102 protein-coding genes and 6 pseudogenes (2 of these 108 cut by a window edge) are annotated in these 115343 nt (G+C 75.0%); 67 read left to right on the forward strand and 41 right to left on the reverse strand.

Annotated elements, in window-relative coordinates:
- The 3 genes in view from AC0GKK_RS00280 to AC0GKK_RS00290 are tightly spaced (each overlapping or abutting the next) and all read left to right on the forward strand, a layout consistent with a single transcriptional unit that may run on beyond the window.
- A protein-coding gene (locus AC0GKK_RS00280; protein WP_482637634.1) for a CaiB/BaiF CoA transferase family protein crosses the window boundary here: on the forward strand, positions 1-340 show its end. 812 nt of this gene lie to the left of the window's left edge; only the last 340 of its 1152 coding nucleotides appear in the window; its start codon lies off the left edge, out of view; the stop codon is at positions 338-340.
- Positions 337-1134 carry a citryl-CoA lyase gene (locus tag AC0GKK_RS00285; RefSeq protein ID WP_251782359.1) on the forward strand — a complete coding sequence of 266 codons (798 nt, stop codon included), beginning with the start codon at positions 337-339 and terminating at the stop codon, positions 1132-1134. Before AC0GKK_RS00280 ends, AC0GKK_RS00285 begins: the two co-directional genes overlap by 4 nt.
- Positions 1131-2000, forward strand: coding sequence for a dioxygenase family protein (locus tag AC0GKK_RS00290; RefSeq protein WP_489882875.1), 870 nt, complete (start codon positions 1131-1133; stop codon positions 1998-2000). The genes AC0GKK_RS00285 and AC0GKK_RS00290 overlap by 4 nt, the downstream gene beginning before the upstream one ends.
- 15 nt (positions 2001-2015) lie before the next feature.
- Here AC0GKK_RS00290 and AC0GKK_RS00295 read toward each other — a convergent pair whose 3' ends face one another.
- The gene (locus AC0GKK_RS00295) at positions 2016-3122 is read right to left on the reverse strand and encodes a YibE/F family protein (RefSeq protein ID WP_405416791.1); all 1107 of its coding nucleotides are present in this window, start codon (positions 3120-3122) and stop codon (positions 2016-2018) included.
- Positions 3123-3677: 555 nt separating this feature from the next.
- On the opposite strand from AC0GKK_RS00295, the gene AC0GKK_RS00300 reads away from it, so the two are divergent.
- The 6 genes and pseudogenes from AC0GKK_RS00300 (at position 3678) to AC0GKK_RS00325 (ending at position 11897) form a co-directional block, all read left to right on the forward strand.
- Positions 3678-5678 (forward strand): intein-containing Rv2578c family radical SAM protein, encoded by a 2001-nt coding sequence (locus tag AC0GKK_RS00300; RefSeq protein ID WP_489882876.1) that lies wholly within the window; start codon positions 3678-3680, stop codon positions 5676-5678.
- A gap of 58 nt (positions 5679-5736) precedes the next feature.
- Complete coding sequence (gene aspS, locus AC0GKK_RS00305; RefSeq protein WP_489882877.1) at positions 5737-7530, forward strand: aspartate--tRNA ligase; 1794 nt, start codon at positions 5737-5739, stop codon at positions 7528-7530.
- Positions 7531-8224: pseudogene (locus tag AC0GKK_RS00310) on the forward strand (DUF389 domain-containing protein).
- A gap of 11 nt (positions 8225-8235) precedes the next feature.
- Positions 8236-9432, forward strand: a complete 1197-nt coding sequence (locus tag AC0GKK_RS00315) for a hypothetical protein (protein ID WP_251782364.1) — start codon at positions 8236-8238, stop codon at positions 9430-9432.
- Between the two features lie 96 nt (positions 9433-9528).
- Positions 9529-10395, forward strand: a complete 867-nt coding sequence (locus tag AC0GKK_RS00320; RefSeq protein WP_489884070.1) for an SGNH/GDSL hydrolase family protein — start codon at positions 9529-9531, stop codon at positions 10393-10395.
- Between the two features lie 233 nt (positions 10396-10628).
- Positions 10629-11897: an HNH endonuclease gene (locus AC0GKK_RS00325; RefSeq protein WP_489882878.1), complete on the forward strand. Its 1269-nt coding sequence runs from the start codon at positions 10629-10631 to the stop codon at positions 11895-11897.
- An 86-nt stretch (positions 11898-11983) separates the two neighbouring features.
- On the opposite strand, the gene AC0GKK_RS00330 is transcribed toward AC0GKK_RS00325, so the two are convergent.
- The 3 genes from AC0GKK_RS00330 to AC0GKK_RS00340 all read right to left on the reverse strand — a co-directional run bounded on the left by AC0GKK_RS00330 (position 11984) and on the right by AC0GKK_RS00340 (position 13946).
- Positions 11984-13138: an aminotransferase class I/II-fold pyridoxal phosphate-dependent enzyme gene (locus AC0GKK_RS00330; RefSeq protein ID WP_100877600.1), complete on the reverse strand. Its 1155-nt coding sequence runs from the start codon at positions 13136-13138 to the stop codon at positions 11984-11986.
- The gene (locus tag AC0GKK_RS00335; RefSeq protein ID WP_405416799.1) at positions 13135-13650 is read right to left on the reverse strand and encodes an Lrp/AsnC family transcriptional regulator; all 516 of its coding nucleotides are present in this window, start codon (positions 13648-13650) and stop codon (positions 13135-13137) included. The genes AC0GKK_RS00330 and AC0GKK_RS00335 overlap by 4 nt, the downstream gene beginning before the upstream one ends.
- 77 nt (positions 13651-13727) lie before the next feature.
- Positions 13728-13946, reverse strand: coding sequence for a hypothetical protein (locus AC0GKK_RS00340; protein WP_489882879.1), 219 nt, complete (start codon positions 13944-13946; stop codon positions 13728-13730).
- A gap of 179 nt (positions 13947-14125) precedes the next feature.
- Here AC0GKK_RS00340 and AC0GKK_RS00345 point away from each other — a divergent pair, with 179 nt between their 5' ends.
- Together AC0GKK_RS00345 and AC0GKK_RS00350 are read left to right on the forward strand one after the other, a co-directional pair.
- Positions 14126-15457: an energy-coupling factor transporter transmembrane component T family protein gene (locus AC0GKK_RS00345; RefSeq protein WP_489882880.1), complete on the forward strand. Its 1332-nt coding sequence runs from the start codon at positions 14126-14128 to the stop codon at positions 15455-15457.
- 44 nt (positions 15458-15501) lie between these two features.
- Positions 15502-16872, forward strand: coding sequence for a replication-associated recombination protein A (locus tag AC0GKK_RS00350; RefSeq protein ID WP_405416803.1), 1371 nt, complete (start codon positions 15502-15504; stop codon positions 16870-16872).
- Between the two features lie 10 nt (positions 16873-16882).
- Here the strand turns inward: AC0GKK_RS00350 and AC0GKK_RS00355 are convergent, their stop codons facing one another.
- Positions 16883-17935, reverse strand: a complete 1053-nt coding sequence (locus AC0GKK_RS00355) for a S1 family peptidase (protein WP_476651630.1) — start codon at positions 17933-17935, stop codon at positions 16883-16885.
- 375 nt (positions 17936-18310) lie between these two features.
- Between AC0GKK_RS00355 and shbA the strand changes: the two genes are divergently transcribed.
- The 5 genes from shbA to AC0GKK_RS00380 all read left to right on the forward strand — a co-directional run bounded on the left by shbA (position 18311) and on the right by AC0GKK_RS00380 (position 24830).
- On the forward strand, positions 18311-19060 hold the full coding sequence (shbA, locus tag AC0GKK_RS00360; RefSeq protein ID WP_405416805.1) for an RNA polymerase sigma factor ShbA: 750 nt from the start codon (positions 18311-18313) through the stop codon (positions 19058-19060).
- A gap of 258 nt (positions 19061-19318) precedes the next feature.
- A complete protein-coding gene (gene alaS, locus AC0GKK_RS00365; protein WP_208826926.1) occupies positions 19319-21991 on the forward strand; it encodes an alanine--tRNA ligase in 2673 nt (890 codons plus the stop codon).
- Positions 21988-22437 carry a Holliday junction resolvase RuvX gene (gene ruvX, locus AC0GKK_RS00370; protein WP_208826928.1) on the forward strand — a complete coding sequence of 150 codons (450 nt, stop codon included), beginning with the start codon at positions 21988-21990 and terminating at the stop codon, positions 22435-22437. The genes alaS and ruvX overlap by 4 nt, the downstream gene beginning before the upstream one ends.
- 141 nt (positions 22438-22578) lie before the next feature.
- Positions 22579-23673 (forward strand): endolytic transglycosylase MltG, encoded by a 1095-nt coding sequence (locus tag AC0GKK_RS00375; RefSeq protein WP_489882881.1) that lies wholly within the window; start codon positions 22579-22581, stop codon positions 23671-23673.
- Positions 23674-23777: 104 nt separating this feature from the next.
- Positions 23778-24830 (forward strand): 2,3-butanediol dehydrogenase, encoded by a 1053-nt coding sequence (locus AC0GKK_RS00380; RefSeq protein ID WP_476651628.1) that lies wholly within the window; start codon positions 23778-23780, stop codon positions 24828-24830.
- Between the two features lie 8 nt (positions 24831-24838).
- On the opposite strand, the gene AC0GKK_RS00385 is transcribed toward AC0GKK_RS00380, so the two are convergent.
- The gene (locus AC0GKK_RS00385) at positions 24839-25711 is read right to left on the reverse strand and encodes a spermidine synthase (RefSeq protein ID WP_489882882.1); all 873 of its coding nucleotides are present in this window, start codon (positions 25709-25711) and stop codon (positions 24839-24841) included.
- An 87-nt stretch (positions 25712-25798) separates the two neighbouring features.
- On the opposite strand from AC0GKK_RS00385, the gene AC0GKK_RS00390 reads away from it, so the two are divergent.
- Genes AC0GKK_RS00390 through aroB form a run of 4 tightly spaced genes read left to right on the forward strand, consistent with a single transcriptional unit; the run spans position 25799 to position 29487 of the window.
- Positions 25799-26458: a prepilin peptidase gene (locus AC0GKK_RS00390; RefSeq protein ID WP_476651625.1), complete on the forward strand. Its 660-nt coding sequence runs from the start codon at positions 25799-25801 to the stop codon at positions 26456-26458.
- Between the two features lie 13 nt (positions 26459-26471).
- Entirely contained in the window at positions 26472-27674 is a 1203-nt protein-coding gene (gene aroC, locus AC0GKK_RS00395) for a chorismate synthase (RefSeq protein ID WP_073575277.1), read from the forward strand.
- Positions 27671-28357: a shikimate kinase gene (locus tag AC0GKK_RS00400; RefSeq protein WP_307799306.1), complete on the forward strand. Its 687-nt coding sequence runs from the start codon at positions 27671-27673 to the stop codon at positions 28355-28357. The genes aroC and AC0GKK_RS00400 overlap by 4 nt, the downstream gene beginning before the upstream one ends.
- Positions 28354-29487: a 3-dehydroquinate synthase gene (gene aroB, locus AC0GKK_RS00405; RefSeq protein WP_345646902.1), complete on the forward strand. Its 1134-nt coding sequence runs from the start codon at positions 28354-28356 to the stop codon at positions 29485-29487. The genes AC0GKK_RS00400 and aroB overlap by 4 nt, the downstream gene beginning before the upstream one ends.
- An 18-nt stretch (positions 29488-29505) precedes the next feature.
- Here the strand turns inward: aroB and AC0GKK_RS00410 are convergent, their stop codons facing one another.
- Positions 29506-30090, reverse strand: coding sequence for an HdeD family acid-resistance protein (locus AC0GKK_RS00410; RefSeq protein ID WP_179762637.1), 585 nt, complete (start codon positions 30088-30090; stop codon positions 29506-29508).
- 140 nt (positions 30091-30230) lie between these two features.
- Between AC0GKK_RS00410 and AC0GKK_RS00415 the strand changes: the two genes are divergently transcribed.
- A complete protein-coding gene (locus AC0GKK_RS00415) occupies positions 30231-31160 on the forward strand; it encodes a YhjD/YihY/BrkB family envelope integrity protein (protein ID WP_073574683.1) in 930 nt (309 codons plus the stop codon).
- Here AC0GKK_RS00415 and AC0GKK_RS00420 read toward each other — a convergent pair.
- Together AC0GKK_RS00420 and AC0GKK_RS00425 are read right to left on the reverse strand one after the other, a co-directional pair.
- Positions 31116-31631: a hypothetical protein gene (locus AC0GKK_RS00420; protein ID WP_489882883.1), complete on the reverse strand. Its 516-nt coding sequence runs from the start codon at positions 31629-31631 to the stop codon at positions 31116-31118. The two genes, AC0GKK_RS00415 and AC0GKK_RS00420, sit on opposite strands and share 45 nt — an antisense overlap.
- A gap of 24 nt (positions 31632-31655) precedes the next feature.
- On the reverse strand, positions 31656-32372 hold the full coding sequence (locus AC0GKK_RS00425) for an MBL fold metallo-hydrolase (protein WP_482637616.1): 717 nt from the start codon (positions 32370-32372) through the stop codon (positions 31656-31658).
- A 46-nt stretch (positions 32373-32418) separates the two neighbouring features.
- On the opposite strand from AC0GKK_RS00425, the gene AC0GKK_RS00430 reads away from it, so the two are divergent.
- Positions 32419-33498 carry a M24 family metallopeptidase gene (locus AC0GKK_RS00430; protein WP_482637615.1) on the forward strand — a complete coding sequence of 360 codons (1080 nt, stop codon included), beginning with the start codon at positions 32419-32421 and terminating at the stop codon, positions 33496-33498.
- Here the strand turns inward: AC0GKK_RS00430 and AC0GKK_RS00435 are convergent.
- Genes AC0GKK_RS00435 through AC0GKK_RS00450 form a run of 4 tightly spaced genes read right to left on the reverse strand, consistent with a single transcriptional unit; the run spans position 33485 to position 38406 of the window.
- Positions 33485-34687: an ABC transporter permease gene (locus AC0GKK_RS00435; protein WP_489882884.1), complete on the reverse strand. Its 1203-nt coding sequence runs from the start codon at positions 34685-34687 to the stop codon at positions 33485-33487. The two genes, AC0GKK_RS00430 and AC0GKK_RS00435, sit on opposite strands and share 14 nt — an antisense overlap.
- The gene (locus AC0GKK_RS00440; RefSeq protein ID WP_100877615.1) at positions 34684-35619 is read right to left on the reverse strand and encodes an ABC transporter ATP-binding protein; all 936 of its coding nucleotides are present in this window, start codon (positions 35617-35619) and stop codon (positions 34684-34686) included. Before AC0GKK_RS00440 ends, AC0GKK_RS00435 begins: the two co-directional genes overlap by 4 nt.
- Positions 35620-35648: 29 nt before the next feature.
- Complete coding sequence (locus tag AC0GKK_RS00445; RefSeq protein ID WP_489882885.1) at positions 35649-37754, reverse strand: histidine kinase; 2106 nt, start codon at positions 37752-37754, stop codon at positions 35649-35651.
- Entirely contained in the window at positions 37741-38406 is a 666-nt protein-coding gene (locus tag AC0GKK_RS00450; protein ID WP_100877617.1) for a response regulator, read from the reverse strand. The genes AC0GKK_RS00445 and AC0GKK_RS00450 overlap by 14 nt, the downstream gene beginning before the upstream one ends.
- A gap of 105 nt (positions 38407-38511) precedes the next feature.
- Here AC0GKK_RS00450 and efp point away from each other — a divergent pair, with 105 nt between their 5' ends.
- Positions 38512-39072 carry an elongation factor P gene (efp, locus tag AC0GKK_RS00455; RefSeq protein ID WP_073574689.1) on the forward strand — a complete coding sequence of 187 codons (561 nt, stop codon included), beginning with the start codon at positions 38512-38514 and terminating at the stop codon, positions 39070-39072.
- A 1-nt stretch (position 39073) separates the two neighbouring features.
- Complete coding sequence (nusB, locus tag AC0GKK_RS00460; protein ID WP_073574690.1) at positions 39074-39493, forward strand: transcription antitermination factor NusB; 420 nt, start codon at positions 39074-39076, stop codon at positions 39491-39493.
- Between the two features lie 107 nt (positions 39494-39600).
- On the opposite strand, the gene bldD is transcribed toward nusB, so the two are convergent.
- Entirely contained in the window at positions 39601-40092 is a 492-nt protein-coding gene (gene bldD / locus AC0GKK_RS00465) for a transcriptional regulator BldD (RefSeq protein WP_020625790.1), read from the reverse strand.
- 583 nt (positions 40093-40675) lie between these two features.
- Between bldD and pyrR the strand changes: the two genes are divergently transcribed.
- From pyrR to coaBC, 10 genes and pseudogenes are all read left to right on the forward strand, one after another.
- Positions 40676-41269, forward strand: coding sequence for a bifunctional pyr operon transcriptional regulator/uracil phosphoribosyltransferase PyrR (gene pyrR / locus AC0GKK_RS00470; RefSeq protein WP_062395627.1), 594 nt, complete (start codon positions 40676-40678; stop codon positions 41267-41269).
- Positions 41266-42210, forward strand: coding sequence for an aspartate carbamoyltransferase catalytic subunit (locus tag AC0GKK_RS00475; protein WP_392701008.1), 945 nt, complete (start codon positions 41266-41268; stop codon positions 42208-42210). Before pyrR ends, AC0GKK_RS00475 begins: the two co-directional genes overlap by 4 nt.
- On the forward strand, positions 42207-43499 hold the full coding sequence (locus tag AC0GKK_RS00480) for a dihydroorotase (RefSeq protein ID WP_489882886.1): 1293 nt from the start codon (positions 42207-42209) through the stop codon (positions 43497-43499). The genes AC0GKK_RS00475 and AC0GKK_RS00480 overlap by 4 nt, the downstream gene beginning before the upstream one ends.
- Positions 43499-44602: pseudogene (gene carA, locus AC0GKK_RS00485) on the forward strand (glutamine-hydrolyzing carbamoyl-phosphate synthase small subunit); the annotation flags it as partial. The gene AC0GKK_RS00480 and the pseudogene carA, both read left to right, overlap by 1 nt.
- A gap of 683 nt (positions 44603-45285) precedes the next feature.
- Positions 45286-48597: a carbamoyl-phosphate synthase large subunit gene (gene carB, locus AC0GKK_RS00490; RefSeq protein ID WP_489882887.1), complete on the forward strand. Its 3312-nt coding sequence runs from the start codon at positions 45286-45288 to the stop codon at positions 48595-48597.
- A complete protein-coding gene (gene pyrF, locus AC0GKK_RS00495) occupies positions 48594-49427 on the forward strand; it encodes an orotidine-5'-phosphate decarboxylase (protein ID WP_251782382.1) in 834 nt (277 codons plus the stop codon). The genes carB and pyrF overlap by 4 nt, the downstream gene beginning before the upstream one ends.
- Positions 49428-49935: 508 nt before the next feature.
- Complete coding sequence (gene mihF, locus AC0GKK_RS00500; RefSeq protein ID WP_020627642.1) at positions 49936-50250, forward strand: integration host factor, actinobacterial type; 315 nt, start codon at positions 49936-49938, stop codon at positions 50248-50250.
- Positions 50251-50262: 12 nt separating this feature from the next.
- Positions 50263-50874: a guanylate kinase gene (gene gmk / locus AC0GKK_RS00505; protein ID WP_459559828.1), complete on the forward strand. Its 612-nt coding sequence runs from the start codon at positions 50263-50265 to the stop codon at positions 50872-50874.
- Positions 50875-50912: 38 nt separating this feature from the next.
- Entirely contained in the window at positions 50913-51182 is a 270-nt protein-coding gene (gene rpoZ, locus AC0GKK_RS00510) for a DNA-directed RNA polymerase subunit omega (RefSeq protein WP_020627644.1), read from the forward strand.
- 9 nt (positions 51183-51191) lie between these two features.
- Complete coding sequence (gene coaBC, locus AC0GKK_RS00515) at positions 51192-52409, forward strand: bifunctional phosphopantothenoylcysteine decarboxylase/phosphopantothenate--cysteine ligase CoaBC (protein WP_489882888.1); 1218 nt, start codon at positions 51192-51194, stop codon at positions 52407-52409.
- Between the two features lie 73 nt (positions 52410-52482).
- Here the strand turns inward: coaBC and AC0GKK_RS00520 are convergent, their stop codons facing one another.
- Positions 52483-53004 carry an SH3 domain-containing protein gene (locus AC0GKK_RS00520; RefSeq protein WP_224402321.1) on the reverse strand — a complete coding sequence of 174 codons (522 nt, stop codon included), beginning with the start codon at positions 53002-53004 and terminating at the stop codon, positions 52483-52485.
- Positions 53005-53350: 346 nt separating this feature from the next.
- Between AC0GKK_RS00520 and metK the strand changes: the two genes are divergently transcribed.
- The 12 genes and pseudogenes from metK (at position 53351) to AC0GKK_RS00580 (ending at position 65625) form a co-directional block, all read left to right on the forward strand.
- Positions 53351-54553 carry a methionine adenosyltransferase gene (metK, locus tag AC0GKK_RS00525; RefSeq protein WP_238590020.1) on the forward strand — a complete coding sequence of 401 codons (1203 nt, stop codon included), beginning with the start codon at positions 53351-53353 and terminating at the stop codon, positions 54551-54553.
- A gap of 193 nt (positions 54554-54746) precedes the next feature.
- Positions 54747-54983 (forward strand): annotated as a pseudogene (locus AC0GKK_RS00530) (primosomal protein N' family DNA-binding protein); the annotation flags it as partial.
- Between the two features lie 1555 nt (positions 54984-56538).
- On the forward strand, positions 56539-56754 hold the full coding sequence (locus AC0GKK_RS00535; protein WP_489884071.1) for a hypothetical protein: 216 nt from the start codon (positions 56539-56541) through the stop codon (positions 56752-56754).
- Between the two features lie 103 nt (positions 56755-56857).
- Entirely contained in the window at positions 56858-57406 is a 549-nt protein-coding gene (gene def / locus AC0GKK_RS00540) for a peptide deformylase (protein WP_062403164.1), read from the forward strand.
- A complete protein-coding gene (locus tag AC0GKK_RS00545) occupies positions 57403-58335 on the forward strand; it encodes a methionyl-tRNA formyltransferase (protein WP_489882889.1) in 933 nt (310 codons plus the stop codon). Before def ends, AC0GKK_RS00545 begins: the two co-directional genes overlap by 4 nt.
- A 995-nt stretch (positions 58336-59330) precedes the next feature.
- A complete protein-coding gene (locus AC0GKK_RS00550) occupies positions 59331-60677 on the forward strand; it encodes an RsmB/NOP family class I SAM-dependent RNA methyltransferase (protein ID WP_208821274.1) in 1347 nt (448 codons plus the stop codon).
- Positions 60678-60754: 77 nt separating this feature from the next.
- Positions 60755-61441: a ribulose-phosphate 3-epimerase gene (gene rpe / locus AC0GKK_RS00555; RefSeq protein ID WP_489884072.1), complete on the forward strand. Its 687-nt coding sequence runs from the start codon at positions 60755-60757 to the stop codon at positions 61439-61441.
- Between the two features lie 161 nt (positions 61442-61602).
- Positions 61603-62541 carry a bifunctional diaminohydroxyphosphoribosylaminopyrimidine deaminase/5-amino-6-(5-phosphoribosylamino)uracil reductase RibD gene (gene ribD, locus AC0GKK_RS00560; RefSeq protein WP_489882890.1) on the forward strand — a complete coding sequence of 313 codons (939 nt, stop codon included), beginning with the start codon at positions 61603-61605 and terminating at the stop codon, positions 62539-62541.
- Positions 62542-62553: 12 nt separating this feature from the next.
- Positions 62554-63186: a riboflavin synthase gene (locus AC0GKK_RS00565; RefSeq protein WP_405416840.1), complete on the forward strand. Its 633-nt coding sequence runs from the start codon at positions 62554-62556 to the stop codon at positions 63184-63186.
- A 74-nt stretch (positions 63187-63260) separates the two neighbouring features.
- Positions 63261-64529 carry a bifunctional 3,4-dihydroxy-2-butanone-4-phosphate synthase/GTP cyclohydrolase II gene (locus AC0GKK_RS00570; protein ID WP_251782974.1) on the forward strand — a complete coding sequence of 423 codons (1269 nt, stop codon included), beginning with the start codon at positions 63261-63263 and terminating at the stop codon, positions 64527-64529.
- A gap of 69 nt (positions 64530-64598) precedes the next feature.
- Complete coding sequence (gene ribH / locus AC0GKK_RS00575) at positions 64599-65090, forward strand: 6,7-dimethyl-8-ribityllumazine synthase (protein WP_405416842.1); 492 nt, start codon at positions 64599-64601, stop codon at positions 65088-65090.
- Between the two features lie 31 nt (positions 65091-65121).
- Complete coding sequence (locus tag AC0GKK_RS00580) at positions 65122-65625, forward strand: PH domain-containing protein (protein WP_482637607.1); 504 nt, start codon at positions 65122-65124, stop codon at positions 65623-65625.
- 4 nt (positions 65626-65629) lie between these two features.
- Here AC0GKK_RS00580 and AC0GKK_RS00585 read toward each other — a convergent pair whose 3' ends face one another.
- On the reverse strand, positions 65630-66430 hold the full coding sequence (locus tag AC0GKK_RS00585) for a DUF2786 domain-containing protein (protein ID WP_346103620.1): 801 nt from the start codon (positions 66428-66430) through the stop codon (positions 65630-65632).
- A gap of 190 nt (positions 66431-66620) precedes the next feature.
- On the opposite strand from AC0GKK_RS00585, the gene uvrC reads away from it, so the two are divergent.
- The 11 genes from uvrC to AC0GKK_RS00640 all read left to right on the forward strand — a co-directional run bounded on the left by uvrC (position 66621) and on the right by AC0GKK_RS00640 (position 77709).
- The gene (uvrC, locus tag AC0GKK_RS00590) at positions 66621-68600 is read left to right on the forward strand and encodes an excinuclease ABC subunit UvrC (protein ID WP_208821210.1); all 1980 of its coding nucleotides are present in this window, start codon (positions 66621-66623) and stop codon (positions 68598-68600) included.
- Positions 68597-69496, forward strand: coding sequence for an RNase adapter RapZ (gene rapZ, locus AC0GKK_RS00595; protein ID WP_489882891.1), 900 nt, complete (start codon positions 68597-68599; stop codon positions 69494-69496). The genes uvrC and rapZ overlap by 4 nt, the downstream gene beginning before the upstream one ends.
- 29 nt (positions 69497-69525) lie before the next feature.
- Entirely contained in the window at positions 69526-70557 is a 1032-nt protein-coding gene (locus tag AC0GKK_RS00600) for a gluconeogenesis factor YvcK family protein (protein ID WP_251782975.1), read from the forward strand.
- Positions 70548-71543 carry a DNA-binding protein WhiA gene (gene whiA / locus AC0GKK_RS00605; protein ID WP_062395598.1) on the forward strand — a complete coding sequence of 332 codons (996 nt, stop codon included), beginning with the start codon at positions 70548-70550 and terminating at the stop codon, positions 71541-71543. The genes AC0GKK_RS00600 and whiA overlap by 10 nt, the downstream gene beginning before the upstream one ends.
- A 105-nt stretch (positions 71544-71648) precedes the next feature.
- Positions 71649-72386, forward strand: a complete 738-nt coding sequence (locus tag AC0GKK_RS00610; protein WP_062395596.1) for a hypothetical protein — start codon at positions 71649-71651, stop codon at positions 72384-72386.
- Positions 72387-72699: 313 nt separating this feature from the next.
- Positions 72700-73713, forward strand: a complete 1014-nt coding sequence (gene gap, locus AC0GKK_RS00615) for a type I glyceraldehyde-3-phosphate dehydrogenase (RefSeq protein ID WP_073574708.1) — start codon at positions 72700-72702, stop codon at positions 73711-73713.
- The gene (locus AC0GKK_RS00620; protein ID WP_251782390.1) at positions 73710-74891 is read left to right on the forward strand and encodes a phosphoglycerate kinase; all 1182 of its coding nucleotides are present in this window, start codon (positions 73710-73712) and stop codon (positions 74889-74891) included. Before gap ends, AC0GKK_RS00620 begins: the two co-directional genes overlap by 4 nt.
- Entirely contained in the window at positions 74891-75679 is a 789-nt protein-coding gene (gene tpiA / locus AC0GKK_RS00625; RefSeq protein ID WP_062395591.1) for a triose-phosphate isomerase, read from the forward strand. Before AC0GKK_RS00620 ends, tpiA begins: the two co-directional genes overlap by 1 nt.
- Before the next feature lie 107 nt (positions 75680-75786).
- Positions 75787-76020, forward strand: coding sequence for a preprotein translocase subunit SecG (secG, locus tag AC0GKK_RS00630; RefSeq protein WP_020627703.1), 234 nt, complete (start codon positions 75787-75789; stop codon positions 76018-76020).
- Positions 76021-76049: 29 nt separating this feature from the next.
- On the forward strand, positions 76050-76391 hold the full coding sequence (locus AC0GKK_RS00635; protein WP_020627702.1) for an RNA polymerase-binding protein RbpA: 342 nt from the start codon (positions 76050-76052) through the stop codon (positions 76389-76391).
- Positions 76392-76452: 61 nt separating this feature from the next.
- A complete protein-coding gene (locus AC0GKK_RS00640) occupies positions 76453-77709 on the forward strand; it encodes a TrpB-like pyridoxal phosphate-dependent enzyme (RefSeq protein WP_476651589.1) in 1257 nt (418 codons plus the stop codon).
- Between the two features lie 77 nt (positions 77710-77786).
- Here AC0GKK_RS00640 and AC0GKK_RS00645 read toward each other — a convergent pair whose 3' ends face one another.
- Positions 77787-78212, reverse strand: coding sequence for a DoxX family protein (locus AC0GKK_RS00645; protein ID WP_489882892.1), 426 nt, complete (start codon positions 78210-78212; stop codon positions 77787-77789).
- Between the two features lie 319 nt (positions 78213-78531).
- On the opposite strand from AC0GKK_RS00645, the pseudogene AC0GKK_RS00650 reads away from it, so the two are divergent.
- Positions 78532-79818, forward strand: a pseudogene (locus AC0GKK_RS00650) (ammonium transporter); the annotation flags it as partial.
- A pseudogene (locus tag AC0GKK_RS00655) lies at positions 79806-80015 on the forward strand (P-II family nitrogen regulator); the annotation flags it as partial. The pseudogenes AC0GKK_RS00650 and AC0GKK_RS00655, both read left to right, overlap by 13 nt.
- 600 nt (positions 80016-80615) lie before the next feature.
- On the opposite strand, the pseudogene AC0GKK_RS00660 reads toward AC0GKK_RS00655, so the two are convergent.
- The 9 genes and pseudogenes from AC0GKK_RS00660 to tkt all read right to left on the reverse strand — a co-directional run.
- A pseudogene (locus tag AC0GKK_RS00660) lies at positions 80616-81251 on the reverse strand (patatin-like phospholipase family protein); the annotation flags it as partial.
- A gap of 10 nt (positions 81252-81261) precedes the next feature.
- On the reverse strand, positions 81262-81735 hold the full coding sequence (locus AC0GKK_RS00665; RefSeq protein ID WP_489882893.1) for a VOC family protein: 474 nt from the start codon (positions 81733-81735) through the stop codon (positions 81262-81264).
- 71 nt (positions 81736-81806) lie between these two features.
- Positions 81807-82991 (reverse strand): formate-dependent phosphoribosylglycinamide formyltransferase, encoded by a 1185-nt coding sequence (gene purT / locus AC0GKK_RS00670; RefSeq protein WP_489882894.1) that lies wholly within the window; start codon positions 82989-82991, stop codon positions 81807-81809.
- A 74-nt stretch (positions 82992-83065) separates the two neighbouring features.
- Entirely contained in the window at positions 83066-83857 is a 792-nt protein-coding gene (gene pgl / locus AC0GKK_RS00675; protein WP_489882895.1) for a 6-phosphogluconolactonase, read from the reverse strand.
- On the reverse strand, positions 83854-84804 hold the full coding sequence (opcA, locus tag AC0GKK_RS00680; protein WP_208821184.1) for a glucose-6-phosphate dehydrogenase assembly protein OpcA: 951 nt from the start codon (positions 84802-84804) through the stop codon (positions 83854-83856). Before opcA ends, pgl begins: the two co-directional genes overlap by 4 nt.
- A gap of 40 nt (positions 84805-84844) precedes the next feature.
- Entirely contained in the window at positions 84845-86389 is a 1545-nt protein-coding gene (gene zwf / locus AC0GKK_RS00685; protein WP_062395412.1) for a glucose-6-phosphate dehydrogenase, read from the reverse strand.
- 43 nt (positions 86390-86432) lie between these two features.
- A complete protein-coding gene (locus AC0GKK_RS00690; protein ID WP_489882896.1) occupies positions 86433-87800 on the reverse strand; it encodes a hypothetical protein in 1368 nt (455 codons plus the stop codon).
- A gap of 320 nt (positions 87801-88120) precedes the next feature.
- Positions 88121-89230: a transaldolase gene (gene tal, locus AC0GKK_RS00695; protein ID WP_405416862.1), complete on the reverse strand. Its 1110-nt coding sequence runs from the start codon at positions 89228-89230 to the stop codon at positions 88121-88123.
- A 12-nt stretch (positions 89231-89242) separates the two neighbouring features.
- Positions 89243-91363, reverse strand: a complete 2121-nt coding sequence (tkt, locus tag AC0GKK_RS00700; protein ID WP_405416863.1) for a transketolase — start codon at positions 91361-91363, stop codon at positions 89243-89245.
- 515 nt (positions 91364-91878) lie between these two features.
- Here tkt and AC0GKK_RS00705 point away from each other — a divergent pair.
- Entirely contained in the window at positions 91879-92793 is a 915-nt protein-coding gene (locus AC0GKK_RS00705; RefSeq protein WP_489882897.1) for a heme o synthase, read from the forward strand.
- Between the two features lie 4 nt (positions 92794-92797).
- Here the strand turns inward: AC0GKK_RS00705 and AC0GKK_RS00710 are convergent, their stop codons facing one another.
- The 10 genes from AC0GKK_RS00710 to mptB are packed head-to-tail and all read right to left on the reverse strand — an operon-like array spanning position 92798 to position 104294.
- Entirely contained in the window at positions 92798-93865 is a 1068-nt protein-coding gene (locus tag AC0GKK_RS00710) for an amidase family protein (protein ID WP_482637599.1), read from the reverse strand.
- Positions 93862-95928, reverse strand: a complete 2067-nt coding sequence (locus AC0GKK_RS00715) for a S9 family peptidase (RefSeq protein ID WP_100877642.1) — start codon at positions 95926-95928, stop codon at positions 93862-93864. The genes AC0GKK_RS00710 and AC0GKK_RS00715 overlap by 4 nt, the downstream gene beginning before the upstream one ends.
- 52 nt (positions 95929-95980) lie before the next feature.
- Positions 95981-96952 (reverse strand): quinone oxidoreductase family protein, encoded by a 972-nt coding sequence (locus tag AC0GKK_RS00720; protein ID WP_405416868.1) that lies wholly within the window; start codon positions 96950-96952, stop codon positions 95981-95983.
- Positions 96953-96998: 46 nt separating this feature from the next.
- The gene (locus AC0GKK_RS00725) at positions 96999-97817 is read right to left on the reverse strand and encodes an ABC transporter permease (RefSeq protein ID WP_489882898.1); all 819 of its coding nucleotides are present in this window, start codon (positions 97815-97817) and stop codon (positions 96999-97001) included.
- Between the two features lie 25 nt (positions 97818-97842).
- Complete coding sequence (locus tag AC0GKK_RS00730) at positions 97843-98811, reverse strand: ABC transporter ATP-binding protein (RefSeq protein WP_489882899.1); 969 nt, start codon at positions 98809-98811, stop codon at positions 97843-97845.
- Complete coding sequence (locus tag AC0GKK_RS00735) at positions 98808-99866, reverse strand: LolA family protein (RefSeq protein WP_489882900.1); 1059 nt, start codon at positions 99864-99866, stop codon at positions 98808-98810. Before AC0GKK_RS00735 ends, AC0GKK_RS00730 begins: the two co-directional genes overlap by 4 nt.
- A gap of 53 nt (positions 99867-99919) precedes the next feature.
- Complete coding sequence (locus tag AC0GKK_RS00740) at positions 99920-100906, reverse strand: COX15/CtaA family protein (protein ID WP_489882901.1); 987 nt, start codon at positions 100904-100906, stop codon at positions 99920-99922.
- Between the two features lie 15 nt (positions 100907-100921).
- Complete coding sequence (locus AC0GKK_RS00745; protein WP_374210161.1) at positions 100922-101701, reverse strand: ABC transporter permease; 780 nt, start codon at positions 101699-101701, stop codon at positions 100922-100924.
- Positions 101698-102609 (reverse strand): ABC transporter ATP-binding protein, encoded by a 912-nt coding sequence (locus AC0GKK_RS00750; RefSeq protein WP_253067928.1) that lies wholly within the window; start codon positions 102607-102609, stop codon positions 101698-101700. The genes AC0GKK_RS00745 and AC0GKK_RS00750 overlap by 4 nt, the downstream gene beginning before the upstream one ends.
- On the reverse strand, positions 102606-104294 hold the full coding sequence (mptB, locus tag AC0GKK_RS00755) for a polyprenol phosphomannose-dependent alpha 1,6 mannosyltransferase MptB (protein WP_476651571.1): 1689 nt from the start codon (positions 104292-104294) through the stop codon (positions 102606-102608). The genes AC0GKK_RS00750 and mptB overlap by 4 nt, the downstream gene beginning before the upstream one ends.
- 201 nt (positions 104295-104495) lie before the next feature.
- On the opposite strand from mptB, the gene AC0GKK_RS00760 reads away from it, so the two are divergent.
- Genes AC0GKK_RS00760 through AC0GKK_RS00790 form a run of 7 tightly spaced genes read left to right on the forward strand, consistent with a single transcriptional unit; the run spans position 104496 to position 110980 of the window.
- On the forward strand, positions 104496-105317 hold the full coding sequence (locus AC0GKK_RS00760; RefSeq protein WP_337826698.1) for a helix-turn-helix transcriptional regulator: 822 nt from the start codon (positions 104496-104498) through the stop codon (positions 105315-105317).
- Positions 105301-106737, forward strand: a complete 1437-nt coding sequence (sufB, locus tag AC0GKK_RS00765) for a Fe-S cluster assembly protein SufB (protein ID WP_062395386.1) — start codon at positions 105301-105303, stop codon at positions 106735-106737. Before AC0GKK_RS00760 ends, sufB begins: the two co-directional genes overlap by 17 nt.
- A complete protein-coding gene (sufD, locus tag AC0GKK_RS00770; protein ID WP_224402333.1) occupies positions 106734-107924 on the forward strand; it encodes a Fe-S cluster assembly protein SufD in 1191 nt (396 codons plus the stop codon). Before sufB ends, sufD begins: the two co-directional genes overlap by 4 nt.
- 54 nt (positions 107925-107978) lie before the next feature.
- Positions 107979-108764: a Fe-S cluster assembly ATPase SufC gene (gene sufC / locus AC0GKK_RS00775; RefSeq protein ID WP_253067930.1), complete on the forward strand. Its 786-nt coding sequence runs from the start codon at positions 107979-107981 to the stop codon at positions 108762-108764.
- Positions 108765-108766: 2 nt separating this feature from the next.
- The gene (locus tag AC0GKK_RS00780) at positions 108767-110104 is read left to right on the forward strand and encodes a cysteine desulfurase (RefSeq protein WP_489882902.1); all 1338 of its coding nucleotides are present in this window, start codon (positions 108767-108769) and stop codon (positions 110102-110104) included.
- A gap of 1 nt (position 110105) precedes the next feature.
- A complete protein-coding gene (sufU, locus tag AC0GKK_RS00785; RefSeq protein WP_062395379.1) occupies positions 110106-110570 on the forward strand; it encodes a Fe-S cluster assembly sulfur transfer protein SufU in 465 nt (154 codons plus the stop codon).
- The gene (locus AC0GKK_RS00790; RefSeq protein WP_020624271.1) at positions 110567-110980 is read left to right on the forward strand and encodes a metal-sulfur cluster assembly factor; all 414 of its coding nucleotides are present in this window, start codon (positions 110567-110569) and stop codon (positions 110978-110980) included. The genes sufU and AC0GKK_RS00790 overlap by 4 nt, the downstream gene beginning before the upstream one ends.
- A gap of 60 nt (positions 110981-111040) precedes the next feature.
- On the opposite strand, the gene AC0GKK_RS00795 is transcribed toward AC0GKK_RS00790, so the two are convergent.
- The 5 genes from AC0GKK_RS00795 to AC0GKK_RS00815 all read right to left on the reverse strand — a co-directional run.
- Complete coding sequence (locus tag AC0GKK_RS00795; protein ID WP_489882903.1) at positions 111041-111868, reverse strand: arylamine N-acetyltransferase family protein; 828 nt, start codon at positions 111866-111868, stop codon at positions 111041-111043.
- 42 nt (positions 111869-111910) lie between these two features.
- Positions 111911-112951: an adenylate/guanylate cyclase domain-containing protein gene (locus AC0GKK_RS00800; protein WP_489882904.1), complete on the reverse strand. Its 1041-nt coding sequence runs from the start codon at positions 112949-112951 to the stop codon at positions 111911-111913.
- 4 nt (positions 112952-112955) lie between these two features.
- Positions 112956-113405, reverse strand: a complete 450-nt coding sequence (locus AC0GKK_RS00805; protein WP_476651566.1) for a universal stress protein — start codon at positions 113403-113405, stop codon at positions 112956-112958.
- Between the two features lie 108 nt (positions 113406-113513).
- Positions 113514-114650 carry a lycopene cyclase family protein gene (locus AC0GKK_RS00810; protein WP_489882905.1) on the reverse strand — a complete coding sequence of 379 codons (1137 nt, stop codon included), beginning with the start codon at positions 114648-114650 and terminating at the stop codon, positions 113514-113516.
- A 166-nt stretch (positions 114651-114816) separates the two neighbouring features.
- Positions 114817-115343: the 3' portion of an SDR family oxidoreductase gene (locus AC0GKK_RS00815; protein WP_405416894.1), read on the reverse strand. It continues 265 nt past the right edge of the window; 527 of the gene's 792 nt are visible here — the last part of the coding sequence; the start codon falls outside the window, past its right edge — the gene reads right to left on this strand; the stop codon is at positions 114817-114819.

Genomic DNA, 115343 nt, shown 5'->3' on the forward strand with positions numbered 1-115343 from the left:
CGACGACCCCCGCTTCGCCCGCAACGCCGACCGCACGGTCAACCGGGAGGAGCTGCGCCCGCTGCTGGTCGAGCGGCTGGCGACCCGGGGGGCCGTCGAGTGGTTCGAGCTGCTCACCGCCGCCGGCGTGCCGGCTGGGCCGATCCAGACCATCGACGGCGGGTTCGCGATGGCCGAGCGCTTCGGGCTCGATCCCGTCGTCACGGTCGGGGAGGGGGACCGCGCGGTGCCCACCACCCGGCACCCGGTCCGGTTCTCCGCCACCCCGGCCGTCTACCGGCTCCCTCCGCCGCGGCTCGACGAGCACGGCGCCGACCTGCGGAAGTGGCTCGACTCATGACCTACCCCACCGCCCTGGGCGCCTCGTCGAAGGACGCCATCACCCTGCTCGGCCACGACCTCGCCGACGACGTCATGGGGAAGGTCGGGTTCGGCGAGCTCGCGTTCTGGCTCGCCACCCAGCGTCGCCCCACCCCCGGTGAGACCCGCGTGTTCGAGGCCGTCCTCGCCGCGCTGGCCGACCACGGGTTCACCCCGACCGCGATCGTCACCCGGCTCACCCACCTGTCCGCGCCGGACTCGGTGCAGGGCGCGCTCGCCGCCGGGCTGCTCGGGGGCGGGTCGCGCTTCCTCGGCGTGACCGAGGACTGCGGCCGGTTCCTGCACGACCACCTGCCCGCCGAGCGCCCCACCACCGACGACGGCTGGGACGCCGTCGCCCTCGACGTCGTCACCGCGCAGCGGGCCGCGAAGCGGTTCGTGCCGGGCCTCGGCCACCACGTCCACAAGGACGGCGACCCCCGCACCCCACGACTGTTCACCATCGCCGCGCAGGAGGGGCTGACCGGCCCGCACCTGAGCCTGTTCGCCGCGATCGGCCGGGTGCACCCGCAGGTGCTGGGGCGGACGCTGCCGCTCAACGGCGCCGGCGTCTGCGGCGCCGCGCTGGCCGACCTCGGCCTGCCGCTGGAGCTGCTGCGCGGCTTCGCCCTGCTCGCCCGCACCGCGGGCCTGATCGGCCAGCTCGCCGAGGAACTGCGCCATCCCGTCGCCAACGACATCTTCCTGTCCGTGGACCTGCACAACCGGTCCGTCGACCCCGACCCGTACCAGCCCGAGGGAGACCTGCGATGACGCAGCCCACCACCGTCACCGAGGACACGATCACCGACGCCGCCGTCGCGCGCTGGGCGACCGCGCACGACCCGCGCACCGCCGAGCTGATGACCGCCCTGGTGCGCCACCTGCACGACTTCGCCCGCGAGACCCGTCTCACCGAGGACGAGTGGATGGCCGCGGTGCGCTGGCTGACGGCCACCGGGCAGATCTCCGACGACAAGCGCGAGGAGTTCATCCTCGCCTCCGACGTGCTCGGGCTGTCCATGCTCGTCGTCCAGCAGAACCACCGGCTCGACCCGGCCGCCACCCCGGCGACGGTGCTGGGCCCGTTCCACATCGACGGATCCCCGGAGAAGGCCTCCGGCGAGGACATGTCCGACGGGCTGCCCGGCGACCCGCTGTTCGTGCACGGCAGCGTCCGCGCGCTCGACGGCACCCCGGTGACCGGAGCGGTCCTCGACGTCTGGCAGTCCGACGCCGACGGCACCTACGAGGCCCAGCTCGACGTCGACGAGGCCCGGCTGCGCGCGAAGTACACCACCGGCGACGACGGCGGCTACTGCCTGCGCACCATCGCCCCGCTCGGCTACGCCATCCCGATGGACGGCCCCGTCGGCGACCTCGTCTCGCGCACCGACATCAGCCCGATGCGGCCCGCGCACATCCACTTCCTGCTGGCCGTGCCCGGCTACGAGCCGCTGATCACCCACCTGTTCCGGGAGGGCACCGAGTTCCTCGACTCCGACGTCGTGTTCGGGGTCAGGCGCGAGCTCGTCGTCGACTTCACCCGCCGCGAGCCCGGCCCGACGCCGGACGGTGGGCACAGCGAGGTGCCCTGGTACGAGGCCCGCTACGACTTCGTGCTCCAGCCCGCCGGGTAGGTCGCCGGACCGGACTCAGCGCCGGCCGACGACGAGTGCGGCCAGCCCGGTCGTCACCGGGACGGCGGCGACCAGCCCGATGCTGCCCACCAGGGTCCGCACGATCTCGGTCGCCACGTCCTGGCTGGTGAGCACCTGGGTCACGCCGCCCGCCGCCACCGTGAACAGCAGCAGCAGCGGGAGCGCGGCGCCGGCGTAGGCCAGCACCAGGGTGTTCACCGCGGACGCGACGTGGTCGCGCCCGATCCGCATCCCGGCCGCGAACAGCTCGCGCACACCCAGCTCGGGGTTCGCCGCGCCCAGCTCCCACACCGCGGAGGCCTGGGTGACGGTGACGTCGTCGAGCGCCCCGAGCGCGCCGATCACCAGTCCGGCCAGCACCAGGCCGCGTGGGTCGATCGGCACCCCGGGGCCGAGCGTGCCGATCAGGGTGGCGGTGGTGTCGTCGAGCCCGGTGAGCCGCGAGGTGACGGTGAACAGGTAGCCCAGCACCCCGATCAGGGCGAGCGAGGCCAGCGTGCCGAGCACCGCGCAGGAGGTCCGCGCGGTGAACCCGTGGGTCAGGTACAGCACCACGAACATGATCAGGCAGGCGCCGGTGACGGCGACCGCGAGCGGGGAGCCGCCGGACAGGATCGCCGGCAGCACGAACCACAGGAGGATCCCGAAGCTCAGCGCCAGGCTGACCAGTGCCGCGAACCCGCGCAGCCGCCCGAGCACCACGACGGCCAGCGCGAACGCCGCCGCCAGCCACCCCAGCGGAGCGCCGCGCTGGAAGTCCACGAGCTGGTAGGAGCCCGCGTCGTCGGGGTTCGCGCCCGACCAGGACAGCGTGACCGGGTCGCCCACCGCGAACCGCGGCGTCGACGGCTCGTTCGGCACCAGCTGCACCAGGTCCCGCCCGGCGCGCGGCCCGTCGGACAGCGCGACCGTCACCCCGGTGCAGCGACGGTCCCCGGCGCCGGGGGAGCAGTCCGCGACCTGCACCGCGGTGACGGTCCCGTGCACCTGCTGGGTGGGTGGGATCTCCGGGACCGGGGTCGCACCCGGCCACAGCAGGGCCACCCCGGCGAGCGTCGCGAGCACGCACGGCACGAGCAGCGCGACCAGCAGTCTGCGCACCCGTCTCCCGGCCGGGGACGCGGCGCCGTGCCCGTGCCCGTGTCCGTGCTCGTGTCCCGGGGTGTGTCCCGGCCGGTGTCCCCGGCCGGCTGCGGACGGGGCCGCCGGGCCGGGTGTGGCGCCGAGGTCGGCCTGGCCGGGGCAGTCGCCCCAGCCGCCCGGGTGCCCGGGTGGGGGATGGGACCGGTCTCGTCACCGTCGGCGGGGTCCGCCGCCGCGCCGCGCGCCGGTGCGGGCCCGGGGCGGTCCTCCACGGGGGCCGGACGCCGCGGGGCCGGAGCGTGGCGGGCCCGGTGCCGCGCCGGTTCGCCACCCGGGAGCCGGTGCCCGCCCGAGGTGCCCGGGGGCCGGTCCTCGGCGCGCCGCCGCCCACCCGTCCGCGGGGCGGCGGGCCGCCCGCCGTCGGGGGCGGACGGGTCGCGCGGGACGGGCGGGGGCGGGGGCACGTCCGCATCCTTGCAAACGATCTTCGACCTGCGGGGTGCCGTTCGCCCGGACGCGACCGCCCGGCGACGACCGGTTGTCCGACGTTCGAACTTGTGTTCGACTGACTCGGTGCGATGGGACGGACAGCAGGTCGGGGCGGACGGTGTCGGGAGCGCGACGGCGCTGCCGGGGATGCGGGGGTTGCTGCGCTCGGTGCGCACGCCGGGGTTCGCGGACACGGTGTTCCACGAGGTCGAGGCGCGCTCGGTGCTGAACCGGGTGCCGTCGTCGTCACCGGTGCCGTTCGGCTGGACGGTCAACCCCTACCGCGGCTGCTCGCACGCGTGCACCTACTGCCTCGTCCCGGAGACCCCGGTACTCACCGCCGACGGCCGGTCGCGGCCGATCGGGGAGCTGCGCCCGGGCGACGAGGTGGTCGGCACCGTCACCGACGGCGGCGGTCGGCGCCGCTTCGTCCGCACCCCGGTGCTCGCGCGCTGGTCGACGCGGCGCCGCGCCCAGGAGGTGACCCTCGACGACGGCACGCGGCTCGTCACCTCCGCCGAGCACCGCTTCCTCACCACCTCCGGCTGGGCGCACGTGCGACCGGGGCGCTGCCGGGCCTCGGCGGACCGGCCGCACCTGAGCCCGGGGACGGCGCTGGTCGGGCCCGGTGCGGCCGCGGTCCCGGGCGGGGCCCGGCCCGACGGATACGCCGAGGGCTGGCTGTGCGGGCTGGTCCGGGCCGACGCGGTGCGCGGCCGGGTGCGGGCCGAGCCGTTCCCGACCGGCTGGGTCGAGCTGGAGGCGCTGGCCCGCGCCCACCACCTGCTGACCGCACGGCCGACGCCCGTGGCCGCCGGGATGATCGCGGCGCCCGCCCCGTCGCCGGCCGCCTGGCCGCAGCGGCCCGCCCGCGGCTGGACGGCCGGGTTCGTCGGCGGGATCGTCGACGCCTGCGGTGAGGTCTCCGCCGGGGTGCTGCGGATCGTGCCCGGCGACGAGGAGCTCACCCGGGCCTGTGTCGACGCGCTGCGCCGGCTCGGGTTCCGCGTGGCCTCCGAGCCGTCGGCCCGGCCCGGGGTGCGGGCGCTGCGGGTGCTGGGCGGGGTCGCCGAGCAGCTGCGGCTGGTCGCGGTGACCGACCCGGCCGTGGCCCGGGTGCGCGACGTCGGCGGCGCCCGCGTCGAGGAGCCGCCGGGGGGAGCGCCGCGGGTCGTGGCGGTCCGCGACACCGGCACCCTCCGCCCGATGGTCGACATCACCACCGGCACGGGGGACTTCGTCGCCGCCGGGGTGGTCAGCCACAACTGCTTCGCCCGCAACACCCACACCTACCTCGACCTCGACGCGGGCGCGGACTTCGACTCCCAGATCGTGGTCAAGGTGAACGTGGCACGGGTGCTGGAGCGGGAGCTGGCCCGGCCGTCGTGGCGGCGCGAGCACGTCGCGATGGGTACCAACACCGACCCCTACCAGCGGGCGGAGGGCCGCTACCGGCTGATGCCCGGGGTGATCACCGCGCTGGCCCGCTCCGGCACGCCGTTCTCCATCCTGACCAAGGGCACCGTGCTGGGCCGGGACCTGCCGCAGCTCGCGGCCGCGAACGCCGACGTCCGCGTCGGCACCGGGGTGTCGATCGCGCTGCTGGACCGGGAGCTGCAGTCGCACCTGGAGCCGGGCACCCCCGGTCCGCGCGCCCGCCTCGACCTCGTCCGCCGGATCACCGACGCCGGCCTGCCCTGCGGGGTCATGGTGGCCCCGGTGCTGCCGTGGCTGACCGACTCCACCGAGGCCCTCGACGCCCTGCTGGCGGAGATCGCCGCCGCCGGGGCGAGCCGGGCCACGGTGCTCGCGCTGCACCTGCGTCCCGGGGCCCGGGAGTGGTTCCTGGCCTGGCTGGGGCGCACCCACCCCGCGCTGCTGCCGCGCTACGAGCGGCTCTACCGCGGCGGGGCGTACGCCACCCGGGACTACCGCGGGTCCCTGGCCCGGCGGGTCGGCCCGCTGCTGGCCCGGCACGGCCTGGACCGGCCCGAGCCGAACCCGCGCGACCCGGGGTGGACCCGGCAGCCGGTCGCGTCGCCGCGGGCTGCGGAGCCCGGGGACGGGCAGCTGAGCCTGCTGTGAGAACCCGCCGGAAACCTGGTGGCAGGCGGCCCGGGGGATGCCGATAGCCTTGACCGCCGTGATGCGAACCCACCCCGTCGGCACGCTGCGTGCCGAGAACGCCGGCCAGACCGTGACCCTCGCCGGATGGGTGGCCCGCCGCCGCGATCACGGCGGCGTGATCTTCATCGACCTGCGGGACCGCTCCGGATCGGCCCAGGTCGTGTTCCGCGAGGGCGAGATGGCCGAGCGGGCCCACCGGCTGCGCTCCGAGTTCTGCATCCAGGTCGTCGGCGAGGTCGTCCGCCGGCCCGCGGGCAACGAGAACTCCGACCTGCCGACCGGCGACATCGAGGTCACGGTCACCGAGCTGACCGTCCTGTCGGAGTCGGCGCCGCTGCCGTTCCCGATCGACGAGCACACCGGCGTCGGCGAGGAGATCCGGCTCTCCCACCGCTACCTCGACCTGCGTCGTTCCGGGCCCGCCGCGGCGATGAAGCTGCGCAGCGACGTGAACAAGGCCGCCCGCGACGTGCTGGCCGCGGAGGACTTCATCGAGGTCGAGACGCCGACCCTGACCCGGTCCACCCCCGAGGGCGCGCGCGACTTCGTCGTCCCGGCGCGGTTGCGCCCCGGTTCCTGGTACGCGCTGCCGCAGAGCCCGCAGCTGTTCAAGCAGCTGCTCATGGTCGGCGGGCTGGAGCGGTACTACCAGATCGCTCGCTGCTACCGCGACGAGGACTTCCGCGCCGACCGCCAGCCGGAGTTCACCCAGCTCGACATCGAGATGAGCTTCGTCGAGCAGGACGACGTCATCGCACTCGCCGAGAAGGTCCTCACCGCGCTGTGGCGCCTCGTCGGGTACGAGATCGAGACCCCGATCCGCCGGATGCCCTACGCCGAGGCGATGGCCCGCTACGGCTCGGACAAGCCAGACCTGCGCTTCGACATCGAGCTCACCGAGCTCACGTCGTACTTCGCGGGCACCGGGTTCCGGGTCTTCCAGAACCCCTACGTCGGCGCCGTCGTCATGCCGGGCGGGGCGTCGCAGCCCCGCAAGGTGCTCGACGGCTGGCAGGAGTGGGCCAAGCAGCGCGGCTCCCGCGGCCTGGCCTACGTCCTGATCGGTGAGGACGGGCAGGTCGACGAGCGCGGCCCCGTGGTCAAGAACCTGTCCGAGGCCGAGCGGTCCGGCCTGGCCGAGGCCGTCGGCGCGAACCCCGGCGACTGCATCTTCTTCGCCGCCGGCAAGCCCACCGAGGCCCGCGCGCTGCTGGGCGCGGCCCGTGGCGAGATCGCCCGGCGGACCGGTGCGATCGACTCCTCGGCCTGGTCGTTCGTCTGGATCGTCGACGCGCCGCTGTTCGAGTCGGCCGCCGACACCGACGACGTCGCCGTCGGCGGCGGTGCGTGGACCGCGCTGCACCACGCGTTCACCTCCCCGACCCCGGAGTGGATCGACTCCTTCGAGAAGGACCCGGGCAACGCCCTGGCCTACGCCTACGACATCGTCTGCAACGGCAACGAGATCGGCGGCGGCTCGATCCGTATCCACTCGGCCGACGTGCAGAAGCGGGTCTTCGAGATCATGGGCCTGTCCGCGGAGGAGGCCCAGGAGAAGTTCGGCTTCCTGCTCGACGCCTTCTCGTTCGGCCCGCCGCCGCACGGCGGGATCGCGTTCGGCTGGGACCGGATCACCGCGCTGCTCGCCGGCGTCGACTCGATCCGCGAGGTCATCGCGTTCCCGAAGACCGGCGGCGGGTTCGACCCGCTGACCCAGGCACCCGCGCCGATCACCGCGGCCCAGCGCAAGGAGGCGGGCGTGGACGCGAAGCCCGAGCGCGCCCCGGAGAAGCCCGGCCCGGCCGCGTAGGTGCTGCACCTGCGGGTGGTCTGCCCACCCGGGCGGACGGTCGAGGTCCGCAGCGTCCTCGACGCCGAACCCGGGGTGGCCCACCTGGTGGTCCACCCCGGGGTGGCGGTGCACCCGGCCGGTGACCTGGTCGAGGCCGATGTCGCCCGGGAGTGCGCCGACGACCTGCTGGGCCGGCTCGCCGACCTCGGCGTCGACCACGACGGCGGCATCACCCTCGAACAGCTCGACACGGTGCTGTCCGACCGGGCCGACGCCGCCGAGGAGGCCGCGCCGGGGGACGGGGCCGACGCCGTCGTCTGGGACGAGCTGATCCAGCGCACCGGCGAGGAGTCGCGGCTGTCCGCGACGTTCCTGACCTTCCTCACCATCGCCTGCCTGCTCGCCGCCGTCGGCGCGGTCACCGACTCGCCGGTCACCGTGGTCGGGGCGATGGTGCTGGGCCCGGAGTTCGGCCCGATGGCGGCGATGGCGATCGGGCTGGTGCTGCGCCGCCGCGACCTGGTCTCTCGCGGTCGCCGCCGCCTACGCCTCGGTCGCGGTGATCGAGGGACGCTGGAGCGAGGCGGCCCAGTCGGTGCTGCAGCTGGGGGTCAACCTGGTGGGCGCCATCGGTGCGGCGGCCGCGGTGCTGGTGCTCGCCCGTCGCGGATCGCGTCGTCGGGGCGCGGACCGCGCGCTCTCCGACGGGTAGGGTCCCCTTCGATGACCGATCCGCAGTCGACTCCCGGCGCGGTCGCGGCGGTGGCCGGGGCCGCGCGGTTGCTGTCGCGGCGGGCGGGCTCGGAGGTCGAGCTGTTCGAGCCCGAGGACCTGGGCGGCAGCGGCCGTTCCGTCGTCGCCCGGGCCCGGATGGCGAAGAACCCGTTCTCCGACCGGCGCAGCGTCGTCGTGAAGCACTACGCGCCGCCCGAGGACGGCACGGACCTGGCGTCGGACCCGTTCCGCTACGAGGTCGCGTCCTGCCAGCTGTTCACCGCGCTGCCGAGCGACGTCCGGCCCAGCCCGGTGATCATCGCGCACGACCCGGTGCAGCGGCTGCTCGTACTGGAGGATCTCGGCCGCAGCCTGACCTTGGCCGACAAGCTGTTCGGCCCGGACCCCCAGGCCGCCCGGACCTGCCTGCTCGGGTGGGCCCGCGGCCTGGGGCGGATGCAGGCCGCGACCGCCGGTCGGGAGGGCGACTTCGGGGCGCTGCTGCGCCGGCTGGGGGAGAAGGCGCGCCGGGACCCGGTCGCCGACCAGGCCCGCGCCGCGCTGGCCGGTCTGCCGGAGCTGCTGGCCGGGATCCTCGGCGTCGAGGTGCCGGAGATGGCGCTGTTCGAGGCCCAGGGCGGGGTGCGCCTGCTCGGCGGCACCGGGTTCCGCGCGTTCAGCCCGTCCGACACCTGCCCGGACAACAACCTGGTCACCAGCCGCGGGGTGCGGTTCGTCGACTTCGAGTGGGGCTGCTTCCGCGACGTCGTCCTCGACGCCGCCTACGTGCGGGTGCCGTTCCCCGGCTGCTCGTCGAGCTTCGCCCTGCCCGACGCCGTCGCCCACGCCATGCTCGACGCCTGGCGGGCCGAGGTCGCGCCGGTGTGGCCCGAGCTGGACGACCCCGAGCTGCTGGAGTCGCGCCTCGCCGACGCCCACGTGCTGTGGGTGTGGTGGTCGACCTGGCAGCTGCTGCCGCGGGTGCCCGAGCGCGACGGCCCGATCGGCCCCGACGCCGGCCGGTCCCCGCGGATCTCCACGGCGCTGCGGCACTACTGGCGGGGCCTCGGCGTCACCGCGGAGGCGACCGCCCGGCCCGGCACGGCCGCGCTGGCCGCGGCCGTGGTGACCGCGCTCGACACCCGTTTCCCCGACGCGTCGTCGACGCTGCCGCTGTTCCCCGCCTTCCGCGGCGGCGAGTGGTAGGGCCCCGCCCCGAGAGTTCCCACGGCGGTACGGGACCCGTCACCGGTTGCACACGGAAACGGTGGCTGCGGCGGTGATCGTGTCGGCGTGTCCCCGATGACCGTGCGCCCGTCCGTCGTCGATCCGGTCCTCCGCCCCGTCGCCGTACCGCACGTGACCGGCCGGCCCGTCCGGCACCTCGTCCTGCTGGGCGACTCCACCGCCGTCGGGCTGGGTGACCCCCTGCCCGGCGGTGGCTGGCGTGGGTTCGGCCCGCTGCTGCGCGACGCCCTCGACGATCCCGCCCACCCCGGCTCGCTCCGGCTGGACAACCACGCCCGGACCGGGGCGCGGATGGCCGACGCCCGGCACGGGCAGGTGCCCGCGGCCGCGGCGTCGGGGCCCGACGTCGTCGTGCTGTGCGCCGGGATGAACGACACCCTGCGCTCGGACTTCGACCCGGCCGCGATCCGGCGGGACTGCGCCGGGTCGCTGGAGCTGCTGCTGCGGGCCGGTGCGACCGTGCTGCTGCTCCGCTTCCACGACCACACCCGCGTCTGGCCGCTGCCGGGGCCGTTGCAGCGGGCGCTCGCCACCCGGATCGCCGCCCTGAACGGGGCCGTCGACGGAGCGGTGGCCGACGCCGTCGCCGCGACGGGACGGTCCGCCGTCGGGATCCTCGACCTCGACACCGCCGGCAGCTACGACCCGGCGGCGTGGAGCGTGGACCGGTTGCACCCGTCCGAGCTGGGGCACCGGTTGCTGGCGCGTGGTTTCGCCGCGCTGCTCGGCGCCGCAGGTTTCGTGGTGCCGGGGGAGATCGGGCTCGACGCCGCCGGCGGGCGGGAGGTGACGGCCTGGCAGCGGGGGGCGTGGCTGGTGGTGCAGGGGGTGCCGTGGCTCGTGCGGCGGTCCCGGGACCTCGGGCCGGTGATGGTGCGGGGGCTCGTGGAGGGGGCGCGGGCGCGGAAGGTGCCCGCCTGATCCCGCCGACCCGGTCGCAGTCGATCACTCCGGCGCGGGGCGTGCCCGCCGTGGTCGGACCCGACGCGATCCGAGGGAGCGGCTGCCGGCGTCAGACCCTGAGCACGTCCGTTGTCCTCGACCGTCCCGAGACATCTCATCACCTCGGGTAGTGCACCATCGTTGCAGTTCACGAGTTCGCGATAGCGAACGAGAACTGGCAATCGAACGCACGTTCGAGTACCGTCGATGATGTGACCGCCACCCAGGAACCACCCGCCCACGCCACCGGCGTGCTCGCAGGTGGGTTCCCTTCCGGTGACCTCACCCTGCTCCAGTTCCAGGTCGAGCAGGCACTCGCCACTGACACCGAAGGGCTGTCCGAGGCCGAGCTGATCGACCAGATCCAGGAGATCGAATCCCTCCAGGCCTCCCTGGCTGCCCTCCAGGCGAGCCGGATCCGCGCCTTCGCCCAGGCCCATGTCGACAGCCACCGCGTCGATGACCGGACCGACGTCGACAAGGTCCACCGCAGCGTCGTCGCCCAGATCCAGCTCGCCTGCCGGGTCTCCACCACCGAGGCCCGCACCCGCGTCGCCGACGCCCGCGACCTGCACGCCGGGCTCGACGACGTCCGGCGCCTCCATGAGACCGGGCAGCTCAGCGCCGCCAAGGTCACCGCGATCGCCGTCGAGTGCCGCGACCTCGACACCACCCAACGCGCGCGGGTCGACGCCCGGCTCGCTGCCGTGCACGACCTCACCCGCTACGGCATCGGGCGCCTGCGGGCGATGACGCGGCGTCTGGTCGCCGAGATCGCTCCCGACCGTTTCCGCGCCCGCGTCCACGCGGCCAGGGTCGAGCGCCGGGTCACCCTGCGGCCCGCGCCGGATGCGATGAGCTACCTGACCGCGTACGTGCCGGTCGAGCAGGGCGCCGCCTGCCTGGCCGCGCTGCAGAAGGCGTTCGTCGAGATCCAGGTCGACCCGCAGCCCCTGACCCGCACCCGCGGACAGGTCCTCGCCGACACCCTGGTCGAACGCGTCACCGGGCAGGCCACCGCGACCGCCGTGAACCTGGAAGTCCAGGTCACCGTCCCCGTCCAGGCGCTGCTCGACCCCACCTCCCCGCTGCCCGCGGAGATCCCCGGCTTCGGACCGGTCCCGGCCGACCTGCTCGCCACCCCCGAGGGCGCCAAGTCCCTGCGCCGTCTGCTCACCGACCAGGGCATCGTGATCGGCGGGGACTCCCGGAGGCGTACTTTCACCGGCCTGCTCGCCACCCTCGTGAAGGCCCGGGCGCAGAACCGGTGCACCGAGCCCTACTGCGACGCACCCGTCCGCCACCTCGACCACCTCCGGCGGGATGCCGACGGCGGACGCACCGAACTCGACAACGGGCGCGGGGTCTGCGAGTTCCACAACCACGTCCGCGAACAACCCGGCTGGCACATCGCCCGGGCCCCGGACGGGACCGTTGTCACCAGGACCCCGACCGGGCACACCTACCGCGGCCCGGACTGATCGCCTGCCGCCCGCGGTCGTCGCGGGGTCCCGTGTGCCGCCTGCCGGGCGTGCCCTCGTGCCGCCCGGTCGCGGGCGCGACCCGGCTACAGGCGTCGCAGGAAGTTCCCGATCCGCTCCACGGCCTGCTCCAGCTGCGGCAGCGCCGTCGCGTACGAGCAGCGGATGTGCCCCTCGCCGGAGGGCCCGAACACGCTGCCCGGGACGACCGCGACCGACTCCTCCCGCAGCAGCCGCTCGGCGAAGGTCTCCGAGTCCAGCCCGGAGGCGCGGATCGAGGGGAACGCGTAGAACGCGCCCGCCGGCTCCGGGCAGTCCAGCCCGGCCTCGCGCAGCCCCTTCACAAACACCCGGCGGCGACGGTCGTAGTCGGCCACCATCTCCGCGACGTCGCCCTCCGCGCTGGTCAGCGCCTCCACGGCGGCGATCTGCGAGATGTGCGGCGCGCACAGCATCGTGTACTGGTGCACCCGCAGGCACAGCTCCGCGATCGGTTCCGGCGCGGCGAGCCAGCCGACCCGCCACCCCGTCATCGCCTGGGCCTTGGAGAACCCGCCCAGGACCACCGTCCGCTCCCGGGCACCCGGGACCGCGCCCAGGCAGGTGTGGGCGCCGGTATAGGTGAGGCGGTCGTAGATCTCGTCGGAGAGCAGGTACAGGTCGTGCCGCTCGGCCAGTGCGACGAGCTCGCGCAGCACCTCGGGCGGCTGCACCGCGCCGGTCGGGTTGGCCGGGGAGCCGATCAGGATCGCCTTCGTCCGCGGCGTCACCGCGGCCTCGACCGCGGCGATGTCGATCGCGAACCCGTCCTCGGCGCGGGTCGGCACCCCGACCGGCACCCCACCGGCGAACGCCACGCACGGCTGGTAGGCGACGTAGCAGGGCTCCGGGACGATGACCTCCTCGCCCGGGTTCAGCAGCACCCGGAACGCCAGGTCCAGCCCCTCGGACACCCCGGTCGTCACCAGGCACTCGGTGGCGGGGTCGTAGTGGGCGTCGTAGCGCGACGCCAGGTCCGCGCACACCAGCTCACGCAGCTTCGGCAGCCCCGCGTTCCCGGTGTAGGTGGTGTAGCCGCGCTCCAGGGCGTAGATCCCGGCCTCGCGGATGCGCCACGGCGTCACGAAGTCGGGCTCACCGACACCGAGGGAGATGACGTCGTCCATCTCGGCGGCGATGTCGAAGAACCGCCGGATCCCCGACGGCGGGATCGCCGAGATCGTCGCGTTGAGCGCCTTCACGGGGTCACCGGCAGCCGGTGGTCGGGCTCCGGCTCGGCGAACGAGTCGCCGTCGCGCTTGTGCGTGGCCAGCACGAAGTGCGTGGCGGTCGAACGGACCCGGTCGATCGTGGACAGCTTCTGGGACACGAAGTCGCTGATCGCGCGGATGTCCGGGCCGACGACCGTGCAGCGCAGGTCGTGCCCACCGGAGACGAGGTAGCAGTCGCGGACCTCGTCGAAGCGGGAGATGCGGGCGGCGACGTCGTCGAACCCGACCCCGCGGGCCGGGGCGACCGACACGTCGATGAACGCCGTCACCTGCGCCCCGGCGCGGCCGGCGCCGGAGTGGCCGTTGCCGCCGTCCTCGTACCGGGCCCAGTCCACGACGGCCTTGTGCCTGCGGATCACCCCGGAGCGTTCCCACTCCGCGATCCGGGCGTCGACCTCGTCCCGGGGCAGACCCAGCATGGTGGCGACGGTGTCGTGGCTCAACGACGCGTCACGTTCGAGCAACTCGAGGATCTCGCGCACGGCGTGACCCTACGACGACCGCCCGTCGCCGTGCCGCGGGCCGGGCGGGTCGGTGGTGGCCCGCCCCGTCCGACCGGTCAGGCCGCGTGCGGCAGCAGGGCCGCGGCGTCCGGAACGACACCGCCGCGTGCCGGGTCGAGCAGCCCGCACTCGAGGTCGACGAGGTGGGTGCGTGTGCACGGACCGCACACGTACACCGTGCCGGCCGGGCCGTGGTGGCTGCTCCAGGCGAGTCCGCGGACGTCGGCGGGGGTGCGCGGACGGGAGCAGAGCGGGCAACTCGGGATCGTGTCCATGCCCCATGAGCGTGCACGGGGTCTGTTGCGGGCCGGTGACACCGCGCGTCCGCGGCGTTGCGTTCCGGCGACGATCCGGGGTCGGAGACGATCACGCTGCGTACGCGTCGGTCACGAATCGGGGGCGAGCCGGTGAATTCGGCACCGTCCCACCCCGCCCGCAACTAGGGTCCGCGCGCATGAGCAGCAACGAACCGCCGCGGGGCGAGGACCCGCAGGCCGGTCCCGGGGGAGCCGCGACGCCCGGTGGCGCCCAGGAGCCCGGGCAGGCGGCCGGGAGCGGGGACCGGCCGGGCACGCCGTACCCCGGCGGGCAGCAGGCCGGGCAGGACGACGCCACCGGCGCGCAGGAGCCGGGACGGCACGGCACCGCCGCCCCGTCCCCGCACGGCCAGCAGTACGGCCAGGACCCCGGGCAGCAGTACGGCCGGCCGTACGCGCAGGACCCCGGCCAGCAGTACGGCCAGCAGTACGGCCAGGCCCCGTACGGGCAGGCCCCGGGACAGCAGTACCCCGGCCAGCCCTACGGGCAGCAGCAGTACCCCGGCGCAGGTCAGTACGGCGGCCAGCAGCAGTACGGGGCCCAGTATCCCGGTCAGTACCCCGGGACCGGGCAGCAGTACCCGGGCCAGTACCCGACCGGTCAGCAGTACGGCGGCCAGTACCCGCAGGGCGGCTACGGCCAGCCCGCCTACCCCTCCGGCGGTGCCCCGCCCAGCGGCACCTCCCCGGACCCGCTGGTGCCGTTCTCCTTCGGGGACTGGTTCTCGAAGATCGTCGGCGTGCTGCAGCGCAGCTGGAAGCCGCTGCTGATCATCAACCTGATCGTGCTGGTCCCGACCGCGGTCCTCAGCGGTATCAGCTACCTCCTCGACGGGGGCCCGCGGTCGTCGTTCGACCCCGTCGACCTCGACCTCAGCACGGGGTTCGTGGCGGGCCTCGGCCTGACCAGCCTGGTCCTGGCCGTCGTCGCGATCGTGCTGTCCGCGCTCGGCTACGCGGCGTCGGTGTTCGTCGTCGTGCGCGACGCGGCCCAGCGCCCGTGGAGCCAGGACCAGGTCGTGGCGTTCGCGAAGAACCGCGCGCTCCCGGTGATCGGCTGGTCGCTGCTGGCCGGGCTGCTGTTCGTCATCGGCTTCTTCCTGCTGGTCATCCCGGCCATCTACCTGGGCGTGGTGTTCACCGGCGCGCTGATCGGGGTCGTCGTGATCGAGCGGGCCGGGATCGGCCGCACGTTCACGCTGGTCAACCCCCGGTTCTTCCCCGTGTTCGGCCGGCTCGTGGTCTTCTTCCTGATCGCGATCGTGTACTCGCTGGTGACCTCGCTGGTCGTCGTCGCGCCGCTGACGTACCTCAGCCCCGTCCTGGGGCAGGTCGTGGGGACCCTGCTGCAGCTGCCCGTGCAGATCGCCGGCGTCGCCGCGATGATCGTCACCTATGCCGAGTGCCGCTTCCACGAGCACAACCCGGTGCACACCCCCGTCCTCGCCGACGAGATCGACCGCGCCTGAGCCGCCCGTCCCCCCGGGGCCGGTGTCCTGGCAGGCTGGATGCGATGAGCACCGACGGCCTGTTCGACATCGACCCCGGGGGCGACGGGCGCGACACCGGTGACGGCGACGCCGTCCGTCCCGACGCGCCGCTCGCCGCGCGGATGCGCCCGCGCACCCTCGACGAGGTCGTCGGCCAGGCCGACCTGCTCACGCCCGGCGCGCCGCTGCGCCGCCTGCTCGACGGCGGCGCCGCGGCGTCGGTGCTGCTCTACGGCCCGCCCGGCACCGGCAAGACCACCCTCGCCCGGCTGATGGCCGGCGCCGGGGGAGCGGAGCGGCACTTCGTCGCCCTGTCGGCGCTCTCGGCCGGGGTGAAGGAGCTGCGGGCCGTCATCTCCGAGGCCCGCCGGCGTCGCGACCGCAGCGGCACCACCACGGTGCTGTTCATCGACGAGGTGCACCGCTTCTCCCGCACCCAGCAGGACGCCCTGCTCGGAGCGGTCGAGGACCGGCTCGTCCTGCTCGTCGCCGCGACCACCGAGAACCCGTCGTTCTCGGTGGTGTCCCCGCTGCTGTCCCGCTCCCTGGTGCTGCAGCTGCAGTCCCTCGGGGAGGACGACGTGCGCACCCTGCTCCGGCGCGCCGTCACCTCCGAGCGGGGCCTGAACGCGGCCGTCCAGCTCGCCGAGGACGGCGAACAGGCACTGGTCCGGCTCTCCGCGGGCGACGGGCGCCGCGCGCTCACCGCGCTGGAGGCGGCCGCCGACGGTGTCCTCGGTGCCGGCGGCGAGCCGGTGATCGACCTCGCCGCCGTCGAGCGCGCCGTCACCGAGGTCGCCGTGCGCTACGACCGCGCGGGCGACCAGCACTACGACGTCATCAGCGCGTTCATCAAGTCCATCCGCGGCTCCGACCCCGACGCCGCCCTGCACTACCTGGCCCGGATGCTCGTCGCGGGGGAGGACGCCCGGTTCATCGCGCGCCGGCTGATGATCCACGCCTCGGAGGACGTCGGGCTGGCCGACCCGACCGCGCTGCCCGCCGCGACGGCGGCCGCCCAGGTCGTGCAGCTCGTCGGGATGCCGGAGGCGCGGATCGCGCTCGCCCAGGTCACCGTGCACCTGGCGACCGCACCCAAGTCGAACGCCGTGATCACCGCGATCGACGCCGCGATGGCCGACGTCCGCTCCGGCAGGGTCGGCGGGGTGCCCCCGCACCTGCGCGACGGCCACTACGCCGGCGCGCAGAAGCTCGGCAACGCCGTCGGTTACCGCTACCCGCACGACGACCCGGACGGGGTCCTGCGCCAGCAGTACCCGCCCGACGACGTCGTCGGCGTCGACTACTACGCGCCGTCCGGGCGCGGGCACGAACGCGTCCTCGCCGAGCGCCTGCCCAAGCTGCGCCGCGTCGTACGCGGCACCCGGGACTGAGCCGGCGCGCTCAGCCGGTGGTCAGGGTCAGCCCGAGCGCCCCGGTCGCGGTGCGGATCGGGGTGAAGTAGCTGGTGCAGTTGCCGTCGCCGCCCGCACCGGTGTGCACGCCCTGGGCCTGCCCGGACGAGGTGATGTAGGGGGCGCCGGAGTCGCCCTCCTGGGCGCACGCCGCCACCGAGGTCAGGCCGGACTGGCTCTGGCCCTCGAAGTTCACCGTCATGTCGGTGCGCTGGACCGTGCCGCAGGACCGCCCGCTGGTGGACCCGTACAGGCAGACCGTGGAGCCCACCGGCGCCGGACGGCTCCCGGCCACCCGGATCCCCGACACGGTCGCCGACACGCTGCCCGACTCGACCGCGATCGCGCCGACGTCCACCCCGCGGCCCGCGGTCTCGACCTCGGAGCCGATCGTCGAACCGTCGGTGGCGTACCAGGACGACGAGCCCCGGGTGCAGTGCCCGGCGGTGATCAGCCAGTCGCTGCTGCCGTCGGAGGCGGCGAACCCGGCCGTGCAGCGGCGGGTCCCGTCGGTGATGGTGTCGCCCCCGCCGACCGCGGCCTGCCGGTGCGCCGGCGCCGCCACCCGCTCCACCCGCACCGCGGACGGGTCGAGACCGCCGGTCAGGTCCGCGGCCAGCGCGTCGGCGCCCGGCCCGTCGACGACGCTCACGACGACCTGCTCGGTGCGGGGGTCGACACCGTAGGAGTCCAGACCGGCGGGCATCCCCGTCGCGGTGCGCCCGGCCAGCGCCGAGAGCACCGCGGCCGGGTCGCGGCGCGGCTCGTCGCGCACCACCGGCGTCGCGCCGAGCGCGGTGACCAGCGGGGCGGCCGCGGCGTCCCAGGTGCCCACCATCAGCCGCCCGTCGGCCAGCCACGTCCCGGCCAGCGCGGGCCCGAGGGCCTCGGTCACCGCGGGCACCAGCGCCGCGGCCGCGTCCTCGCCGACCGTGACCGGGGGGAGCGCCGGGGCCGCGGTCGCCGGCACGGCCACCCCCACACCGATCGCGACGGTGCCGAGAGCGGCGAGCAGGAGGCGGTGCGGGCGACGCAGAGACACGAGCGGTCCTTCGGGCGAGCGGAGCGTGACACCCGGCCCAACGACGCAGCCCCGCCCGGGTCACGGCCCGCAGGCGGAGGACACCCCTCCGACAGGGGTGGACGCCCGCCCGAGCCCGAGGTTGCCCCCATCAGGACCAAAGTCCCTACTTTCCGTCGACGTATACCGCAAATTGTGCATGTTGATTGACCCCGAAAGGGTGCACCGGAAGGGTTGATCGCAGGCCGGGGCGCGGCCGAGCGGACCTGCCGGCAGCGCCGACCACCACCGGCGGAGGACAGCGCGACAGTCGCGCCGCCCGACCTCTCCTGGGTCGGACGGGCGGTGCCGGCGCCTGACGCGGCCCCCGGGTCGCGACCGAGGAGAGCTGGGCAGATGCACGACGGACCCGTGGCCATCGCGACCGCACCCGAGGACGCCGCCGAGGAGGTCGACTCCCGGCAGGCGGCGGACCTCCTCCCGCCGGAGATGCTGGCCGCGGCCGTCGCCGGCGACGAGCGCGCGGTCGCGCTGCTCCTGGCGAAGGTGCACCCGCAGGTGGAGCGCTTCTGCCGGGCCCGGCTGGGCCGGCGCGAGACGATCCTCGGCTCGGCCGACGACGTCGCGCAGGACGTCTGCATGGCCGTGCTCTCCGTGCTCCCGGACTACCGGCCGTCGGGGATGTCGTTCCGGGCGTTCGTGTTCGGCATCGCCCGGCACAAGATCGCCGACGCGTTCCGGGCGATGGCCCGCAACCGCTGCGACGCCGTCGAGGAGCTCCCCGAGCGGCTCAGCCGCGAGGACGACCCGGAGCAGGTCGTGCTCGACGCCGAGCGCAACGACCGCCTCTCCGAGCTCATGGGCCTGCTCGGCCCGCGCCAGGTCGAGATCCTCACGCTGCGCATCGCGGTCGGGCTGACCGCGGAGGAGACCGCCGACGCGCTCGGCTCCACCCCCGGTGCGGTCCGCGTCGCCCAGCACCGCGCGCTGCAGCGGCTGCGCCGCGAGCTCGAGGAGCGCGCGTCCCGCCGGGCCGGCGTCCGGGTCGTCGCCGTCCCCGCCCCGCGGACCCCCGTCCGCGCCCACCGCGTTCTCGTCCCCGCGCCGCGGACCCCCCTCGACGCCCCGCTGCCGGTCGCGGTCTGACCGGAGCGAGACGGCGGACCCGCCGGCCCTCCGGTCGACCCCCCGGACCGGGAGCACGGCGGGACCCGCAGACGGCCGGTGCCGGTGCGCTCGGGCGCGCACCGGCACCGGCCGTTCCTCCTCCGGGTGCCGGTAACCTGGTACGAGCGGCCTCCCGCGGCGTCCCCACGCCGCGCGGCCTACGGTGTGGCGCGGGCGCAGGGCGCCCGCCCCGTCGCCGACCCGTCGCCAGCCGTACCCGTCACGAGAGACCCACCGGTGCAGACCCACGAGATCGTCCGTCGTTTCACCGCCCACTTCGAGAGCAACGGGCACACGCCCGTCCCCAGCGCCTCGCTGATCCTCGAGGACCCGCAGCTGCTGTTCGTCAACGCGGGCATGGTGCAGTTCAAGCCGTACTTCCTCGGCGACGTCCCCGCGCCCTACCCGCGCGCGACGTCGATCCAGAAGTGCGTCCGCACCCCGGACATCGACGAGGTCGGCAAGACCACCCGGCACACCACGTTCTTCCAGATGGCCGGGAACTTCTCCTTCGGCGACTACTTCAAGCGCGGCGCCATCGAGTTCGCCTGGTCGCTGATCACCCGCAGCCAGGACGAGGGCGGCTACGGCTTCGACCCCGAGATCATCTGGGTCACCGTCTACCACGACGACGACGAGGCGATCGCGCTCTGGAAGGAGATCGCCGGCCTGCCCGAGGAGCGCATCCAGCGCCGCGGCGGCGACGACAACTACTGGGACATGGGCGTCCCCGGGCCCGGCGGCCCCTGCTCGGAGATCTACGTCGACCGCGGCCCGGAGTTCGGCGCCGAGGGCGGCCCCGAGGCCGACGAGGACCGCTACCTCGAGATCTGGAACCTCGTCTTCATGCAGGACGAGCGCGGCGCGCTGTCCCCGAAGAAGGGGCACCCCCCGATCGGCACCCTGCCGCACAAGAACATCGACACCGGGATGGGTGTCGAGCGGGTCGCGTTCCTGCTCCAGGGCGTCAACAACGTCTACGAGACCGACCTCGTCCGCCCGGTCATCGCCAAGGCCGAGGAGCTGTCCGGGAAGCGCTACGGCGCGGGCGGCCCGGACGGCGAGATCGACGACGTGCGCTTCCGCGTCATCGCCGACCACGCCCGCTCGTCGCTGATGATCGTCGGCGACGGCGTCACCCCCGGCAACGAGGGCCGCGGCTACGTGCTGCGCCGGCTGCTGCGCCGCATCGTGCGCTCGGCCCGGCTGCTCGGCGTCACCGGGCCGTGCCTGGGCGAGTTCGCCGCCGTCGTCCGCGACACCATGGCGCCGACCTACCCCGAGCTCGCCACCGACTTCGAGCGGATCTCCGCGGTCATCCGGGCCGAGGAGGACACCTTCCGCGCCACGCTGACCGCCGGCGAGCGGATCTTCGAGGGCGCGGTGTCCCGCGCCCGTTCCGCCGGCAGCGACACCCTGCCCGGCGACCAGGCGTTCGCGCTGCACGACACCTACGGCTTCCCGATCGACCTGACGCTGGAGATGGCCGCCGAGGCCGGGCTGACCGTCGATCGGGAGCGCTTCACCGCGCTCATGGACGAGCAGCGCTCGCGGGCCAAGGCCGACGCCGCCGGGCGCAAGGTCGGCTTCGTCGACGCCTCGGTCTACCGCGCCGTCCTCGACACGCACGGCGCCACCGACTTCCTCGGCTACCAGACGCTGCAGTCGGAGTCCCGCGTCGTCGGGCTGCTGCGCGACGGCGCCACCGTGCCCGCCGCCCACGAGGGCGAGCAGGTCGAGGTGCTGCTCGACCGCACCCCGTTCTACGCCGAGGCGGGCGGCCAGCAGGCCGACACCGGGCTGCTGCGCGGCGCGTCCTTCGAGGTCCGGGTCGACGACGTCCAGTCCCCGGTCGCCGGGCTGCGGGTGCACCGCGGCGTCGTCACCGCCGGCACCGTGACCCTCGACGCCGAGGTCGTCGCCGAGGTCGACCGCACCCGCCGGTCCGCGATCTCGCGCGCGCACACCGCCACCCACCTCGTGCATGCCGGGGTCCGCGGCGCGCTCGGCAGCGCCGCCGCCCAGGCCGGGTCGCTCAACGCCCCGGGCCGGCTGCGGTTCGACTTCACCTCCCCGACCGGGGCCGTGCCGCCCGCGGCGCTGGTCGAGATCGAGGAGGAGGTCAACTCGGTGCTCCAGGAGGACCGGGAGATCCAGACCTACGAGACCTCCATCGACGAGGCCCGCACGCTCGGCGCGATGATGCTGTTCGGCGAGAAGTACGGCGACCGCGTGCGCGTCGTCGACATGGGCGACTACTCGCGCGAGCTGTGCGGTGGCACCCACGTCGGGCGCACCGGTGAGCTCGGCCTGGTCCGGGTGCTGTCCGAGGCCTCCATCGGCTCCGGGGTGCGCCGCGTCGAGGCGCTGGTCGGGCTGGACGCCTTCAAGCACGCCACCACCGAGCACCTGCTGGTCAACCAGCTCGCCGACCAGCTCAAGGCCCGCCCGGAGGAGCTGCCGGAGCGGATCAACGGGATCGTCGAGCGGCTGCGGACCGCCGAGCGCGACCTGGAGAAGCACCGCGCCGACGCCGTCCTGGCCTCGGCCGGGGCGCTCGCCCAGCAGGCCGAGGACCTCGACGGGACCGCCCTGGTCGCCGTCACCGCGCCGGACGGTGTCGGTGGCAACGATCTGCGGACCCTCGCCGCCGACGTCCGGGGCAAGCTGGGCGACCGGCCCGGCGTGGTCGTGCTGTTCGGCGTCGACGGGGAGAAGGTGTCGTTCGTCGTCGCCACCACGAAGGCGGCCCGGGACAACGGGATCGCCGCCGGGAAGCTGATCGGGGAGTTCGCCGCGGCCGTCGGCGGGCGCGGCGGCGGCAAGCCCGACCTCGCCCAGGGCGGTGGCACCGACCCGGCCGGGATCGACGCCGCGGTGCAGAAGCTGCGCGCCGCGCTGCGTCCGTGACCCCCACCCGCGGGCGGCGCCTGGGCATCGACGTCGGCGCCGTCCGGGTCGGGGTCGCCATGTGCGACCCGGACGGGATCCTCGCGACCCCGGTCGAGACCGTGCCCCGCGACGCCGAGGGCGGCGCCGACGTGCGCCGGATCGCCGCGCTGGTGGCCGAGCACGACGTCGTCGGCGTCGTGCTCGGGCTGCCCCGGAACCTGCGCGGCGAGGACGGCCCGGCCGCCGTCGCCGCACGGGAGTTCGCCGCCGCACTGGAGGCGGGGCTCGCCGCGGCCGGCTGCGCGGTCCCGGTCGAGCTGACCGACGAGCGGATGACGACCGTCGTCGCGACCCGGCAGCTGGCCGGGCGCGGCGTGCGCGGCCGCAAGCAGCGTGCGGTCATCGACCAGCAGGCCGCGGTGGCCATCCTGCAGGGCTGGCTGGATACCACCCGCGGGACCTGATCACCGTGACCGGGGGTGACCACGGGCCGTGCCCGCGGCGGATACCCTCGAGCCCGTGACCGGCGCCGGCGAGAACGACGTGACGTCCCGGGGCCCGATGTGAGCGTGACCGCGGGGCCCGTACGACACCGTCCGACCCCGGTGCATTTCCGGCGTCGGCGGCTCGCCCTGCTGGGGTCGGCGTTGCTGGCCGGTGCGGTGCTCGTCGCCGTCGGCCTGTACCTGCGCGGCGCCGACGACTACGCCGGCTCCGGCAGCGGCTCGGTCGTGGTGCGCGTCGAGTCCGGCGACACCACCAGCGCGATCGGGGAGACCCTGGCCGGGCTGGACGTGGTGAAGTCCCGGGCCGCGTTCGTCGAGGCCGCCGCGGAGGAGTCCGGCATCCAGCGGGTCCAGCCCGGCTACTACGAGCTGCGCTCGCAGATGTCCGGCGACTCCGCGGTCGAGGGGCTGCTCGACCCGGAGCGGCGCGTCGGGTTCTTCGACGTCAAGGGCGGTGTCCAGCTGGACGACACCCGCGCCCCGGACGGCACCGTCTCCCCGGGCGTGCTGTCCCAGATCTCCCGCGCCACCTGCCTCGGCACCGCCGACGGGGACGCCCGCTGCACCGGCGTCGACGCGCTGCGCGCCGCGATGGCCGACGCCGACCCGGCCGCGATCGCCGTCCCCGAATGGGCCCGCGCGGGCTACCGGGCGGCCGCCCCCGAGCGCCGGATGGAGGGTCTGGTCGCCCCCGGGCCGTACGACCTGGATCCGCGCGGCACCCCGGAGCAGGTGCTGCGTCAGGTGCTCACCGCGTCGGCGACCAGGCTGGAGGCCGCCGGGCTGGGCGGGGAGAACGCCTACCGCACCCTCGTCCTCGCCTCCGTCGTGGAGAAGGAGGCGCTCGTCCCCGACATGCCGAAGGTGGCCCGGGTGATCGAGAACCGGCTCGCGGTGAACCAGCGCCTGGAGATGGACTCCACCGTCAACTACCCGCTGGACGTGCAGGCGCTGCGCACCACGGCCGAGGCCCGCAGCACCCCCGGGCCGTACAACACCTACCTCAACACCGGGCTGCCGCCGACGCCCGTCGCTTCGGTGTCCACCGCGGCGCTGTCGGCCGCGGAGTCCCCGGCCGCGGGCCCGTGGCTGTTCTTCGTGCGGTGCACCACCGAGGGCGCCTCCTGCTTCGCCACGACCTACCCCGAGCACCTCGGCAACGTCGACCGCGCCCGCGCCGCCGGAGCGTTCTGACCCATCACCGGGCGCGCATGCAACCTGGGCCCAACCCGTGACGGCGCTCACCCCCCGCCGGTAGACCGGGACCCGACAGCGACGTCAGGCGAGAGGAGCCAGCGATGCGTGCGGTCGTCTACCGGGGACCCGGGGACCTCGACATCACCGACGTGCCCGAGGGCGAGGTGGGTCCCGGCGAGGTCCGTCTCCGGGTCGGGTTCAACGGCATCTGCGGCTCGGACCTGCACGAGTACTACGCGGGCCCGATCTTCATCCCGAACGGGGAGAAGCACCCGCTGACCGGCCGCGAGCTGCCGCTGACCCTCGGCCACGAGTTCTCCGGCACCGTCGTCGAGATCGGGGCCGGCGTCGAGGGCGTCGCCGAGGGCGACCGGGTCGCGGTGATGCCGCTCTACACCTGCGGGACCTGCTCACGCTGTTCCGAGGGCCGCTACAACGTGTGCGCGCAGATCGGCTTCCACGGGCTGATGGCCGACGGCGGCATGGCCGAGACCACCGTCGTCCCGGCGCACATGCTGCACCCGCTGCCGGAGAACGTGTCGCTGGAGATGGGCGCGCTCGTCGAGCCCATGGCCGTGGCCTACCACGCGGCCGAGCTCGGCGGGGTGAACCCGGGCGACACCGCGCTGGTGTTCGGCGCCGGGCCGATCGGGATCGGCCTGTGGTTCGCGCTGCGCGGCATGGGCGTGGAGGACGTCCGCGTCGTCGAGCCGTCGGCGACCCGGCGCGGCGCGATCGAGCGGCTCGGCGCGCACACCCTCGACCCGACCGCCCAGGACGTACCGGCGATCGTGGCGGAGGCGACGAACGGGCGCGGCGCCGACGCCTGCTACGACGCCGCGGGTGTCGCCCCGGCGGTCGCGACCGCGCTGGAGTCGCTGGGCGCCGGCCGCCCCATGGTCAGCGTCGCGATCTACGAGACGCCGCTGGTGACCCCGCTGCTCAACCTGGTCCTCGGGGAGTCCCGCATCCAGGGCTCGCTCTGCTACACCCACTCCGACTACCGGGCGGTGATCGAGCTGATGGCGAACGGTCACTACGACACCACCGGCTGGATGGAGAAGATCGCCATGCGCGACGTCGTCGAGGAGGGCTTCGAGGCGCTGCACGCGGGCCGGAAGATGAAGGTCCTGGTCGACCCGTCCCTGGCCTGACCCGGGGGTCACTGCCCCCAGAAGCCCTCCGGCGGCCGGGGCGAGGGTGCGGCGCACGCGTCGGTGACGACGCCCGCGCCGCGCCCGAGGGCGCGGGTGCCGGCGTCGTCGAGGACCCGGGCCGGGAACGGGTCCCCGGCCGCCCGGCGGGTCACCCCGGGCACCGGCAGCTCCCGGTCCGACGCGGCCAGTACGAGGTTGCCGAACCGGCGTCCGTGCAGCACGTCCGGGGCGGCGACGAGTGCGAGCTCGGCGAACGCCGCCCCGGCCGTCGCGATCTGGCCGGGCAGGAACGGCCAGGGGGCGCCGTCGCCGAGGTTCGCCACGTGCATCCCGGTCGGCGCGAGCACCCGGCGGACGGCGGTGAGGAACTCCGCCGTCGTGACCTGGGCCGGGGTGCGGGCCCCGGCGAACACGTCGACGACCACGACGTCGAACGACGCGGGCGCGAACCGGCCCAGGGTGGCGCGCGCCTCCCCGGTGACCACGGACAGCCCGTCGGCGACCCCCGGGCCCGGCAGCCGGTGCGCGACCAGGGCGGCCAGCTCGCCGTCGAGCTCGACGACGGTCTGGGCCGACCCGGGGCGGGTCGCGGCGACGTAGCGGGCCAGCGTCCACGCCCCGCCGCCCAGGTGCAGTACCCGCAGCGGCACCGCGGGCGGCGCGGCGAGATCGACGAGGTGGGCGATCCGGCGGACGTACTCGAACTCGAGGTGCTCGGGGTCGTCGAGGTCGACATGGGACTGGGCCGTCCCGTCGAGCAGCAGCGTCCACGACGACGGCCGCGCCGCGTCCTGCACCAGCTCGGCGACACCGTGGTCGACCTCGGCGCGGACCACCGCCCCGGCCCGGCGGTCACCCTGCGGCGCACTGGAACCCATTCCGGTCATCCTGCCCGCGCCCGGCGGGCTGTCCACAGGCGGGCAACCCGTCGGTCCGGACGGCCCGGCCCGCCCCAGGATCGAGGCATGGACCTCGCCGCCACCGCCACCGTCCTCGTCGCCGCCGTCCTCGGCGGGGGTGCCGGCGTCGCGACCCGGCGCTGGCTGGCCCGGCTGCCGCGCGGCGCACCGGTGCCGGCCGGGTGGTGCGAGGCGGGGCTGGCGCTGTCCGGGGCGGCGACGGCGGGGCTGGTCGTGTCGGGGCTGCTCGACCCGCGGTGGACGGCGCTGCTCGCGGTGCTGTCCTGGCTGGCCGTGGCGGGATCCGCGACCGACCTGCTGGTGCGGCGGCTGCCGAACGCGCTCACCCTGCCCGCGCTCGCGCTGGTGCCCGCGGCGCTCGTCCCGGCCGGGGGTGCCGCGGTGGGGCGCGGCCTGGCCGGGGCGGTGCTGCTCGGCGGCGCCTACCTGGTGGTGCACCTGGTGTCACCGCGGGCGATGGGCGGCGGCGACGTGAAGCTCGCCGGTCCGGTGGGCGCCGCGGCCGCCGGTGCGGGATGGGCGGCGCTGCCGGTGGTCGCGGTGCTGGCCGCGGTCGTCTCGGCGGCGGTGGCGCTCGTCGCGGTCGGGGCCAGGCGGGCCGGGTGGGGGAGCAGGCTGCCGCACGGCCCGGTCCTGCTCGGTGCGGCACTGGCGGTCGTGGTGCCCGCGGTCGTGGTGCTGTCGGGCGCCCGGATCCCCGGGTGAGAGGATGGTCGCCGTGCTGCGATGGATCACCGCCGGGGAGTCCCACGGTCCGGCCCTGGTGGGCGTGCTGGAGGGCATGGTCGCCGGGGTCTCGGTCACCACCAAGGAGCTGCAGGCCGAGCTGGCCCGCCGCAAGCTCGGCTACGGCCGCAGCCCGCGGATGGCGTTCGAGGCCGACGAGCTGGAGGTCATCGGCGGCCTGCGGCACGGCCTCACGCAGGGCGGGCCGGTCGCGGTCCGCATCGCCAACACCGAGTGGCCCAAGTGGGAGACGGTGATGGCCGCCGACCCGGTGGACCCGGAGCTGATCGCGCACCGCGCCCGCAACGCGCCGCTGACCCGGCCCCGTCCCGGCCACGCCGACCTCGCCGGCATGACCAAGTACGGCTTCGACGAGGCCCGCCCGGTCCTGGAGCGCGCCAGCGCACGCGAGACCGCCGCCCGCGTCGTGCTCGGCACCGTCGCCAAGGCGTTCCTGCAGCAGGCCCTCGGCGTGACGATCGTGTCCCACGTCGTGGGCATCGGCGCCGTCGACGCCCCGGACGACGAGCCGCTGCCCGGCCCCGCCGACCTCGACCGCATCGACGCCAACCCGGTGCGCGCCTTCACCGACGCCACCGGCGCCGCGATGGCCGCCGAGATCGACGCCGCGCACGAGGCGGGCGACACCCTCGGCGGGGTCATCGAGGTCATCGCCTACGGGATGCCGGTCGGCGTCGGCACCTACGTGCAGGCCGACCGTCGGCTCGACGCCCGGCTCGCCGCCGCGCTGATGGGCATCCAGGCGATGAAGGGCGTCGAGATCGGCGACGGCTTCCGCACCGCGCACCGCCGCGGCTCCGTCGCTCACGACGAGATGGTCCCCGCCGGTTCGCCCGGGCAGGGACCGGCGGGCACCGTGCCGGTCACCCGGCTCACCAACCGGGCCGGCGGCATCGAGGGCGGCATGACCAACGGTGAGCCGGTCCGGGTCCGCGTCGCGATGAAGCCCATCTCCACCGTCCCCCGGGCGCTGCGCACCATCGACACCACCACCGGCGAGGAGGCCACCGCCATCCACCAGCGCTCCGACGCCTGCGCCGTGCCGCGTGCCGGGGTCGTCGTCGAGACGATGGTGGCGCTGGTGCTGGCCCAGGCCGCACTGGAGAAGTTCGGCGGCGACTCGCTCGACGAGACCCGCCGCAACCTGGCCTCCTACCTGGCGGGGCAGCGGTGACCGCGCCGGCCCCCACCCCGGCCCCCGACGCCGAGGGCCGCCCCTGGGTGGTGCTCGTCGGCCCGCCCGGGTCCGGCAAGAGCACGGTCGGCTCGCTGCTCGCGCAGCGGCTCGGGCTGAACTTCGCCGACACCGACGCCGCGATCGTCGCCCGCATCGGCAAGCCGATCGCGGAGATGTTCGTGCAGGAGGGCGAGGCCGCGTTCCGCGCGCTGGAGCGCGAGGTCGTCGCCGAGGAGCTGCGCGCCGGGCACGGCGTCCTCGCCCTCGGCGGCGGCTCCGTGCTGGCCGCCGAGACCCGCGCACTGCTCGCGGGGCACCGCGTCGTCGCCCTCGAGGTGGACCTCGCCGACGGGATGCGCCGCACCGGGATGTCCACCGCGCGCCCGCTGCTGGCCGGGGTGAACCCGCGGGCGACGTTCCGGGCGCTGCTCGCCGAGCGGGCCCCGCTCTACGCCGAGGTCGCCACCGTGGCGGTCACGACGGTGCGCCGCAGCCCCAACCAGGTCGTCGCCGCCGTGCTGGCCGAGCTCGGGCACGGCCCGTCCGCGCTGCCCGAGGCCTCCCCGGACGCCGCCGACCCGTTCGACCGGCCCACCCCGCGCCAGGACTCGACACTGCCGGCGCCCGGCTTCGGCTCGCCGCAGGACGGGGCCGGCACCGAGCGGGCGGAGGCCCGATGACGTCCACCCCGTCCGGCACGCTGCCCGACACCTCCGGCACCACCGAGTCCGACGGCTCGGTCCGCATCGACGTCCGCACCGAGCAGCCCTATCCGGTGCTCGTCGGCGCCGGGGTGGCCGCGCGGCTGGCCGAGGTCGTCGCCGGCACCGGGGCGGGCCGGGTCCTCGTGCTGCACCCGCCGACGCTCGCCGACCGCGCCGGTGCCGCCCGCGCCGAGCTGGAGGCCGCCGGGCTGGCCGCGTTCACCCACGAGGTGCCCGACGCCGAGGACGGCAAGTCCCTGGCCTCGCTGGCCGACTGCTGGGACGCCTGTGCCGGTGCCGCGCTGACCCGGGCCGACGTGGTCGTCGGGTTCGGCGGGGGAGCGGTCACCGACCTGGCGGGGTTCGTCGCCGCGACCTGGATGCGCGGGGTGCGGGTCGTGCACGTCCCGACCACGCTGCTCGCGATGGTCGACGCCGCCGTGGGCGGGAAGACCGGCATCAACACCGCCGCCGGGAAGAACCTGGTGGGCGCCTTCCACGAGCCGTCCGCGGTGCTCGTCGACCTCGACACGCTGCGCACGCTGCCGCGTCCCGAGCTCGTCGCCGGGTCCGCGGAGGTGTGGAAGGCCGGGTTCATCGCCGACCCGGTCATCCTCGACCGCGTCCGCGCCGACCCGGCGGCCGCGCTGGACCCGGCCGGGCCGGTGCTCGGCGAGCTGGTGCGCCGCGCGATCCGGGTGAAGGCCGACGTCGTCGGGGCGGACCTGCGCGAGTCGCACCTGCGGGAGATCCTCAACTACGGCCACACCCTCGGCCACGCCGTGGAGCGCCGCGAGCGCTACCGGTGGCGGCACGGCAACGCCGTCGCGGTCGGCCTGGTGTTCGCCGCCGAGCTGGCCCGCGCCGCGGGGCGGCTCGACGACGCCACCGCCGACCTGCACCGCGAGGTGCTGGAGCTGGTCGGGCTGCCGACGCGCTACGAGCCCGGCGTGCTCGACGAGCTGACCGAGACCATGCGCGGGGACAAGAAGTCCCGGGCCGGGACGCTGCGCTTCGTCGTGCTCGACGGCCTCGCCGAGCCGGGGCGGCTGGAGGGCCCGGACCCGGCGCTGCTGGAGACCGCGTACGCCGCGATCTCCGGCTGAGACCGCGGTCGGTACACCTCAGCCGAGGGCGGGGTGGGTACGCGACCCGAATGCCTGCACGAGCAGCAGCACCCCTGCGGCCAGGGCGAACGCCCCGACCAGCCACAGCATCGCGAGGATGCCGGACGCCGGCCACACGAGCAGCAGGACGCCGAACAGCACGTCGAGCACGGCCCGTCCGGCGATCCACCCCCACGGACCGCCGTGCCGGCGGACCTCGTTGGCCGAGACCGCGGTGACGACTCCGGCGACGATCGCCCAGAACGCGACCACGTACAGGAAGAACAGCGCCGCGGTCCCGGGCAGCGCGAAGGCCGCCAGACCGGCGACGACCGACACCACGCCCTGCGCGACGGCCCAGCCCCAGCCGGGTCGCTCGCCCCGGTGCCGGATCCCGAGCACGACCGCGACGACGCCGTCGACCAGCGCGTACGCGGCGAAGACGTAGATCAGCACCAGCAGGGCCAGGCCAGGGGTCACCAGCACGGCCAGCCCGAACAGCAGGACCAGGACACCGCGGAGTACGACGAGTCCGCGGACCCCGTGTGATGTGGCGTCCTCGGCGGTGGGCGCCCGTCCCGTTCCGTCACTCGCGTCGACCATGGTCGTGCTCCGTCCGGGTGGAGGGGTTGTGGCGGGGAACGATCCCACCCGCACCGGAGCCGCGACCGGGGCGAAGGTCCCCCCGTGGCACCGGCGCTCCGGCGCGGATCGCGATGGGGGCCGTGGGAGAGGATGACCGGGTGCGCGACGTGATCCGGGACGGCCTGCGACGGCTCCGTGAGCTCCCCGCCCGGTCGTCCCTGGTGGGGCACGCCCGCCGGGCCGCCGACCGCTACCGCCACCAGCGCGGCAACCACCTGTCCGCCGCGGTCGCGTTCTACACCGTGATCGCGGCGGTGCCGCTGCTGCTCGTCCTGTTCTTCGCCCTCGGGCTGCTCGTGTTCTGGCGCACCACCTCCCGCGACGACCTGGTCCTCGCCGTCGAGGCGGCGTTCCCGGCCGGGCTGACCGGCGCCGTCGCCCCCGCCGTGGAGGCCGCCGCCGACCGCAGCGGGTCGCTCGTCGGGATCGGTGCGCTCGGGGTGCTGTGGGCCGGGTCGACGTGGACGTCGTACCTGCGGGAGGCGCTGTCGGCGCAGTTCCGGCTGCCCGCCGAGCGGATCGTCTCGCCGCGCCGGGTCCTGTGGGACCTGGGCGCGCTGGCCGTGCTCGGCGTCGCCGTCCTCGCCTCGGTGGTGGTGACGTTCGCCGTGACCGGGCTGGCCGGGTTCACCCTGGAGCTGGTCGGCGTCCGCGACGCGCTCGGCGGCCGGGTCGCGCTGCGGGTGCTCGGCGCCGTCGTGGTGCTGGTCCTGGACTGGGCCGTGTTCTGCTTCGTACTGGCCCGGCTGCCGCGCCGGCCGGTCCCGCCGGGCCGGGTCGTGCGTCCCGCCGCCGTCGGCGCGGTCGCGCTGGAGCTGCTCAAGCTCGGGGTCGCGCTCGTCGTCGGCGCCGTGTCCGACACCGCGGGCGGGGCCGTGTTCGGCACCGTGCTCGCGACGCTGTTCTTCCTGTTCCTGCTGTCGCGGCTGCTGGTGTTCTCCGCGGCGTGGATCGCGACCGACGGGACCGACCCCGCACCCCGGTCAGAGACCGACGTCGTCGAGGACCCGGCGCAGCGGGTCCGCTAGCGCCCGCAGGTCCAGCTCGGCGGCGAACAGCGCGCCGTAGCGGGCCTTGCGCCCGGAGCGCGCCGAGAGGAACCGGCGCAGGTTCTCGTCGTCGCCGCGGCCGCGCCGGCCGGGCTGACGGGCCAGGGCGTGCAGCGCGGCGAGCTCACCGCAGGCGTCGAGGACGGCGTGCACCCGCGCGGTGCCGAGCGCGCGCAGCAGCTCGTCCTCCAGGTCGGCGTCGCACACCCGGACCGGCACCGCCGCCCCGGCGGCCCGGCGGCAGTACGCCGCGGCCCCGGCGTCGCACAGCACGGCGACCCGGTCCGGGGCGGCCGGGGCGAGGGCCGCCAGGGCGGTGCCCAGGTTGGTGTAGTCGTGCAGGACGACGATCGCCACGTCGCCGGGCGGGGTGCCGCGACGTCGCGCGAGGGTCTCGAGCACCGCGGCGTCGCCGGCCCCCTCGACGAGCACCACCGCGGCCGGGGTCACGACCCGGCCGTCACGGTCCGGCCGTCATGACCCGAACGCGGCCACGAACTGCTCGGCCGAGGTCGCCCGGTAGACGGTGTTGGTGGCCCGCACGTCGTCGAGCGGGGCGTTCGACGCCGGCGAGTACCGGTGCCCCGGGTAGACCGTCGGGTTGCCCTTCAGCGCTGCCAGCTGCTGCAGCGAGTGGTACATCTGCGCGGTGTCGCCGCCCGGGAAGTCGGTGCGCCCGCAGCCCTGCAGGAACAGCGTGTCCCCGGCGACGAGCCGGTCGCCGTCCGGGCCGGGCACCAGGAAGCACTGGCTGCCCGGGGTGTGGCCGGGGGTGTGCAGCAGCCGGATCGCGACGTTCCCCACCTCGACGACGTCGTCGTGGTCGTGCGGGGTCAGGTCGGTCGCCGACAGCCCGGTCACCCGCGTCACGTAGTCGGCCTCGGTGCGCTGCACGTGGATCGGCACCGGGTGCGACCCGATCAGCTGCGCGACGCCGACGAGGTCGAAGCCCATCATCGTGCCGCCGACGTGGTCGGGGTGGTGGTGCGTGGCCAGCACCCCGGTCAGGCGCATGCCGTCGGCGTCGAGGGTCGCGAGCAGCTCGTCGGGGGAGTAGGCCGGGTCGACGACGACGGCCTCGCGGGTCTCGTCGTCGCCGATCAGGTACGAGAAGTTGACCATCTGGGTGGCCACCGGGTCACCCACGGCGTAGTCCTGGCCCGACAGCAGCTGGCGGAAGTAGAGACCCATGCCGGTGACCCTAGACAGGCGCGACACCGCACATAGGGTTCGGGCCATGTCCCACCCCGCCCGGCGCGACGCCCTGCGCGCCCTGCTCCCCGCCGCCGGACTGGACGCACTGCTGGTCACCGACCTGATCGACGTCCGGCACCTCACCGGGTTCACCGGCTCCAACGCCGCCGCGGTGATCGCCGCCGACCCGGGCGGCGACCTGCTCTGCACCGACGGGCGCTACCGGGTCCAGGCCGCGGAGCAGTGCCCCGGCCTGAAGATCCTCGTCGACCGGCCGAGCGCGCCGGCCGCCGCGGCCCGGGTCCCCGCCGGGCTGACCCTCGGCTACGACTCGGCGACCCTCACCGTCGACGGGCTGGCCGCGGTCCGTGACGCCGTCCCCGGCCGCAGGTTGCGCCGCGCCCCCGGCCTGGCCGGGCGGCTGCGCGCGGTCAAGGATGCCGGCGAGGTCGAGCGGATCGCCGCGGCCTGCGCGCTGGCCGACAGCGCGCTGCGCGCCCTGCTCGACGACGGCGGCCTGCGCCCGGGACGCACCGAGGCCGACGTCGCGCTCGACCTCGACGACCGGATGCGCCGCCTGGGCGCCGACGGCCCCGCCTTCGACACCATCCTCGCCGCCGGTCCGCACTCCGCGGTGCCCCACCACCGCCCCACCGGCACCGAGCTGCGTCGCGGCGACCTCGTCAAGATCGACTTCGGGGCGGCGCTCGACGGCTACCACTCCGACACCACGCGCACGTTCTGCCTGGGCCCGGCCGCGGACTGGCAGCGTGAGCTGCACGCCCTGGTCGACGCCGCCGCCGCGGCCGGGCGGGCCGCACTCGTCCCCGGGGCGTCGGTGACCGCCGTCGACGCGGCCGCCCGGGACGTGATCACGGCCGCCGGGCACGGCGAACGGTTCCCGCACGGCCTCGGCCACGGGGTCGGGCTCGCGGTGCACGAGCCGCCGTGGCTCGGGACCACCGCCACCGGTCGGATCGACGCCGGCAACGTCGTGACCGTCGAGCCGGGCGTCTACCTCGACGGACGGGGCGGGGTGCGGATCGAGGACACCCTGCACGTCGTCGCGGGCGGCCCGGCCGTGCCGCTGACCGGGCTGCCCCGCGAGCTCATCGAGATCTGAGCGCCTCCCGCCACGGCACGGTCGCCCCGATCCGCAGCACCGACCGCTCGTAGACCCGGGCGCCCGCCTTCGCCAGCAGGACCAGCGCCACCAGCATGACCAGGGCCGACCCGGCGACGTGCCAGGCGGTCGCGGACCCGTCGGCGATCATGAGCGGCATCAGCATCGCCGGGAACGGCGGGATCCACGACAGCACGCCGAGCACCGCGGAGTCCGGCGAGCCCAGGAACCAGAACGAGACGCCGTACATCGCGAACAGCAGCATCATCAGCGGCCCGGTGGTGGTGTTGACGTCCTCCTGGCGCGACACGAGGGACCCGGCCGCGGCGTAGAGCACCGCGAAGAACGCGTAGCCGAGGACGAACCAGCCCAGCGCGGCGCCGAACACCCCGAGCGCGGTGCCGGTGATCGTCAGCAGCCCGGTGGCGATCCCGGCGCCGATGCCGACGACGCCGTAGAGCAGCAGCTGGACCAGCCCGACCGCGCCGATGCCCAGCACCTTGCCCCACAGCAGGTGCAGCGGGCGGATCGTCGACAGCAGCAGCTCCACCACGCGGCTGGACTTCTCCTCGACCACGCCCATGGCGACGGTGAGGCCGAAGCCCACGATCTGCATGAACATCACGATCAGCGCGGCGAACGACAGCGCGGTGCGCTGCCCGGCCTCGGGGTCGGCAGGATCCAGCGCGTCGACGGTGAGCCCGGCGGGCGGGGTCGCGGCGGCCAGCTCGGCCGGGGTGAGTCCCACCGTCCCCAGGGCGGCCGCGGTGGCCCGGTCGGCGAGCGCGGCGTCGAGCACCGCGCGGGTCGCCGACGGCACGTCCGAGTCGACGACGGCGACCGCGCCCGCCGGGCCGTCCGCGGTCAGGGCGACGTCGAGGTCCCCGGCGGCGACGGCGTCGCGCCCGGCGGCCGCGGACGGCACCTCCCGGACCTCGACGGGCAGGCCGAGCCGCTCCCCGGCGGTCGTGACCGCCGCGGCGAGCGAGGCGTCCCCGGCGACCCCGACGGTGGGACGGTCGTCGCCGCCGGAGCCGAACACCGCGTAGGCGACCATGCCGCCGACGATGACCAGCACCATGATCGCGTTGCTGATCCAGAAGCTGCGCTTGTGCACCTGCACCCGGAACTCGCGACGCGCGACGAGCGCGACCGCGCGGTGCGCGGGCAGGGTGGCGGACCCGGTCATGCGACGACCTCCCGGTACAGATCGGTCAGCGACGGCGTGGTGACGGTGAAGCCGCGCACCGGCCCGGTGGCGAGCGCCGCGGCGAGGACCCGCTGGTCGTCGGCGCCGTCGCCGAGCGCCAGGACGGTGCGGCCGCGGTCGTGGGTGAGCACGGTGACCCCGGGCAGGCCCTGCGCCCAGCCGGGTGCGGCGGCGGGGGCGTGGACCTCCAGCCGGGTGCCGCCACCGCGGCGCACCTCGCCGACGGTGCCGACGGTCCGCATCCGGCCGGCCACGAGGATCCCGACCCGGTCGCACAGCCGCTGCACCAGGTCGAGCTGGTGGCTGGAGAACAGCACCGGCACCCCGGCGCGGGCCTTCTCTCGCAGCACCTCGCTCATCACGTCGACGGCGACCGGGTCCAGCCCGGAGAACGGCTCGTCGAGCACCAGCACCGCCGGGTCGTGCACGAGCGCGGCGGCCAGCTGCACGCGCTGCTGGTTGCCCAGGCTGAGCGCGTCGACGGTGTCACCGAGCCGGTGGTCGACACCGAGCTGCTCGGCCCAGCGCAGCACCGCCCGGCGCGCCGCGGCCCGGTCGACGCCGTGCAGCTCGGCCAGGTAGGTGAGCTGCTCGCCGACCTTCATCTTCGGGTACAGCCCGCGCTCCTCGGGCATGTAGCCGATGGTGCGGCGCACGTCGAGATCGACCGGGCGCCCGCCGAGGCGGACCTGCCCGGAGTCCGCCGCCAGCACCCCGAGGGCGATCCGCATCGTCGTCGTCTTCCCGGCGCCGTTGGAGCCGACGAAGCCGAAGATCTCGCCCGGGCGGACGTCGAAGCTCACCCCGTCCAGGGCGACCGTGCCGCCGTAGCGCTTGGTCAGCGCGTCGATCTCGAGCGTCGCGCCGGTGCCGGTCACCGGCCCGGCCCGGAGCTGCTGCTGTGCTGTCATCGGTCCCTCCCCGCTCGTGGGGGCCGACGCTACGAGCCGGGTGTCCCCTCGCGGATCGGCGCGCAGGACGAGATCGGCGACGCGGCGGGGTCGTCCTCGCGGACGAGCGGGCTGCGGGGCAGCACCGCGCGGACCGTCCACCCCGGACCGTCGCCGGGGCCGGTGCACAGGTCGCCGCCGAGCAGCGCGACCCGTTCCCGCATGCCGAGCAGGCCCAGGCCGGAGCCGGTCCCGTCGGGCCGGTGGCCGGGTACCGGGCCGTCGTCGTCGACCTCCACGACGACGGGCTCGTCGGCGCCGCCCTGGGTGACCCGTACCCGGGTGGGGGTGGGCCCGGCGTGGCGCAGGGTGTTGGTCAGGGCCTCGGTGACGATGCGCCGCGCGAACAGCTCCGCCTCACCGGGCGTCTCCGCCGGAGCGCCCTCGACCGTCACCGCGACCGGCAGACCCGCCGAGCGGGACGGCGCCACCAGCGCCTCCAGCGCGGCGGGGGACAGGTCCGCGCCGTCCGGGTCCGGACCCAGATCGGCCAGCGCGGGCAGCGCCTCGGCGACCCGGCGCACCGAGTCGGCGATGTGCCCGAGCGCCTCGGCGCGCGTCGCCGGGTCGGCGGCGAGCCGCGCGGCCCCGGCCTGCACCGCCACCGCGGAGACGTGGTGGGCGACGACGTCGTGCAGGTCGCGGGCCACGCGCAGGCGTTCGCGGGTGAGCGCGTCGCGCACGCCCGCCTCGGTGAGCGCGCGCCGCCGGGCCGCGGTGTCGAGCCGGTGGTGGCGGACCGCGACCCCGGCCGCCCACAGCGGCACCACGGCCAGGAAGTTCAGCACGACGACCGACTCCGGGTAGCCGAGCCGGTCCCACACCCCCGTCAGGACACCCCCGGCGACGACGACGAGCGTCGACACCACCACGGCCACCGCGGACGTCACGACCGGCGCCGCGGTCGCCGCGCCCCAGACCAGCAGCACCCAGGCCGACTCGGCGAACACGTTCGAGCCGTCGAGCAGACCCGCGGCGAGCGACCCGGCCCCGGCGAGCAACAGCGCCGGCACCGGCGCGGTCCGCCACCAGGCGACGAGTGCGAACTGCGCCACCACGACGACCGCCGCGGCCGGGTTCCGCCACGGCAGCTGCAGCATGCGCAGGAACCCGTCGACGACGGGCTGCCCGGTGTCCAGGCCGGCCACCGGGGCGACCAGCGCCCCCATCAGCAGTGCCGGGACCACGAACGCGACGAGCGCCCACAGCCCGGCCCGGTCGGGTACCGGCAGCCGGCGCCGCCGCGGGGGAACGGCGGGCTCCGGCACCGCGACGGCGACGGGACCCGGCTCGACGGCGGCGGGCGCGCGGAGTACGCCCAGGACCCGGCGCATCGCGGCCAGCACCGACCGGGCCCGCTCCCGCACGGCCCGCAGGTCGGCCTCGGTCGCGCCGGGGCTCAGCGCGCCGGCCTGGGCGACCAGGCCGCGCAGACCGCTGAGCACCCCGCCGCCGATCTCCTCGGCGATCCGGGACCGCTCGGCGTCCAGCGCGGTGCCGTGCCGCAGCCGGTCGGTCTCGGCCCGTTCCCGGTCGGCGCGCAGCGCGGCGGACCGGCTCCAGCGCCCTGCGAGGGCGGCGATCACCAGCAGCGGCGCCACCACCACCGAGCCGCCGACGAGCATCCCCGCCTCGGTCGCCGGATCCGGCGACACCGGGACGCGCAGCAGCCCGGCCAGGCCGAGCGCACCGAGCCAAGGCAGCGTCACCCAGGCCGCCGCGCCGGCCGGTCCGCGCTGCGGAGCCCGCGCGACGGAGAAGGCCAGCAGTGGCCACAGCAACGTCGCGAACCCGCCGAGGAACGCCATCGCCGGGGCGGTGAGCACGGCCAGGACCAGGTAGGCGCGCCGCGGCCGGTGGCGGCGCAGCAGCACGGTGGCGGCCATCGCCGGGCTCAGCACCGCCGCCAGCGCCACGGACAGCGGCGGGGTGAGCCGGTGGGTGTAGCCGGGGATCTCCAGGACCAGGGTGGTGACCAGCTCCTGGGCGACCAGGATCAGCGCCAGCACCGCCAGCGCGACATCCCCGGCGCGCGTGCCGGGCAGCGGCGTGGGGGCGGGCGCGGGGGCGTCCGGGCCGGGCTCAGCCGTCGGCACCGGCGGCTCCCACCAGCCCGTGCTCGTAGGCGAACACCACCAGCTGCACCCGGTCGCGCAGCCCCAGCTTGGTGAGCAGGTTCGAGACGTGGGTCTTGACCGTCGTGCCGCCCAGCACCAGCCGGTCGGCGATCTCGGCGTTGGACAGCCCGGCGGCGACCAGACCGAGCACCTCCCGCTCCCGCTCGGTCAGCGTGGCCGCGGGCCCGGCCGGGGCGGGCGGGTCGGCCGGGACGAACGAGCCGACGAGCCGCCGCGTGACCGACGGCGCGAAGAGCTCGTGCCCGGCGTGCACGGTGCGGACCGCGACCTGGAGGTCCTCCGGCTCGACGTCCTTCAGCACGAAGCCGGACGCGCCGGCCCGCAGGGCGTCGTAGACGTGGCGGTCCAGGTCGAACGTCGTCACCACCAGCACACGGATGCCGGGGTCGCGCAGCGCGCGGATCCGTCGGGTCCCCTCGATGCCGTCGGTGCCGGGCATCCGGACGTCCATCAGCACGACGTCCGGGCGCAGGGTCTCGGCCAGCTCGGCGGCCTCCGCGCCGTCCCCGGCCTCCCCGACGACGTCGATGTCCGGCGCCGCCGCCAGCACCGTCCGCAGCCCCGCCCGCACCACCGCCTGGTCGTCGGCCACCACCACCCGCACCGTCATGGCGCCCATCCTGGCAGGTCGCCCGCCCCTCGGGCGGGCCTGCGAACCGGGTGGCGGTACCCTGACCGACGCACGAATCCGAGATCCGAGCAGGAGAGCGCGCACGTGGCGACCACGAACGACCTGAAGAACGGCCTGGTCCTGAACATCGAGGGCCAGCTGTGGACCGTGACGGCGTTCCAGCACGTCAAGCCCGGCAAGGGCGGTGCGTTCGTTCGCACCACGCTGAAGAACGTGATGTCCGGGAAGGTCGTGGACCGGACCTTCAACGCGGGCACCAAGGTCGACACCGCGACGGTGGACCGCCGCGACATGACCTACCTGTACCGCGAGGGCACCGACTTCGTCTTCATGGACGGCGACACCTTCGACCAGATCCCGATCCCGGAGAAGGCCGTCGGCGACGCCGCGCGCTACCTGCTGGAGAACGCCTCCGCCCAGGTGTCGCTGCACGAGGGTGAGCCGCTGTTCATCGAGCTCCCGACCTCGGTCGAGCTGGTCATCTCCCACACCGACCCGGGCCTGCAGGGTGACCGCTCCACCGGCGGCACCAAGCCCGCGACCCTGGAGACCGGCGCCGAGATCCAGGTGCCGCTGTTCCTGGAGAGCGGCACCAAGGTCAAGGTCGACACCCGGGACGGCCGTTACCTCGGCCGCGTGAGCTGAGGTGCGCGCACGCACCAAGGCCCGTAAACGGGCACTGGACATCCTCTTCGAGGCCGAGGCCCGCGGTGAGGACGCGCTGTCCGTGCTCGCCGCGCGCCGCGAGACCGACGACGCGCCGCCCGTGCAGGACTACGCGGCGCGGCTCGTCGAGGGCGTCGCGACCCACCGGGACCGGATCGACCAGCTGATCGCCGAGCACGCCGAGGGCTGGGACGTCGACCGGATGCCCGCGGTCGACCGCGGCCTGCTGCGGCTCGGGATCTACGAGCTGCTGTGGGTCGACGACGTCGACGACCCGGTCGCGATCACCGAGGCCGTCGAGCTGGCCCGGACGCTGTCGACCGACGACTCCCCGCGCTACGTCAACGGGGTGCTCGGCCAGATCTCCGACATCGCCGAGCACCTGCGCGCCACCCTCTGACCAGGGCCTGAACGCACGAAGGGCGGTGGCCGGGGGACTGTGCAGACCCCGGCCACCGCCCGACCGGTCGCGTCACCCTTCCCCTGGGACGCGGCCGGTGGAACAGATCATCCCACGTGCTGCCCGGGGCGCGCCTCGGGCGGGAGCACTCCCCAGTCGATGAGCTGGTCGGTCAGCTCGCCGGGGGACATGTCGTAGATGATCGCGAGCGAACGCAGGTCCTCGGCGCGGATCGAGAGCACCTTGCCGTTGTAGTCGCCGCGCTGGCTCTGGATGGCCGCGGCGTAGCGGGCCAGCGGCCCGACCTTGTCCGCGGGGAGCTGCTGCAGCCGCTCCAGGTTGATCACGATCTTCGTCGCGGGCTCGCTGCCGGACGGGATGCGGCCCTCGGGGAGCAGCTCGGCCACCGGGACGCCGTAGAAGTCGGCCAGCTCGGCCAGCTTCTGCACGGTCACCGCACGGTCCCCGCGCTCGTAGGAGCCCACGACGACCGCCTTCCAGCGTCCGCCCGACTTCTGCTCGACGCCGTGCAGGGAGAGCCCCTGTTGCTGCCTGATCGCCCGGAGCTTGCCCCCGAGCGCCTTGGCGTAGTCGCCCATCGATCTCCTCGTTCCTGACGGTCCGTACCGGTGTGGCCGGACCGGCCGGTCACCGGCGGTGCACCGGTGGCGTTGTCGCGCCTGCCGCGTCGTCGCCCCTGTGGGTGGTCCCGTTCGGGGCGGCAGCTCCGGCGGGTGCCGGCGTCCCGACCGTCCCGCTCGTCGCGGCGCTGCTGCACGCGTGCTGATTGATACGGAGAGTAATCCTCCGGGTCCGGTCCGGCACCGTCAAGTTCGACCCCCTGCTCGGGGGGTTGACGAGCGGTTTCCCACACGAACGGGGCAGTCCACGTCCCTCGTCAGCGGTAGCGCAGGGTGTGGGTGCGCGATCCCACCACCCGCCCCTGTGGGTGCGCATGGGCAGAATCGGGTATCGCAAGGTGTCGTGCCGGACGGCCGTCGGCCATCGCGCATCGTGACGGGAACGTGACCTCGAACGGGTGACGCGGCTGTGGCGCGGCTCGCGGTGTGACGCGCTGCGGCCGTCCCGCGCGGGCACCCGCCGAGTTGCTAGGTTGGCGCACAGCTCGTCTACGACCGTCCTTTAAGACCCGTCCGGTGAGGCGGGGAAGGAGACCACCTCGTGGCGCAGAACCGCCGCGGGGACGCCGACGCACAGCAGCCCGCACGGGAACTGCTGTCCGCCGCCGACGTCACCCGCACCGTCGCGCGCATCGCGCACCAGATCATCGAGAAGACCGCCTTCAGCGCCGAGAACCCCGACGGGCTCGTGCTCCTGGGCGTCCCCACCCGCGGCGTGCACCTGGCCCACCGGCTCGCCGCCGCGATCACCGACTTCGCCGGCGCCGCACCGGCCGTCGGCTCGGTCGACGCCACCCTCTACCGCGACGACCTGCGCCGCGGCCCGGCCCGTGCGCTGGAGTCCACCGCGGTGCCCGAGGGCGGCGTGGACGACCGGCTCGTCGTGCTCGTCGACGACGTCCTCATGTCCGGGCGCACCACCCGCGCCGCGCTCGACGCCCTGCGCGACGAGGGCCGTCCGCGCGCGGTGCAGCTCGCCGTGTTGATCGACCGCGGCCACCGGGAGCTCCCGATCCGCGCCGACTACGTCGGCAAGAATGTCCCGACGTCGCGCTCGGAGCAGATCCTGGTCTCGCTGACCGAGATCGATGGCAGCGACGGCGTCTGGATCACCCAGGGAGAGGGGGACAGGTGAGACACCTGCTCTCGGTCGCCGACCTCGACGCCGCCGAGGCGACCGCGCTGCTCGACACCTCCGACCGGCTGCGCGAGGCGCTGCTCGGCCGCGAGGTGCGCAAGCTGCCGACGCTGCGCGGCCGCACGGTCATCACGATGTTCTACGAGAACTCCACCCGCACCCGGGTGTCGTTCGAGATCGCCGGCAAGTGGATGAGCGCCGACACCGTGAACGTGTCCGCCTCCGGCTCCTCGGTCTCCAAGGGCGAGTCGCTGCGCGACACCGCGCTGACCCTGTCCTCGATGGGCGCGGACTGCGTGATCGTGCGCCACCCCGCCTCGGGGTCGGCGCACCGGCTCGCGCACTGGGTGGACGCCGACCGCGAGGTCACCGGCACCCCCACCGCGATCGTCAACGCCGGTGACGGCACCCACGAGCACCCCACCCAGGCGTTGCTCGACGCCGCGACCCTGCGCGACCGGCTCGGCGGCATCGCCGGGCGCCGGATCGGGATCGTCGGCGACGTCCTGCACTCCCGGGTCGCCCGGTCGAACGTGCTGCTGCTCGCGACCCTCGGCGCCGAGGTCGTGCTCGTCGCGCCGCCGACGTTGCTGCCCACCGGCGTCGAGTCCTGGCCGTGCCGGGTGTCCCACGAGCTGGACGCCGAGCTGCCCGCACTCGACGCGGTCATGATGCTGCGCGTGCAGTCCGAGCGGATGCACGGCGGCTTCTTCCCCTCCGCGCGCGAGTACGCGGTGCGCTTCGGGCTGTCCGAGGACCGCGCGGGGCTCCTGCCCGACCACGCGGTCGTCCTGCACCCCGGCCCGATGATCCGCGGCATGGAGATCGCCCCCGCGGTCGCCGACGCCCCCGACTCCGCCGTCCTGGCCCAGGTGCGCAACGGCGTGCACGTGCGGATGGCCGTCCTCTACCACCTTCTCGCCGGAGCTCCCGAATGACCGACCTGCTGATCCGCAACACCCGGCCCTACGGCGGGGACCCGGTCGACGTGCTCGCCGCCGACGGCGTCGTCGCCACCATCGGCACCGGCCTGACCGCGCCCGAGGGCACCGAGGTCCTCGACGCCGACGGCGCCGTGCTGCTGCCCGGCTTCGTCGACCTGCACGTGCACCTGCGCGAGCCCGGCGGCGAGGAGTCCGAGACCATCGAGACCGGCAGCCGTGCCGCGGCGCTCGGCGGGTTCACCGCCGTGTTCGCGATGCCGAACACCACCCCGGTCGCCGACTCCGACGTCGTCGTCGAGCACGTGCGCCGGCGCGGCGAGGAGATCGGGCTGGTCGACGTGCACCCGGTCGGTGCGGTCACCGTCGGCCTCGGCGGCGAGAAGCTCGCCGAGCTCGGCACGATGGCCGCCTCCCGCGCCGCGGTGCGGATGTTCTCCGACGACGGCCGCTGCGTGAACGACCCGCTGATCATGCGCCGCGCGCTGGAGTACGCCTCCGCGCTCGACGTCGTCGTCGCCCAGCACGCCGAGGACCACCGCCTCACCGGCGGCGCCCAGGCGCACGAGGGTGCCGTCGCCGCGCGGCTCGGACTCGCCGGGTGGCCCGCCACCGCGGAGGAGACGATCGTCGCCCGTGACTGCGCGCTGGCCCGCGAGGCCGGCGCGCGGCTGCACGTCTGCCACATCTCCACCGCCCGCACGATCGACGTGCTGCGCGCGGCCAAGGCCCAGGGCGTGCGGGTGTCGGCCGAGGTCACCCCGCACCACCTGCTGCTCACCGACTCCCGGCTGACCGGCTACGACCCGGTGAACAAGGTCAACCCGCCGCTGCGCACCGCCGACGACACCCGCGCGATGCGCGAGGCGCTGGCCGAGGGCGTGATCGACGTCGTCGCGACCGACCACGCCCCGCACGCCGCGCAGTACAAGGACACCGAGTGGCAGGTCGCGAAGCCGGGCATGCTGGGCCTGCAGACCGCGCTGTCGGTGCTGGTCGAGACGATGGTGGAGCCGGGCCTGCTGGACTGGCACGGCGTCGCGCGGGTGCTGTCGGAGCGCCCCGCGGAGATCGGGAACCTGCCCGACCAGGGCCGTCCGATCGCGGAGGGGGAGCCGGCGACGTTCGCGTTGGTCGACCCGGACGGGGTCTGGACGGTCCGCGGTGCGGAGCTGGCGAGCAAGGCGGCGAACACGCCGTACGAGGGAATGCGGCTGCCCGGAACGGTGGTCGCGACGGTGCTGCGGGGACGCATCACCGCGCAGGACGGGAAGGTTGTGCAGTGATGGGGGACAGGACAGCGCTACTGGTGCTCGAGGACGGGCGGATCTTCCGCGGACAGGCGTACGGCGCCACCGGGGAGACACTCGGTGAGGCCGTGTTCACCACCGGCATGACCGGCTACCAGGAGACCCTGACCGACCCGTCGTACCACCGCCAGATCGTGCTGCAGACCGCACCGCAGATCGGCAACACGGGCTGGAACGACGAGGACGACGAGTCGCGGGCGATCCAGGTCGCCGGCTACGTCGTGCGCGACCCCGCCCGGCGGGCGTCGAACTGGCGGGCCACCGGCTCGCTGGAGGACGCACTGCGGGCCCAGGGGATCGTCGGGATCGCCGGGATCGACACCCGCGCCGCGGTGCGCCACCTGCGCGAGCAGGGCGCCATGCGCGCCGGGATCTTCTCCGGCCCCGGCCTCGCCCCCGACGACGAGCTGGTCGAGCGGGTCACGCAGTCCCCGCAGATGGAGGGCGCCGACCTCTACGGCGCCGTCACCACCGCCGAGGCCTACGTGGTGCCCGCAGTGGGGGAGCGACGCTTCGTCGTCGCCGCCCTGGACGTCGGCATCAAGTTCAACACCCCGCGGATGATGGCCGCCCGGGGCATCGAGGTGCACGTGCTGCCCGCGTCGAGCACCATCGAGACCGTCGAGTCGCTGCGTCCGGACGGCTTCTTCCTGGCCAACGGCCCGGGTGACCCGGCCACCGCCGACGGCCCCGTCGCGCTCGCCCGGCAGGTCCTGGAGCGGCGCATCCCGCTGTTCGGGATCTGCTTCGGCAACCAGATCCTCGGCCGCGCGCTCGGCCGGTCCACCTACAAGCTGCGCTACGGCCACCGGGGCATCAACATCCCGGTCGTCGAGCACGCCACCGGGCGGATCGCGATCACCTCGCAGAACCACGGCTTCGCGGTGTCCGGCGAGGCGGGCGAGGAGTTCGACACCCCCTACGGCCGCGCGCAGATCACCCACACCTGCCCCAACGACGGCTGCGTCGAGGGCATGGCCGGGCTCGACTTCCCGGCGTTCTCCGTGCAGTACCACCCGGAGGCCGCCGCGGGCCCGCACGACGCGTCGGACCTGTTCGACCGCTTCGTGGAGCTCATGACCGAGTACCCGGTCGGCTACGCCGGCGTCGCCGGGCAGCGGCCCGAGGGCACCGCACCCGCGCCGTACCCGCGGCCCGAGGCCGAGACCCACTCCGAGGCCGAGGCCCGGCCCGGGGCCGGGACCGAGGCCGCGCCGGCGATGACCGCCCAGCCCGACCCGGCCACGCCGCCGACGGCGACCGCGGCCCCGTCGGTCGACCTGCGGCCCACCCCGGCCGCCCCGGCCACGGCCACGGCCCCGGCCGCGCGCGGGTTCGAGCCGGGCAGCCCGGAGGGCCCGCACGGCGGTGCCGACGCCGGAACGGACGCCGCCGACGAGCACACCACCCGGCTGCCCGTCACCCCGCCGGCCGGGACCCCGGCCACCGGCCGCGGCGAGGTCGAGCCGCCCACCAGCCGGATGCCCGCCGTGGGCCGCCCCGGCACCCCGGACCCGCTGACGGCGCCGTTCTCCGACATCGAGGACGCGCTGCGCCGCGACGGCGGTACGCCCGCCCACCCGGGCGCCACCGCCGACCCGGACGCCGAGGACACCCCGGCCGACCCGGCACCGGGCGGCGACCCGGTGTCCGGCCGTGCCCGGCCCGTCGACGACCGCCCGTGGCCGCCACCGCCCACCGGATCCCCATCCACCCCGCAGCACCCGGACCGGCACGACCAGGCCCGGCAGGAGGACCACTGATGCCCCGCCGCGACGACATCGACCACGTCATGGTGATCGGCTCCGGGCCGATCGTCATCGGTCAGGCCTGCGAGTTCGACTACTCCGGCACCCAGGCGTGCCGGGTGCTGCAGTCCGAGGGCATCCGGGTCTCCCTGGTCAACTCCAACCCGGCGACGATCATGACCGACCCGGAGTTCGCCGATGCCACCTACGTCGAGCCGATCACCCCGGAGTTCGTCGAGAAGGTCATCGTCGCCGAGCGCGACAACGGCACCCCGGTCACCGCGATGCTCGCGACCCTGGGCGGGCAGACCGCACTCAACACCGCGATCGCGCTGCACGAGAACGGTGCCCTGGAGCGCCACGGCGTCGAGCTGATCGGCGCCGACGTCGACGCCATCGAGCGCGGCGAGGACCGGCTCAAGTTCAAGGACATCGTGATCGGGGTCGGCGGCGACGTCCCCCGCTCCCGGGTCTGCCACTCCATGGAGGAGGTCCGCTCCGCCGCCGACGAGCTGGGCCTGCCCGTGGTCATCCGGCCGTCGTTCACCATGGGCGGGCTCGGCTCGGGCATGGCGCACTCGGCGCAGGACCTGGAGCGCCTCGCCGGCGCCGGGCTCGCCGCCTCCCCGGTCACCGAGGTCCTCATCGAGGAGTCGGTGCTCGGCTGGAAGGAGTACGAGCTGGAGCTCATGCGCGACCACCACGACAACGTGGTCGTCATCTGCTCCATCGAGAACATCGACCCGATGGGCGTGCACACCGGTGACTCGATCACCGTCGCCCCGGCGATGACCCTGACCGACCGCGAGTACCAGCACATGCGCGACGTCGGTATCGCCGTGCTGCGCGCGGTCGGCGTCGACACCGGCGGCTGCAACATCCAGTTCGCGATCCACCCCGAGACCGGGCGCCTGGTCGTGATCGAGATGAACCCCCGGGTCTCCCGGTCCTCGGCGCTGGCGTCGAAGGCCACCGGCTTCCCGATCGCCAAGATCGCCGCGAAGCTCGCCGTCGGCTACACCCTCGACGAGATCCGCAACGACATCACCGGCGAGACCATCGCCGCGTTCGAGCCGTCGCTGGACTACGTCGCGGTCAAGATCCCGCGGTTCGCGTTCGAGAAGTTCCCCGGCGCCGACCCCGAGCTGACGACGACCATGAAGTCCGTCGGCGAGGCGATGGCGCTGGGCCGCTCGTTCCCGGAGGCGCTGGGCAAGGCGCTCCGCTCGATGGAGCGGGCCCGGGCCGGGTTCTGGACCGCTCCCGACCCGGAGGGCGAACCGCAGTACACCGTCCCGGTCGACGGCCGCATCTACGAGGTCGAGCGGGCGCTCCGCTCCGGCCAGTCGGTCGACGACGTGGCCAAGAACTCCGGCATCGACCCCTGGTTCGTCGACCAGATCGCGCTGCTGGGGGAGATCCGCGCCGAGCTCGAGGCCGCACCCGTCCTCGACGCCGACCTGCTGCGCCGGGCCAAGCGCCACGGCCTGTCCGACCGTCAGCTCGCCGCGGTGCGCCCCGAGTTCGCCGGTGAGGACGGCGTGCGCACCCTGCGCCACCGCCTCGGCATCCGGCCGGTCTACAAGACCGTCGACACCTGCGCCGCCGAGTTCGCGGCGAGGACGCCGTACCACTACTCGGCCTACGAGACCGACCCCGCGGCCGAGTCGGAGATCGCCCCGCAGACCGAGAAGCCGAAGGTCCTGATCCTCGGCTCCGGCCCGAACCGCATCGGGCAGGGCATCGAGTTCGACTACTCCTGCGTGCACGCGGTCATGGCGCTGCGCGCCGCCGGGTTCGAGACCGTGATGGTCAACTGCAACCCGGAGACGGTGTCCACCGACTACGACACCGCCGACCGTCTCTACTTCGAGCCGCTGACCTTCGAGGACGTCCTGGAGGTCGTGCACGCCGAGCAGGCCTCCGGCACCGTCGCGGGCGTCATCGTGCAGCTCGGCGGGCAGACCCCGCTGGGGCTCGCGCAGCGTCTCACCGACGCCGGGGTGCCCGTCGTCGGGACCTCCGCGGCCGCGATCGACCTGGCCGAGGACCGCGGCGCGTTCGGCGAGGTCCTGCGCAAGGCCGGCCTGCCCGCCCCGGAGTTCGGCATGGCCACCTCCTTCGAGCAGGCCCGGGGGATCGCCACCCGGATCGGCTACCCGGTGCTCGTGCGGCCGTCCTACGTGCTCGGCGGCCGCGGCATGGAGATCGTCTACGACGAGGCGACCCTCGCCGGCTACATCGCCCGCGCCACCACCATCTCCCCGGACCGCCCGGTGCTGGTCGACAAGTTCCTCGACGACGCCATCGAGATCGACGTCGACGCCCTGTGCGACGGCGAGGAGATCTACCTCGGCGGCGTGATGGAGCACATCGAGGAGGCCGGGGTCCACTCCGGGGACTCCTCCTGCACCCTGCCGCCGATCACGCTGGGCTCCTCGGTGCTGGCGAAGGTCCGCGAGGCGACCGCCGCCATCGCGCACGGCGTGGGCGTGCGCGGGCTGCTCAACGTCCAGTACGCCCTGCACGGCGACGTGCTCTACGTGCTGGAGGCCAACCCGCGGGCGTCGCGGACGGTGCCGTTCGTGTCCAAGGCGACGTCGGTGCCGCTGGCCAAGGCCGCCGCCCGGATCATGCTCGGCGCCACCATCGCCGACCTGCGCGGCGAGGGCCTGCTCCCGGCGACCGGCGACGGCGGCGCGCTGCCCGCCGACTCCCCGGTCGCGGTCAAGGAGGCGGTGCTGCCGTTCAACCGGTTCCGCAACACCGCGGGCCAGGGCGTCGACCCGCTGCTCGGCCCGGAGATGAAGTCCACCGGCGAGGTCATGGGCTTCGACTCCGCCTTCGGCCCGGCGTTCGCCAAGTCGCAGGCCGCCGCCTACGGCTCGCTGCCGACCTCGGGCACGGTGTTCGTGTCCATCGCCGACCGCGACAAGCGGGCGATGGTGTTCCCGATCCGCCGCCTGGCCGACATGGGCTTTCAGGTCCTCGCCACCGAGGGCACCGCGGAGATGCTGCGCCGCAACGGGATCGACGTCACCGTGGTGCGCAAGCACAGCGAGGGCTCCGGACCGGAGACCCCGACGATCGTCGACACCATCCTCGCCGGGGACGTCGACCTGATCGTCAACACCCCGGTCGGGAACCCCGGCCCGCGCGTCGACGGCTACGAGATCCGCGCCGCCGCGGTGTCGCGCGGGGTGCCGTGCATCACCACGGTGCAGGGGACCGCGGCCGCGGTGCAGGGCATCGAGGCGCTCGCCTCGGGCGGGATCGGCGTGCGGTCGCTGCAGCAGGCGCACGCGGCGCTGAAGGCCAAGGCGTGAGCTTCGCCGCCCGGCTCGACGGGGCCGTCGCCGCCCACGGGCCGCTGTGCGTCGGGATCGACCCGCACCCGGCACTGCTGGCGGCCTGGGACCTCACCGACGACGCCGACGGCCTCGCCGCGTTCGCCGACCGCTGCCACGCGGCGTTCGCCGGGGCGGTGTCGGTGGTGAAGCCGCAGGCGGCGTTCTTCGAGCGGCACGGCTCGGCCGGCGTCGCGGTGCTGGAACGGCTGCTCGCCGGGTTCGCGGGCTCGGGCACCCTGACCCTGCTCGACGCCAAGCGCGGCGACATCGGGTCCACCATGGACGGCTACGCCGACGCCTACCTGCGCGTCGGCGCGCCGCTCGGGGCGGACGCGCTCACGCTGTCGCCCTACCTGGGGTTCGGGTCGCTGGAGCCGGCGCTGACCGCCGCCGACGAGGCCGGGCGCGGGGTGTTCGTGCTGGCCCGCACGTCCAACCCGGACGGTGCCGCGGTACAGTGCGCCACGACGGCGGACGGGGTGAGCGTCGCCCAGCGGATGGTCGACGACGCCGCCGCCCGCAACGCCGGTGCCCGGCCCCGCGGCGCGGTGGGCGTCGTCGTCGGCGGCACCCACGAGCACGGCCTCGACCTGACCGCGCTGAACGGCCCGGTGCTGGTGCCCGGGCTCGGTGCCCAGGGCGCGAGCCCGGCCGACGTGGTGTCGCGGTTCGCGGGCACCGCGGGCCCGGTCCTGCCGGTGTCGGCGCGCGGTGTGCTGCAGGCCGGCCCCGACGCCGTCGCCCTGCGGGACGCGGCGCACCTGCTCGGGGAGGAGCTGGCCTCCACCGCCGCCGGGTCGCACTGAGCGGGCGCCGGTCCCGGTGATCGTCCGCCGTGAGGTGTCCGGTGCCGGATCCGGCACCGGACACCTCACGCGTCGCGATCACGGACTCCCGGACGGCGTGGGCCCGGTGGTGGGCCGGCGACGCCGGACGCGCGCCGGACGGTCCGCGCCACCCGCCGGGCGCCCCGGGCGCACCGGGACGTCGATCGGGCGCGTCCGGTGGTGGGCCGGCTGCCCCGTCCGGCGGGCAGCACTGCGCCGACCCGCCCTACGGGGGAGCCGGATGGCACTCCTGTCGTGGTTCGAACAGGGTGCCGTTGATCACCTCCTGACGGCCGAAACCGGAGGTGGGACCCCCATTGACGCTTCCGTGGAGGTCGTGGGTACGTTCGAATACGACGCCGGGGACGTCCCCCGGTCGGGTCGGTGCGACCCACCACCCGATCGCTGACGCGACACCCCGGCGCGAGCCGGGATCACGGCGGCGAGAACGACGAGAACGACACAGGAAAGTACGGAGGAACCAACCGTGGCCCTTCCCCAGCTGACCGAGGAACAGCGCGCCGCCGCGCTGGAGAAGGCCGCGGCCGCGCGCCGGGCCCGGGCCGAGCTGAAGGACCGCCTCAAGCGCGGCGGCACCACCCTCGAGGAGGTGCTGAAGAAGGCCGAGACCGACGAGGTGCTCGGCAAGATGAAGGTCTCGGCGCTGCTCGAGGCCCTGCCGAACGTCGGCAAGGTCCGCGCCCAGCAGATCATGGAGGAGCTGGAGATCGCGACCAGCCGCCGTCTGCGTGGTCTGGGTGACCGCCAGCGCAAGGCGCTGCTCGAGCGCTACCCGAGCTGATCCGGGCGTCCCGTGACCGACACCTCCTCCGTCATGTCCTCCGGCCGGACCGGCCCCGCCCGCGGGCGGCTGCTCGTGCTGGCCGGGCCCTCCGGGGTGGGCAAGAGCAGCGTGGTCGCGGGACTGCGCGAGGCGCTGCCGGAGCTGCTGTTCAGCGTGTCCGCCACGACCCGGCCCGCGCGGCCGGGCGAGGTGGACGGCCGTGACTACCGCTTCGTGTCCCGCGAGGAGTTCGACGCGCTCGTCGAGCGCGGCGAACTCCTCGAGTGGGCCGAGGTGCACGGCGGGCTGCAGCGCTCCGGCACCCCCGCCGCGCCCGTCGAGCAGGCGCTCGCCCAGGGCCGCCCGGTCCTGGTCGAGGTCGACCTGCAGGGCGCCCGGTCGGTCAAGCGGGTCCGTCCCGAGGCCGTCACCGTCTTCGTCGCGCCGCCGTCGATGGAGGAGCTGGCCCGCCGGCTCACCGACCGCGGCACCGACACCCCCGAGCAGCGCGAGCGCCGGCTGCGGACCGCCATCGAGGAGATGGACGCCCAGGGGGAGTTCGACGAGGTGGTCGTCAACGACGACCTGCAGGCCGTGATCGGCCGGTTGGTAGCATTGGCGGTCGACCGCGGCGCCGTCTGAGCGCCCCCGGTCCCCCTCGTTCTTCAGGAGTCCACCACGTGAGCACGCCCACCGGCACCTCCACCGCCCCCGAGGGCATCACCTACCCGCCGATCGACGACCTGCTCGGCCAGGTCAGCTCGAAGTACGCGCTGGTCATCTACGCGGCCAAGCGCGCCCGGCAGATCAACGACTACTACTCCCAGCTCGGTGAGGGCCTGCTCGAGTACGTCGGCCCGCTCGTCGAGCCGGGCCCGCGCGAGAAGCCGCTGTCGATCGCGATGCGCGAGATCCAGGCGGGGATGCTCGAGCACACCGAGGGCGAGTAAGACCTCTCGATGGCTCCTCCCGAGGTGCTCCTCGGCGTCTCCGGCGGCATCGCCGCCTACAAGAGCGCCGAGGTGCTGCGTCGCCTGACCGAGTCCGGCCACGCGGTGCGGGTGATCCCCACCGAGTCCGCGCTGCGGTTCGTCGGGGCCGCGACGTTCGAGGCCCTGTCCGGCCGTCCCGTCGCCACCGGGGTGTTCCACGACGTCCCCGAGGTGCCGCACGTGGCCCTGGGCAAGGGCGCGGACCTCGTCGTCGTCGCCCCGGCGACCGCGGACCTCATGGCCCGCCTCGCGCACGGCCGCTCCGACGACCTGCTGACCGCCGCGCTGCTGACCGCCCGGTGCCCGGTGGTGCTGGCGCCCGCGATGCACACCGAGATGTGGGAGCACCCCGCGACGGTCGACAACGTCGCCCTGCTGCGCGCCCGCGGCACCGTGGTGATCGAGCCCGCCGCGGGCCGGCTGACCGGCGCGGACACCGGCAAGGGCCGGCTGCCCGACCCGGCCGAGATCGTCGACCTGGCCCGGCTGCTGCTGGAGCGCCCGGACGCGCTGCCGCGCGACCTGGAGGGCCGCCACGTGGTCGTCAGTGCCGGCGGGACCCGGGAGGACCTCGACCCGGTCCGGTTCCTCGGCAACCGGTCCTCGGGCCGGCAGGGCTGGGCGCTGGCCCGGGTCGCCGCCCAGCGCGGCGCACGGGTGACGCTCGTCGCCGGGCACACCGCGGACCTCGGCGCCCCGGCCGGGGTGGACGTGGTCGCCGCGGGGACCGCCGTCGCCATGGAGGCCGCCGTCCGCGGTGCCGCCGCCGACGCGGACGCCGTGGTGATGGCCGCCGCCGTCGCGGACTTCCGGCCGGTCGACACCGCCGCCGACAAGATCAAGCGCGGCGCCGCGGAGCCGGCGCCGCTGCGCCTGACCCAGAATCCCGACATCCTCGCCGGGCTCGTGGCCGACCCGCCGCGGCCGGGTCAGGTCGTGGTCGGGTTCGCCGCCGAGACCGGCGACGCCGACGGCGACGTGCTCCACCACGGCCGCGCCAAGCTCACCCGCAAGGGCTGTGACCTGCTGGTGGTGAACGCGGTCGGCGACGGCAAGGCCTTCGAGACCACGGACAACGCCGGCTGGCTGCTCGCCCGCGACGGCGGCGAGGACGAGCTGCCGTTCGGCTCCAAGGCGCTGCTCGCCTCCCGCATCTGGGACGCGGTCGTCCCGCGCCTGCGCTGAGCATCCCCGCACACGACGACGGGCCCGCACCGGAGAACTCCCGGCGCGGGCCCGTCGTCGTGTGCGACCGGACTCAGTCCTCGTCGAAGAAGGAGCTGCGCGTCGGCTCCGCCTCGTCGGAGGAGGAGTCGGACCCCTCGCCCGACCCCTCACCCGACGTGGACGGCGTGGCCGACGAGGTCGACCGCGGCGAGGACGTGGACGGCGTCGCCGAGGAGGTCGAACGCGGGCTCGCGGTCGACGGCGACGAGGTCGACGGGGCCGACCGCTCGGTGCTGCTCGGGGTCAGCGAGTCCTCCGAGGACCCGGAGCGCTCGGCGCCGGAGGTCGAGACGTACCGGGACATCGCCCAGCCGCCGTACTCGGGGAGCTCGACGAACCCGTCCTGGGTCTCCCCGGTCGAGGTGGACTCACCCCGCTCGCACACACCGACGATCGGCGCGTCGGCCTCGGGCTCGGAGCGGACGTTGACGCTCTGGGTGCAGGTGCCGGTACCGGCGGCCGACGCGGTGCCGGCGATGATCCCGGTGGTGGTGACGCCGGCCACGGCCAGTGCGCCGAGGACGGCTGCGACGCGTCGCGAGTTCGGCTTCATGGTGGAACAACCTCCGTGCCGCCGGGGCCGGGGCGGCCACCGTGCGGATCCGTTCGTGGGCGACCCCGCGGGGCGTGCGAGGTGTTGTCCCGCCCAACGAGCCGACGCCCGTTCGATTCGTGAGCGGAGGGTCAATCACCCCATCCGGCGACGCCGGGTAGCGAACTCGCCGGGCGTTGTCACGCTCCGTGTGTGAGTTCCTTCGTGCGAGTCCCGTACGGGCGGCCGAACTGGACTACCCTGCATCCCGAGGGGCGCTCGCGATCATGGTCGTGCGTCCGAGCGAGCGCGGCGGGGTCGTCGCGCCGGAGCGGAGAACGTTTCCAACGGGATGGAGAAACTGCGCGTGTCAACCACGAGCCGTCGCCTGTTCACCAGCGAGTCGGTCACCGAGGGCCACCCCGACAAGATCTGTGACGCGGTCAGCGACACCATCCTCGACGCGATGCTCGCGCAGGACCCGAGCAGCCGGGTGGCCGTCGAGACCCTGGTGACCACCGGTCAGGTGCACGTCGCCGGGGAGGTCACCACCAACGCCTACGTCGAGATCCCGCAGCTGGTCCGGGACAAGATCCTCGAGATCGGCTACGACTCCTCCGCCAAGGGCTTCGACGGCGCGTCCTGCGGCGTCAACATCGCGATCGGTGCGCAGTCGCCCGACATCGCCCAGGGCGTCGACACCGCCTACGAGAAGCGCGTCGAGTCCGCCGAGGACGAGATCGCCAAGCAGGGCGCGGGCGACCAGGGCCTCATGTTCGGCTACGCCTGCGAGGACACCCCCGAACTGATGCCGCTGCCGATCGCGCTGGCGCACCGCCTGTCGCGCCGGCTGACCGAGGTCCGCAAGAACGGCACGCTGCCGTACCTGCGCCCGGACGGGAAGACCCAGGTCACCATCGAGTACGACGGCGACAAGCCGGTCCGCCTCGACACCGTGGTCCTGTCCTCCCAGCACGCCGCGGACGTCGACCTCGACGGCATGCTGGCCCCCGACATCCTCAAGCACGTCGTCACCCCCGAGGTGGAGGCGCTGGGCTGGGACCCGTCGCAGCCGCGGCTGCTGGTCAACCCGACCGGCCGCTTCGTGCTCGGCGGCCCGATGGGTGACGCGGGCCTCACCGGCCGCAAGATCATCGTCGACACCTACGGCGGCATGGCCCGCCACGGTGGCGGCGCCTTCTCCGGCAAGGACCCGTCGAAGGTCGACCGCTCCGCCGCGTACGCCATGCGGTGGGTCGCCAAGAACGCCGTCGCCGCCGGGCTCGCCGGGCGGATCGAGGTCCAGGTCGCCTACGCGATCGGCAAGGCCGCCCCGGTCGGGCTGTTCGTGGAGACCTTCGGCACGGAGAACGTCGACCCGGCGCGGATCCAGGCCGCCATCGAGGAGGTCTTCGACCTGCGCCCGGCCGCGATCATCCGCGACCTGAAGCTGCTGCGCCCGATCTACGGCCCGACCGCCGCGTACGGCCACTTCGGCCGCACCGACGTCGAGCTGCCGTGGGAGGACACCTCCCGCGCCGACGCCCTGAAGTCGGTCGCCGGCGGCTGAGCGCCGAGCACGTGCCCCGTGGCCGTCGACCGCCCCGCGCGGTCGGCGGCCACGGGCGTCTCCGGGGGGCGTCGGTGCCGCGTGGTAGACCCTCGGCGTGAGCTCTCCGCGTACGGCCCCGGCGGCCCGCGCCCGCCGCCCGGGGCGCGACCGGGGGCAATGGCAGCCCGCCCCGGCCCGTCCGGTCGCGCGGGTGCTGGTCGACGTCGCGCTGCCGCACCTGGACCGGGCCTTCGACTACCGCGTCCCGACCCATCTCGACGACGCCGCCGTCCCCGGTGTACGGGTGCGGGTGCGGTTCGCCGGCCGGCTGGTCGACGGGTTCCTGCTGGAGCGCTCCGACGACACCGCCCACGCCGGGAAGCTCGCCTGGGTCGACAAGGTCGTCTCGCCCGAACCGGTGCTCACCGCCGAGGTGGCCGGGCTGGCCCGGGCCGTCGCCGACCGCTACGCCGGGGTGATGGCCGACGTCGTGCGCCTCGCGGTACCCGCCCGGCACGCCCGCGTCGAGTCCGAGACCCCGCGGGAACGCGGCGCCGCCGAGCCCGCCCCGGTCGACCGTGCGGGCTGGGAGGCCTACCCGCGCGGCGGTGCGTTCCTCGACGCGCTGGCGGGCGGGCGCGCCGCGCACGCCGTCTGGCAGGCGCTGCCGGGGGAGGAGTGGGCGGCCCGGCTGGCCGAGGCCGCCGTCGCCACCCGGTCGGCCGGTCGCTCGGCCCTGCTCGTGGTCCCCGACCAGCGGGACGTCGCCCGGCTGCACGGCGCCTGCGCGGCGCTGCTCGGCGAGGACGGGGTGGTCGCCCTGACCGCCGAGCTCGGGCCCGCCGAGCGCTACCGGCGCTGGCTGGCGGTGCGGCGGGGGAGCGTGCGCGTCGTCGTCGGCACCCGGTCCGCGGCGTTCGCCCCGCTCGGCGAGCTCGGCCTGCTGGCCGTCTGGGACGACGGCGACGACTCCCACTCCGAGCCCCGCGCCCCCTACCCGCAGGTCCGCGACGTGCTGGTGCTGCGCGCGCACCGCGAGGGCGCCGCGCTGCTGCTCGCGGGGTTCGCCCGGACCGCCGAGGCGCAGGTGCTCGTCGAGACCCGCTGGGCGAGTCCCATCGCAGCCGACCGTGCCGGAGTGCGTGCCCGGATGCCACGGGTCACCGCGATCGGGGAGACCGACACCCAGCTCGTGCGTGACCCGGCCGCACGCGCGGCCCGCGTCCCGGGCGTCGCGTTCGAGGCCGCACGCGCCGCGCTGGCCGCCGGGCGCCCGGTGCTGGTGCAGGTGCCGCGGTCGGGCTACCTGCCGTTCCTGGCGTGCGCGTCCTGCCGCGACGCCGCCCGCTGCCGGCACTGCGCGGGCCCGCTGGGCCTGCCGCGTTCCGGCGCGGGTTCCGAGGGTGCACTGCCCGCCTGCCGCTGGTGCGGCCGGGCCGAGCCGGCGTTCCGCTGCGGGCACTGCGGGTCGCGACGGCTGCGGGCCGGGGTGGTCGGCGCCGGGCGCACCGCCGAGGAGCTCGGCCGCGCCTTCCCCGGTATCACCGTGCGGACCTCCGGCGGGGGCGCCGAGGTCCTCGACACCGTCCCGGCCGGGCCCGCGCTGGTCGTCGCCACGCCGGGGCGGAGCCGGTCGTCGACGGCGGCGGCGGGGCCGGCTACGGCGCCGCGCTGCTGCTCGACGGCTGGGCGATGCTCGCCCGGCCCGACCTGCGCGTCGCCGAGGAGACGCTGCGCCGCTGGTTCACCGCGGCCGCCGGGGTCGTGCCGCACACCGACGGCGGACGGGTCGTCGTCGTGGCCGAGGCGTCGGTGCCGACGGTGCAGGCGCTGGTGCGGTGGGACCCGGCCGGGCACGCCGAGGCCGAGCTCGCCGAACGCGCCGAGGTGGGGTTCCCGCCCGCGATCCGGATGGCCTCGGTGGAGGGGCCGCCCGCCGCCGTCGCCGAGATCTGCGACGCGGTGCTCGGCACCGGGCGCGTCGACCCGGCCCCGCCCGAGGGGTGGAGCTGCTCGGACCGGTCGAGATCGACCCGCCGGACCGGCCCGGCGCCGGTCACGGCGCCGCCGACGAGGTCCGCGAGCGCGCGCTGCTGCGGGTCCCGCGCCGCGCCGGTCGCGATCTGGCCCGTGCCCTGCACGACGCGCAGGCCCTGCGCACCGCCCGCAAGGCCCCCGAGACCGTCCGGGTCCGGCTCGACCCCGACGAGATCGACTGAGCGGTGCGCCGCGTCACCGCCGTGACACCGGACGGGAGCGGCGGTGCCGCAGTGGCACAATGGAGCGCTGATCACCGCACTCGTCCGCCGTGAGGGGAAGCCCGTGCCCATCCAGCCCGTCCGGCTGTTCGGCGACCCGGTCCTGCGCACCCGCGCCACCGAGGTCACCGACTTCGACGCGGAGCTGCGCAAGCTCGTCAGCGACCTGACCGACACCATGCACGACGAGGGCGGCGCCGGTCTGGCCGCGCCGCAGATCGGCGTCGGCAAGCGGGTGTTCGTCTACGACTGCGACGGCTTCTCCGGGCACCTGGTCAACCCGACCTGGGAGGCCGTCGGCGAGGACGAGCAGTTCGGCATGGAGGGCTGCCTGTCCATCCCCGGGCTCGGCTGGGACTGCCGGCGCAAGCTGCACGTCGTCGCGCGGGGCTGGGACATGCACGGCGAGCCGCAGGTGGTCGAGGGCTCCGAGCTGCTGGCGCGGGCCATCCAGCACGAGACCGACCACCTCGACGGCGTGCTGTTCGTCGACCGGCTCGACGCCGAGACCCGCAAGCTGGCGATGCGCGAGATCCGGGAGGCCGCCTGGTTCGGCGAGCCCGAGCCGGTGGTCAAGGCGAGCCCGCACCCCATGTTCGGCAAGGCTCGATGAGGCTGCTGTTCGCCGGCACCCCCGACCCGGCGGTGCCGTCGCTGCGGGCGCTGCTGGAGCACCCCGGCCACGAGGTCGTCGCGGTGCTGACCCGCCCGGACGCCCCCGCCGGGCGCGGCCGCAGGCTCACCCGCTCCCCGGTCGGTGAGCTCGCCGACGCGGCGGGGGTCCCGGTGCTGACCCCCGCGAAGCCGTCGGACCCGGAGTTCCTCGACACCCTGCGCGCGCTCGCCCCGGACTGCGCACCGGTCGTCGCCTACGGGGCGCTGCTGCCCCGCCCGGTGCTGGACGTGCCCGTCCACGGCTGGGTCAACCTGCACTTCTCGCTGCTGCCCGCCTGGCGCGGCGCGGCCCCGGTGCAGTCCGCGATCCGGCACGGCGACGACGTCACCGGCGCCACCACGTTCCGGCTCGAGGAGGGCATGGACACCGGGCCCACCTACGGCCTGGTCACCGAGACCGTCGGCGCGACCGACACCGCGGGCGACCTGCTGGGCAGGCTCGCCGAGTCCGGTGCCCGGCTGCTCGCCGCGACCCTGGACGGCATCGCCGACGGCACGCTGACCGCCGTCCCGCAGCCCGCCGAGGGGGTCTCGCTCGCGCCGAAGGTCACGACCGCCGACGCCCGCGCCGACTTCACCACCCCGGCCGCCGCGCTGGACCGGCTGATCCGCTCGGTCACCCCCGAGCCCGGTGCGTGGTGCGGGTTCCGCGACGACCGCCTCGGGCTCGGCCCGGTCCGCCCGTTGCGCACCGGTGAGATCGAGCTCGCTCCGAGGGAGCTGCGGGTCGAGCGCCGCCGGGTGCTGGCCGGGACCGCGACCGTCCCGGTCGAGCTGGGCGAGGTGAAGCCGAAGGGCAAGCGGTTCATGCCCGCGCCGGACTGGGCCCGCGGCGCCCGGATCGACGGCGTCGAGTTCCTGGGCTGACCGCCGCCACCCGCCCCGGTCCGGCGCACCGACCTCCCGACACCACACCGACTTCCCGACATCCCGGACGACGGCCGGCCCCCGGCCACGGCGGACCCCGCCGAGGAGACCACGTGAGCGAGCAGGACCCCCGACCCGACCGCGACCGGCCCGGCCGGTCCGACCGCCCCGAGCGGCGCGCCGGCGACGATCGGCACCGCGGCGGCGACAGGCCCGGCGGTGACCGGTCGGGCGGCGACCGGGCCCGCGGTGACCGGTCGCGCGACGACCGCGGCCCGCGCACCGGGTCCGGCTGGGGCGGCGGCCCGGGGTCCGGCGACCGGCGCGGCGGGTCCGGCTCCGGTGGTCCGGGTGGCTCCGGGGAGCGCCGTGGCGGTGGGTGGCGCGACTCCGACCGGCCCAGCCACTCCCGCTCCGGCGGCGACGTGGCCCGCCCGCGCGACGGCGGGGACCGGCCGCGCGACGACCGTCCCCGCGGCGACCGCCCGTTCCGGGGCCGTGACGACCGGCCGCGGGGCGACGACCGCGCCCGCGGCGGGGACCGCTCCCGCGACGACCGTCCCCGTGGGGACCGCCCGTACAGGGACCGTGACGACCGCCCGCGCGGCGACCGCGCCCGCGGCGACGGGCCCCGCCCCGACCGGCGCGACGACCGCCGACGTGACGACCGCCGGCGCGACGACCGCCCCCGCGGTGACCGGTCCGGCGGCGACCGTCCGCCGCACGACCGCGACGACCGCCTGCGTGGCGACCGACCCCAGGACGACCGCGCGCGCAGCGACCGTCCCCGCAGTGACCGCCCGCAGGGCGACCGCCCCCGCCCCGACCGCGGGGACGACCGCCGCGGCGGCCGCGACGACCGCGGGGACCGTGGCGGCGACCGCGGCCCCCGCCGCGAGCGCACCTCCGGCCCCCGCAACTCCGGCCCGCCCCGTGGCCGCAGCGGCCCCGGCAGGCCCCCGGCCGTCGACCCCGCCCGGCAGGCGGCCTACGAGCTGCTGACCGCCGTCCGCGAGCGCGACGCCTACGCCAACCTCGCCCTGCCCGGGATCCTGCGCCGCCACCGGCTGCGCGACCGCGACGCCGGCCTGGCGACCGAGCTCGGCTACGGCACCCTGCGCGCCCAGGGCCTGCTCGACACGATCATCGACGCCTGCACCGACCGCCCGCTGGCCAAGATCGAGCACGCCCTGCTCGACGCGCTGCGCCTGGGCGCCTACCAGCTGCTGCGCACCCGGGTGCCCGACCACGCGGCCGTCACCACCTGCGTCGAGCTGGTCCGGTCCGACCACGGTTCGCAGTCGGCCGGGTTCGTCAACGCGGTGCTGCGCCGCATCGGCGAGCACACCGAGGCCGAGTGGCTCGACCGCCTCGCCCCCGACCCCGCCGAGGACCCGGTCGGCGACGCCGCGCTGCGCCACGCCCATCCGCGCTGGATCGCGCAGGCCTTCGCCGACGCGCTCGGCGGCACCGGCGAGGAGCTGACCGCCGCCCTCGCCGCCGACGACACCCGGCCGCGCGTGCACCTGCTCGCCCGGCCCGGCGAGATCACCGCCGAGGAGCTGGCCCTGGCCACCGGCGGCGAGCAGGCGCCCTACTCGCCCTACGGCGTGCACCTGGAACCGGGCAGCGGGGACGTCGGCGAGCTCGACGCCGTCGCCGAGGGGCTCGCGATCGTCCAGGACGAGGGCAGCCAGCTCGTCGCCGCCGCGCTCGCCCGGGCCGAGCTGCTGGGCGAGGACACCGGCCGCTGGCTCGACCTGTGCGCCGGGCCGGGCGGCAAGGCGTCGCTGCTGGGCGGGCTCGTCGCCGCGCGGGGCGGGACGCTCGACGCGGTCGAGTCCAGCGAGCACCGCGCCGACCTCGTGCGCCGGTCCGTCGCGGAGCTGCCGGTCACCGTGCACGTCGCCGACGGCCGGGAGGCCCCGCTGCCCGACGGCGGCTACGACCGGGTGCTCGTCGACGCGCCCTGCACCGGGCTGGGCGCGCTGCGCCGCCGCCCCGAGGCCCGCTGGCGGCGCCGCCCCGAGGACATCGCGACGCTGACCCGGCTGCAGCGCGAGCTGCTCGTCGCCGCGCTGCGGCACGTCCGCCCCGGCGGCGTCGTCGCCTACGTCACCTGCTCGCCGCACGTGTCGGAGACCGTCGGCGTCGTCGGCCGGATCGTCGGCCGCGAGGGACGCCCCGGCCCGGCCGGTGCCGTCGACCAGCTCGACGCGCGCGCCTGGCTGCCCGGCGAGGTCCCCGGCCTCGGGGACGGGCCGACCGTCCAGCTGTGGCCGCACGTGCACGGCACCGACGCGATGTTCCTGGCGCTGCTGCGCCGACCGCTCGAGGGCTGACCGCGGTGTGACGGCGGCCTCGCCCACGGGTGCGGGGCCGCCGGCGAGCGGCCAGTAACCTCCTCGGCGTGCACCCGATGATCGCGCCCAGCATCCTCTCGGCCGACTTCGCCCGACTCGGCGAGGAGGCCGCCGCCGTGGCCGGCGACGGGACCGGGAACGGCGCGGACTGGCTGCACGTCGACGTCATGGACGCGCACTTCGTGCCGAACCTGACGCTCGGCCTGCCGGTGGTGCAGAGCCTGCGCGCCGCCACCGACATCCCGCTCGACTGCCACCTGATGATCGAGGACCCGGACCGCTGGGCCCCGGGCTACGCCGAGGCGGGCGCCCGCAACGTCACCGTGCACGCCGAGGCCGCCCACGATCCGGTGATGCTCGCCAAGAACCTGCGCGCCGCCGGGTCCCTCGCCGGGCTGTCGATCAAGCCCGGCACCCCGCTCGACCCCTGGGTCGAGGTGCTCCGCCACTACGACACGCTGCTGGTCATGAGCGTCGAGCCCGGCTTCGGCGGGCAGAGCTTCATCCCCGAGGTCCTCGACAAGGTCCGCACCGTCCGCAACCTGGTCGACACCGGGCACCTCACCGTGCTCGTCGAGATCGACGGCGGCATCAACGCCGACACCATCGACGCGGCCGCCGAGGCCGGCGTCGACTGCTTCGTCGCCGGGTCGGCCGTCTACGGCGCCGAGGACCCGGGCCGCGCCGTCGCCGCGCTGCGCGACAGCGTCCGCCGCGCGAACCCGCACCGCTGGGCCGGCTGAGCCCGCCCCGGCCCGGAGCGAGGAGCAGTGGACGACCCGACCGGCCCGGACCGCCGCACGGTGGCGGCGATGCGCCGTGCGCTGGCCGCGTCCGTGGAGGTCCACGGCACCACCAGCCCAACCCGGCGGTCGGCTGCGTCATCCTCGACCGGCACGGCGAGGTGGCAGGCGTCGGCGCCACCGCGCCACCCGGCGGCCCGCACGCCGAACGGGTCGCACTCGCCGCGGCGGGCGCGCGTGCCGCGGGCGGCACCGCGGTGGTCACCCTCGAACCGTGCAACCACACCGGCCGCACCCCGCCGTGCGTGGAAGCTCTCCTGGAGGCGGGTGTCGCCCGCGTGCACGCCGCGGTCGCCGACCCGAACCCGGTCGCCGCGGGCGGTCTGGACCGGCTGCGCGCCGCCGGGGTGGATGTGACACTCGGCACGCTCGCCGACGAGGTCGCGCTCGGTCCGCTGCGCGGCTGGCTGCACCGCACACGAACCGGACGTCCCCACGTGACCTGGAAGGTCGCCACCACGCTCGACGGCCGCGTCGCCGCCGCCGACGGCACCAGCCGCTGGATCACCGGCCCGGTCGCGCGCGGCACGGTGCATGACCTGCGCCGCAGGATGGACGCGATCGTCGCGGGCACGGGTACCGTCCTGTCCGACGACCCGGCGCTGACCGCCCGCCGGCCCGACGGCACCCTGTTCGACCACCAGCCCCTGCGGGTGGTGGTGGGACACCGCGACGTCCCGCCCGGCGCCCGGCTGGCCCGGACCGACGAAACCGGCACCGCCGACGTGGTCCACCTCCGCACCCGCGATCCGGGGGAGGTGCTCGCCGAGCTCAGCCACCGGACCGTGGTGGACGTGCTCCTCGAGGGCGGACCGACCCTCGCCGGTGCGTTCGTCGCCGCAGGACTCGTCGACCGGGTGCTCGTGCACCTGGCCCCGGCCCTGCTCGGCGCGGGACCGCACGCCCTCGGCGACGCGGGCGTGGTAACGATCGCCGACATCGTGCGGTTGCACGTGGACGAGGTCCACCGCGTCGGCGACGACGTGGTCATCGACGCACGACCGGCATCCGGCCCGACCGGGCCGGACGTGCCGCAGTAGGAGGGACGGGCGATGTTCACCGGGATCGTGGAGGAGGTCGGCGAGGTCGTCGACGTCCGCACCGACGACGACGTCGTCGTGCTGACCGTGCGCGCGGCCCTGGCCGCCGAGGTCGGGCACGGGGAGTCGGTCGCGGTGAACGGCTGTTGCCTCACCGCCGTCGTCACCGGGCCGGGCGCGGCCACGCTCACCCTGGAGCTGGTGCCCGAGACGCTGAAGCGGACCTCGCTCGGCGCCGTCGGCGCCGGGTCCGGGGTCAACCTGGAGCGCGCCGTACCCGCCGGGGGCCGGCTCGACGGCCACATCGTGCAGGGGCACGTGGACGGCGTCGGCACCGTCGTCTCCCGCACCCCCGGCGAGCGCAGCGACGAGGTCCGCTTCTCGCTGCCCGCCGAGCTCGCCCGCTACGTCGTGGAGAAGGGCTCCGTCGCCGTCGACGGTGTCTCGCTGACCGTCGCCACCGTGTACCCGGACGGGTTCGGGGTGGCGCTGATCCCGACGACCCTCGCCGAGACCACACTGGGGTCGCGCACCCCGGGGGACCCGGTCAACCTGGAGGTCGACGTGATCGCCAAGTACGTGGAACGCATGACCGCGGGGTACCTGCAGGGGCCCGGGTCCGGACAGGAAGGGGTCGCCCGGTGAGCGAGCCGTTGACGTCGCCGGTCACTCCGGCAGGCCAGGGGTCGGGCAAGCTGCCCGACGCCCCGCACACCGCGATGTCCCCCTCGGAGCGGGCCGAGCGCTTCGCCCAGATCGAGAAGGCCATCGCCGACATCGCCGAGGGCAAGCCGGTCGTCGTGATGGACGACGAGGACCGCGAGAACGAGGGCGACCTGATCTTCGCGGCGTCGAAGGCGACCGCGGAGCTGCTGGCGTTCACCGTCCGCTACACCTCCGGCTACGTCTGCGTGGCCATCACCGGGGAGGCCTGCGAGCGGCTCGACCTGCCGCCGATGCACCACACCAACCGCGACTCCTTCCGCACCGCGTACACCGTCACCGTGGACGCGAAGGAGGGCATCACCACCGGAATCTCCGCCCAGGACCGCGCGCACACGATCCGCACGCTCGCCGACCCGGGGACCGACCGGCACGACCTGGTCCGGCCCGGTCACGTCGTGCCGCTGCAGGCCCGCGAGGGCGGCGTGCTGCGCCGCCCCGGGCACACCGAGGCCGCGGTCGACCTCGCCCGGATGGCGGGCCTGCCCGCCGCCGGCGCGCTGTGCGAGATCGTCTCGGAGAAGAACACCGGCGAGATGGCCCGCGGCGAGGAGCTCGGCGTGTTCGCCGCCGACCACGACCTCACGCTGATCACCATCGCCGACCTCATCGCCTACCGGCGCCGCTACGAGAAGCACGTCGAGCGGGTCGCCACCGCGCGGATCCCCACCGGCCACGGTGACTTCCTCGCGCACGGCTACGACTGCACCCTCGACGGCACCGAGCACATCGCCATGGTGATGGGCGACATCGCCACCCCCGCCGACGACGGCGAGAACGTGCTCGTCCGGGTGCACTCCGAGTGCCTCACCGGCGACGTCCTCGGCTCGCTGCGCTGCGACTGCGGCCCCCAGCTCGACGCGGCCCTGGAGGCCGTCGCGAAGGAGGGCCGCGGCGTCGTGCTCTACATGCGCGGACACGAGGGCCGGGGGATCGGCCTGCTGCACAAGCTGCAGGCCTACCAGCTCCAGGAGGCCGGCGCCGACACCGTCGACGCCAACCTCGCGATGGGGCTGCCCGCCGACGCCCGGGACTACGGCATCGGCGCCCAGATCCTCGCCGACCTCGGCGTCAGGTCGATGCGGCTGCTCACCAACAACCCGGACAAGCGGGCCGGTCTGGAGGGCTACGGACTGCGCGTGGTCGGCCGCGAGCCGATGCCGGTGCGCGCGACCCCGCAGAACCTGCGCTACCTGCGCACCAAGCGCGACCGGATGGGCCACGACCTGCCCGACCTCGGCGAGGTCGCCGATCCGGCGCTGTGACCCGGCCGCGCACCGCGCACCGGGAGACCCCGTGGCGCGGCGCGCGGGCCGAGAGGCGAGAATCGGCCCATGAGCGGTGAGGGCCGGCCCTCCGGGGCCACGCAGCTGGACGCGAGCGGACTGCGGGTCGGGGTGGTGGCGGCCCGCTGGCACGCCGAGATCGTGGACCGGCTGCTGGAACGGGCCGTCGCCACGGCCCGGGAGGCCGGTGCCGAGCCCACCGTCGTGCGGGTACCCGGCACCGTCGAGCTGCCGGTCGTCGCCCAGGAGCTGGCCCGCGGTCACGACGCCGTCGTCGCGCTCGGTGTCGTCGTCCGCGGTGGCACCCCGCACTTCGAGTACGTCTGCGACGCCGTCACCGCGGGCCTCACCCGCGTGGCGCTCGACGAGTCGACCCCGGTCGGCAACGGCGTGCTCACCACCGACACGGTGGACCAGGCGGTCGACCGCTCCGGTGCGCCGGGCGCCGCCGAGGACAAGGGGTCCGAGGCCTGCATCGCCGCACTCGAATCGGCGCTGGCGCTGCGCGACCTGCGCGCCGGCGCCCCGACCCGCCCGTGATCCCGACCCGGGTCAGCACAGGGAGACTCCAGTGACCGAGCAGCCGACCGACTCCACCGCCCCCGCCCCGGCGGACCGGACCCGGACCGGACCCGGACCGGACGCGGTGACCCTGCGCCCGCGGGTCATCCGCTGGACCGCCTGGCTCAGCGCCGCCGGCGTGATGGTGTTCTTCCTCATCGCGGCCTACTTCATGCCCGCCGAGGACACCGGGGTGATCTTCCAGCCGGCCGACCAGGTCGCGATGATGGTCATCGGGGCGTTCGTCGCCGGCGGTCTGCTGCTCATGGCCCGCCCCCGGGTGCGCGCCGACAGCCACGGCATCGAGGTCCGCAACGTCATCACCGCCCGGTGGTACGACTGGGCCGACGTGCACGGCGTCTCGTTCCCCGACGGTGCCGCCTCGGCCCGCCTGGAGCTGCCCGACGACGAGTACCAGTCGGTGCTCGCCGTGCAGGCCGTCGACCGCGGGCTGGCCGTGCGCCACGTCCGCACCCTGCGCACCCTGCACCGCACCGCCGTCCTGGGGGAGTGACGGCTCAGGCGCCGATGCCCGGCGCCCCGGCCCGGCCGTCCAGGCGCGGGCCGCCCAGGTCGGCCCGGTCGGCCGCGGCGGCACCGTGCCGGAAACCGCTGCCCGACACCTGCGGGCGGCGGGCGCGGCGCAGCCGGCCGAACTCGGCGTCGTAGGCGCGGTCCACCTCGGCACCCCGGTCGGCCAGCACCAGCTCGGTCGACGCCGCCGCCCGCCCGGTCTCCGCCTCGGTCTCGCCCAGCGCGGAGCGCTCGGCCTCGCACAACCGCTCGTACACCCGGCCCGCGAAGCCGTAGATCCAGGACCGCCGGTAGGCCGCCACCGACTCGCCGGGGTCCGGCGGGCGGACCGCGGCCAGCGCAGCCGTGGCCTGCAGCAACAGCGAGGTGTAGAGCAGCTCCACCCGCTCCCGGTCCGAGGCGAACCCGAACACGGTGACCGCGGCGACCGAGCCGCCCCGCTGGTCGTGCATCACCCAGCGGCACCGCAGCGCCGACGCCGTCCACCCCAGCAGCCGCGCCTTCGCCCCGCTGTAGGGGTTGTCGACGGTGATCCGGCTCCGCCCGATCGGGTCGGCCCGCGCCGCCCCGGCGCCGGGGGCCGCCGCGAGCAGCGCCTCGTCGATCCCGTGCCGCGCCATCAGGGCGAACGCCTTGTCGGTGTAGATCTCGGCCTCGTCCGGCGTGCCGGCCCGCTCCGCCTTCGCCAGCAGCTTGCGGATCCGGTCCAGCCGGGCCCCGGGCACCTGCTCACCCGGCGCGGTGCCGATGTCGGTGCGGGGGCCGGTCTCCTGCGCGGTGCTCACGGCGGTCTCCTCGGGCTCGGTATGGTCGAACTCGTGTTCGAGGGCGAGGTGTACCGGACCCTACCGACAGTTCCGGCGGCGCCGCGCGAGGTCCCCGGCCGACACGCGTCCCTACACCTCGTCCGGGGCCCGCGCCGAGGCCGGGGCCGGACCGGGACCGTCGGTGCCCGCAACTACCCTGGGAGTCACCATGGCCGACCCCAGCACCTACCGTCCGGCGACCGGGACGATCCCGGAGTCGCCCGGGGTGTACCGCTTCTCCGACCCCCGTGGCCGGGTGATCTACGTCGGCAAGGCCAAGAGCCTGCGGCAGCGGCTGAACTCCTACTTCGCCGACCTGTCCGGCCTGCACCCGCGCACCCGGCAGATGGTCACCACCGCGGCGAAGGTGGAGTGGACGGTCGTCGGGACCGAGGTCGAGGCCCTCCAGCTCGAGTACAACTGGATCAAGGAGTACGACCCGCGGTTCAACGTCCGCTACCGTGACGACAAGAGCTATCCCGTCCTCGCCGTGACGATGCACGAGGAGTACCCGCGGCTGCACGTCTACCGCGGCCCGCGCCGCAAGGGCGTCCGCTACTTCGGCCCGTACGCCCACGCCTGGGCCATCCGCGAGACCCTCGACCTGCTGCTGCGGGTCTTCCCCGCGCGCACCTGCTCGACGGGGGTCTTCAAGCGGCACGGCCAGATCGGGCGGCCCTGCCTGCTCGGCTACATCGACAAGTGCTCCGCCCCCTGCGTGGGCACGGTCACCGCCGACGAGCACCGCGACATCGTCGAGAATTTCTCCGACTTCCTGTCCGGACGCACCGACCGGATGGTCCGCCAGCTCGAACGCGAGATGGCCGAGGCCTCGGAGAACCTCGAGTTCGAGCGCGCGGCCCGGCTGCGCGACGACCTCGGGGCGCTCCGCCGCGCCCTGGAGAAGCAGGCCGTCGTGCTGGGCGACGGCACCGACGCCGACGTGGTCGCCTTCGCCGAGGACGAGCTGGAGGCCGCGGTCCAGGTCTTCCACGTCCGCGGCGGCCGGGTCCGCGGCCAGCGCGGCTGGGTGATCGACAAGGTCGAGCCGACCGACACCGAGCAGCTCGTCGAGCGGTTCGTCTCCCAGTTCTACGGCGAGCAGCACGCCCTCGCCGGCGCCGCCGACGACGCGGCGCAGCCGGTGCCCAAGGAGATCCTCGTCCCGGTGCTGCCCTCCGACACGCCCGCGCTGGAGCGCTGGCTGACCGGGCTGCGCGGCTCCAGGGTGGGGATCCGGGTGCCGCAGCGCGGTGACAAGCGGGACCTCGCCGCGACCGTCGCGCGGAACGCGAAGGAGGCGTTCGCCCAGCACAAGCTGCGCCGCGCCGGGGACCTCACCGCCCGGTCGGCCGCGCTGCAGGAGATCCAGGAGAACCTGGAGCTCGACCAGGCGCCGCTGCGCATCGAGTGCATCGACATCAGCCACGTGCAGGGCACGAACGTGGTCGCGTCGCTGGTGGTCTTCGAGGACGGGCTGCCCCGCAAGTCCGAGTACCGCCGCTTCGAGATCCGTGAGGCCGCCGCCGAGGGCGACGTGGCCTCGATCGCCGAGGTCGTGCGCCGCCGGTTCCGCCGCTACCTGGCCGAGACCGCCGACGAGCCGGCCCCCACCGAGGGCTCCGGGGAGGTCGCGCCCGGCGACACCGTGCGCACCGGGATCGACCCCGAGACCGGGCGGCCCAAGAAGTTCGCCTACCCGCCGAACCTGCTCGTCGTCGACGGCGCGAAGCCGCAGGTCGACGCGGCGGCCGCGGAGCTGGCCGGGCTGGGGATCACCGACGTCGCGGTCTGCGGGCTCGCCAAGCGCCTCGAGGAGGTCTGGCTGCCCCACGACACCGACCCGGTGATCCTGTCCCGGACCAGCGAGGGGCTCTACCTGCTGCAGCGGATCCGGGACGAGGCGCACCGGTTCGCCATCACCTATCACCGCCAGCGTCGTTCGCAGGGCATGACGGCGTCCGCTCTCGACGGGGTCCCCGGGCTCGGCCCGGCCCGCAAGCAGGCGCTGCTCAAGCACTTCGGGTCGGTGCGCAAGCTGCGCGCCGCCGACGTCGACGAGATCGCCGGGGTGCCCGGCTTCGGTCGCCGGACCGCCGAGTCCGTGGTCGCGGCCCTGCACGCCGGAACCGAGGGGGAGAAGGCATGACCGCCGACAACGGCGAGGTGACCGCGGGCCCGGGGATCGAGGTCGCGGTGGTCAGCGGCCTGTCCGGGGCCGGGCGCAGCACCGCGGCGAAGGTCCTGGAGGACCTGGGCTGGTTCGTGGTGGACAACCTGCCGCCCGAGCTCATCGCCACGATGGTCGAGCTGGGATCGCGGGCCCGGGGCGAGGTGGCCCGGATCGCGGTGGTGATGGACGTGCGCTCCCGCGCGTTCACCGACGACCTCGGTGCCGTCATCAAGGACCTCGACGGCCGTGGCTACCGGCCGAAGCTGCTGTTCCTGGAGGCCTCCGACGCGGTGCTGGTGCGCCGCTTCGAGCAGAACCGCCGCTCGCACCCGCTGCAGGGCGCCGGGCGCATCACCGACGGCCTGAACGCCGAGCGCGAGGTGCTGCGGCCGCTGCGCGAGGACGCCGACCTCGTCGTCGACACCTCGAACCTGTCGGTGCACGACCTGCGGACCCGGATCGAGGGCTCGTTCGCCCAGGAGAGCGCGCATGCCGCGACCCGGGTGACGGTGCTGTCGTTCGGCTACAAGTACGGGCTGCCGCTGGACTCCGACCTCGTCGTCGACGTGCGGTTCCTGCCCAACCCGCACTGGATCCCCGAGCTGCGCCCGTTCACCGGCCGCGACCGGGAGGTCAGCGACTACGTGCTGTCCCAGGAGGGCGCGGAGGAGTTCGTCGACCGCTACCTGGAGCTGCTCGACCTCGTCGGCGCCGGGTACCGGCGCGAGGGCAAGCGCTACCTGACCGTGGCCGTCGGCTGCACCGGCGGCAAGCACCGCTCGGTGGCGATCTCGGAGGAGATCGGGCGCCGGCTCGCCGACCGCGAGGGCATCCAGGTCAACGTCGAGCACCGCGACATGGGGCGCGAGTGAGCCCACGCCCACCCGAGCGCACCGGGGGACTGCGCGTGGTCGCGCTCGGCGGTGGGCACGGCCTGCACGCCACGCTGACCGCGTTGCGCCGCTGCCCGCCGGTCACCGACATCGCCGCCGTGGTCACCGTGGCCGACGACGGCGGGTCCTCGGGGCGGCTGCGCCGCGAGCTCGGCCTGCTCCCGCCCGGCGACCTGCGGATGGCACTCGCGGCCCTGGCCGGCGACGACGAGCGGGGCCGCTTCTGGTCCGGGCTGGTCCAGCACCGCTTCGGCGGGACCGGCGCCCTGGCCGGGCACGCGGTGGGCAACCTGCTGCTCGCCGGGCTGCTGGAACGCGACGGCGACCCCGTGCGTGCACTGGCGACCGTCGGCGAGCTGATGGGCTGCGCCGGACGGGTCCTGCCGATGGCCCGGGTGCCGCTGGACATCGAGGCGGAGGTCGCGCTGGACGGCGTCGACGGCGCCCACCTGATCCGCGGTCAGGTCGCCGTCGCCTCCACCCCGGGCCGGGTGCGCCGGGTCTGGCTGCGGCCCGCCGACCCGCCCGCCTGCGACGAGGCCGTCCGCGCGGTGCGCGACGCCGACGTCGTGCTCCTCGGACCCGGCTCGTGGTTCACCAGCGTGCTCCCGCACCTGCTCGTGCCCGGACTGCGCGACGCGCTGCTGGAGACCCCGGCGGCCCGGGTCGTGCTGCTCAACCTGGCCCCCGAGCCGGGGGAGACCGCCGGTTTCTCCCCCGAACAGCACCTTGAAGTACTGTCCGGGCACGCTCCCGGTCTGCGGGTGCACGCCGTCCTGGCCGACGCCGGGTCGGTGAGCCTGCCGGACCGGCTGGACGCGGCCGCCGCCGACCTGCTGGTCCCCGGCGGACGGGTGTGGCCGGCCGCCGTCGCCGACGCCCGAGCGGCGACCCCGCGGCACGACCCGGACGCACTGGCCGGGGCACTCGCCGACGTGTTCGGCGCTCTGACCCCCGGCCGGGTCCCGGCGGAGAACGGCACGCACGACAGGCCGCAGCACGACAGCCCGCAGCGCGGAAGGAGCTCCCGATGGCCATGACCGCCACGGTGAAGGACGAGCTGAGCCGGCTCACCGTCACCAAGCAGTCGTCGCGGCGCGCGGAGGTCGCCTCGTTGCTCCGCTTCGCAGGCGGCCTGCACATCGTGGGCGGCAGGGTGGTGATCGAGGCCGAGGTCGACACCGGTTCGGTCGCCCGCAGGCTGCGCCGCGAGATCCACGAGCTCTACGGCCACACCGCCGACGCGCACGTGATCACCGCGGGCGGTCTGCGCCGCAGCGCCCGCTACGTGATCCGGGTGATCCGCGACGGCGAGGGACTCGCCCGCCAGACCGGGCTGCTCGACAACCGCGGCCGCCCGGTGCGCGGGCTGCCGCCGCCCGTGGTCTCCGGTGACCTGTCCGACGCCGAGGCCGCCTGGCGTGGTGCGTTCCTCGCGCACGGCTCGCTCACCGAGCCGGGCCGCAGCTCCGCACTGGAGGTCACCTGCCCCGGCCCCGAGGCCGCGCTGGCCCTGGTCGGCGCGGCACGCAGGCTGGGCGTCGCGGCGAAGGCCCGCGAGGTGCGCGGCGCCGACCGGGTCGTGGTCCGCGACGGCGACGCGATCGGCGCGCTGCTGACCCGGATGGGCGCCCACCAGAGCGTCCTGTCCTGGGAGGAGCGCCGGATGCGCCGCGAGGTCCGGGCGACGGCCAACCGGCTCGCGAACTTCGACGACGCCAACCTGCGCCGCTCGGCGCGGGCCGCGGTCGCCGCGGCGGCCCGGGTCAGCCGCGCCCTGGAGATCCTCGGCGACGAGGTGCCCGAGCACCTGCAGGCCGCCGGGCGGCTGCGGGCCGAGCACACCCAGGCGTCGCTGGAGGAGCTGGGCCAGCTGGCCGACCCACCGATGACCAAGGACGCCGTGGCCGGCCGGATCCGGCGGCTGCTCCAGACCGCGGACAAGAAGGCCGCCGAGCTCGGCATCCCCGACACCGAGTCCGCCGTCACCGCCGAGATGCTGGAGGAGGAGGGCGGCGGGCGCTGACCGCGGTCACACCCCGTCACGAGGGGGGTGCGGGGCGTCGGGCATGATGCCGCCGTGACGATCCCGGGCTCCACCCTCCTCGCCGTTCATCTCGATCGATCCAGCATGCTGCGGCCGCTCCTGCCCGCGCTGCGCTCCGGTCTCGCGGACCTGCTCGCCGAGCAGGACGCCCACGACGGTCACCTGCAGGTCGTCGTCGCCACCGGGGACGACCTCACCCGCTCGCTGCCCGACGGCACGCACCCGCCCGCCGTCCCGGTCGGTGCCGCCGAGGCCCGCACCGCACTGCCCGCGAAGCTGCGCCCGCTCGGCGGCCCGGACCTGCGCGGCGGCGCGGCCCGGCTGCTCGGCGCCGTCGGCGACGAGCTCGCCGCCCGCGACGAGGCCGACCGCCCCGAGCGGGTCGTCGTCCTGCTCGTCGGGGAGGGCGCCGTCGGCGACACCTCCGCCGTCCGCGAGCGCATCGTCCACCAGCAGAGCACCTACGCCTGGGAGTTCGTGCTGGTCGACGTGACCACCGGCACGATCCCGGCCGCCGCGGGCGCGCGGGCGGCCGCGTCCGGGGAGAACCGGGGCGAGGGCGGGGACGCCGCCGTCGCCGTCGCCGAGCGGCCCGCGGGCGACGGGGCCGAGCGCTTCGGCGTGCCGGTCACCGCCACCATCACCGCCGGTCCCGGCGCGGCCGGGGTCACCGCGGCGCTGTCCGCGGCCTCGGCGTTCGTGACCCGCGCCCGCGACGGCCGCCCGCACGAGCCCGTCGACGGCTTCTCCGACGACGAGCGCGCCGCCGCCGGCGTCCCCGACACCCGCCCCGGCTGGCGCCGCCTGCTCCGCCTGGCCTGAGCACGCCCGCGACGGCCCCGTGACCCGCCCGGGCACGGGGCCGTCGTGTGTCCGGATACCGGCCGGTACCGGTCCGTCCCCACACCGGGGCCCGTCCGGAGCGGTCCGACCGCGCCCGATCCCCGAGCGCGGCGCAGGTCACGGGCCCTACGGGGGTCGCGACGGCCGATGCGCCGATAGGGTGGCTGCCGAGCACGGCACGCGCCGGCGCCCGCCACGGGCGCCGACCCGCGATCGACCTGCCACACCCCACCGCCGGGACCCGGCGGGCCGGGGGAGAAGACGACAGGCACGACGAGCCCTGGAGGCATCTGTGACGGTCCGCGTAGGAGTCAACGGCTTCGGCCGCATCGGCCGGAACTTCTGGCGGGCGGTGGACGCCCAGCGTGCCGCCGGCACCACGGACATCGAGATCGTCGCGGTGAACGACATCACCGACAACGCGACGCTCGCGCACCTGCTCAAGTACGACTCGATCCTGGGGCGCCTGCCCTACGAGGTCACCACCTCGGGCGACGAGATCGTCGTCGACGGCAAGGGCTTCAAGGGCCTGGCCGTCCGCGACCCCGCCGAGCTGCCCTGGAAGGACCTGGGCGTCGACGTCGTCGTCGAGTCGACCGGCATCTTCACCAAGCGCGAGGCCGCGGCCAAGCACCTCGACGGCGGCGCCAAGAAGGTCGTCATCTCCGCCCCGGCGACCGACGAGGACATCACCATCGTCAAGGGCGTCAACGACGGCGACTACGACGGTTCGCAGACCATCGTCTCGAACGCGTCCTGCACCACCAACTGCCTCGCGCCGATGGCGAAGGTGCTCGACGACCTGGCCGGGATCGAGAAGGGTCTGATGACCACGATCCACGCGTACACCCAGGACCAGAACCTGCAGGACGGCCCGCACAAGGACCTGCGCCGCGCCCGCGCCGCCGCCCTGAACATCGTCCCCACCTCCACCGGTGCGGCGAAGGCGATCTCGCTGGTCATGCCGCACCTCAAGGGCAAGCTCGACGGCTACGCGCTGCGGGTGCCGATCCCCACCGGCTCTGCCACCGACCTGACCGTCGAGGTCCGCAAGGAGGTCACCGCCGCCGAGATCAACGCGGCGATGAAGGCGGCCGCGGAGGGCCCGCTGAAGGGCGTCCTCAAGTACACCGAGGACCCGATCGTCTCCTCCGACATCGTGACCGACCCGCACTCGTGCATCTACGACTCGGGTCTGACCAAGGTCATCGGCAACCAGGTCAAGATCGTCGGCTGGTACGACAACGAGTGGGGCTACTCCAACCGCCTCGTCGACATCACCGGTCTGGTGGCGTCGAAGCTGTGAGGACCCTCGACGACCTCGTCGCCGAGGGCGTACAGGGCCGGACCGTGCTGGTCCGCTCCGATCTGAACGTTCCCCTCGACGACGACCGGAACATCACCGACGACGGCCGCATCCGTGCGTCGGTGCCGACGATCCAGGCGCTGTCCGGTGCGGGCGCGCAGGTCGTCGTCACCGCGCACCTGGGCCGCCCGAAGAACGGGCCCGACGAGAAGCTCTCGCTCGCCCCTGTCGCGCAGCGGCTCGGCGAGCTGCTCGGCGCCCCGGTGCGCCTGGTCGAGCTCGGCACCCCGCTCCCGTCGACGGCCGCCGGCGACGTCGTGCTGCTGGACAACATCCGGTTCGACGCCCGCGAGACCAGCAAGGACGACGCCGAGCGCGGCGCGTTCGCCGACGAGCTCGTCGCCCTGGTCGGCGAGGACGCGGCGTTCGTCTCCGACGGTTTCGGCGTGGTCCACCGCAAGCAGGCGTCGGTCTACGACGTCGCGCAGCGGCTCGACGCCTACGCCGGCGGGCTCGTCCTGTCCGAGGTCGAGGTGCTCCGCACCCTGACCGGCTCGCCGGAGCGCCCGTACGCGGTCGTGCTCGGCGGATCCAAGGTCTCGGACAAGCTGGCCGTGATCGAGGCGCTGCTGCCGAAGGTCGACACGCTGCTCGTCGGCGGCGGGATGTGCTTCACGTTCCTCGCCGCGCAGGGCCACGGCGTCGGCTCCTCGCTGCTGGAGTCCGACCAGGTCGACACCTGCCGGACGCTCCTGGAGTCCGGCAAGATCGTCCTCCCGACCGACGTCGTCGTCGCCGACGCGTTCTCCGCGGACGCGAACACGAAGACGGTGCCGGTGGACGGGATCGACGACGGCTGGATGGGCCTCGACATCGGGCCCGACTCGGTGCGGGAGTTCGCGGCCCGCATCGCCGACGCGAAGACGATCTTCTGGAACGGCCCGATGGGCGTGTTCGAGCTGGCGCCGTTCGCCGAGGGCACCCGCGGTGTCGCGCAGGCGATCGCCGACGGCGACGCCTTCTCCGTCGTCGGTGGCGGGGACTCCGCCGCCGCGGTCCGGGCGCTCGGCATCGCCGAGGACGCGTTCTCCCACATCTCCACCGGGGGCGGCGCGTCCCTGGAGTTCCTGGAGGGCGCGACCCTGCCGGGCGTCGCCGTGCTGGAGGAGGACGCCTGATGGCCACCCGCAAGCCCCTCATCGCGGGCAACTGGAAGATGAACCTCAACCACCTCGAGGCCATCGCGGTGGTGCAGAAGCTCGCCTTCGCCCTGCCCGACCGGTACCTCGACAAGGTCGAGGTGGCCGTCCTGCCGCCGTTCACCGACATCCGCAGCGTGCAGACGCTGATCGACGGCGACAAGCTGCGCCTCGTGCACGGCGCCCAGGACCTGTCCCCGCACGACTCCGGTGCCTACACCGGTGACGTGTCGGGCGTCATGCTGGCCAAGCTGGGCTGCACCTACGTCGCCGTCGGGCACTCCGAGCGTCGCGAGATCCACGGCGAGGACGACGCGGTCGTCAACGCCAAGGTGCTCGCCGCGCTCAAGCACGGGATCACCCCGATCCTGTGCGTCGGCGAGGGCCTGGACGTCCGCGAGGCGGGCACCCACGTGCAGCACTGCACCGACCAGCTGCGCGGGGCGCTGAAGGGCGTCACCGCCGAGCAGGCGGCCGGTCTCGTGCTCGCCTACGAGCCGGTCTGGGCGATCGGCACCGGCAAGGTGGCGGGCCCGGCCGACGCCCAGGAGGTCTGTGCCGCGCTGCGGGCGACGCTGGCCGAGCTGTACTCCGACGAGGTCGCCGGGACGGTCCGCGTCCTCTACGGCGGCTCGGTGAAGTCGTCGAACGTGGGCGAGATCGTGGCCCAGACCGACGTCGACGGCGCACTCGTCGGCGGCGCCAGCCTCGACGCCGAGGAGTTCGCGAAGCTGTCGGCGATCGCCGCGGGTGGTCCGCTGCCGTAGGCGGCCCCGTTCCCGTCCCGCGGCCCCGGTCCCCTGTCAGTGGGGGCCGGGGCCGCTGGAGTATTCTCTCCCCACTCCGGCGAGCGACCACTGATGGGGAAGCGCACGTGATCCTGACCCTCCAGATCATCCTGATCGTGACCAGCCTCCTGCTGATCGCGATGGTCCTGCTGCAGCGCAGCAAGGGTGGTGGTCTGACCAGTCTCTTCGGTGGCGGCGTGCAGTCGAGCCTGTCCGGCTCGGCGGCGGCGGACCGCAACATCGCTCGCTACACGGTCTTCGTCGGTCTCATCTGGCTCATCGCGGTGGTCGGCAACGGCCTGCTGCTGGCCACCGGCTGACACCTCGGACGGACGAGAGGGAACGGGACATGGCAGGCGGCAACGCGATCCGCGGTACCCGGGTCGGTGCGGGACCGATGGGCGAGAACGAGCGGGGCGAGACCGCTCCGCGCGAGCGCATCCCGTTCTACTGTGCGAACGGGCACGTCAACAACACCTGGTTCGCCGCGGAGGCCGAGGTCCCCGAGACCTGGGACTGCCCGCGCTGCGGGCTGCCGGGCGGACGCGACGCGGAGAACCCGCCCGCCGCGCCCCGGACCGAGCCGTACAAGACGCACCTGGCGTACGTGAAGGAGCGGCGCAGCGACGCCGACGGCGAGGCCATCCTCGAGGAGGCCCTCGGCCGGCTGCGGGCCTCCCGAGAGCTCTGACCCGGTCCCACGGCGCGCCGGGGTCGTGACCGGGCGCACGTCCGGGTTAGATTCGGTGGTCATGAGCCGCTGGACGCTGCCCCCGGACCGGATCCCCTCGGCATGGTTCAACGTCGTGCCGCACCTGCCGACGCCGCCGCAGCCGCCCCTGCACCCCGGGACCCGCGAGCCGGTCGTCCCGGACGACCTGGCGCCGCTGTTCCCGACGGCCCTGATCGAGCAGGAGGTCAGCGCCGAGCCGTGGATCGACGTCCCCGGTGAGGTCCTCGACATCCTGAGGCTGTGGCGGCCCACGCCGCTGGTCCGCGCGACCCGGCTGGAGAAGGCGCTGGGCACGCCGGCGCGGATCTACTTCAAGGACGAATCCATCTCGCCCTCGGGCAGCCACAAGACCAACACGGCCGTGGCCCAGGCGTTCTACAACGCGCGGGAGGGCACCACCCGGCTCACCACCGAGACCGGCGCGGGCCAGTGGGGGACCGCGCTGTCGTTCGCCGCGGCCCAGTTCGACCTGGACCTGAAGGTCTACATGGTGCGGGCGTCCTACGGGCAGAAGCCCTACCGGCGGATCGCGATCGAGACCTGGGGCGGCGAGGTCGTGCCGTCACCCGTCGACGAACCCGACCACCCCGGCTCGCTCGGCTCGGCCATCTCCGACGCGGTCCGCGACTGCGTCGGCCGCCCCGACACCCACTACGCGCTCGGGTCGGTGCTCAACCACGTCCTGCTGCACCAGACCATGATCGGTCTGGAGGCGAAGGAGCAGCTGGCGCTGGCGGGGGAGCGGCTGCCCGACGTCGTCATCGCGCCGTGCGGTGGCGGCTCCAACCTGGGCGGGATCGCCTTCCCCTTCGTGCCGGACTCCGGCGTGCGGCTGCTCGCCGTCGAGCCGCTCTCGTGCCCGACGCTGACCCAGGGCCGCTACGACTACGACTTCGGCGACACCGCGGGCCTCACCCCGCTGATGCCGATGTACACCCTGGGCCACGACTTCGTGCCGCCGTCGATCCACGCCGGCGGGCTGCGCTACCACGGTGACTCGCCGCAGGTGTCCTCACTGGTCAAGGACGAGCGGATGGAGGCCGTCGCCTACCCGCAGGGGAAGGTGTTCGAGGCCGCCATCCAGTTCGCGCGCACCGAGGGCAAGATCCCGGCGCCGGAGTGCGGGCACGCCATCGCCGCCACCATCGACGAGGCGCTCGCCGCGAAGGAGACCGGGGAGGAGAAGGTGATCCTGTTCAACTACTGCGGTCACGGCTTCCTCGACCTGGCCGCCTACGACGACTACACGAACGGCCGGCTCGACGAGATGGGCTGACGGGATCGGCTGAGCCCGACCCGCACCACGACGGCCCGTCCCCCGGAGCAGGGGACGGGCCGTCGCCGTGCGGGCGGTCAGCGGCGCAGGCCGCGCAGCAGGGCCGCGGTGTCGCGGCGGCGGGCCCACGCGACCACGCACACCGCCACCAGGGTCAGCGCCGGGAACGCGACCATCGCGGGCATCAGCACCACGGTGACCGCGGTGGCCCCGACCATCAGCGCGACCTGGCAGACGGCGGCGAGCCCGCACAGCCGCGGGACCAGGAGGGCGACCGCGCCGGCCAGCTCCAGCCAGCCGACCACGACCATGCCGACGGTCCCCAGGCCCAGCAGGTCGAACCCGGCGACCGCGACCGGGTCGGCGCCGACCTTCGGCAGCGCCGCCATCACGAAGACCGCGGCCAGCAGCACCTGCAGCACCCACAGGCCGACGGTGGCGGCCCGCGGGCGACGGGTGGCGGAGGTGGTGGACGCGGTCCCGGTACGGGTGGTGGTGGTCATGGCGGGCTCCCTCGGTGCTCGCGGTCCCGGGCCGGGGCCGCCGTTGCAGGGGAGACCGGGGCCGTCGCCGGAACTCATCGGTGCGCCCGGTCCGGGTTCGGACCGTCGGTCCCGGCTGCGTCGTGTGTCGCGTCGGCGGTGTCTGCGCGGGGCGTGCCGGATGCCCGGACCCGACACCCACCGGAAACCGCACACGGTTGCTCCACGAAACACCGCGGGCGAACCATCCCTGCCGGGGTCGGGGAACTGCGACGACGGAGGACGCGTGGGCGTGAATGCGGGAGACACCGCGTGGGTGCTGGTCAGCGCCGCGCTGGTGATGTTGATGACGCCGGGGCTGGCGTTCTTCTACGGCGGGATGACCCGCAGCAAGTCCGTGCTCAACATGCTGATGATGAGCACCATCTGCCTGGCCGTGGTCAGCGTCCTGTGGGCGCTGTACGGCTACAGCTGGGCCTTCGGGAACGACGTGGGCGGCGGCCTGATCGGCGGCGGGGAGTTCGCCGGGCTGGCGAACACCGTCGGCGCGATGGTCGGCGTCGGCAGCGACTCGGCCCCGTGGCCGGGCACCGACGCCCTGCCCGCGCCGGCGTTCGTGATGTTCCAGCTCATGTTCGCGGTCATCACCCCGGCGCTGATCTCCGGCGCCGTCGCGGACCGCACGAAGTTCTGGGGCTGGACCGCGTTCGTCGTGCTGTGGGTGACCATCGTGTACTTCCCGGTCGCGCACTGGGTGTTCGCCTTCGACGGCTTCACCGGCCCGGACAACGTCGGCGGCTGGATCGCCAACACCCTCAAGGCCGAGGACTTCGCCGGTGGCACCGCGGTGCACATCAACGCCGGTGCCGCGGCGCTCGCGCTGGCGATCGTGCTCGGCAAGCGGCGCGGCTGGCCGCGCGAGCCGATGCGTCCGCACAACCTCCCGTTCGTGCTGCTGGGCATGGCGCTGCTGTGGTTCGGCTGGTTCGGCTTCAACGCCGGTTCCGCGCTCTCCGCGGGTGACCTCGCCGCGACCGCGTTCACCAACACCATGCTCGCCACCGCCACCGCGCTGATCGGCTGGCTGCTCGTCGAGCAGGTCCGCGACGGGCACCCCACCACCCTCGGTGCGGCCTCCGGCGCCGTCGCCGGGCTGGTCGCGATCACCCCGGCGTGCGGGTTCGTCCAGCCGGTCGGGGCGCTGGCCATCGGGCTCATCGCCGGTGCGGTGTGCGCGCTGGCCGTCGGGCTGAAGTTCCGCTTCGGCCTCGACGACTCCCTCGACGTCGTCGGCGTCCACCTCGTCGGCGGCATCGTGGGCACCCTGCTCATCGGCTTCTTCGGCGACAACAGCGTCAACTCCGCCGCCGCCGGCGACAACGGCCTGTTCTACGGCGGCGGGCTGGTCCAGCTGGGCCGCCAGGCGCTCGCCGCGGGTGCGGTGCTGCTGTACTCCTTCGTCGTCGCGCTGGTCCTCGGCTACCTGATCAAGGTGACCATCGGGTTCCGCATCGACGAGGAGAACGAGGCCACCGGCATCGACGAGACCGAGCACGCCGAGACCGCCTACGACTTCTCGTCGCTGGGCAGCCGCGCGCTCGCCGGGGCCTCCCGCCCCGTTACCGCGGCGCGGAGTACTCGGTGGACTACGTGCCGAAGGTGCGTATCGAGACCGTCGTCGACGACGAGATCGCCGACAAGGTCGTCGACGCCGTCGTCGAGGCGTCCCGCACCGGCAAGATCGGCGACGGGAAGATCTGGGTGCAGCCGGTCGAGACCATCGTGCGCGTCCGCACGGGCGAACGCGGCAGCGACGCGGTCTGAGCCGTCAGCGCGCCGCCGGACGGGCCGTCCGGCGGCGCGCCGCCCCGCCCTCGGGGCGACGGCGCGCGCGGCGTGCGCCGCACCCAGGTCCGCCGCCGCGGCGGCGAACACCGGGTCGAAGAACAGGAAGCTGAGCAGCTCCGCGCCGTGGGTGGTGTCGGCGTCCGGCACCGCACCGCCCACCAGCCGCTCCAGCACGGCCAGCGACGGGTTCCGCAGCGCGCGCAGCCCGCCGTACTCGCGGCGGCGCACCGCGTCGGCCAGCTCCGCCAGCTCGGTGGCCCGGTCGGCGGGCGGCCCGGCGAACCAGGTCGCGATCCGGCGGTGCCGCCGGTCCTCGCCGCGGTCGACCAGCGCGTTGACCGCGCGCAGGGTCCGCAGGTCCTCGGTCACCCCGGCGCCCAGCACGATGCGCAGCGCCAGCGCGGCGACCGCGTACACGTCGGGCACCCGGTCCGCCGGGGACGGCGCCGCGGCGGACTCGCCGAACGGGACGTCCGGTGTCGTCGCGACGACGCCGACCCGGTCCGCGCCCAGGCGCAGTGCGGGCTTGAGCGGGGTGTTGAGCCGGACCCCGCCGTCGAGATACCAGCCGGCCGCCTCGCCCTCGATGCGACGCGGCGCGAACAGCACCGGCACCGCGGCCGAGGCGAGCAGGTGGTCCGGGTCCAGCCGGGCGTCGACGTAGCGGATGTCGCGACCCGGGTCGTACGGCGGCAGCGCCACGTCCCGCCCGCGCTCGACGAACACCGTGGTCCCGCCGGTCCCGGCGGCGGTGCACGCCACCCCGACGGCGTCGACCCGGCCGCGGGCGACGGCGTCGTGCAGCCGGTCCCAGTCGACGACCCGGTCCACCACCGGGCGCAGCCGGTCGGCGTCGAGGAGGCGGGTCACCCGGTCCGGCACCAGCAGCAGCCTCCGCAGCCACGACGGGACCCCGGCGAGGTCCCCGAGGTAGGCCGCGGTCGCCTCCACCGCCGACGACGGCAGCGCCACGACCTCCTCGGTGCGCACCGAGGACCAGCGGGCGACGAGCTCGGCGGCCGCGGCGTCCGGGGCGACGTCGGACAGCCCGGCCAGCGCGGCCACGGTGAGCGCGCCCGCACTCGTGCCGACCAGGACCGACGGCGCCGACCACCGCCGCGCCATCCGCGGCAGGAGCTCGGTCAGCGCACCCGCCTCGTAGGCGCCGCGCGCTCCCGCGCCCGCCACGACGAGTCCGGTCCGTGCCGCCACCCGGACCAGGTTACCCGCGGTACGCCTTCTCCAGGGCGACGGCGTCGAGCTTGCCGCGGGTGGCGTACACGGCCCGCGCGACCCGGGACCGGGCCTCGGCGTCCGGCGAGGTCAGCCACTCCCGCACCCCCGGCGGGATCACCTGCCAGGACACCCCGTAGCGGTCCTTGAGCCACCCGCAGGGCTGCTCGACGCCGCCGTCGACCAGGGCGTCCCAGTAACGGTCGACCTCCTCGACGGACTCGCAGTGCACCTCCATCGAGATCGCCTCGGAGAGGGTGAACACCGGACCGCCGTTCAGCGCCGTCCAGGGCTGGCCGTTGATCCGGAACCCCACGGTCAGGACCCGGCCCTCCCGGTCGGGGACCTCCGGGCCGTAGTGCACGACGGTGTCGATGCCCGAGTCCGGGAAGATGCCGGTGTAGAACCGTGCCGCCTCCTCGGCGACGTCGTCGAACCACAGGCACGGCGTGATCGGCTTCATGATGTCGTCCCCTCCCCGCGACGCCGGCTCTCGGCGTCACACGAGGGGGAGACCCCGGCGGTGCGCCGGACTCATCGCTCCCGGGGGACCGGACGCACGAGACCCGCGGCGCGGGTGGCGCGCTCCCGGGCGGTGTCGACGTCGTCGGCGTGGGCGACCGCGACGCCCATCCGGCGCCGCTCGGTCGAGGAGGGCTTGCCGAACAGCCGCAGGTCCGCGCCCTCGACCGCGAGCGCGTCGGCGACGCCCTCGTAGGCCGGGGCGTCCATCTCCTTGCCGCCGTAGACCACCGCCGACGCGCCGGGGGAGCGCAGCGCGGTGTCCACCGGCAGGCCCAGCACGGCGCGGGCGTGCAGCTCGAACTCCGAGAGCCGCTGGGTGGCGAGGGTGACCAGGCCGGTGTCGTGCGGGCGCGGGCTGACCTCGGAGAACAGCACCTCGTCGCCGCGGACGAACAGCTCCACCCCGAACAGGCCCCACCCGCCGAGGGCCTCGGTGATCCGGGCGGACACGTCGCGGGCGGCGGCCAGCGCGGCGTCGGACATGGGCTGGGGCTGCCAGGACTCGACGTAGTCGCCGTTCTCCTGGCGGTGCCCGATCGGCTCGCAGAACGCGGTGCCGCCGGCGTGCCGGACGGTGAGCTGGGTGATCTCGTAGTCGAACTCGACGAAGCCCTCGACGATCACCCGCGGGTTCGACACCCGGGCGCCGGTACGGGCGTACTCCCAGGCGGCGTCGGCGTCGTCGGCGCTCTGCAGGACCGACTGGCCCTTGCCGGAGGAGGACATCACCGGCTTGAGCACGCACGGCAGCCCGACCGTCGCGACGGCGTCGCGGACCTCGTCGAGGGTGTCGGCGAACACGTAGGGGGAGGTGGGCAGGCCCAGCTCCTCGGCGGCGAGGCGCCGGATGCCCTCGCGGTCCATGGTCAGCTTCGCGGCGCGCGCGGTGGGGACCACGGTCGTCCCGGCCGCCTCGATCTCGGCCAGGGCGCCGGTGGCGATGGCCTCGATCTCGGGGATGACGAGGTCGGGCGCCTCCTGCTCGATGAGCGTCGCCAGCGTCACCGGGTCGGTCATGTCGATCGCGTGCCACCGGTGCGCCACCTGGTGGGCGGGGGCGTGCGGGTAGCGGTCGACGGCGACGACCTCCACGCCGAGGCGCTGGAACGCGATCGCGACCTCCTTGCCCAGCTCACCCGAGCCGAGCAGCAGCACGCGGGTGGGGTCCGGGCCGAGCGGGGTGCCGATACGCATGACGGGGACCCTAACCGCAGGTCCACGTGCGGCACCCCGCCCGGGCGCGGCATCTCACATCCGGGGGCCGCCCGTCAGGAGACCCGGGCGACGATCCCGTCGGGCAGGTCCGCGGCGGCCTCGGTGTCGAGCAGCCAGCGGGTCGTGACGGTGCCGCGGGCCCCGCCGACCGGCAGCTCGGTCTCCGGCGTGCCGGTGAGCGCACCCGCGACGGCCGGTGCCTTGCCCGCCCCGGCGGCCACCACCCACACCTCGCGCGAGCGGCGCGCGGCGGCCAGGGTCAGCGAGATCCGGGTCGGCGGCGGCTTCGGGCAGTCGAAGACCGCGACGACCGTCGCCGCCTGCTCGTGCACGGCGGGGGAGTCGGGGAACACCGACAGGGTGTGGCCCTCCTCGCCCATCCCGACCAGGGTCACGTCGAACGCGGGGACGCCGTCCTCGTCGGGGCCGGCCAGGTCGTCGAGCAGCCGGGCGTAGTCGGCGGCCGCGGCAAGTGCGTCGTCGCGGGTGCCGCCGCCCGGCGGCGCCGCGGGCATCGGGTGCACCCGGGCCGGGTCCAGCGGCAGCGCGTCGAGCAGGGCCTCGCGGGCCTGGCGGTCGTTGCGCTCGGCGTCGTCGGCGGGGACGAAGCGCTCGTCGCCCCAGAACAGGTCCACCCGGGCCCAGTCGACGGCGTCGCGCGCCGCGGAGGCGGCGACGTCGCGCAGCAGCTGGATCCCGACCCCGCCGCCGGTGAGCACCAGCCGCGGGACGGTGCCCGCGGCCTGCAGGTCCACCAGCGCGGTGATCAGCCGGGCCGCGGTCGCCGCGGCGAGCGCGTCCTTGTCCGGGTGCACCGCGACCTGCACCTGCGTCGCGGCGCTCACGCGCGCACCTTCACCGGGGTGCGGCCGCGGGTCACCTTCGCCACCCCGGCGAGGGCCTCGGCGTAGACCTCGTCCGGGTCGAGCCTGCGCAGCTCCTCGGCGAGACAGTCCGACACGTGCCGACGGGCCAGCGCGATCAGCCGTTCCGGCTGGCCGGGCTGGGTCAGCCGGGCGGTCTTGCCGTCCGGGCGGGCCAGCTCGACGTCACCGGACGGGCGCGTCAGCCGGACCAGCGAGAGCCCGTTGTCCCTCTCCGACGGAGAGCGCTTCACCTTCACCCCCAGGCTCGCGGCGAGCCAGCCCGCGATCAGCTCGGTGGACGGCGACACCGCCTCCCCGGCGACGACCGCGGCGCTGATGTCCTCGTACGGCGGCACGTCCAGCGCGGCCGCCAGCTGGGCCCGCCACTGCGTGAGCCGGGTCCAGGTCAGGTCGGTGTCGCCGGGCGCGTAGTCCTTGCGGCGCGCCTCGAACGCCTTCACCGGGTTCTTCGACGACAGCGCGTCGGTGATGCGGCGCTGCGCGAGGCGGCCCACCGCGTCCTCCGACGGCGAGGCGGGCGCCTCGTTCGGCCACCACGCGACGACCGGGGCGTCCGGCAGCAGCAGCGGCATGACCATGCCCGCGCCCGCCTCCTCGGCCGCGAGCGGGCCGTAGCCGCGCAGCACGATGACCTCGCTGGCGCCGGCGTCGCCGCCGACCCGGATCTGGGCGTCGAGCCGCGGCGAGGCCCGCCGCTGCCCGCGGGCCAGGACGATCACCCGGCAGGGGTGCTCGCGGCTGGCCGCGTTGGCGGCGTCGATCGCGCGTTCGAGCTCCGGGCCGTCGTCGGTGACGACGACCAGGGTCAGCACCCGGCCCAGCGCGAACACGCCACCGGACTCGCGGAGCTCGACGAGCTTGCGGTTGACCGCCGAGGTGGTGCTCGACGGGAGATCGATGATCACGATGGGGTCTCCGTCTTCTCCGCGGCTGCAGTCCGTGCGCTCACGGCCGCCTCCAGTGGCGCCCGGTGCGGGCCAGCATCTCCTCGGCCGACACCGGGCCCCAGGACCCGGCGGGGTAGGAGTCCGGGCCGCGCGCGTCGGCGGCCCAGTGCTCCAGGACCGGGTCGAGGATCTCCCAGGACCGCTCGACCTCCTCGTTGACCGGGAACAGCGACGGCTCGCCGAGCAGCACGTCGAGGATGAGCCGCTCGTAGGCCTCGGGGGAGGCCTCGGTGAAGGCGTTGCCGTAGCCGAAGTCCATCGTGACGTCGCGGACCTCCATCTGGCTGCCCGGCACCTTGGACCCGAAGCGCATGGTGACGCCCTCGTCCGGCTGCACCCGGATGACCAGGGCGTTCTGCCCCAGCTCCTCGGTCATCGTCGCGTCGAACGGCAGGTGCGGGGCCCGCTTGAACACCACGGCGATCTCGGTGACGCGGCGGCCCAGACGCTTGCCGGTGCGCAGGTAGAACGGCACCCCGGCCCAGCGGCGGTTCTCGACCTCGCAGGTGATCGCGGCGAAGGTCTCGGTGGTCGACTCCGGGTCGAACCCCTCCTCCTGGGCCAACCCGGGCACCTCCTCGCCGCCCTGCCAGCCGCCCTCGTACTGGCCGCGGGCGGTGGTGGCGTCGAGCGGGTGCGCGAGCTTGACCGCCTTGAGGACCTTGATCTTCTCAGCGCGCAGCTCGTCGGAGGAGAACGACGTCGGCTCCTCCATCGCGGTGAACGCGAGCAGCTGCAGCAGGTGGTTCTGGATGACGTCGCGGGCGGCGCCGATGCCGTCGTAGTAGCCGGCCCGCCCGCCCAGACCGATGTCCTCGGCCATGGTGATCTGGACGTGGTCGACGTAGTTGGCGTTCCAGATCGGCTCGAACAGCTGGTTGGCGAACCGCAGCGCCAGCACGTTCTGGACGGTCTCCTTGCCGAGGTAGTGGTCGATGCGGAACACCGAGTCCTCGGGGAAGACGTCGTTGACGATCGCGTTCAGCTCGATGGCCGAGGCGAGGTCGTGGCCGAACGGCTTCTCGATGACGACCCGGCGCCACACGTCCGGGTCCTCCTGGGCGGACAGCCCCGAGCGGGCGAGCTGCTTGCAGACCACCGGGAACGCGCCGGGCGGGATCGACAGGTAGAAGGCGTGGTTGCCACCGGTGCCGCGCTTCTCGTCGAGCTCGCGGACGGTGCGCTCCAGCTCGTCGAAGGCGGCGTCGTCGTCGAAGGAGCCCTGGACGAACCGCAGCCCCTCGGCGAGGCGGTCCCACACCTCCTGCCGGAACGGGGTGCGGGCGTGCTCGCGCACGGCCTCGTAGACGACCTGGCCGAAGTCCTCGTGGTCCCAGTCGCGGCGGGCGAAGCCGGTGAGGGCGAAGCCCGGCGGCAGCAGCCCCCGGTTGGCGAGGTCGTAGATCGCGGGCATGAGCTTCTTGCGGGACAGGTCCCCGGTCACTCCGAAGATCACCAGTCCGCAGGGGCCGGCGATCCGGGGGAGCCGCTTGTCACGGGGGTCGCGCAGCGGGTTGGTCCGTCCGCCGTTCGCGGTGGGCATCGCCCCTCCTAGTACTGGTGTTCTCGTGATCGGGGCACCGGGGTCACGGCTCGGTCGAGGGCTCGGTCGACGTCGGTGTCGATGTCACCGCCCTGGCCAGGGTGACCAGTCCGGCGAGCCGGTCGGTCAGGTGCAGCCGGAGCACCGGACGTCCCCGGCGTCGCTGGTCGTCCATGACCGCCCGGGCCTGTGCCGCGTGCAGGCTATCCAGTCCCGGCCCGGGAGGCACGGTGTCCGCGCCGACGGACCCCGGAAGATCACCGCCGGGCCCGTTCCCGGTCAGGTGACAGTGCACCGCGACGTCCGGTGCGCCGGTGTCGCCGCTGCGGCAGGCCGGCGCCCAGCCGAACGCGACGGGCAGCCCGAGCCGGGCCACCAGCGGCCCGCGCAGCACCGCGACCGAGGCGTCGGACTCCGGGTCCAGCCAGGCCGAGACGACCGCCGGGGCCCCGTCGGCGACGGCGGCCAGCGCGTCGAGCGCACCGGCGACGGTGCGGGTGGCGGGCGGCAGCCAGTCCCCGGCGTGCACGGCGACCCCGCCGTCGACGAACGACGGCTCGGGGTCGGGACCCTCGGCGGGCGCGGGCGGCGCGGGCGCGAACGGGTCGGTGTCGAGGACCCGCCCGGCCAGCGCCGCGGCGGCCTGCCACAGCACGACCGCGGCACCCGGGCCGGCGTCGAGCCGCACCGCGCCCTGGCCCGGCCCGGGCCGGGGGCCGGTGCCGTCGGCGTGCACGTCCACGACGCCCGCGGGTGCGGTGGGCTCCTGCGGGGCGGGGCCCGCGCCGACCGGTTCGTCGGGCGGCACCGGCACGACGGTGAGCCCGGCCGCGGTGAGCAGCGGGGCCAGCCAGCCGGTGAGGGCGGGGGAGCGCTCGGCGTCGCGCAGGGCCAGCAGCGAGCCGCGGCCCGCGGCCAGTGCGCCGGCCAGCAGCAGCGCCGGGTTGTCCGGTTCGTCGGCGGCCAGCGCGCGCTCGGCGGCGACGGCGTCGCCCAGGACGGCGGGCACGTCCGCCCCGGCGAGCCCCGCGGGGACCAGCCCGAGCGGGCCCAGCACGCCGAAGCGGCCCGGCACGTCGGCGTCGAGGGTGACCACGACCGGGCCGGGGTCGGAGGGTGTGTCCAGCGGCGAGCCGGGCTCGGTGAGGTGCACGGTGCGCGCGGCGAGGGCGTCGGCACCGACCTCCTCGGCGATCGCGGCGGCGACGACCCGGGTGACGGCCGCGACGACGGGGTCGGTGCCCGCCGCGTCGGCGACGACGAGGACGGTCTCGGCGAGTTCGCCGGACAGCGCGTCTGCGACCTGCACCGGGTCCGCGGAGTCCAGCGCGGTCAGCCGGGTCCCACCCGGGTCGGTGCCGGCGACGACGCGGGCCGCGGCGACCGCGTCCGGCGTGCCGACGAGCAGCACCCGGTGCGCACCGGCGACGGCGAACCGCTCGCGCAGCGCGGCGACCTGCCCGACGAGGGGCCGGCTGCGGGCGGCGAGCCCGGTCCAGCCGGTACGGGGCGGGGCCCCGCGGCGCGGGGTCCCCAGACGCTGGGGTCGGCGTCGGCGAGCCGGGAGGCGACGGTCTCGCCGGCCAGCTCGGCGGCGATCCGCCGGGCCGCTCCGGCGAACGGCTCACCGGCGAGCCGCACCCGCACCGGGGACGGTGCGGGTGCGGACGGGCCGCCGGTGGCGGCGGAGCCGAGGTCGGCCCCGTCGCCACCGGGAGTGGCCTCGTTCAACTACTTCGCGGAGTCGAGCTGGCCGCGGACGGTGTCCTGCAGCTCGGTCCAGGACTTCTCGAACTTCTCGACGCCCTCGTTCTCCAGGGTGAGGAACACGTCGTCGAGGTCGATGCCCTGGCCCTCCAGGTCGGTGAAGACCTGCTGCGACGCCCCGGCCGTGTCGGTGACCTTGTCCCCGTCGACCTCACCGTGGTCGGCGAAGGCCAGCAGGGTCTTCTCCGGCATGGTGTTGACGGTGTTGTCCACGACCAGCTCGGACACGTACAGCGTGTCCGGGTAGTCCGGGTTCTTCACCCCGGTGGAGGCCCACAGCGGGCGCTGGGCGTGCGCACCGTGGGCCGCGAGGGCGTCCCAGCGGGCACCGGAGAAGGCGTCGCGGTAGGCGGCGTAGGCCAGCCGCGAGTTCGCGACGGCCGCCTTGCCACGCAGGCCGAGCGCGGCGTCGCCACCGATCTTCTCCAGCCGGCCGTCGATCTCGGAGTCCACCCGGGACACGAAGAACGAGCCGACCGAGTGGATCCGGGACAGGTCCTGCCCGTTCTCCTTCGCCTGCTCCAGACCGGTCAGGTAGGCGTCCATCACGAGCTTGTAGCGCTCGACGGAGAAGATCAGCGTCACGTTCACGCTGATGCCCTCGGCGGTCGCCCGGGTGATGGCCGGCAGGCCCTCCTCGGTCGCCGGGATCTTCACCAGCAGGTTGGGCCGGTCGACGGCCTTGAACAGCTCGCTCGCCTGGGCCGCGGTGCCCTCGGTGTCGTGCGCCAGGCGCGGGTCCACCTCCAGGGAGACCCGGCCGTCGACACCGCCGGTGCGCTCCCACACCCCGGAGAACACGTCGCAGGCCTGCTGGACGTCGGCGACGGTGATCTCGCGGATCGCGGTGTCGACGTCGGCACCGCGGGCGGCGAGCTCGCGGACCTGCTCGTCGTAGGCGGCGCCGTCGGACAGCGCACCGGCGAAGATCGTCGGGTTGGTGGTCACCCCGACGACGTGCTTGTCGTCGATCAGGGCGGCGAGGTTGCCGCTGGCCAGGCGCTCCCGGGACAGGTCGTCGAGCCAGATGGACACCCCGGCCGCGGACAGCGCGGCCAGTCGCTCGTTGGTCATGGTTCGCTCCTCTCAGTCCGACGTCGCGGCGAGGGTCTCCCGCGCGGCGTCGACGACGGTGTCGGGGGTGAAGCCGAACTTCTCGAACAAGGTGGCCTGGTCGGCGCTGGCGCCGAAGTGCTCGATGGAGATCGAGCGCCCGGCCTCGCCGACGACGGCGTGCCACGGCATCGCGATGCCGGCCTCGACCGACACCCGGGCCTTCACCGCGGGCGGCAGGACCGAGTCGCGGTAGGCCTGGTCCTGCTCGGCGAACCACTCGAAACAGGGCAGCGACACGACACGGGTGCCGATGCCGTCGGCCTCCAGCTTCTTCCGTGCCGCGACCGCGAGGTGCAGCTCGGAGCCGGTCGCGACGATCAGGACCTGCGGGACGCCGGTGGAGGCCTCCTCGAGCACGTAACCACCGCGGGCGACGCCCTCGGCGGAGGTGCCGGCCAGTGTCGGCACGTTCTGCCGGGTCAGCGCGAAGCCGACCGGGCCGCCGTCGGGCCGCTCCAGGGCGGCCTTCCAGCCGTACACGGTCTCGTTGGCGTCGCCGGGGCGGACCACCGACAGGCCGGGGATCGCGCGCAGCGACGCCAGGTGCTCGATCGGCTGGTGGGTCGGGCCGTCCTCGCCCAGGCCGATCGAGTCGTGGGTCCACACGTAGATCGGGTTGGTCTTCATCAGCGCCGCGAGCCGCACGGACGGGCGCATGTAGTCGGAGAAGACCAGGAACGTGCCGCCGTAGGCGCGGGTGGGGCCGTGCAGGGCGATGCCGTTGAGGACCGCGCCCATGGCGTGCTCACGGACACCGAAGTGCAGCGTGCGCCCGTACGGCGAGGTGGACCACATACCGGTCGAGGCCGACTTCGGGCCGAACGAGTCGACGCCCTTCATGGTGGTGTTGTTCGACTCGGCGAGGTCGGCCGAGCCGCCCCACAGCTCCGGCAGCACCTCGGCGAGCGCGCCGAGCACCGAACCGGACGCCTTGCGGGTCGCCAGCCCCTTCTCGTCGACGTCGAACGACGGCAGCGCGGACTCCCAGCCCTCGGGCAGCTTCTTGGCGAGCAGCCGGTCGAGCAGCTGCTTGCGCTGCGGCTCGCGCTGCGCCCACTCGTCGAAGGTGCCCTGCCAGGTGTCGTGGGCGGCGCGCGAGCGCTCGCCGACCGCGCGGGTGTGGGCGAGGACGTCGTCGTCGACCTCGAACTCCTGGTCCGGGTCGAACCCGAGGACCTTCTTGACCTCGCGGACCTCGTCGTCGCCCAGCGCGGCACCGTGCGCAGCGCCGGTGTTCATCTTGTTCGGCGACGGGTAGCCGATCACCGTCCGCAGGATGATGATCGACGGGCGGTCGGTCTCGGCCTTCGCGGCCTCCAGCGCGGCGAGGATGCCGGTGACGTTCTCGCCGCCCTCGACGACCTGCACGTGCCAGTTGTAGGCCTCGTAGCGCTTGGCCGTGTCCTCGTTGAGGGCGATGTTGGTGTCGTCCTCGATGGAGATCTCGTTCGCGTCGTAGATCACCGTGAGGTTGCCCAGCTCCTGGCGACCGGCCAGCGACGACGCCTCGGAGGTGACGCCCTCCTCGATGTCGCCGTCGGAGGCGATCACGTAGATCTGGTGGTCGAACGGCGAGGCACCCTCGGGGGCGTCCGGGTCGAACAGGCCGCGCTCGCGGCGGGCCGCGATCGCCATGCCGACGGCCGAGGACAACCCCTGGCCCAGCGGGCCGGTGGTCATCTCGACACCGCGGGTGTGGCCCCACTCCGGGTGGCCCGGGGTCAGCGAGCCCCACTTCCGCAGCTGCTCGAGGTCCTCCCGCTCCAGGCCGTAGCCGGCCAGGAAGAGCTGAATGTAGAGGGTGAGGCTGGAGTGCCCGGCGGACAGGACGAACCGGTCGCGGCCCATCCAGTCGGGGTCGGCCGGGTCGTGCCGCATGACGCGCTGGAACAGCGTGTACGCCAGCGGGGCCAGGCTCATCGCGGTGCCGGGGTGTCCGCTGCCGCACTTCTGGACCGCGTCCGCGGCCAGTACACGAACGGTGTCCACGGCCCTGCGGTCGAGGTCGGTCCAGTCGTCGGGGACGTGCGCGCGGGTGAGCGCGGCGACGGCGCCGTCCCCGGCGTGGGGGGACGTAGCGGTGTCGGACAAGGCGATGGCTCCTGTACTCGCGTCGACGAATGTCGGTCTGCCGGTCGTGGATCCGGATGTCCGCCCGGTGGTCGCGGCCGTTCCGCGGCGGCGACGTCGGCGGGTGTGTGGTGCGACCCGGATCACCTGGCGGCATCGTCGCCGCCCCGACGCGGAACACCCTACTGCTCACGCCCGCGGCCTGCGGCTTTGCGCCTCGTGGCGATCGGCGGACCGGGCCGCCGGTGTCGGCGTACCCGGCGGGCCCGCGGCGCATGCCACCGGTTAGCATCGACGCGCTGTAGAACTAGGGAGGTCGCCACCGCGGCGACCACCCCGTGTCCACGGCACCGAGCCGGTGCGGCCCCTCGGGCGGCGCGGCACGGGATCACTACGTCGAACCGAGCGAGGTACGGACAGGTGAGCGCACCCGCGTCAGGGCGGAGCCGGGCCGACGAGGCCGGTGTCCCGGCCGAGCACGTCCCGGCCGGGCCGGACGCCGCGCCGGCGGCGACGCCCCCGCGACGACCGTGGTGGTGCCGCCGGCACCGACCGGGCGTCTCGCGCGCGTCCGCGCCACGGTGGCGGCCTATCTGGGCCTCACCAAGACGCGGATCATCGAGCAGCTGCTCGTGGTCACCGTGCCCGCCATGTTCCTGGCCCAGCGCGGTGTGCCCTCGCTGGTGCTGATCGCGGCCACCCTGGTCGGTGGCGCGATGGCCGCGGCCGCGGCCCACGCGCTGAACTGCGTCGTGGACGCCGACATCGACCAGAAGATGGCGCGCACCGCCCGCCGCCCGCTGGCGAGGGGACAGGTCCCCACCCGCAACGCGCTGGTGTTCGGCCTGGTCCTGGCCGCGCTGAGCTCGGCGTGGCTGGGCCTGACCACGAACTGGCTGGCCGCCGTGCTGTCGCTGGCCGCGATCGCGTTCTACGTGCTCGTCTACACGATGCTGCTCAAGCGGCGGACCTCGCAGAACATCGTGTGGGGCGGCGCCGCGGGCTGCATGCCGGTGGTGATCGGCTGGGCCGCGGTGACCGGCACCGTCGAGTGGCCCGCGCTGGTCATGTTCGGTGTGATCTTCTTCTGGACGCCGCCGCACTTCTGGGCGCTGGCGATGCGCTACCGCGAGGACTACGCCGCCGCCGGGGTGCCGATGCTCCCGGTCGTCGCGCCCGCGCCGGCGGTGTCGGTGCGGATCGTGGTCTACAGCTGGGTGATGGTGGCCTGGAGCCTGCTCCTGCTGCCGGCGACGTCGTGGGTGTACCTCGCGGTGGCGCTGCTCGGCGGGGCGTACTTCGTGTACCGGGCGCACCGGCTGCACCACCAGGTGAGGTCCGGCGGCGAGATCTCCCCGATGCCGCTGTTCCACCTGTCGAACATCTACCTGTGCGTGCTGTTCGCGGCGATCGCCGTCGACGCCGCGCTGGGGCTGCCGGTCCTGTTCTGACCGGTCACCCACGGCCCGGCGCGGGGGCGACCGCCGCGGGCGGGACCACCCGCTCGACCAGGTCCAGCAGCGCCGCATCCGCCCCGTGCCGGGCGACGATCTGCAGCCCGACCGGGCAGCCGTCGGGTCCTGTACCGGCGGGAACGCTCACCGCCGGGTGGCCGGACAGGTTGAACGCCCACGTCAGAGCCACGTTCATCCGGCCGCCGGGACCGTCGTGGCCGTGCGGGCCGGCGGGCGTGGTCGGGGTCAGCAGCAGGTCCGCCGCCGCGAACACCGTGGCGGGCACGGCCTCGCCGGGTGTCCGCGGCGCGACTCGTCCCGCGCGCAGCGCCGCCCACGCCGGGGCCGGGTCGGGCAGCCGGACCGGCGTCGCGATCTCGGTGATCCCGGCACGGGCGAGCAGGTCCCGGGCGGCCGTCGCGGCGACCGCGACCACCACGGGGTCGGGCTCGGCGTCGAGACCGAGGTCGGCCGACCACACCGCCGTCGCCGGCGCCGCCACCGGCCGGGCCGGCCGGCGCGGGCGGGCGACGGCGTCGAGCCACGGCCGCAGCAGTGCCGGGTCCCGTACCAGCACACCGGGTACCGCGAGACCGCGCGGGTCGGCCGACGGGACGAGCCCCGCGGTCGGCTTGTAGCCGAGCACGCCGCACCAGGCCGCGGGGATGCGGACCGACCCGGCGCCGTCCGAGCCGGTGGCCATCCCGACGACTCCGGCGGCGACGGCGGCCGCGGATCCGGCGGAGGACCCACCGGGGGAGCGGTCGGCCCGCCACGGGTTGCGGGTGGGGCCCCGGTCGGTCCATCCCCACGTCTGGTGGCCGCCCGGACGCGGCACCGAGGTCGCCCCGATCGGGACGGCACCGGCGGCGAGCAGCGCGCGCACGGCCGGGGTGCGGTGCCCGTGCAGCCCTTTCACCGCGATCGGCAGGCCGGCGAGCGGACCCGGTACGGCGGGGCCGGGGACGGGCACGTCGTGGTCGTCGTGCCGCAGGAACGCCCGCAGCCAGGGCTCGGTGCGGTCGCGGCGGTCCCGTGCCACCGCGACCGCGCCCGGACCGGTGCTCACCGCAGCAGGTCCGGGGTCTCCCACTCCTCGCCCAGCACGTGGTGGTCCAGGAACGCCCACACCGTCCGGTACCAGACCTTCGCGTGGTTCGGCGCGAGCACCCAGTGGTTCTCGTCGGGGAAGTACAGGAACCGGTGCGGGTTCGCCGCCGGGTCGGCCTGCCGCGACACCAGGTCCCACCAGAGCCGCAAGCCCTCGCCGATCGGGACGCGGTGGTCGCGGTCGCCGTGGATCACGAGCATCGGGGTGACGATCGCGTCGGCGTGGTGGTGCGGGCTGTGGGCCTGCGCCATCTCCGGGGTCATCTCGGTGAGCCAGTAGTCGGCGTGGTCGGTCGTGGGGCCGAACTGGTCGAGCGCCCACAGGCTGGCGTGGGTGACGACCGCGGCGAACCGGTCGGTGTGCCCGGCGACCCAGTTGGCCATGTAACCGCCGAAGGACCCGCCCATCGCCGCGGTGCGGGTGCCGTCGATCTCCGGCCGGGCGACGGCGGCATCGGTGGCCGCCATCAGGTCGGTGAACGGCGTCCCGCCCCAGGCGCCCCAGCCCCGCTGGACGAAGTCCTGGCCGTAGCCGGTCGACAGCGCCGGGTCGGGCAGCAGCACGGCCCAGCCGCGGGCGGCCATCAGCCACGGGTTCCACCGCCACGACCAGGCGTTCCAGCTGGCCAGCGGGCCGCCGTGGATCCACAGCAGCAGCGGCACCGGATGCGCGGCGTCGGCGCCGTCGGGCAGGACCAGCCAGGCGCGGACCCGGGTGCCGTCGGCGGCGGTGGTCTCGAGCTCGGTGAGGGTGCCCGGCAGCGCGGGCGCCTGCGCCGGCGCGGGCAGCAGCTCCGGCTCGGCGTCGCGGCCGTCGGCGGGCACCCGGACCGGGGTCGGGGGAGCGTCGTAGGCGTGGCGCACGGCGTAGACCCACCGCCCGTCCGGCGACGGGCACGGGTCGGAGTAGGTGCCGTGGTCGCCGGTCAGGCGGGTGACGGTGTCGTCCTGCGGTGTCGGGCCCGGCACGACCCGGAACAGCGGGCCGCGACCGTCCTCGTCGGCGGTCACGACGAGCGCGGCCGAGTCGTGCGTCCAGCGCGCCGAGGTGGGCCAGCGGTCCCAGCCGGGCGCGACCGGGCGCGGCTCGCCGCCGTCGAGCGGGATCAGCACGAGGTCGATCCGCGGCGCGGTCTCCGGGGTGGACACCCGCTCGCGCAGCGCGACGACGGTGCGCCCGTCGGGGCTGATCCGGGGCGTGCCGTACTCGTGGCCGTCGTCGGTGGTGAGGTCGGTGCGCGCGCCGGTGACGGTGTCGACGACGACGAGCCCGGGGCGCCAGGTGCCGTGCCCGTGCGCCCGGTGCCAGCCGGTGACCACGCGCGCCCCGTCGGGGGAGACGGCGAAGGAGGTCTCGTCCAGTGCACGGCCGGGCGCGGGGGTGAGGTCCGTCCAGGGGTCGGCGTCGGTCCCGTCCGGTTCCCCGGAGCCGCCACGGGGGACATCGGCGCGGGGCGGGGCGAGCAGCAGCCGCTCCTCGTCCGGGCCGAGGTCGTGGTCCCAGTGCCGCACCGGGTAGCCGGTGTGCAGGATCGCGGTGACCTTGCCCTCGGTGCGGGCGGTGCGCCGCCGCTCGTCGTCGGCGGTGGTGACCGACCCGGGCAGGGTCGGTGCGGAGACGACCACCGTCCCCGCGTCGGCCGCGACGGCGACGTCCGAGATGCCACCGGGGCGCGACCCCGCCGGTTCGGCCTCGCCGCCGGCGGCCGGCAGCCGCCACAGCGAGGTCGGCGGCTCGGCCTCGCCCGCCGTGTCCGGGTCCGGCCGGGCCGACCGGAACAGCAGGTCACCGTCGGGGGTGAAGACCGGCCCGGACTCGCCGGCCGCGCCCCGGGTCAGCCGCCGCGCCGGGGCCTCGCCCGCGGGGTCGACCTCCCACAGCGCGGTCCGGTAGCGGGTGCCGTCGGCGTCGAGCTCGGAGACCCCGGTGACCAGCCGCGTGCCGTCGGGGGACAGGGCGAGCCCGCCGAGGCGGGGGAGCGCGACGTAGGCGTCGAGGTCGTGGAAGGGGGTGTCGGTCACGCCGTCGGTTCTACCGCACACCGCGCGGCGGACCGACCCCGTTCCGGACCCGTCAGGGGACGAGCAGCACCTTGCCGGTGGTGCGGCGGCCCTGCAGGTCGTCGTGTGCGGTACGGGCGTCCGCCAGGTCGTAGCGGTGCCCGATCCGCACGTCGAGGCGGCCCGCGGCGACGTCGCCGTAGACGGCGGCGGCGCGGGTGCGCAGCTCGTCGGTGGTGGCGATGTAGTCGAACAGCTTCGGGCGGGTCAGGTACAGCGACCCGGCCGCGTTGAGCCGCTGCGGGTCGAACGGCTCGACCGGGCCGGACGCGGCGCCGTAGAGCACGAGTGTGCCGCGCGGGCGCACCGAGGCGAGGCTCGCGTCGAAGGTGCTGCGCCCGACCGAGTCGAACGCGGCGTGCACGCCCGCGCCGCCGGTGAGGTCGCGGACGGCGGCGGCGAGGTCGTCGACGGCCGTGTAGTCGATCACCTCGGCGGCGCCGGCGCCGCGGGCCAGCTCGGCCTTCTCCGGCGTCGACGTCGTCGCGATCACCCGGGCGCCCTTCGCGACGGCCAGCTGGGTGAGCAGCAGCCCGACGCCACCGGCGGCGGCGTGCAGCAGGATCGTCTCCCCGCCGTGCAGCGGGACGCAGTCGTTGACCAGGAAGTGGGCGGTCATGCCCTGCAGCGCCGCACCGACCGCGACGTCGTCGGCGACGCCCTCGGGCACCGGGACGGCCTTCGCCCAGGGCACGGCGACCTGCTCGGCGTAGCTGCCCAGGGTGTTGGCCCAGGCGATGCGGTCCCCGACCGCGACACCGTCGACGTCCGCGCCCAGCGCGGTGACCCGGCCCGCGCCCTCCAGCCCGGCGACGTAGGGCGTCTCCATCGGGTAGATGCCCTCGCGCTGGTAGGTGTCGATGAAGTTCACCCCGGCCGCGGCGACCTCCACCAGCACCTCGCCCGCACCCGGGACCGGGGCGTCGGTGTCGACCACCTCCAGCACCTCGGACCCGCCGGGCTCGCTCACCCGTACCGCACGCATGTGTCCTCCTCGTCGCTCGCCGCTGCTGACGGGCCCGATCATGCCCTCACGCGTCGCGGCGGAGCATCCGGGACACGAGCACGACCGCGGCGGCGGCGAACCAGCCCGCCGCGAGCCCGGTGCTCGAGACGAGCCCGGCGGTCGGCAGCGGGTCGCGCAGCACGTCGACCCCGGCGGACCAGCCGTCGGTGAGCAGGAACGGGCGGATCGGCTCCAGGGCGGGGATCGCGCCGAGCACCCCGGACAGGATGATCCCGCCGAGCACCGAGGACAGCACCACCAGCGGGTGCTCGGTGAACGACGACACCGCCAGCGCCACCGCGCCGACCGCGGCGAGCTGCCCCAGCGTCCACAGCGCGACCAGCGCGATCCGGCCGACGGCCGACGTCAGGTCCAGCACCGAGCCGGACATCGTCAGCAGCGCCCCGCCGTCGCCGACGACCGCAGGGGGCCCGATCAGCGCCCACCCCGCCACCAGCCCGACCACGCAGACCACCGCGACCGCGACCGCGGCCACCACCAGCACCCCGAACGCCTTCATCGCGACCAGCCGCAGCCGCCCCACCGGGGCCAGCAGCAGCCCGCGCAGGGTGCCGTGCTGGGCCTCTCCGGCGATCGCGTCCGCCGCCGCGACGGTGACCACCAGCGGCAGCAGCAGCGCCATCAGCAGGGTCAGCGCCGCGACGGGCAGGGTCAGCCCGTTGCCGACGACCTCCGAGAGCAGGCCGCGGCGCGGCCCGTCGGCCAGCACGAGCCCGACCGCCATCAGGACCGGCACCGCCCCGAGCAGCGCGACCATCACCCAGGTCCGGGGCCTGCGCAGCACCCAGCGCAACTCGGCCCCGAGCAGCCGCCGCCACGACACCGGCCGGGCGGGGCGGGCGGGGCGCTCACGCGTCGCCCTCGGTGATCCGGGTGAACAGCTCCTCCAGGCCGGTGCGGCGCCGGGCCAGCCCGTGCACCGCCACCCCGGCCCCGACGAGTCCGGCGAACAGCCGCGGCCCGTCGGCGTCGGCGGCCAGGACGACGGCCGAGCCCTCGGCCCGGGCGTCGGCGCCCGCGGCCCCGAGCTCCCGCAGCGCCGCCGCCGGGTCGGTGGTCGCGATCTCCCAGTCACCATCGGCGGCGCCCAGCAGCCGGTCCAGCGGTCCCGCCGCGAGCAGCGTGCCCTGCTTGAGCACGGCCACGTGCGTGCACACCGCCTCGACCTCCGGCAGCAGGTGCGACGACAGCAGTACCGTCGCCCCGCCCGCCCGCAGCTCGGCGACGATCGCCCGGATCTCCCGTGTCCCTGCCGGGTCGAGGCCGTTGGTGGGTTCGTCGAGCACGACGAGCCGCCGCGGGACGAGCAGCGCCGCGGCCAGCCCGAGGCGCTGCTTCATCCCGAGGGAGTAGCCGCGGAACCGGCGCCCGGCGGCCGCGGCCAGCCCGACCCGCTCCAGTGCCGCCTCCACCGCGGGCCGCACCTCGCCCGGCGCGAGCCGCGGCTCGGTCGCCGCGACCCGGCGCAGGTTCTCCCGCCCGGACAGGAACGGGTGGAACCCCGGCCCCTCGACCAGCGCGCCCACGTCGGGGAGCGTCGTGGCGAGCCCGCCCGGTACCGGGAGCCCGAGGAGCTCGACGCTGCCGGAGGTCGGGGTGGTCAGCCCGAGCAGCATCCGGATCAGCGTCGTCTTGCCCGAGCCGTTGGGGCCGAGCATCCCGAACACCGACCCGGCCGGGACGTCGAGGTCCACGCCGTCGACGGCGGTGACCCGCCCGAACACCTTGCGCAGGTCCCGGACGCGGGCGGCCGGCTGCTGCTCGTCCGCGGCCCCGTCCGCCACGTGGCCGGCGGGGGCGGAGCGGGTGGTCGTCACCGGGCCAGGGCCTCGCCGAGGACCTCCGGGCCGACGGCACCGGCGGCGACGCGGCCGTCGCCGGCCAGGATCGCCGAGCCCGCGTTCGTGGTGATCTCGCGGCCGGAGCCCCACGGTCCGGACACCGGGGTGCCGAGCCCGGACAGGTCCGGGCCCCGCTGGTCGCCGGAGCGCTGCGGGACGCGGCCGACGACCACGGTGTCCCAGCCCTCGCCGACGACGGTCGGCGCGGCGGCCCGTGCGGGCGTGCCGCCGGGGCCCCCGGGGCCGGGCTGCTCCACCGTCCCGGCGGTGCCGTCGCGGACGGTGGCGCCGGGCGGCGGGGTGAAGGTGAACAGGGCCGGGTCCTGCGGGCCGAACGTGACGTCGTCGAACCCGATCCGCAGCACCGGGTCGGTCCCGGCGCCGAGGACGGTCAGCTCCAGCGGGGTCCGGGTCTGCGCGTCGACGGCGGCGCGGACCTCGCGCAGCACGGTGCGCTCACCGGGCTTCGGCGCCAGGACCAGGGTGTAGGCGGGGCGGCCGGCGACCTCGGTGGTGCCGTCGACCCGCAGCACGCTGGTGGCGCCCAGCCGCGCCACGACGGTCCGGGCGACCTCGGCCGGGTCCTTCGCGGCGTCGGCGTCCGGGGTGTGTCCCCGGCTCGGGAACCGGGTCGCGGTGCGGTCGGTGGAGTCGTAGGCCCAGGTCGTGGCGCCGTCGCGGACGTAGGTGCGCTCGCCGTCATCGCGGGGGACGGCGAGGCGGCCGTCGCCCGTCCCGTCGGACCAGACCCGCGCGGTGGAGGTGCCGTCGGTCAGCCCGTCGGAGGGGAGTCCCGGCACGGCGGGAAGCCCCAGCCGGTTGTCGACGGCGACGGTGCCGGCCAGCGCGACCGGCTCCGCGGCGACGACAGAGGCGACGAGCTGCTCCGGGGTGACGGGCGGCAGCTCGGGGGCGGCGGAGGCCCGCGTGGTGAGCAGGCCCGCCGACAGCGACACGGTGAGGGCGACGGCGAGGGCGGCCGCGAGGACCACGGCGATCCCGCCGCGTCGCAACCGGGATGCGGAGGTCATGGCTCCAGAGTGCCCGAGTGTCACCAGATCGTGCAGCGGCCGGTCGGACCGACTCAGACCGACGCGCCGGCGGGCTCCGGCGCGGCGGTGTCCGCCGGGTCGCCGGTCGGGGTGGCGCGGGGGTCGACGGGGGCCGGGCGGGTCGCGGTACCGGCCCACACCCAGGCGGCCGCGGCGGCGGTCAGCCCGGCGCCGAGCACGTGCAGCGACACCAGCAGCTCCGGGACCCCGAGGGCGTACTGGACCCCGCCGAGCGCGCCCTGGGCGAGGACGACCACGACGAGCACCCGGAACCGGCGCACCAGCGCCCGCGGGGCGGACACCGCGTGCAGCAGGAACCCGAGCCCGACCAGGGTGCCGAGGTAGAGGAACAGCGTGTCCACGTGCAGCTGCGCGAGCGCGGGGATCGGCACGTCCAGGCGCGGGGTCTCCGGGTCTCCGCCGTGCGGGCCGGCCGCGGTGACCAGGGTCCCCGCGACGAGCAGGACGGCCAGCACGGCGGTGGAGAACAGCACCAGACCGCGTCCGCCGGCGGGGACCGTGCGGGTCACCGGGCCGTCGGCCTCGCCTGCGGCGCCGACGAGCAGCACCGCGAACCAGACCAGCACCATCGAGGCCAGGAAGTGCAGCATCACCGTCCACCAGGCCAGCCCGAGCAGCACGGTGATCCCGCCGATGACGGCCTGCGCGACGACGCCGAGCGGCATCGCCAGGGCCAGCCCGGTGAGGCGGCGGCGCCGCGGCCGGGTGTACAGCGCGCCGAGCAGCGCCGCGCCCGCGGTGAGCACCACCAGGATGCCGAGCAGCCGGTTGGAGAACTCGATCCACATGTGCAGCGGCGCGATCTCGGCGTGGTCGACCGGGATCATGCTGCCCGGCTCGCACTGCGGCCAGGTCGAGCAGCCGAGCCCCGAGCCGGTGACCCGCACGACCGATCCGGTCACCCCGATCCCGATCTGGGCGACGAGGTTCGCGATCGTGAGCCGGCGCATCAGCACCGGCGGGGTGGAGGGCACGCGCGAGGACAGCACACTACGCATCGTAGAAGATGCGGCTCAGGTCCAGCGCACCAGCCGCGACGCCGCCACCCCGGCGACGACCGCCCAGCCGGTCAGCACCAGCAGCGGCCCGGCCGCGGGGAACTCGCCCGCGCCGAGGGCCGAGCGCAGCGCCTCGGCCAGCGCGCCCGAGGGCAGCCACGGCGCGATCGCCGCCAGCGGTCCCGGCAGGTCCGCGACCGGCACCACGATCCCGCCCGCCAGCAGCAGCGCGAACCACACCAGGTTGGCGACGGCGAGCACGATCTCCGCGCGCAGCGTCCCGCCCAGCAGGATGCCCAGCGCCCCGAACGCGGCCGCGCCCAGCAGCACCGCCAGCGCGGCGCCGTCGAGCCGGGCACCGGCCGGGGACCACCCCAGCAGCGCCGCGAGCACGCCGAGCAGCACCACCTGGATCACGACGACGGCGGCGACCGCGGCCAGCCGCCCGCACACCAGCAGCCAGCGGGGCAGCGCCGTCGCGGCCAGCCTGCGCAGCGCCCCGTAGCGGCGGTCGAAGCCGAGCGCGATGGCCTGGCTGGTGAACGCCGAGCTCATCACGGCCAGCGCCAGCATGGCGGCGAACAGCCACGCCACCCGCGGCTCCGGGGCGGGCACCGCCGGGACGAGCGTGAGCCCGGCGAGCAGCGCCGCCGGGATGAGCAGGGTCAGCAGCACCTGCTCGGCGTTGCGCAGCGCGAGCCGGGTCTCCAGGCCGCCCTGGGCCCGCAGCATGGTCAGCGCGTTGCCGCGGCCGGGGGCGGGGGTGAACAGGCCCTCGGGGAAGGGGGTCGTCACGAGCGCAGCTCCCGTCCGGTGAGGTCGAGGAAGACGTCCTCCAGGCTGCGGCGCACGACCTGGACGTCGTCGGCGAGCACGCCCTGGTCGGCACACCACGAGGTGATGGCCGCGAGCGCGCCCGGGTCGATCCGGCCGCGGACCCGGTAGCGGCCGGGGGAGGTCTCGCAGCTGGCGTAGCCGGCGGGCAGCCGGGCGTCGAGACCGGCGACGTCCATGCCGGGCCGGGCCCGGAACCGCAGCTCGGTCTGGTCGCCCGCGGTGAGCTGGGCGGGCGAGCCGTGCGCGACGACCCGGCCGTGGTCGATGATGACGACGTCGTCGGCGAGCTGCTCGGCCTCGTCCATCAGATGGGTGGTGAGCAGCACCCCGACGCCGTCGCGGCGCAGCGCCCGGACCAGGTTCCACACCAGGTGGCGGGCCTGCGGGTCCAGACCGGCGGTCGGCTCGTCGAGGAACACCAGCTCCGGGCGCCCGACGACGGCGCAGGCCAGCGCCAGGCGCTGCTGCTCCCCACCGGACAGCCGCTTGTACGGGGTGCCCGCCCGCGGGCGCAGGCCGAGCACGTCGATGAGCATGTCGACGTCGAGCGGGTGCGCGGCGCAGTCGGCGACCAGGTGCAGCATCTCCCCGGTCCGAACGGCCGGGTAGGCGCCGCCGCCCTGCGGCATGACGCCCACCCGGGGGCGGACGGCCTCGTCGGCCGGGTCGTGACCGAGGACCCGCACCCGTCCGGCCGAGGGCGCCCGGAACCCGGTGCACACCTCGACGGTCGAGGACTTGCCGGCGCCGTTCGGGCCGAGCAGGGCGAGCACCTCGCCGCGGGCGAGGTCGAGGTCGATGCCGTCGACGGCGGTCGTGGGTCCGTAGCGCACGACGAGGCCGCGGATCTCCAGGGCGGCGCTCACCGGGCGGGCTCCGGGTCCGACGGCGCGCGGGTCCCGGCGGTGGCGCCGCCCGGGGTGCCGGTGCCGTCGTCCGGGCGGGCCGGGTCACCGGCGTCACCGGCGTCACCGGGGGAGCGGATCAGCCGGGCGACCACGTACAGCGCGAGGGTGTACATGGCGGCGCCCGCGGTGATGGCCAGCGGCAGCTGGAACCCGCGGAAGAAGAAGTCGGCGCCGGTGGGCGGCACGGCCAGCGCGAGCACGACCGACAGCAGCAGCAGGCCGCGGCGGTAGAACGGCATCGCCCGGGTCACGACCAGCGGCAGCAGCGCCCAGAACAGGTACCAGGGGTGCACGACCGGACCGAGCAGCACGACGGCGCCGAGCCCGAGGCCGGTGCCGGTGACCGGGTCGACCTTCCCGCGCAGGCAGCCGAGCAGCAGCACGACCACGATCACCGCGATCGGCAGCACGAACAGGCTGCGCATCAGGCCCATCGTGGTCTCGGTGTGGTCGCCGAGCCCGGCGAGCCGGCCGACCTGCCCGGCGAGCAGCCCCAGGTTGGTGCTGATCGACATGGGCGAGATGAGCACGCTGGGTGCGGACAGCCCGCGCACCCAGTTGAACCCCAGCCCGGTGGCCAGGCTGAAGAAGGTGAGCACGGCCGCGGCGATCGCGGACAGCCAGGCCGTCATCACGGCCCAGTCGAGGAGCCTGCCGCCGCGCCTGCGGACCAGGTACACGCCGACGAAGCCGAGCGCGAGCAGCGCCGGGAGCTTCACCGAGGCCGCGGCGACGATCAGCGCGGCACCGCCGGTGATCCGCCACCACGGCCGGACGGTGTCGTCGCGCCCGAGCATCACCCAGAGCCCGAGCAGCAGCAGCGGCAGCATGATCGACTCGTTGTGGATCCCGCTGACCATGTGGAACAGCACCAGCGGGTTCGCCGCGCCGAGCCACAGGACCAGGCCGGCGTCGAGGTCGAACCGGGAGGCCAGCCGGGGCAGCACCCACACCATCAGGGCGACGCCGAGCAGCGCGAGCAGCCGGTGCTCGAGGATGCCGAGCACCACGTTCTCCCCGGACAGCGCGGTGATCCCGCGGCCGAGGCCGAGGAACAGCGGGCCGTAGGGCGCCGGGGTGTCGCGCCAGACCGTGGGGATCCCGCGGACCAGCGGGTCGTCGATGCCGAGCGCCTGCGCGGGACCGATCGAGTACGGATCGATCCCGCGGGCGAGCGTCGCGCTCTGGGCGAGGTAGCTGTAGATGTCCTTGGAGAACATCGGCGGCGCCAGCGCCAGCGGCACCCCCCACAGGATCGCGGTGCGGCCGAGCTCGCGGCGCTCGGGCGCGGGGTGGTGCGCTCCGCGGGTGGTCAGCATCCGGGCGATCCACAGCCAGGCCGTGACCACCATGAGCAGGCCCGCGTAGGTGACGGCGATCGCGAGGGTGACGTTGCGCGAGGGGAGCCCGATCACGCGCAGCCCGTTGAGCGGGTTCGGTACCGGGAACGCCCCGGAGCCCAGCGCGCTGATCCCCATCAGCAGGGCGCCGGTCAGACCGAGGATCCGCGCGATCCGGGCCTGCTCACGCAGGCCGCGCCGGGCCGGGTGGCCGGTCGACGGCGGTGTGGCGGGGGGATCGGACGGCGCCGCACGCGTCGGGGGGTCGTCGCGCCCGGGCGGGGCGACCTCGGGCGTCACCATGGGAGGAGAGGTTAGTGGTGCGGTGACGGGGGGGCCGGTACCGGCCCTCACCTGCGGGTGGAGTGAGCCCGGTCACCACGGCGGGGGGTCTGTTTTGCCGTGCCGGGCCATATACGCAACACTGATGTTGTGAAAACGGACCGGACAGCGCCGCGGCGCCTCGACGACCCTGCCTGCGGGCACGGCGTCGGCGGCGACGCCGTGGTGCCCGTCGGGTCCGGCACGGGTACCCGCGCACTCGTGGCGCGGGTGCTCATGGAGCAGGGTCCGGTCACGGCCGCCGTCGTGGCGGCCGAGCTGGAGCTCACCGAGGCCGCCGTGCGCCGGCACCTCGACGCGCTGATCGCCGACGGCGAGGCGGAGGTCCGGGCCCCGGCCCGGTCCGCCCGTCCGCGCGGCCGGGGCCGTCCGGCCCGGGAGTACCTGCTCACCGACACGGGCCGGGTCCGGTTCGGGCACGGGTACGACGACCTGGCCACCCAGGCACTGCGCTTCCTCGCCGAGACGGCGGGGGAGGAGGCGGTCGACGCCTTCGCGCGGCACCGGGTGCGCGAGCTGCTCGGGTCCGACCTCGATGCGGTGACCGCCCCGGCGGAGCCCGCAGAACGCGTCGAAGCGCTGGCCCGGGTGCTCAGTGCCCGCGGCTACGCTGCGCAGGCCCGCCACGGCGGCTTCGGGGTGCAGCTGTGCCAGCACCACTGCCCGGTGGCCCACGTGGCCACCGAGTTCCCGGAACTCTGCGAGGCCGAGACGCGTGCGTTCGCCGAGCTGCTGGGTACGCACGTGCAGCGGCTGGCCACGATCGCCCGCGGCGACGCCGCGTGCACCACACACGTCCCGCTCGAGGATCCCGAACTCCTCGCGCGGGCGAGAGGTAAGAAGCAAGGCCGTTCCGTCACCGTGAGTGGGAGACCCACTGCGCAGGTGCGGCAGGTGCAAGAAGAAGGGGGCTCCGCCGACGGCGGGACCCTCTCCCACCACGGTCCCCGAAAGGGAGGCAGTCCTTATGACGACCACTCCTGATGTGCGCACCGAGCTCACGCAGGAGGAGACGATCGCGGCGCTCGGCCGGTACGACTTCGGCTGGGCCGACTCCGACGAGGCGGGCTCCATCGCGAAGCGTGGCCTGTCCTCCGAGGTCGTCGCCGACATCTCCCGCCTGAAGAGCGAGCCCGAGTGGATGCTGGAGTTCCGGCAGAAGGCGCTCGACATCTTCGGCAAGAAGCCGATGCCGCGCTGGGGCTCCGACCTGTCCGGGATCGACTTCGACAACATCAAGTACTTCGTGCGCTCCTCGGAGAAGCAGGCAGCCACCTGGGACGACCTGCCCGAGGACATCAAGAACACCTACGACAAGCTGGGGATCCCGGAGGCCGAGAAGGCCCGCCTGGTCTCCGGTGTCGCGGCGCAGTACGAGTCCGAGGTCGTCTACCACTCGATCCGCGAGGACCTCGAGCAGCAGGGCGTCATCTTCCTGGACACCGACACCGCGCTGAAGGAGCACCCGGAGCTGTTCCGGGAGTACTTCGGCTCGGTCATCCCGTCCGGTGACAACAAGTTCTCCGCCCTGAACTCCGCGGTCTGGTCCGGTGGCTCGTTCATCTACGTGCCGCCGGGCGTGCACGTCGACATCCCGCTGCAGGCCTACTTCCGGATCAACACCGAGAACATGGGCCAGTTCGAGCGGACGCTGATCATCGTCGACGAGGGTGCCTACGTGCACTACGTCGAGGGCTGCACCGCGCCGATCTACAAGACCGACTCGCTGCACTCGGCCGTCGTCGAGATCGTGGTCAAGAAGGGCGGCCGCTGCCGCTACACCACGATCCAGAACTGGTCGAACAACGTCTACAACCTGGTCACCAAGCGCGCCAAGGCCGAGGAGGGCGCGACCATGGAGTGGGTCGACGGCAACCTCGGCTCCAAGGTGACCATGAAGTACCCGGCCGTGTGGCTGATGGGCGAGCACGCCAAGGGCGAGGTCCTCTCGATCGCGTTCGCGGGCGAGGGCCAGCACCAGGACGCCGGCGCCAAGATGGTCCACCTCGCGCCCAACACCTCCTCGACGATCGTGTCGAAGTCGGTGGCGCGCGGCGGCGGGCGTACGTCCTACCGCGGCCTGATCCAGGTCAACCCGCGGGCACGCAACTCCCGCTCGACGGTGAAGTGCGACGCGCTGCTGGTCGACACGATCTCGCGCTCGGACACCTACCCCTACGTCGACATCCGCAACGACGACGTGTCGATGGGGCACGAGGCCACCGTCTCCAAGGTCTCGGACGACCAGCTCTTCTACCTGATGAGCCGCGGTCTGACCGAGGACGAGGCCATGGCCATGGTCGTGCGCGGGTTCGTCGAGCCCATCGCGCGCGAGCTGCCGATGGAGTACGCGCTGGAGCTGAACCGGCTGATCGAACTGCAGATGGAGGGTTCCGTCGGATGACGACGAGTGACGTTGCCGGCCTCGCGCCCGAGCTGAAGGGCGCCAAGGAGGGGCAGGGCGAGGTCCCGATCGCCTCGGCCGGCGAGCGCTTCCAGTCCTTCGACGTGGAGGCGTTCGAGGTCCCCGGTGGCCGCGAGGAGAACTGGCGGTTCACCCCGCTGCGCCGGCTCAAGGGCCTGCACGACGGCAGTGCCGCGTTCGAGGGCACCGCGCCGGTCTCGGTCACCGAGGCCGCCGGGGTGACCGTCGAGAAGGTCGGCCGCGACGACGCCCGGATCGGCGAGGGCGGTGTCCCGTTCGACCGGGTCGCCGCCGCGGCCTGGTCCGGGTTCGGCGAGGCCACCCTGGTCACCCTGGACGGGGAGAAGCTCGACCCGGTGACCGTCACCGTGGACGGCCCCGGCGAGGGCGTCACGGCGGCCGGCCACCTGCACATCCGCACCACCCCGCACACGCAGGCCACGGTCGTCGTCGTGCACCGGGGGTCGGGCGTGCTGGCCGACAACACCGAGGTGGTCCTGGGCGACGGCTCGCAGCTCACGCTGGTCGTGACCGAGGAGTGGGCCGACGACGCCGTGCACGTGGGCGCCGAGCACTACTCGATCGGGCGCGACGCCACCCTGCGGGCCACCACGGTCCAGCTGGGCGGCGACCTGGTCCGGGTCTCCTCGACCGTGCGCTACGCCGGCCCCGGCGGCGACGCCGAGCTCGTCGGGCTCGGCTTCACCGACGCCGGCCAGCACCTCGAGCAGCGGCTGCTGGTGGACCACGCGGTGCCGAACTGCAAGTCCAACGTGCTCTACAAGAACGCGCTGCAGAGCCTGACGAAGGACTCCTCGCACGTGGTGTGGATCGGCGACGTGCTGATCCGGGCCGCCGCCGAGAACACCGAGACCTTCGAGTTCAACCGGAACCTGGTGCTCACCGAGCACTGCCGCGCCGACTCCGTGCCCAACCTGGAGATCGAGACCGGCGAGATCGTGAGCGCGGGCCACGCGAGCGCCACCGGCCGGTTCGACGACGAGCAGCTGTTCTACCTGCGCAGCCGCGGCATCCCCGAGGACCAGGCGCGTCGCCTGGTCGTCCGCGGGTTCTTCGGCGAGGTCCTGAACAAGATCACGCTGCCGGAGCTCAAGGAGCGCCTCGAGGCGGCCGTCGAGGCCGAGCTCGCGCTCACCGGCGTCTGAGCGCAGCTCGGCACCGATTCCGCACACTTCCCGAATACGGAGCGACCACCACCGATGTCCACTCTGGAGATCAAGGACCTGCACGCCTCGGTCGAGACCGAGGACGGCCCCAAGGAGATCCTGCGCGGTGTGAACCTCACCGTCCGCGCGGGCGAGACGCACGCGATCATGGGGCCGAACGGCTCCGGCAAGTCCACGCTGGCCTACGCCATCGCCGGGCACCCGAAGTACACCGTCACCGGTGGCGAGGTGCTGCTGGACGGCGAGAACGTCCTGGAGATGTCGGTCGACGAGCGGGCGCGGGCCGGGCTGTTCCTGGCCATGCAGTACCCGGTCGAGGTCCCGGGCGTGTCGATGGCGAACTTCCTGCGCTCGGCGGCCACCGCCACCCGCGGCGAGGCGCCGAAGCTGCGGACCTGGGTCAAGGAGGTCAAGGAGGCCATGGCCGGCCTCGACATCTCCCCGGAGTTCGCCGACCGCTCGGTCAACGAGGGCTTCTCCGGCGGTGAGAAGAAGCGCCACGAGGTGCTCCAGCTCGAGCTGCTGAACCCGAAGTTCGCCGTGCTCGACGAGACCGACTCCGGCCTCGACGTCGACGCCCTGCGCGTCGTGTCCGAGGGCGTGAACCGGTACCGGTCGAGCGGCGAGACCGGCGTCCTGCTGATCACGCACTACACGCGGATCCTGAACCACATCAAGCCGGACCGCGTGCACGTGTTCGCCGGCGGCCGCGTCGTCGAGTCCGGCGGCCCCGAGCTGGCCGACGAGCTGGAGAAGAACGGCTACGTCCGGTTCACCCAGGCCGACAAGGCGGCGGCGGACCAGAAGGCACTGGCCTGACCATGACCCTCACCCACGGAACCGGGACCACGGCCGGCCACAGTGCCGATGCTCGTTCCGCCGGCGCTGCTCTCGGTGCCGACGCCGTGGCCCGGATCCGGGCGGACTTCCCGATCCTCGCGCGCACCGTGCGCGAGGAGAAGCCGCTGGTCTACCTCGACTCCGGTGCGACCTCCCAGCGGCCGCGCCAGGTGCTCGACGCCGAGCGCACGTTCCTGGAGCGGCACAACGCGGCCGTCCACCGGGGCGCGCACCAGCTCGCCGAGGAGGCCACCGACGCCTACGAGTCCGCCCGGGCACGCATCGCGGCGTTCGTCGGTGCGAACGACGACGAGGTCGTGTTCGTCAAGAACGCGACCGAGGGCATCAACCTGGTCGCCTACGGCCTGGGCAACGCCTCGGTCCGGACCGGGCTCGACGCCGCCTCCGAACGGTTCGCGCTCGGCCCCGGTGACGAGGTCGTCGTCACCGAGCTGGAGCACCACGCGAACCTCATCCCGTGGCAGGAGCTGTGCCGGCGGACCGGCGCGACCCTGCGCTGGTACTCCGTCACCGACGACGGCCGGATCGACCTCGACTCGCTCGAGCTCACCGACCGGACGCGGGTCGTGGCGTTCACCCACCAGTCGAACGTCACCGGCGCCGTCGCGCCGGTCGCGCAGCTGGTGGAGCGGGCCGCCGCGGTCGGCGCGCTGACCGTGCTCGACGCCTGCCAGTCGGTGCCGCACATGCCGGTCGACCTGCACCGGCTCGGGGTGGACTTCGCGGTCTTCTCCGGGCACAAGATGCTCGGGCCCTCCGGGGTCGGCGTCCTCTACGGCCGCCGGGAGCTCCTCGAGGCGCTCCCGCCGTTCCTCACCGGTGGCTCGATGATCGAGACCGTCCGGATGGAGGGCGCGACCTGGGCGCCGCCGCCGCAGAAGTTCGAGGCCGGGGTGCCGATGACGTCGCAGGCCGTCGGCCTCGGCGCCGCGGTCGACTACCTCGGGGCGATCGGGATGGACACCGTCGCCGCGCACGAGGCGTCGCTGACCGCGGCCGCGCTCGAGCAGCTGTCCGCGATCGACGGGCTGCGCATCGTCGGCCCGCCCGGGGCGGAGCTGCGCGGGGGAGCGGTGTCGTTCGTCGTGGACGGCATCCACGCCCACGACCTGTCCCAGGTGCTCGACGACGCCGGTGTCGCCATCCGCGTGGGTCACCACTGCGCCTGGCCGCTGCACCGGCGCTTCGGCATCGTGGCCAGCGCCCGGGCGTCGTTCGCGGTGTACAACACCCTGGACGAGGTCACCGCGCTGGCCGACGGGGTGCGCGCCGCCCAGACGTTCTTCGGGACGGTGTGACGTGCAGCTCCAGCAGATGTACCAGGAGATCATCCTGGACCACTACCGCGACCCGCACGGTGCCGGTCTGCGCGAGCCCTACGACGCCGAGACCCACCACGTGAACCCCACCTGCGGGGACGAGGTCACGCTGCGGGTCAAGGTCGACGGGGACGTGGTCACCGACGTGTCCTACGAGACGCTGGGCTGTTCGATCAGCCAGGCGTCGGTGTCGGTGCTGCACGACCTCGTCGCCGGCAAGCCGGTCGGCGAGGCGTGGAAGATCATGGCGTCGTTCCAGGAGATGGCCCAGGGACGCGGCAGGGTCGAGCCCGACGAGGACGTCATCGGCGACGGCGTGGCCTTCGCCGGCGTCGCCAAGTACCCGGCGCGGGTCAAGTGTGCTCTCCTGGGCTGGATGGCATTCAAGGACGCGGTGAGCCGCACCGACGCCCGCATCGAGAACTCCGAGGGGAGTCCGGCATGAGCGAGACCACCGAACAGAGCACCTCCGAGGACGTGGTGCGCGGCGCGGCGGGCATGCCCGAGCCGCCCGCCCGGGCCGACGCCGGTGACGGCGCGACCCTCGAGGCCCTGGAGGAGGCGATGAAGGACGTCGTCGACCCCGAGCTGGGCATCAACGTCGTCGACCTCGGCCTCGTCTACGGCATCGACCGGGACGGCGGAACCGCCGTCATCGACATGACGCTGACCTCGGCGGCCTGCCCGCTGACCGACGTGATCGAGGAGCAGACCCGCTCCGCGCTCACCGCCGGTCCCGACGGCGGCCTCGTCGACGACGTCCGGATCAACTGGGTCTGGATGCCGCCGTGGGGCCCCGAGAAGATCACCGAGGACGGCCGCGAGCAGCTGCGGGCCCTCGGCTTCCGGGTCTGACGACCCCGCACCGCCCCCGACGGGCCGGATCCCCACCAGGGGGTCCGGCCCGTCGTCGTCTCACGGGAAGTAGACCTCCCGCAGCCGGTCCTCCAGCCCCGCGACGGCGCCGGTGTCGACACCGAGGTGCTCCTCCAGCGCGTCCCGGACCCGGGCGGGGGAGGTGAGGTCGTGCCGCGCCACGTCGCCGTCGGCGGTGCGCACGGTGAGCCGGGTCCCGTCGAGGGTGGTCCGGTGCTCCGGGGTGGTGCGCGCGGCGACGAGCCCGGTCCGGAAGTGCGACGCCGGGTGGTGGGTCAGGTACCAGGAGCCCATCGCGAAGTCGACGTCCGGGGCGGGGACCAGGTCGAAGACGTGCTGGTCGGCCCAGTCACCGCTGCCGCGCCGCTGCAGGACCCAGGCACCGTGGTCGTCGCGGGTATAGCGGTAGGTCGCCTGCGGGGTCGGCTGCTCCAGCCCGGCGACGAGCCGCAGCGCGGTGGTCGGCACCGTCGAGCCGAACCCGGCGTCGACGGTGAAGCGGCCCTGGGTGGTGTCGACGAGGGTGAGCCGGTGGGTGCGCGACGTCGGCGGGTCCGCCGGGGCCAGGCCGAGGCGGACCCGGCCGACGAGCGGGGTGACCTGGTACCCCACCGCGGCCAGCACGTCGTACAGCAGGCGGTTGTGCTCGAAGCACCAGCCGCCGCGCCGGCCGTGCACCAGCTTCGCCGCGACGCCGTCGGAGGTGGTCGGCGGCTCGACACCGGTGAACGGGTCGAGGTTCTCGAACGGGATGGTCGCGTTGTGCGCGGTCACGACCCGGTCGAGCAGCGCCCGGTCCGGTGTCGCCCGGTCGACCGCGAGGAGGTCGAGGTACGCGGCGGCGGAGGTGGTCACCGTGCTCGTCATGGTGCCCGAGGCTGTCACCTCGACCCGGGTTCAGGTCAAGGATCAGCGTTCGCGGGCGCCGCGCAGCGCCCACGCCCGCAGGTGGGAGTAGCCGCGGGTGTGCAGTGTCGCGATCCGCCGCAGGTCGAAGCGCGGGTCATCGCGCAGCGACTCGAACATCTCCTTGTCGACCAGCACCGTGTCCGGGCGGGCCTCGGAGGTGAGCCGGGCCGCGACGTTGACGACCTCGCCGTAGACGTCGCCGTAGCGGGCCAGCACCATGCCGTGGGCGAGGCCGATCCGCAGCTGCGGCAGCGCCGGCTCGGTCCGGACCCGGTCGCGCAGGCCGAGCGCGATGGCCGCGGCGTCGGCGGGGTGCTCGGTGACGTAGAGGACCTCGTCGCCGACGGTCTTGATCACCCGGCCCCGGCCGTTGGCGATGACCTCGGTGGTCACCGAGCCGAACCGCTCGATCATCTCGCCGAGCTCGTCCATCGACCGGCGGCGGGTGGTGCGGGTGAATCCGACCATGTCGGCGAACCCGACCGACAGCGGCCAGGTGTCGGCCGCGATGTCCGCGGCGTCCATCCGCTGCGCCCCCGCGACCCAGCGCGACGCCGTCGCCGCGAGGTGGCGCCGCCACACGTAGGACTGCAGCGACTCCAGCTCGGGCAGCACGTCGGCGGCGAGCCGGGCCGCGTCGCGCGGGGTCAGCTCGCCGATGTGCGCGGCGGCGACCTGGGCGAGCATGCCGATCTGCCACTCGGCGAGCCGCGACAGCGACTGCGCGACCGCGCGGGCGACGGCCTCGCGGGCGTTCTTGTCGGGCAGCCAGTCCCGGGTCAGGCGGGCGACGGTGCTGGCCGCCTCCAGGTCGGCGCGGGTGTAGACGCGGTCCTCCGGATCGGAGTCCGCGAACCCCAGCGCCCGCCAGAGCCGCCCCGACTCCTCCGGGTCGAGCCCCGCGGCCGCCACCAGCTCGTCGCGGGTGAACTCGCGGGGCGCGCCCAGGATGAACTCGTCCAGCGCCCCGTCGTCGATCTCGCTCCAGTCGATCGAGGCGGGGTCGGGCAGCGGACGGGGTGGTCCGGGTACGGACGTCACGCGATCACGTGGTGTGCACGACGAGCACGTCCACGCCGGCACGGCGGGTCGCGTCGGCGGGCACCGAGCCGAGCAGCCGCCCGGAGAAGGTGTTCAGACCGCGGTTGCCGATCACGAGCAGGTCGGCGCTGTGCTCCTTGACCGCCTTGCGGAGGACGTCGACCGGCGCGCCGTCCTCGGCGGAGGTCGAGACGTCCTTCGCGCCGGCGGCGGCGGCCCGGTCGGAGGCCTCGCGCAGCGCCTCCTCGGCGGGGGTCCAGCCGGTGACGAGGAAGGCCTCGTCCTTCAGCGCGTCCTCGGCGGCCGAGGTATCCTCCCGGCTGGCCGGGGTGTAGGCGGAGACGATGACCAGTTTCGCGCCGCTGTCCGCGGCCACCCCGGCTGCGCGCTCGACGGCCGCGAACGACGTCGACGAGCCGTCGGTGCCGACGACGATGGTCTTGTATGCGGACACAGGTGCCTCCCGGGGAACGGTCGCGCGTCGCCGGTCCTGCGGCCGGCGTCACCGCGTGCGACGACGTTACTACGTGGTATCCGATCAACTTGTCCTGAGCCCCTCCCGTCATCGCCCTTTCGAGTGAAATGCGGCGGCTGATCGCAGCATGTGCGCTCGTACGGGTGGCGGAGCGGCCCGGAACACACCGGCCATCCCGGCGAGGGTGCCGGTCAGGTCGTCGCGGCCGGTGAGGAACGCGCGGCCGCTGCGGCCGGCGAAGAACGCGTCGAAGAAGTCCGGCACCAGCTGCGGCGGCATCTCCAGCACGGTGCGCAGCCCGTGGCGGCGCAGGCGGTGCACCGCGCGGGCCGACCGGGGCCAGAGCAGCCGGCGGGCCGCCGTCGTCGCGGCGGCCGGGTCGTGCGGCAGGTGCCGGGCCAGCTCGGCGGCCAGCTTCGGGGCCAGCCCGAGCGCGGGGGCGACGCTGAACCCGGTCGCGGGGTGCACCAGCGGGGTCGCCGCCCCGAACCCGACGGGGTGCCGTGGGCCGCGCGGGGTGTCGACCGGGAAGCGGACGCGCTCGACGGGGGCGGTGTCGGGCACGTCGACGCCCGCCCCGGCGAGCCGGGCCGCGAGCCGGTCGCGCAGCTCGGGCAGCCCCAGCCCCGGCCGTCGTGCCAGGGAGGTCTCCTCCAGCAGGACGGTGCCGTCGCCGTAGGGGACGGCGTAGAGGAACGTCGGCCAGTCCGTCCACCCCGGGCGGTGCGGGCCGGGGGAGCGCCAGTCCATGAAGACGGCCTCGCCGGGCCCCACCACCGGCGCGGCCACCCGCTCGTCGACGACGATGCCCCACGCGGTCTGTTCGGTCCCGCCCGCCGGGCCGGGGCGCAGCCGCGACGGTGCCCCGGTGGCATCGACGACCAGGGCGGCGTCGACGACGCGTGCCGTGTCGTCCCGCGGCGCCCCGCCGTCACCGGGGCCGCCGCTCCCGCCCCGGCCGCCCGGAGGGTGCAGCCGCACCCGGTACCGGTGCCCGTCGGGCCGGACGTCGCCGGCGGCGGCGCGCCCGGGCAGCACCGTGACCCCGGCGAGCCGGGCGTCGAGGTGGGCGCGCAGCCCGGCGGTGTCGAGCACCGCGTACGGGCCCAGCGCGCGGGTGCCACCGCCGGGCAGCACGGCCACCGCCTCCGGCCGGGTCGCGACCATCGCCGCGGGCAGGTGCGGGGGAGCTCCTCGGGCCACGCGCAGTAGGTGGCCGTCCACGCCCGCTCCGGGGCGGGGTCGGCGAGCGTGGTGCGCAGCCCGGCCTCCGCGCACGCCGCCGCGAGCGCCCGCCCGGCCGGACCACCGCCGAGCACCAGCACGTCGGCCACCGTCGTTCCGGGGGCACCCGACCGGCTCGACGACGCCGTCCCGCTCCTCGTCCCCGTCATCGCGGGCCCGGCCGGTGCCGGCCGGCGGACAGGCTGCCGCCGTCGATCCGCAGGGTGGCCCCGGTGACCCAGGACGCGGCGTCGGAGACGAGGAACGCCACCGCCTCGGCGACGTCCGCGGGCTCGCCGAGACGCCCCAGCGGGTAGCCCGCGACGACGGACGCCTCGTCGTGGGCGTAGAGCGCCTCGGCGAACCTCGTCCGCACCACGGCGGGGGCGACGGCGTTGACCCGGACGCCGGGGCCGAGCTGGCCGGCCAGCTCCTCGGTCAGGGTGAGCAGCGCGGCCTTCGACGCGCCGTAGGCCCCGATGACGCCGGTGGGCCGCAACGCCGCGACCGAGGCGACGTTGACGACGGCGCCGCCGTGCGCGCCCATCCACACCCGGTGCGCCTGCTGGACGAACCCGAGCGCGGCGACCACGTTGACGTCGAGGACCCTGCGGACGGCGTCGAGGTCGGCCTCGACCAGCGGCCCGTGCTGGGGGTTGATCCCGGCGTTGTTGACCAGCACGTCCAGCGAGC

The organism is Pseudonocardia sp. P-1 (assembly GCF_058111925.1).

Bases quoted from the DNA above. Each gene is read 5' to 3' on its own strand.
- AC0GKK_RS00285 (WP_251782359.1), top strand. From the start codon at position 337: ATGACCTACCCCACCGCCCTGGGCGCCTCGTCGAAGGACGCCATCACC.
- AC0GKK_RS00290 (WP_489882875.1), top strand. From the start codon at position 1,131: ATGACGCAGCCCACCACCGTCACCGAGGACACGATCACCGACGCCGCC.
- AC0GKK_RS00315 (WP_251782364.1), top strand. From the start codon at position 8,236: ATGACCGATCCGCAGTCGACTCCCGGCGCGGTCGCGGCGGTGGCCGGG.
- AC0GKK_RS00320 (WP_489884070.1), top strand. From the start codon at position 9,529: ATGACCGTGCGCCCGTCCGTCGTCGATCCGGTCCTCCGCCCCGTCGCC.
- AC0GKK_RS00340 (WP_489882879.1), bottom strand. From the start codon at position 13,946: ATGGACACGATCCCGAGTTGCCCGCTCTGCTCCCGTCCGCGCACCCCC.
- AC0GKK_RS00345 (WP_489882880.1), top strand. From the start codon at position 14,126: ATGAGCAGCAACGAACCGCCGCGGGGCGAGGACCCGCAGGCCGGTCCC.
- AC0GKK_RS00350 (WP_405416803.1), top strand. From the start codon at position 15,502: ATGAGCACCGACGGCCTGTTCGACATCGACCCCGGGGGCGACGGGCGC.
- shbA (WP_405416805.1), top strand. From the start codon at position 18,311: ATGCACGACGGACCCGTGGCCATCGCGACCGCACCCGAGGACGCCGCC.
- AC0GKK_RS00380 (WP_476651628.1), top strand. From the start codon at position 23,778: ATGCGTGCGGTCGTCTACCGGGGACCCGGGGACCTCGACATCACCGAC.
- AC0GKK_RS00385 (WP_489882882.1), bottom strand. From the start codon at position 25,711: ATGGGTTCCAGTGCGCCGCAGGGTGACCGCCGGGCCGGGGCGGTGGTC.
- AC0GKK_RS00390 (WP_476651625.1), top strand. From the start codon at position 25,799: ATGGACCTCGCCGCCACCGCCACCGTCCTCGTCGCCGCCGTCCTCGGC.
- aroB (WP_345646902.1), top strand. From the start codon at position 28,354: ATGACGTCCACCCCGTCCGGCACGCTGCCCGACACCTCCGGCACCACC.
- AC0GKK_RS00410 (WP_179762637.1), bottom strand. From the start codon at position 30,090: ATGGTCGACGCGAGTGACGGAACGGGACGGGCGCCCACCGCCGAGGAC.
- AC0GKK_RS00425 (WP_482637616.1), bottom strand. From the start codon at position 32,372: ATGGGTCTCTACTTCCGCCAGCTGCTGTCGGGCCAGGACTACGCCGTG.
- AC0GKK_RS00430 (WP_482637615.1), top strand. From the start codon at position 32,419: ATGTCCCACCCCGCCCGGCGCGACGCCCTGCGCGCCCTGCTCCCCGCC.
- AC0GKK_RS00435 (WP_489882884.1), bottom strand. From the start codon at position 34,687: ATGACCGGGTCCGCCACCCTGCCCGCGCACCGCGCGGTCGCGCTCGTC.
- AC0GKK_RS00440 (WP_100877615.1), bottom strand. From the start codon at position 35,619: ATGACAGCACAGCAGCAGCTCCGGGCCGGGCCGGTGACCGGCACCGGC.
- AC0GKK_RS00450 (WP_100877617.1), bottom strand. From the start codon at position 38,406: ATGACGGTGCGGGTGGTGGTGGCCGACGACCAGGCGGTGGTGCGGGCG.
- bldD (WP_020625790.1), bottom strand. From the start codon at position 40,092: ATGGGCGACTACGCCAAGGCGCTCGGGGGCAAGCTCCGGGCGATCAGG.
- AC0GKK_RS00480 (WP_489882886.1), top strand. From the start codon at position 42,207: ATGACCGACCTGCTGATCCGCAACACCCGGCCCTACGGCGGGGACCCG.
- carB (WP_489882887.1), top strand. From the start codon at position 45,286: ATGCCCCGCCGCGACGACATCGACCACGTCATGGTGATCGGCTCCGGG.
- coaBC (WP_489882888.1), top strand. From the start codon at position 51,192: ATGGCTCCTCCCGAGGTGCTCCTCGGCGTCTCCGGCGGCATCGCCGCC.
- AC0GKK_RS00520 (WP_224402321.1), bottom strand. From the start codon at position 53,004: ATGAAGCCGAACTCGCGACGCGTCGCAGCCGTCCTCGGCGCACTGGCC.
- AC0GKK_RS00545 (WP_489882889.1), top strand. From the start codon at position 57,403: ATGAGGCTGCTGTTCGCCGGCACCCCCGACCCGGCGGTGCCGTCGCTG.
- rpe (WP_489884072.1), top strand. From the start codon at position 60,755: ATGATCGCGCCCAGCATCCTCTCGGCCGACTTCGCCCGACTCGGCGAG.
- AC0GKK_RS00565 (WP_405416840.1), top strand. From the start codon at position 62,554: ATGTTCACCGGGATCGTGGAGGAGGTCGGCGAGGTCGTCGACGTCCGC.
- AC0GKK_RS00570 (WP_251782974.1), top strand. From the start codon at position 63,261: ATGTCCCCCTCGGAGCGGGCCGAGCGCTTCGCCCAGATCGAGAAGGCC.
- ribH (WP_405416842.1), top strand. From the start codon at position 64,599: ATGAGCGGTGAGGGCCGGCCCTCCGGGGCCACGCAGCTGGACGCGAGC.
- uvrC (WP_208821210.1), top strand. From the start codon at position 66,621: ATGGCCGACCCCAGCACCTACCGTCCGGCGACCGGGACGATCCCGGAG.
- rapZ (WP_489882891.1), top strand. From the start codon at position 68,597: ATGACCGCCGACAACGGCGAGGTGACCGCGGGCCCGGGGATCGAGGTC.
- whiA (WP_062395598.1), top strand. From the start codon at position 70,548: ATGGCCATGACCGCCACGGTGAAGGACGAGCTGAGCCGGCTCACCGTC.
- AC0GKK_RS00610 (WP_062395596.1), top strand. From the start codon at position 71,649: ATGCTGCGGCCGCTCCTGCCCGCGCTGCGCTCCGGTCTCGCGGACCTG.
- tpiA (WP_062395591.1), top strand. From the start codon at position 74,891: ATGGCCACCCGCAAGCCCCTCATCGCGGGCAACTGGAAGATGAACCTC.
- AC0GKK_RS00635 (WP_020627702.1), top strand. From the start codon at position 76,050: ATGGCAGGCGGCAACGCGATCCGCGGTACCCGGGTCGGTGCGGGACCG.
- AC0GKK_RS00640 (WP_476651589.1), top strand. From the start codon at position 76,453: ATGAGCCGCTGGACGCTGCCCCCGGACCGGATCCCCTCGGCATGGTTC.
- AC0GKK_RS00645 (WP_489882892.1), bottom strand. From the start codon at position 78,212: ATGACCACCACCACCCGTACCGGGACCGCGTCCACCACCTCCGCCACC.
- AC0GKK_RS00665 (WP_489882893.1), bottom strand. From the start codon at position 81,735: ATGAAGCCGATCACGCCGTGCCTGTGGTTCGACGACGTCGCCGAGGAG.
- purT (WP_489882894.1), bottom strand. From the start codon at position 82,991: ATGCGTATCGGCACCCCGCTCGGCCCGGACCCCACCCGCGTGCTGCTG.
- zwf (WP_062395412.1), bottom strand. From the start codon at position 86,389: ATGCCCACCGCGAACGGCGGACGGACCAACCCGCTGCGCGACCCCCGT.
- tal (WP_405416862.1), bottom strand. From the start codon at position 89,230: ATGACCAACGAGCGACTGGCCGCGCTGTCCGCGGCCGGGGTGTCCATC.
- AC0GKK_RS00720 (WP_405416868.1), bottom strand. From the start codon at position 96,952: ATGCGTGCGGTACGGGTGAGCGAGCCCGGCGGGTCCGAGGTGCTGGAG.
- AC0GKK_RS00735 (WP_489882900.1), bottom strand. From the start codon at position 99,866: ATGACCTCCGCATCCCGGTTGCGACGCGGCGGGATCGCCGTGGTCCTC.
- AC0GKK_RS00740 (WP_489882901.1), bottom strand. From the start codon at position 100,906: ATGCGTAGTGTGCTGTCCTCGCGCGTGCCCTCCACCCCGCCGGTGCTG.
- mptB (WP_476651571.1), bottom strand. From the start codon at position 104,294: ATGGTGACGCCCGAGGTCGCCCCGCCCGGGCGCGACGACCCCCCGACG.
- sufB (WP_062395386.1), top strand. From the start codon at position 105,301: ATGACGACCACTCCTGATGTGCGCACCGAGCTCACGCAGGAGGAGACG.
- sufD (WP_224402333.1), top strand. From the start codon at position 106,734: ATGACGACGAGTGACGTTGCCGGCCTCGCGCCCGAGCTGAAGGGCGCC.
- sufC (WP_253067930.1), top strand. From the start codon at position 107,979: ATGTCCACTCTGGAGATCAAGGACCTGCACGCCTCGGTCGAGACCGAG.
- AC0GKK_RS00780 (WP_489882902.1), top strand. From the start codon at position 108,767: ATGACCCTCACCCACGGAACCGGGACCACGGCCGGCCACAGTGCCGAT.
- AC0GKK_RS00790 (WP_020624271.1), top strand. From the start codon at position 110,567: ATGAGCGAGACCACCGAACAGAGCACCTCCGAGGACGTGGTGCGCGGC.
- AC0GKK_RS00795 (WP_489882903.1), bottom strand. From the start codon at position 111,868: ATGACGAGCACGGTGACCACCTCCGCCGCCGCGTACCTCGACCTCCTC.